The organism is Autumnicola tepida, from assembly GCF_031846485.1.
Classification (GTDB): Bacteria; Bacteroidota; Bacteroidia; order Flavobacteriales; family Flavobacteriaceae; genus Autumnicola; species Autumnicola tepida.
The window spans coordinates 1-115,343 of sequence record NZ_JAVRHQ010000003.1; the positions used below are offsets into that span (position 1 = coordinate 1).

Consider the following 115,343-nt stretch of genomic DNA (forward strand, 5'->3'; position numbering starts at 1 on the left):
TTCGGTGGAAGAGTCTCAACTGGAATACCAGATTAGGCATTCCTCCGGCCAGGAATAGCGGGAAAATTTACTTTTCCTAAAATCGCAACTGGACGAAAGCCGGTACCAGGAAGAACTTTTTATCCGCGGCGGTTTGTTCAAAAGAAGCATTCCAAGAATTTACGATCACCGCTGCTGTATTTCGGGCATGCGGATTATGGCCTCCCCAAATATCCAGATGATCGATGCCTGCCATATTCACCCCTTCAGCCTATCCAATGACGATACCGTGAGAAACGGTATTGCACTCTCAGTTAGTAAGTATATCTCTATATAATTTCCGTATATCAATGGAATCATTAAAAAGTGCAACATTTGAATTAATCCAGCCATGCCAAAAAGCAATAATATGAATAGAAATTCTTTAGCCTCTTAATGTATTACCATACTTTTTGAAGTATTCCTTAAGTTTATTTATACAAATTTTTATTATCAAAGAATAAAAAAGAAGAGGCAGGGCAAATTGTGATAAACTTTCCAGGTTTAATTCATTTGTTCCTTCTAATAAACCTAGTATATAGCTTAGAAGATTAATAGGAAAGAAAATAAAAGAATGGCTGTCTAGAATTACCACATAATAAAGAAATGCTACTAATAGAAGATAATTTATTAATGCATATATGGCGAGTAGGATATCTCTTAACGTAATAACGATCTTATTCTTTAGAAATATTGCTTTTGAAAGTTCTCTTAATTTTGATGATGAATTCCTATATAGATTTGGAATACCTACGGCATCGGTTAGAACCCAATAACCATCGCTTCTTAAAAAGGGGTTTAAGTTGAATAATGTTTTCAGAAAAATTAAAAGTCCAACTAGGTATAGAATGTTTGATTTAAAAATTAATCCAATGATTACATATAAGGAGCAAATTAATAATTCAAAATAAATTCCAGCCATATTAACTATTATTCTCTGCCTAGGCCTTAATTTCCATATGTCGGTTACATCTGCAAAATAAACAGGAGAGAAGAGATAAAATCCTCCGCCAATCCCCCCATGCGTAGCTCCAAAGTAGTCTGTAGCCGTTACATGTCCAAACTCGTGTAAAGTTACCGAAAGGAAACCCAGAATCAATAATGGAAGCCATGAAGTTTCCATATCCATAGTCATGATCATTTGATATTTATCAATAATTCCAAAAATTATAACTACTAAAGACATTATTAGTAGGCTTACCATTACTTTGGGTTGAAATAAAAATTTCAAATAAGGAGTTATTTTGGATATGATTTTGGGAGGAATTACTATAAAACTAAGCTTCAAATAACTTGGTTTTTTTTTATGGTGGACTTTAATATCACTTCTTTTAATTATACCATATTTCCCTAAATTTTCATAAAGAATTGCATAAATAAATTCCGTATCACAGCCATCACCAACTTCTATGGCTAAGTCGTGCAAATTCTTTCTTCCATCAATTTTTTGAAGAAGTTGATATAATTCGTTAGAAATCTTTATTCTGTGGTTATATTCTTTTTGATGAACAAAATAAGAATCACTTGAGAATTGATGATAAGTTATATCTTCAGATATTTGCGGTATTAGCAAATGCTTTTTCATAGCTAGTTAATGTTCCTAAAATAGATACTGTAGTAAACAGTCGGTTAAATTCTCGAGCTCGAACCGAGGTACCATGCGTACTTATCGGGAAGTACTTATCATTATCTTTTTCTGCCGGATCTGGTATTTGTAATGAATTTGAATTCTCCCACGAGCCATCTGAATATTGATTTTTCAGAAGGAAATTAATTCCTTTATGGAGATGATTTTCAAATTTTTTGCAATTGTGGATTAAAATTTCAAGAGCTAGTGCAGTAATAAAAAAATTAGGACCGTATTTGTCCGAAAAACTTCCATCCTCATTTTGAATGTCAGCTATTTTATTAGCAATTTTATTTACTACCGAAGTCTTCTTTAATAAGGAATAACTTTTACAAAGATAATATAGGGTATATATGTTGCTAGTCCACCAAAAGGATTTTACCGAATCATTACGCAAATGTCTATTAAAAAAGTTGTTTAACTTAGAATGCTCCAAAGGAAACTTTTCAGAAATAGTTAAATAATAAAATGATACGGCACTTACACATTGATGACCAGAGATCCATCTCGTAACATTAGAGATCTTTTCATCCGCTAATGATTTTTTTAGAAGATTTGGGCTTTTATACGTTGAAAATCCCTGATCATTTTTAAAGAATTTAATCCATTCATTTAATGCTGAATCATCAAAAGGAAGACCTTTTAAAAAAAAACTGAGCAGCACAAAGTTGGTAGTGTCAGCATCACCAATCCAGGTTGAATTATAACCCCAGATATTTTGTTTAGAATCCTTAAGGAAAGATATGGCTTTTAGAACTTCCGGTTCAAAAGCATCAGCCAAATTTTTCTCCGACAATTTACTGGTAATATATGCTGTTGACCATATATCACTTATTCCTCCCTGATTGACATACTCTTCCCAGGAGCCATCTTCATTTTGTGAATTCCTAAGAAAATCGATGGCGCTATATATGCCAGCGTTTATGTTCTGTTCCGAGTTTTTTTTATCTGATAATGTAATTTCCCTATTTAATCTTTTTAAGTAGTTATCAATTTCTACTATGGATGAATGAAACTTCCTTTTCAGCATGTTAATCTCAAAGATCCATTGCGGAACTTCAATATTTTTCACTTCCAGTATAGCCTTATCTAGATATTCTATAGCACCAGTGAATAACTTCTTTGCATGACCCCTTATATAAAATAGCTTATTTAGTTCATCTACAGAAGTAGATTCTGAAATAGACTTACCCATTTCCTTTACCGCTAAATTAAATTGGCCATTCTTAAAATCTTCCTTAAAATCCAGCACATCATCATTTATCTGAAACGCTACCGAGAAATAGCTATGAGATTTGAGTAATTTCTTAAAATCTTTTTCCTTGATTTCTCCAGAAGCTACGAATAGTGCATCTATGGCCGACTTTCCAAAAGCGGCTTTAAAATCAGCGAGTTCATGATATTTCTGCAAGGAGATGTTTGCTCGAGTTTCAAAAAGCTCCTTTTCAATCTGAATAGCTTTTAAGTATTCCTGCCTTCTTAAATTCCATAAATTCCAGTACCCACTATCAAGGTCAAAGATTGAAGCCATTATTTTAGTGGCCTCTTCCTGGCATAGCAGGGCCAGGAATAATCCTTTTTTAGAATTTTTATCAATAATATTATCGAGAAACAGCGTAGATCTGTAGTAAAGATACCCGGCTATACAGAGCAGCTCAATATCCTTTGCTTCCAGTTTATTAAATGCTGAAGAAAAAAGCCTGGGGTAATAAATATAAAAAATTGGATTACCCTCTATGAACTCATCATCTGCAATAATTTTTTTAAAGGAATCTTCTATAGGAAGATTCGCCACATAAGAAATAAATTTCTCTTTAGAATATGATGCAATATCTTTATTCCATAGCCTTGTATTTTCCGTTCCTGCCACCATAGTTTATCAATCAGTAATGCACTTAAATTTTAATTGGATAGGTTAGATATGGTCTTATATTCATTCTTTTTATCGCTATCAAGATTTTTCAGAAATTCTTTCATATCCTTTGTTAGGAGCAATTGATTTTGATTTTCCCAAAACATTGGATCATATTCCTTACTTATTTTAAAAATATCCCTATTAAGGGAGGTATTATCTCTTACTTTATAATCCCCTTGATTTCCTGCAATCCAATAATATTCAGCGGTATAGTAAGCTGATACGCCATCCTTATTTATTACTTCTACCTTAGCGGTGAGTTTGGCTATATTTAAATAATGCTTATTGTCTTTAGCATCTTTTCTAAATTTTACATCCAGCTCGTAATAATATGTTCGGTATTTAATATCACCTCTTTTACTAAAGGCTTTATCATTTTCCTGATTGAGCATATAATATTCATGGAAGGCATTATCTTCCTGATCCACCAGATAATAACCGACAGATTTTAATTTGGAATCTTCTTTAGGAGTGAAATTGTATTTAATAAACTCTCTATCTTGGGAAAATGTTAATTCATAATTATATAGTTCAGGACTCATATAGAGTGAAATCATGGCTTCAAAAAATTCATTAAAACTGAACATTTCAAAATATACATCTCCCTTTTCCTCAATTCCTGCTTTGCGCATATTTTTAATCTCAACAACATAATTTTTCTTAGGCATTGGACTTTTAGAGGTCGAAAAGAGAGTTTGACGTTCAAGAAGACCATTTAGATCCTGTAGTTTAACAATCTCATTATCTTTTTTTAAGACACATCTCATAAAAAATGTCTCTGCAAATGGCTCCAAAGGATAATTAACTAAGATTTTTTTAAAAACTCCTTTTATAGGTTCATCTATATCCGATATCATTACCTCATCTAGCTCCATGAATTTACTTTTAAGGTATACGGTATCTTTATTAAAATTTTTTATTGGAAGCGTTTTCTTCTCATACCCCAACAAGTTAAAACTGACTAAAGAGTCATTAATATTAAACTCAAACCTTCCATCTGCATTGGAGGAGGTGCCTTTTTCTCCATTAAAAACATCAACAAACTCTAAAGGCTTATGATTGTCCTTATCAAGTACAACACCACTTACTTTTGTCTGAGACACTACGGCTAAAGGAAAACTTATTAGTAGAAGCACGAAGAGTTTCATAGTATAATTAAATTTGATTATAAAGGAGGAGCAGTTCCCTACCACCTCCTTTAAAACTTGGTTAAACTTCAAATGTTACAGATCCTCCATAACCTTCATAATCGGCGCCTACCTCCACACTTTCAACCCACCTGCCCATTTCGAAGCGGTTCTCCAATTCTTCTACTTGAAATTTTTCAGCTAATTGTTTTTCTTTACTCATAATAGAATATTATTTAACTATTGAACATCAAATTCAGCATCCCCATAGGGTGTTTGAACTTCTACTTTTTCGGCCTTCCAACCCATTTCAAAACGAGTTTCTAGCTCTTCTGTTTCAAATTTAGAGATCAGTTTTTTCTCCATAATTTAGATATTTAAATTTTCCTACTCTAGAATACGGTTTTCGGAATCCCCGTTTGGATAATCTCTGATAAACCATAAAATTTAGTACCAGTTGGGTAATTTGCAGGTATTAATTTTCTTATTTCCAGTCCGATATTTAAAATCCTTTGATTTTCAACCTCTATCAAAATTAAAACCAGGCTCACAACTGCTTAATAATAAGTTTATTGGCATATATTATATAAATAGAATTCTAATTAGACATGAAATTAAATTTATTCGAACCTCTCATTTAGCCAACTTACATAGATAAGATAAGCTTTAGGTAAGATGAAACCATACATATGTTACGGTTTTCCTTCCTTGTAAACATTTGTTCATTTCTAGGTATCCCATACTAAAACGGTGAAAACTGTGGCAACGATTTATCTGGGTAACGCTCTTATAGAAGCCTTGAGTTGTTACCTAAAGCAATAAAAAATTCCTACAGAACATTCCTCTTTAACAATAGCGAAAACACCTCCAGTTTAATATTGGACGTTTATAAAGGAAAAGAAGTTACTTTTCGAACTGATGAAATACCAATATGGGTGGATAAATATTTTCTAAAGCTGTAACTAATCAATATCCTGAATTATTTACCTGATCATCGCAAAAAAAGATTTGGTAAACCTCTCCTTACCTCCTCTATATTAGTCTTTCCGGAAGCCGGCATTTTTGATTTTCTAAGGTGAATTATTCAGAATAAACCTGCCTGGGCAAAAAACACACCAACTACTATAATCCTTGCTCAAGAAGAAATAGATTATCAAATAACGAAAGTTATGAAAAAATAACTTTTGATTTAAATACTATTTCAATTGATGTCGGTTAGACCTTCACCTTCTTCGCTTTTATCATTATCCATTTTCTTCTGAAGCAAATCCATATCATCGCTCAACTTGCGCTCTACTACTTTAGCATAAATTTGGGTAGTAGAAAGTTTTTTATGACCCAGAATTTTTGAAACCGTTTCGATAGGAACCCCGTTAGATAAAGCAACAGTAGTCGCAAAGGTATGCCTGCCTAAATGAAAGGTGAGATGTGTTGTTACCTTAGATAATACTGCGATTTCTTTCAGATATTGGTTTACCTTTTGATTGGATATTACTGGCAAAAGCGTACCCTCCTTCTTGCAGCTAGGATCATCCTTGTAATTTTCAATTATTTTTGCAGCCTTCTTTAGTAGCGGCACTTTTACTGAATTCCCGTTTTTCATACGCTTTGTCACTATCCACAACTTTCTATCTAGCCCGATGGTAAGATTTTGAGGTTTTAGAAGAATAATATCTCCAAAGCCTATCCCGGTGTAACAACTAAATATGAATAAGTCCCTGACTTTTTGCAACCTATTGTTCTTTAACACCGAATTTTCAATAGCGTTTAAATCTTCAACAGAAAGAAATTCTCTTTCCCGAGGTTCTAATGTGGATTGAAAATTTAAAAACGGATTTTTTTCAATCCATTCCATTCTGTACGCAAGGGAAATCATTTTCTTTAAGCGTTGAATGTGCTTCATTACAGCGTTATGCTGTAGTCTCTTTTGATAATGCCTTGGTTTGACCGATCTCAGGTAATTTTCAAATTTTAGAATGAAATTATAATCCAGCTCCTGTAAATAATAATCCTTTCTACCATATTCTTTTTGCACGAATTTCCGAATATAGTTCTGACTTGTAGAATAAAGCCGCCTGGTATTTTGTCTAAGTTTTGAAAAACATGTATTGTTATGATATTCGAAAATATCCTCTAAAGAATAAAGTCTTTTTTCATCACCTACATATTTTCGTTTAATATTTTCCAGGGATAGAACCCTACCCTCTATTCTTAATTCTTGATAACATTGAAAGAACCTAGAGTATTCCTGGTCTAGGAACTCATTTAGCTCTAAATTAAAAGGGTCAGTTCCCTCCACCCGTTGTCTTGAAGAGCTCCATAATTCTATATCAGCTTTTCGTTTTAAGCTGATATTTAATTTCCTGTTATTCAGTGTAATACGGGCATAAATAGGGGCCTCACCGTTCTTAGTCCTCTGGATATATATCCAAAAAAGTACTGAAAATGTTGACGAATTCCTCATGATCTGACATGTTTAGGTTAAACCTTATTCTGAAAGTCAAATCAGTGAGAGCGCAGGTTTACGCCTTTTCAAGATAGGAATTTTTATTGACAAAATGTTGACGATCTGCGTTTCAAAATGCATGAATTCAGATGATATCAAATAACGCCAAAACACACTAAAACCTTGAAAATCATACGATTAACAAGGTTTTAGTTTTGCTTAAAATGCTCCAAGTAGCCTCACCAGGAATCGAACCTGGATCTAAAGTTTAGGAAACTTCTATTCTATCCATTGAACTATGAGGCCAAACCGGGCACAAAAATAATAATGTTTTCAGAAATACATGAATCTACTGCCTAAAACTTCAAAATTTAGTTGAACTTATTATTATTTTTAGCCTGCAACCCTTCGGAGTGACGAGCAAATTATGCGCTTCGCAGTAACGCAATAGACTTTAGTGAATATGAAGGCAGCAAGGTCAGCATTTCTGTTGAAAAAAATTAAAGCTTATCCTTTAGATGGAGGGCCTGAGTACCTGAATTTTAAACAGTACAAAAAGCAGAGTAAATTGCTTCTTACCTCCGGGAGTGCTATTTTCGCAATTCAAGAAAAAACTATAATGAAACGTCATCTTTACCTCCTTCTACCCATTTTTCTATTAAGTTTTACCAGCACTTCTGCCCAAATTAATGAGGAAAAAGTAGGAGCCTGGTACATGTACTTCTGGAATACTCAGCTAAAAGAAAGCAATTTTGGACTGCAGGGAGATGTACAGTATCGCAACTGGAATCTTGGCGGAGACCTGCAATTATTAATCCTAAGGGGAGGTCTCAATTATTCCATTCCGGACACTAATTTAAAGCTGAGTGCCGCGTATGGGCATTTTACTTTTGGCGCCTTTGGGGAGAGTGACACCACTGTAAATGAAAACCGGACACAGGAAGATATCCTATTTTCTCATCAGCTTGTGCAACGTTTATTTTTTCAGCACCGCCTGAGGTTTGAGCAACGCTGGATCGAAGAACAGGATTTCAGGACCCGTTACCGGTATAATCTGGCTCTTAAAATCCCTTTGAACCAGCCCAACCTACAGAAGAATTCATTTTACTTAGTGTTTTCAAATGAAATATTTTTTAACGGTGAGAAAGATACCGGCATTAGTAGTGTGGATGCTTTCGACAGAAACTGGCTTTTCGGTGGCCTGGGCTATACAATTCTTGATAATTTAAAAATCCAAATGGGATATATGCAGGAATCAACCAATAGTGTAAACAAAGGCCAGTTGGAATTAAGTTTACACCATTCCTTCTAATTCTTATTGAAGGATTGCATATATTTAAATCTTTAACACCCCTTAAATATGAACAAATATATACTCTCTTTATTATTGATAAGTATGAGTACCGCTTTTAGTTTTTCTCAAAATCCTGAAATTAAAAAAGACCCTTTTGCCCACACTTTTTCCATTGTTGCCCGGGACACCGCAACAGGTGAGATGGCTGTTGGCGTACAAAGCCATTGGTTTTCAGTTGGATCGCTGGTTTCCTGGGGTAAATCCGGTGTGGGGGTGGTGGCGACCCAGTCCTTTGTGAATCCCGCCTATGGTCCAAAAGGCCTCGCGCTTATGGAACAGGGAAAAACTGCCGATGAGGCGCTGGAGATCCTTGTGAACAATGACGACGGAAGGGCTTACCGCCAGGTGGCATTTTTGGATATGGAAGGAAACACTGCCGCCTATACAGGTGAAAATTGCGTGGAGGCGGCCAGTGACATTAGCGGGGAGAATTTTTCAGTTCAGGCTAATATGATGCTGAATGATAAAGTAGTTCCTGCCATGGCTGAAGCTTTCTACCTCAATTCCAAACTTCCCCTGGCGGAAAGAGTGGTGGAAGTTTTACGCGCTGCTCAAAAAGCAGGTGGCGATATCCGCGGAAAACAGTCAGCGGCATTAATTGTGGTTGGGCCTGAAAAAGCTGAAAATCCCTGGGAAGACAAGAAAATAGATTTACGTGTAGACGACAATCCCAATCCTGTAGAAGAACTTTCCAGGCTGCTGAAAACGGCCAGGGCATATGAATTTATGAACAAAGGCGACCTTGCTGTGGAAGAAGGAAATATAGACAAGGCATTGAAAGCTTACGGCACGGCAGAAAATATGTTTCCTGAGAATCTGGAGATGAAGTTCTGGAAGGCAGTAGCCCTTGCCAACAGTGGCCGGCTAGAGGAAGCTCTTCCAGTTTTTGAAGAGGTTTTTGAAGAAGATGAGAATTGGAGGGAAATGCTTACCCGGTTACCAAAAGCAGGATTACTGAACATTTCTGAAGAAGAAATAGAAGAAATTATCGATTAGTTCAATCTGAAAACATTGTTATGAAGAAGTTTATTTCAAAAACTGTATTTTTTCTCATTTTAGCCGCAGGAATGTTTTCCTGTAAAGACGCTGAAGCCGAAAAAGAACCGGCTTCCACACCTTCCGTAGAATCCAGTTATCTCAACAAGGAAAAAAGTACGAATAGCGAAGTGGCCTACAATCCCGCACATGGCCAGCCAAACCACAGATGTGATTTGCCTGTTGGCGCGCCATTGGGAAAGGCTACCACTAACGCATCTGCTCCGGCTTCAACACAATCTCCGGTAAGGTTAAAATCGGCTACCCCAAAAGTAAATCCTCCACACGGGGAACCGGGGCATGATTGTTCAGTTCCCGTTGGCGCGGAATTGAATTAAAAGAATTAAAAATAAAAGCAGCCAATGATCTTCAAAAATGAGGAAACTGGCTGCTTTTATTGTTTGAAGAGTTCAATCCAGGCCTCCACGGCGTGTGGCATCCCGGGCTTCAGGCCACGTCATCTGCTCACCCGTCCTTCTGTCTACCGGCAATACACGTTGCTCTCTTGAAGTTTTTTCAGGGTCCTCACTGGCTTTATAAGCTAAAATCGCGGTGAGGATCACATTGTCCTGTACATCATCAAAAACAATTTTATCGTAAGTATCGCGGTTGGTGTGCCAGGTATAATTCCAGTAATCCCAACTAAGTGAACTCAGGTTGAAAGCAGGAGCCCCGGCCGCCACAAAACTGGCATAATCTGAACCTCCCCTGCCGGGAGTGCCGGGAAAATGGGTTTCTATGCGATCAGAAATTTCATCAGGAACGGCGTTTAGCCAGTCTCCCAGATAATCATAGGCATTTAAAAATCCGTTTCCAGAAAGGTTTACCACGCGCCCGGTACCATTATCCTGGTTAAAAAGGGCCTGCAAATTATCCACAATTTCGGGATGGTCCTTTACAAATGCCCGGGAACCGTTTAAGCCCTGCTCCTCGCTGCCCCAGTGGCCGGCAATAATTGTTCTTTTAGGATTGGGATAAACTTCTTTAAGGATGCGCATGGCTTCCATCATAACCATTGTGCCGGTGCCATTATCTGTCGCGCCGGTTGCCCCGTCCCAGGAATCAAAATGAGCCGAAAGGATTACGTATTCTTCCGGTTTCTCTGTGCCTTCAATTCTGGCAATCGTGTTAAAAGTGGGAACTTCGCCTAAATCTTTAGATTCCGCCACTACTTTTATTTCAGGTTGATCTCCATTTTCTGCCAGCCTGTAAAGCAAGCCGTAATCTTCCAGGGAAATATCTATACTGGGGATTTCCTCGGTGTAAGCACCAAAAACCTTATTTACCCCAAAACCACGAGACCAGTTGGAAGTAATAATTCCGGCAGCACCGGCATTTTCAAGAGCTTTGGGCAATTCCCTTCTGCCATAACCAGTGTTTTCCATGCGGGTATCCCACAAATTGTCCAGAGAATCCCTTTCCGCTTTCATCTTCTCAAAAGATTTTTCCGTAGCCCATTCCTCCCAGTTATCATCTGGCCTTCCTGTAGGCTGTGGCATAGAGATCATCACAAATTTTCCTTTTACTGAAGAAATCATTTTTTTGAATTCCAGAGAATCTGAAGCCTCGGGAAGGATCACCACCTCTGCGGTTACCCCCTTTTTTCCTGTAGAAGGGCTCCAGGCAAGTTGCCTTCCAACCAAAGTGCGCAGCCTTGGACTAACCATATCTATATGGGTAATTCCTCTTTCCCAGCCTTTCCATGTTCCCCATTGCTGATTTTCAGCATCTATGCCCCAGCTTTTGTATTTTTCCACCGCCCAGTCGTGGGCATTTCTCATCTGTGGCGTCCCCACCAGCCTTGGCCCCACCACGTCCAGCAGCTCATGCCCTATTTCTTTTAATTTTGAATTGGTATTGGCTTCATTAATAATATCCTGTACCACCTGGTCCTGCTCTTGTGCAAAAAATACAGCGGTGGAAAAGAGAAACAGGAATGATAAAATTTTTGTTTTGCTTTTCATTTAAAAGGGAAGGTTAAAATTAGGTGTTCCAAATATATCATTTAAAATTGAAGCTTTTCTAGGCGCTATTCAATTTTAGATTTAAAATTCATAGCATTTTAAGTATATTGCCGTTTATACTCCAATAAAAATTTCATGAATAACATTTTTATTCCGTTTAATGCAACAAAAAGAGTGGTTCTTTTTTTGCTGTTTTTCGGCCTCTGCATTTCAGCCAATGCCCAACAAAGTGAACTTTCCGTAGAAAAAATTATGCAGGACCCTTCTTGGATGGGGACTTTCCCTTCAAACATCAGGTGGGGCGTAAATAGCGAAAACATCTACTTTGATTATAATCCGGAAAAAAATACTTCAGATTCGCTTTATAAAATCAGCCTGAAAAACAGGAATGAAATTCAAAAGGCTGAACTTCAGGAAAAAAGAAATATGGTTCCGCAGTGGGGTGATTTCAACAAAAAAAGAACTAAAAAGGTTTATACTGAAAATGGCAATCTGGTGCTTTACGACTTGAAAGGTAAAGAAGCCACCGAAATACTGGACCTTGACAGCGAAATAGATGATGCCATGTTTCTTCAGGATGAAGATAAAATTTCTTTTGTTTACAACGATAATGCTTTTATCCTGAACCTCGAAAACGCGCAAATTCATCAGCTTACCCACATAAGAAAAGGAAAGAAAAAAGAAGAAAAAGAGCCAGAACTTTCAGATCAGGATGCGTGGCTGGAAAAGGAAAATCTGGAGCTGCTGCAGGTGGTAAATGAACGCAAAGAAAAAAAGAAAAGTGCTGAAAACTACAGAAAATCTGTTGCTGAAGAAGAACCTTTCACCTTTTACCTTGGCGAAAATTCCCTGCGCCGGCTACAGGTTTCGCCGAATGCCAGCTATGCCGCTTTTCAGTTGGTAGACCGTGCCGAAAATAAAAACACCGAGGTTCCGAATTATGTGGATGAAAGCGGGTACACCGCAAATCTTCCCGCCCGCAGTAAAGTAGGAGAAGCAAGCGATAAAGTAGAACTGGCTATTTACAATGCTGAAAAGGACACGGTTTTTATAGTAGACACTTCTGCACTGCCGGGAATTACAGATTTGCCAGATTATACTGAAGATTATCGCGATAAGGAATGGGAGAAAAAAGAAAGACAGGTAATTCCATCAGGAACCTACTTTTCTGAAAATGGTGAAAAAGCCGTGGTAAATTTACGATCTGCCGATAATAAAGACCGCTGGATCGCTGAAGTTAACCTTGAAACAGGAGCTTTAAAGGTTCTGGACCGCCAGCATGACGATGCATGGATTGCCGGCCCCGGCGTGGGTTATACTTACTGGGGCGGCGGAACTATGGGCTGGCTGCCGGACAATGAGCATATCTATTTTCAATCTGAAGAAACGGGATTTTCCCATCTCTATCTTCTGGATGTTGAAACGGGAACTAAGAAAGCGCTCACCAAAGGAAATTATGAAGTTTTTGATCCTTTTCTTTCCAACGATAAAAAGTCCTGGTATTTAACCACTTCTCAAGTAGATGCCGGAGAACGCCATTTTTATAAAATGCCTGTAATGGGTGGCAAAATGGAGCAACTTACGCAGATGACGGGGAAAAACGAGGTGTATTTATCTCCTGATGAAAAATATATGGCTATTCTGCATTCTTCCAGTAATCAACCGGAAGAGCTTTATCTTAAAAAAACTAATTCTAATGCCGAACCCGAACAACTAACTTCAGGAGAAAGCGAGGCCTTTGCTTCCTATAACTGGCGGGAACCAGAATTTATTAAGTTTGAAGCTGAAGACGGGGCAATGGTGCCGGCAAGGTTATACCTTCCGCAGGAAAATGTAAAAAACAATGCGGCCGTGGTTTTTGTGCATGGCGCAGGTTATCTTCAGAATGCCCACAAGTGGTGGTCCAGTTACTTTAGGGAGTATATGTTCAATAACATGTTGACCGATCTTGGCTACACGGTTATTGATATTGATTATCGCGGCAGTGCCGGTTATGGCCGCGACTGGAGAACGGGAATTTACCGCCATATGGGCGGCAAAGACCTCAGCGACCAGGTAGATGGGGTTAAATATCTTATTGAAAATTATGATATCAATCCTCAAAAAGTTGGGATTTACGGGGGCAGCTATGGGGGCTTTATCACCTTAATGGCCATGTTTACCGAACCGGAAACTTTTCAAGCCGGTGCCGCCCTGCGTTCGGTTACCGACTGGGCGCATTATAACCATGGCTATACTTCTAATATATTAAACGAACCAGCCTTAGACCCTATCGCTTACCGCAGATCTTCCCCCATTTATTTTGCTGAAGGCCTGGAAGGTGATTTGCTCATAGCCCATGGAATGGTAGATACCAATGTGCATTTCCAGGATGTGGTAAGGCTGGCACAACGGCTTATTGAATTAGGAAAAGATGATTGGGAACTTGCCGTTTATCCTGTAGAAAGTCACGGTTTTGTTGAGCCCAGCAGCTGGACCGATGAATACAGCAGAATACTGGAATTATTTAACGAAAGTTTGCTCAACAAATAAAGAAGCACCTATCTAAATCTAACCTATACCTTAAACTATGGATATTGAATTTGTACGCAGGCAATTTCCTGCCCTGGACCGCGATTTTATTTTTATGGACAATGCCGGCGGCTCCCAGGTACTGGGAAAGGTTATTGAAAGAATTTCAGGATATCTTACTCATCATAACGTTCAATTAGGAGCTTCTTATAAAGTTTCCCGGGAAGCCGGTGAAAAACTCGCGTATGCCAGCAAACAAATTTCAAAATTCGTAAATGCTTCCCGGCCTGAAGAAATGGTGATAGGGCCTTCCACTTCTATGCTGCTGCGCATTCTAAGTTTATGCATTAGCAAGGAATGGCAAGCCGGTGATGAGGTAATTGTTACCAATACAGACCATGAGGCAAACGTTTCCTGCTGGACAGACCTTACAAAAAAAGGGATCAATATAAAAATATGGAAAGCCAATCCCGATACCCTGGAACTGGAATTAAAAGATTTAAAAGCCTTACTCTCCAACAAGACAAAACTGGTGGCCATAACACATTGCTCCAATATCCTCGGCACAATAAATCCTGTTAAGGAAATTACCAGCATGGTTCACAATGCTGGGGCTTTAATTTGCGTGGATGGCGTTGCCTACGCCCCGCACAGGCAAATTGATGTGACAGATCTTGATGTGGATTTCTATGTTTTTAGCTGGTACAAAGCTTATGGGCCACACCTCGCGGTAATGTATGGCAGGTACGATCTACTCTACGAAATGGACGGCATCAACCATTATTTTTTTAAGAAGAAAGATGTTCCTTATAAATTCCAGCCGGGAAATTTAAATTTTGAACTCACCTATAGTTTACTGGGCTTAACCGAATATTTCCAGGAAATGTACAAACATCATTTCCCCAAAATTTCCGCAGGTTCTTTTCAGAAGAAAGTGGAAAAAGTTTATGAGGTTATGAGCAGCCATGAAGAGGAGTTAAGCGGAATCCTTCTTCAGTATTTAAATGAAAATCCTAAAATCCGTATTATAGGCTCTCCTTTTTTCAACAAAGACAAGCGGATCCCTACAATTTCTTTTGTGCATTCAGAATTGAAAAGCGATGAAATTGTAGAACAAATTGACAAATACCGGATAGGAATCCGCTTCGGGGATTTTTACGCTAAAAAACTGATCCATGATTTAAACCTGGAAGGAAAAAACGGAGTAGTGAGAGTAAGCCTGGTGCATTACAATACCAAGGCTGAAGTAGACCGCCTGGTTTGGGCATTTTCGAAGATACTCTGATGAAGTGGAAAGTTTGAAGGTGAAAAGTTAAAAAGGAAAAGAGTGAAGAGTTCTTGGTTCGAAAAAAAGCTCCCCTCCTTTTAAGGAGGGGTGGCCGAAGGCCGGGGTGGTTATTGCATGTTTAAATTTTCTTTTTGTTCGATACTTTCAGAAAGTAAAAAAAGAAAGCCTTTACCTTTCCGACTTAATATTCTGCCGAAGATTAAGCCAGCGTCCCTTAAAAAAGGGAAGGAGATCTTTTAGCTCCTTTTCTGCTCCCATCCTTTTTCAAGGAGGGGTGCCCGAAGGTGGTAATCTGATGTTGATTTAAAAACAAAAAAGTCCAAAGCTGAAAACTTTGAACTTTTAAACATTATACTTTCAAACTAAAACATTACTCCAATGCCTGTTTTAGATCTTCAATAAGATCTTCCTCGTCTTCCACTCCAACACTAAGCCGAATTAGAGAATCTACCACTCCGGTTTTGGCACGTTCTTCCATAGGGATAGAAGCATGCGTCATACTTGCAGGATGGCCGGCAAGTGATTCCACTCCCCCAAGGGATTCGGCAAGGGTGAAAACTTTAAGATTTTCCACCACTTTCACGGCGCTTTTCAGCGTGTTTTCAGCAGTGGTAAAAGAGATCATTCCGCCGAAGCCTCGCATTTGTTTTTTAGCGATCTCATGGTTGGGATGGTCTTCAAATCCCGGCCAGTACACTTTATCCACTTTTGGACTGGATTTCAGGAATTTTGCCACAGCTTCCCCATTTTCACAATGCCTTTGCATCCTAAGGTGCAGGGTTTTAATCCCGCGAAGCACAAGAAAACTATCCTGTGGGCCACATACTCCACCGCTCGCGTTCTGAATAAAATATAATTTTTCGGCCAACTCCTCGTCTTTTACCACTAAACTCCCCATAACCACATCGCTGTGGCCACCAAGGTATTTGGTGGCACTGTGCATCACAATATCAGCTCCCAAATCTAAAGGCTGTTGCAGGTAAGGAGTGGCGAAAGTATTATCTACCGCCAGCAGAACATCTTTCTCTTTGGCGATTTTCGCCACGGCTTCAATATCAATCACATTCATCATTGGGTTAGTTGGCGTTTCCACCCAGATGAGTTTTGTTTTATCGTTTATATATTTTTCTATTCCATCGGCTTCCTGCATTCCGATAAAATGAAATTTTATGCCCCATTTTTCAAAAATGGAGGTAAACAGCCGGTAAGAACCACCATACAAATCGTTTGTGGAAATAATCTCATCACCGGGCTTAAATAATTTCATCACCGCGTCTATGGCAGCAAGGCCAGAGCCAAAAGCCAGTCCATATTTGCCATTTTCAATACTGGCCAGGGCATTTTCCAGGGCAGCCCTGGTAGGATTTCCACTTCGGCTGTATTCAAAACCTTTGTGGCCGCCGGGCGTACTTTGGGAATAAGTGCTGGTTTGGTAAATAGGCGGCATCACAGATCCGTATGCCGGGTCTGTATTTTCCTGTCCGCCGTGGATCGTTTTGGTATTGAATTTCATTTATTGCTGATTTTTTAGCCCTTTTTTTCCCTTCCGAAGAAAAGAAACAGGCAATTAATATTTTTCTATTAAAGGTTTATCTTTCGCTCAAATGTACTATAGATGTTGGGCAATCACAAAATTGCATGTACCTTTATCATTAACTTTAACACCCGCTTTTTGTTGTGAAAAAATACCTCCTGATCTTTTGTGCTGCCCTGGTTTTTACCGCTTGTGAGCAGGAAGAAAAACCCTTGCAATTCACCAATTATTCCGTAGAAAAATCTTACGAAGAATGCAATCCGGAAGAAGGTGACTGCGCTTTTATAAGCATTAGTTATCCCGTGGCTGAAAATAAAACCGATGCGGCCTCCAGAATAAATGAAGAAATAAAAAACCACATTATCGGGATTGTGGATTATGAGGAAGAGGAAAAATCTGCCTCCATTGAAGAACTAGCCAATCATTTTATCAAAAATTACGAAACTAATGCCGAGGATTTTTCAGAATATGAATTAGCCTGGGAAGGTTTTGTTTTTGCTGAAATCACCAAAAAATCCCCGGAGCTGATCTCCATCAGGTTTAACTCCAGGATGTTTACCGGCGGCGCACATGGCTACAGCAGTATTTCCTTCCTGAATTTTAATCCTGAAACCGGAAAGGCCTATTCCCACAATGAATTATTCACTCCTGAGTTCAAATCTTATTTCGAATCAAAATTCAGGGAAGATCAGGGTATTCCAGAGCAGGATTCCATTAACAGCACCGGTCTATTTTTTGAAGACGATAAATTTGTCCTTCCCGAGAATATAGGCTTTACAGAAGAAGGGCTGGTACTACATTACAATGCCTATGAAATTGCGTCTTATGCCGAAGGAGAATTTACCTACCGCTTTCCCTATGATGAAATTGACCAGTTTTTGAAGATTAGCCAGGAAGAAGCCCCGCTGGAATAAGCTTTATTGTAGTGCTTTAAACTTTAGCCTGAGCTTTAAAAGCATTTACTTTGCAACTTCTTTTAAAGCTGAACCTAATTTTATTAAAATGAAGAAAATCTATCATCTCTCTACCTGCGATACCTGTAAACGAATTTTAAAAGAACTGGATGCCCCATCTTCTTTTATCCTTCAGGATATAAAAGAAGAAGAGATCACCGAAGAGCAGCTGGATGAAATGCGGGAACTGGCCGGAAGTTACCAATCCCTTTTTAGCAAAAGGGCCCGGCTGTACCGCGAAAAAGATCTTAAAAATGAGGACCTGGATGAAGCCAGGTATAAAAATCTTATCCTGGAGCATTATACTTTTCTTAAGCGCCCCGTGATTATTAATAACGATCAAATTTTTATTGGCAATTCAAAGAAAACTGTAGCCGCCGCCAAAGCATCTATGCATGAATAGCAGAGTCCTCGCCATTATTGCCGCCATCCTGGCGAGTGCTATTTACGGCATAAATCACACCGTTGCCAAAGGAGTAATGCCGGGGTATATCGAGCCGTTCGGTTTTATTTTTCTGCGGGTATCCGGCGCGGCAATATTATTCTGGGCGATTAGTGTTTTTGCTCCGAAAGAAAAAATAGCCACTTCAGACTGGCCGCGGATTTTTGGTTGTGCCTTTTTTGGAATGGTAATCAATATGCTGTTTTTCTTTAAAGGATTAAACCTCTCAACGCCTATTAACAGCTCGGTTATTGTAACACTTTCTCCTGTAATGGTGTTAATCTTGGGCGCTGTTTTAATCAGGGAACGTATAACCCTGCTTAAAAGCTTAGGAATAATTGTTGGCCTTACCGGAGCATTGGTACTGGTGCTTTTCAGCCATTCCAGCAATGAAAATGCCCCAAATATCCCGTTGGGAAACCTTCTCTTTATCATCAATGCTTTTTCTTACGGATTATACCTGATCCTGGTAAAACCGCTTACCGCAAAGTACAATGCTATTACGCTTATGAAATGGCTGTTCCTGATAGGTGTGCTTATCAATTTTCCTGTCACCATAGGAGAATTTACCGCTGTAGATTGGAATAACCTGCCGTTTGAAGCTACCTGGAGAATGGCTTTTGTGGTATTGGGCACCACCTTCGCCACTTATTTGCTTAATATTTATGCATTAAAACAACTTTCAGCTTCCACCATTAGCGCTTTTATCTATCTGCAACCTTTAATTGCCATAATTTACGCGGTGGCTACAGGAGCTGACAGGCTTACGCTGGTAAAAATTGTTGCGGCGATACTTGTTTTTGCAGGAGTGTATATGGTAACTATAAAAAAGACAAAGACACGGGCCTGACTTTAGCCTGAGAGAAGGTTTGCTAAAAATTCAGGGTAACTACAGGATTCTAATTTTTTTAGTATTTCCTCATCCAGGGAAATGCCTTGCAGTGCTGTTTTTAAATTTTCTTTCTCATTACTGCCCGAAGCTTCCAGTCCTAATGTAAACCCGGCGTAATCTATGGCTGGAATTTCTATTTTAGTAAATTCCACTTCGCATTTTTCCTTAATATCTTCTGCGGAAGTAAACTTTACTTCACCGGCAATCACCACATAATTTTTTTTGAACCTAGTTTTTCTTACCTCGATCCAATCCTGAAGCAAAGCCGAATTCAGGATATTTTGCTCTTCCTGATAGCTCCATTTGCTCCAATGCTGAATTAATCCTGAATTTACAGGCTCATCTTCAGCCGTTTTCACCTTCATTTCATGATTTCCTTCCCTAATCTTGATTCCTGCTGAAGGTGTGGAAGATTTCAGGTAATAATCACTTCTTTCACCTTCCGCAGCACCCGCACCTTTTTCTTCAAGATTGCTGAAAATTTTCCACAGCTCCTTTTTGCTGTTCGAAAACCACCGGATTTCTGAAGTTTTTAAAGGCATAGTAATATAATTAATGTGCAGCAGCTATAATTTCCGGCAACTGGCTTTCCAGTGGCGTGTTTTTAATTCCGGTTTTATTGCTGAAATATTCCAGTAAATCTTTATCGCTTAAATCGTAGATTTCCCGAAGTCCTGAAATAATTGTGGAAACATAAGCTTTATTTGGGGGATTAATTTCTTCTTCCAGATAATGCTCACTGGTAAAGGTGAAAATTGGCTTTCCATCCCTGTGGCCAAGACAAACCAGCTGCCCGTACCTGCCGCCAGGAGAGCAGATATATGAACCATTTTCCACCAGTTCTTCAAAATTTATAGAAAGTTCACCTTCCATCTTAAGTTCCTGTTTCACCAGTTCCACAAACTGATCTGAAGTTATTAAATATTGCCTTCCCAGTGTAGCCGAACTGCTTTTTTCTTCAGGCTTTAAAAAACCAATCCCACCGCCATTCCAGGTAACCGATTCTTTGGCGAAATAAAGCTCCCTTTTTATTTCTACAGGATGGTTTTCCTTTGGTGCCGCAGGGTTTGTACAGCCCGCAAAATTACGAACCGCTCCTTCCGGCGTCCCGCCTTCTATATAACATAAAAACCGCTTCTCCCGGATATTAGAACCATAGCACGCGTACCATACTTCATTTGTTTCTTCTTCCATAAAAATCACAATTTAGAAGGATCTATATCCTTGGGCTTTTTCCCGAATTTTCGCGTATCTTCTTTGGTCAAAACTTTAAAATCTTGGGTGTGCTCCAGATGGTTCAGGTTTTCAAAAAGCTCCTGAGGTAAGGTAGTAAGTTTTCGCTCTTTTAAATCAATCCACGCGCCCATCATTTCACAGGAAGCAAAATTACGGCCCTTATGATCGTAAAAATCATGGACAAATTCAAAATACATTCCGTCTTCAGACAAACCTTTTAGCTGCAAAGTCACTTTTACTGGCCTTCCGGCAAAAACCTCTTTGTAATAATAGATATGCTCATAAAAAACCACCGGCCCAAGATTATGTTTAGCCAGTTCTTTTTGGCCAAACCCGTTTTCCATAAGAAAAGCCATACGCGTATGGCTCATAAAATTAACATAGGCAGTATTGGCCAAATGCCGGTTCGCATCAATATCGCTCCAGCGGATTTCAAATTCCTTTGTGTACATAATTTTTCAATTTTGTTTAAAATTAAGCAAATATGTTATGCACGCATAACTATCTTTGTTGACAGACCTTATGCCTTTATGGTTTAATTCTATTACGAAATGCCTGTTTTAAAAAGCAACTATAAAGCTCCCCTGCCATTCCGCAACGCTCATCTTGCGACAATTTATGCGGCAACGCTGCGGAAGGTGGGAATGGAAACTGGCAGGCGCGAACGGCTGGAACTGGAAGACGGGGATTTCCTGGATCTGGACTGGTGTTATGCTGAGAATAACCAAACTGGCAAATTGCTTATTGCTACGCACGGTTTGGCGGGCAATGCGCAGCGGCCGTATATGCTGGGAATAGCTAAAACTTTTACTGAAAAAGGCTATGATGTTGCCCTGATGAACTTCAGGAGCTGCAGTGGGGAAATTAACCGTCTTTACCGAAGTTACAATGCCGGTGCTACTGAAGACCTTGCGGAAGTGATCAGGTTTTGCCTTCAGAAGAAAAAATATAAAGAAATAGCACTTGCAGGATTTAGCCTTGGCGGTAATTTATTACTGAAGTATTTGGGTGAAGTAAGGGAAATTCCGCAGGAAATTAAATCGGCAGTGGCAGTCTCCGTTCCCTGCGACCTTGGTGCTTCCCTGAAAGCACTAAATAAAACCAGCAATTTTATTTACTCAAAACGCTTTCAAAAAAACCTGAAACAGCAACTTTTTGAAAGACAGCTTTTATTTCGCAGGGAGATCAGCAGGGAAGAAATTACTGCCTGTAATTCCCTTTTAGCTATAGATGAACTCTACACCAGCAAAGCCCACGGTTATAAAAACGCCGCGGAATATCACCAAAAATGCAGCTGCCTTGGATTTCTTTCCAACATCCAAATTCCTACTTTAATCATTAATGCTGAAAATGATACTTTTCTTTCTGCAAACTCCTATCCTACCGAAATTGCCAAAAAATCTGATAAGCTTTATCTTGAAATTCCCAAACACGGCGGCCATGTGGGCTTTATCCAGAAAGGAAAATATTACTATCATGAAAAACGGGCCCTGGAATTTATAAGAGACGGTAGCCTATAGACGGTAGTTGGTAGACGGTAGTCTTTAGTTTTAAAAAACAGCAATTTTAGCCTTCGTACTTCTAACTTCGTACCTCTATTTTCATTTGCAAAATTCCACTCTCCACTCTCCACTTTTCACTTTTCACTCTTACCCCTTCACTTCACCCTTCACTCCTCACTCTTCACTAAATTAGGCTTCCCCTCACTTTGAACTGCTTCAGAATTGATTATCTTTGCGCAACCTTTTAAAAATCAAGCATGATTCAATCCATGACAGGCTTCGGGAAAAGTGTCTCAGAACTCCCAAAGAAAAAAATTACCGTAGAGATCAAATCCCTCAACAGTAAAAACTTCGACCTGAACGCCCGAATTTCCTCTCAATACCGTGAAAAAGAACTGGAGCTTCGAAAAATAATTTCCAAATCCCTTACCCGCGGGAAAGTTGACCTTTCGGTTTATGTAGAGAATACCGCTGAAGAAACTTCTTCCGTAGTAAATAAAGCCGTGGTACAAAGTTATATGGAGCAACTGCGTGGGCTGGTAAATACTGATGACACCGAATTGCTGAAAATGGCCATGAGGATGCCCGACGCTTTAAAAACCGAGCGTGAAGAAATTGATGAAACCGAGTTTAAAGCGATTGAAGACGCGGTGGAAGAAGCGCTTGTTGAAATTAATAATTTCAGGACTGCTGAAGGCGAAGCCCTGGAAAAAGACCTGTTGCTAAGGGTTTCAAATATCCAGGATTTGCTAAACCAGATTATTCAAATGGATCCCGACCGTATTAACGGCGTAAGGGAAAGGCTGAGGAAAGGAGTTGAAGAAATTAAAGAAACGGTGGACGAGAACCGCTTTGAACAGGAACTGGTATATTATATTGAAAAATTTGATATCACCGAAGAAAAAGTGCGTTTGGAGAACCATCTCTCCTACTTTGACGAAACCATTAACAGCGCCGATTCCAACGGAAGAAAACTTGCTTTTATTTCCCAGGAAATGGGCCGGGAAATCAATACGATTGGAAGTAAATCCAATTATGCTCCCATGCAGCAACTGGTGGTGCAAATGAAGGATGAGCTGGAAAAAATTAAAGAACAACTTCTAAACGTACTTTAAGATGAACGAAGGGAAATTAATTGTCTTTTCTGCACCCTCCGGTTCCGGAAAAACCACTATTGTCCAGCACCTGCTGGGAAAAGAAGAATTGAAGCTTGATTTTTCCATTTCTGCCACCTCACGGGAACCAAGAGGCGATGAAGTAGACGGCAAAGATTACTATTTTTTAAGCCTTTCAGAATTTAAGAAAAAGATAAAAGCCGACGAGTTCCTGGAGTGGGAAGAGGTGTACCGGGATAACTTCTACGGCACCCTTAAAAGTGAAATTGAAAGGATCTGGAAGGAAGGAAAGCACGTGATTTTTGATATAGATGTGGTTGGTGGCCTGGATATTAAAAATATCTATCCAGACAGAACGCTGGCTGTTTTTGTAAAACCGCCGAGTATAGAAGAATTAAAGATCAGGTTAAAGAAAAGGAAAACCGAAACTCCCGATAAAATCAATATGCGGGTGGCCAAGGCATCCATAGAACTTGCCACGGCACCACAGTTCGATTTTATTATTGAAAACAATAATCTGGAAGTAGCTCTTGATGAAGCTTATAACCTGGTGGCGAACTACATTGGAGTAAATGTTGAAAAATGAACAGGAAGGTAGGTTTATTTTTTGGGACGTTTAACCCTATCCATATTGGCCATCTTATAATAGCCAACCATATGGCTGAATTTTCGGACCTAGAGGAGATCTGGCTGGTGGTAACACCGCATAACCCTTTAAAGAAGAAAAGTACGCTCCTGGAGAACCACCACCGGCTGGAAATGGTTTATAAGGCCTGCGCTAATTTTGAAAGACTGAAGCCAAGCAATATCGAATTTGGATTGGAACAACCTAATTATACTGTAAAAACTCTTCTGCATCTACAGGAAAAATACCCTACCAACGAATTCTGCCCGATTATGGGAGAAGATAACCTCAAAAGCCTGCATAAGTGGAAAAATTATGAGGTGATTTTAGAAAATCATCAAATTTATGTTTATCCAAGGATTTCAGCAGAAAAAGTACAGAACCAGTTTAAGAACCACCCTAAGATTACGAGAGTGGCCGCCCCGGTGATGGAAATTTCTTCCACTTTTATACGAAAAGCCATTGCTGAAGGGAAAAATATAAGCCCCATGTTACCAGAAGAAGTATGGGACTACATAAAGCTGATGAATTTTTACAAAAAAAAGACTGTTTAAAAATCTGTTTTTGAGCGCTCTGTTTAGCTGATTGAACCTACTTTTTTCATGGTGGAACTACAAGCTTAGAACGTCGACTGCTCTCAATGTAGCACCCTCAAAACTTTTAAACAGTCTCTGTGTTTACGAGTACTTTTCTTATATCTGTTTATCCTTATCCAGTGCAGGGATACGTAATACCTGCCCGGGATAAATTTTATCAGGATCTTTGAGCATTGGCTTATTCGCTTCAAAAATCAGCGGGTATTTCTCTTCGTCCCCATAATGATCTTTTGCAATCTTCCCCAAAGTGTCATCCCTTTCCACAGTATGAAAAGAAGATTCCTCTCCCTTATTTTCAACTGTTATTTTATCCTCAACCTTCGCGATTCCTTCAGAATTTCCTACAATAAGAATCGCCTTTTCCCTGACCTCCTCACTATTTGAACTTCCTGAGATAATCGCCGTATCTCCTTCAATAGCTATTTTTAAATCCTTCACTTCGAGACCTGCTTCAGCAATGCGGTTTCTCAGCCTGGAGGAGGCTTTTATATCTTCTTTTTGCTCTTTGGCCTCGTGGCTATCAGAAATTTCATGGCTCTCTTCAGCTTCAGCTTTTTCCACTCCAAACAATTTTTCTCCGGCTTCTTTAATAAAGGAAAATATGCCCATAAAATTTCTTATAAATTTATTTAATTAAGATACAAAAGTCATCATTTTACGCAACACCTTGATTCCTAAAGTTTTGTTAGAATTTAGAATGAAAAAACCACCTCCGGCAGAAGGTGGTTTTAAACTAAATAACTAACCAAAAACTAAGTACATACCTAAAAATCAATATCAGGTATAAACAGAGAACGGGAAAAATTCCTCATCATTGCCCGGAAAAATGTTAAACCTGCGGAATTATTTTTGAAAGATCCTCAAGAACAAGCCATAAAAAGAGATAAAATAAATATCCTTATAATTTTCCTTATTTTTGAAACAGATAAATCAAATTTATGGATACATCTCCTAAGTTTGCCGTGATTGGCGGCGGAAGCTGGGCAACTGCAATTGTAAAAATGCTTACTGAAAATGTTGAGAGTGTAAACTGGTACATGCGCAGCATCTATGCAATTGAACATATTAAAAAGCAGGAACACAATCCTAACTACCTGAGCTCAGTTGAATTTGAGACCCAAAAACTTAAGCTTAGCAACGATATTAATGAAACCATACAGGAAGCGGATTACTTGATTTTCGCTATTCCTTCGGCTTTTCTTAAACGGGAGCTGGACAACCTGCAGGTCCCGCTGGAAGATAAGATTATCTTTTCAGCAATTAAAGGGATTGTTCCCGAAAGCAGCCTTATTGTAGGAGAACATTTTGAAGAGTACTACAATATCCCTTACGAAAACATCGGGGTGATCACCGGGCCATGTCACGCCGAAGAGGTGGCGCTGGAGCGGCTTTCCTATCTTACCATTGCCTGTGCAGATGAGAAAAAGGCAGAAGTTCTGGCCAAACATTTGGGCAGTGATTACATAACCTGCAAAATAACCGATGATGTTACGGGAACCGAGTATGCCGCTGTGCTGAAGAACATTTATGCCATTGCCGCGGGAATTGCACATGGTTTGGGTTATGGGGATAACTTTCAAAGTGTTTTGATGAGCAACGCCATAAGAGAGATGAAGAAATTCATTAAAAAGGTGCATAAAATGAAGCGCAATATCAATGATTCCGCCTACCTGGGAGATTTGTTGGTGACGGGTTATTCTGTATTTAGCCGCAACAGGATGTTCGGGAATATGATTGGAAAAGGCTATACGGTAAAAAGCGCCCAAATGGAAATGAGCATGATTGCAGAGGGATATTACGCTACAGAAAGCGCTTACAAGATAAACAAGGTAAAACGTGCTAAAACTCCTATAATAAACGCAGTTTACGCAATTCTCTACGAAGGGAAAAATCCGAAGAAAGTGTTTAAAAAACTGGCAGATAAGCTGGATTAAGGGACAAATTCTACAAATAAAACAACCTTATTCTTAGACAAAGTGTTTATTTTTATCGTTGAAGAACACAAAATGTCCTGCAAATAGTTAAACCTCAGGAGGTTTGTAGAAAACATCCTATATTTGCCCCCGAAATTAGACCCAAATCTTAATTAACTTAAACTACTACTCAATGAGCAAAAGATTACTTGCCCTATGTTTATGCACGTCCATGCTATTTTTTTCATGTTCCAAAGACAATCCTACTACTGAAGTACAACAACAAACTCCTGCCTATAATATCAATAATGGTGAAGATATAACCTCTTCCATTTCCATGGAGGGCGTTGGGGTTGTAGGCGTAACAGCCGTTTCAGACCTTAAGGCTTCTGAAGAAAATTCTGAAGTGATTAATATTGCACTGGAGCAAATTGCCATGGTAGAGCCCCCAATAGTGGATGGTGAACCAGTTCGCGCAAACCACGTAGATGTTGAAGGCGATTATGCCTATGTAGCTTACACCAAAGAAGGCCCTTCATTTTTAGGAGGAATTCAAATAATCGACATAAGCGATAAATACAATCCCGTTGTAGTTGAAGAAATGACTTCTTCTTTTGTGGATATTAATGCATTATACGTTGAAAATAATATACTTTATTATACCGGCGCCTTTGCAAATCCTGCATTGGGATTCTTCCGCCCAATCGTTGGTAAAGTCAATGTCTTTAGCGGCAGGTTCCATTCTTTTGACGAAAGTATTCTTAACGGCCAGGCCGGGGTAGATGTCCTGCCTTACGAAAATTTGGTCCTCGCCCTTTCCGGAAGCGAAGGTGCCATTGCAGCCTATGACACTGAAAGAATGATGACTTTAAATCCAGAGATCGAAGCCGAATATCCAGACCTCAGGTCTGCGGCTTATTCTAATGGGAAATTAGTTGCATTAAGCGGAACGGAAGGCCTTCTTGTTCTTAACTCTGAACTACAAACTGAGAAAAAGATTTCTTTATCCCCTATGACTGATGCTTCTAAAAGAACTATTTCTTTTTATGGTGATAAACTTTTAGTTTCTGAAGGGCAGAATGGAGTAGGGCTTTACGACCTGGAATCTTCTTCAGAAATTGCAAGACTGCCGATAAATATCCTGCCTGAAAACGAAGTTGCAGATCAATATAAGGTTACAAACGCCGTAACCACAGCAGATGACTACATCCTCATGGCAAATGGCGGGGCAGGTTTTGGAATTTCCAAACTTGACGATAATTATGCTCTTACACAAGAAGGAATAATTGAAATAGACGGCTCTGTAAACTATGTGAAGGCTAAAGATGATTATGTATTTGTAGCTTCCGGAACAGGATTCCGTATTTTAAGAATGAGTAAACCAGAGATCGCCCAACAAACAGATTTTCTTACCTGTTCAGATTACGATACGTATTCCGGAAACAAGAACCTGAATGTGAATTCCGGTGCGGTGGAATCTTTCAGTGGTTCTGCAACCCTAAAACATCTTAATGTTGGTGGCATTCTTAACTTTTGCGGAGCGCTTAACATCGAAAAAAGCACCAATATTAACAGCAACGGGGAGTTTAACATGAGTGGTTCCCTGGCCGTTGGGCAGGTAGGCAAAAATGAAGACCTTAACATTAACTCAAAATCTACCCTTAGAATTGAAGGTAGTCTTACCGTGTATGGAAACCTAAACCTGAACAGCGGCGCCACGTTGGAATTTGTAGGAAACAATTCCACTATTCATGTTTATGGTGATGTAAGAAAAGGAAGCGATATAAGTATTATTGGTGACTATACAGACACCTCAAATAAACTATAATCGATATCATATCCAGCATTAAAAAACCCCTTCATTTTTATGGTGAAGGGGTTTCTTTTTGAGTAAAGTTTTTCTTTCCGGGATTCTATTTTGCCAGAATTCCCTTTTTAGGGATAACGGGCAAATCGCCAATACGGGAAAGGGAAACGCTGTTTTTCTTAAAGCTGAACTTTTTCTCGTACATTTTATTTTCCGCGAAAAAAGTCACCAGGTATTCATTGTCCAGCTGCAATACCTCATCCTGGATAAATTCAATTTTCGCAAAAGAATGTGCCGGTAATTTCTCCAGTTTATGCCGCATGACTGAAGTTTCCTTTTTCGCGCTTTTTCCACGGGCCACAACTAGCACCATTTCAATTTCAGCATGGCGGTTATTTATGAGATAAACATTCCATTCTTCTGCACGGAATTCTTCATTAAATTCCCGTACAGCGGCAACGTGAATATCTTCAACTTTTGGGATCTCAATATCTTTCTTCAAAACTCTTTTTCAACTTTATCTTTGATCTTACTCCAAAGAATCCACAAAATAACTGCAGCGACAATAAACAAAATCGCTCCAAAAAGAAATTCAATAACCTTAATAACAATGGTTACATAAAGGATGATCCCAAGGATCACAACCGCAAGAATAATAAAACCTGTTTTTTTCATATTTAAAAAAATTACAAGTCATTTTTCAGCTTTGCTGCGGCTGTCCTATGACTGTGGATTAAAAATTTATTACAGAGAAGCTTTAAACTGTTCCAGAAAACGCACATCGTTTTCATAAAACATCCTAATGTCCCCAATTTGATACAACAACATCGCAATACGCTCTATGCCCATTCCAAAGGCGAAACCGGAATATTCTTTAGGATCAATTCCGCAGTTTTTAAGAACATTGGGGTCTACCATCCCACAGCCCATAATTTCCAGCCAGCCGGTTCCCTTGGTGATCCTGTAATCGGTTTCAGTTTCCAGGCCCCAGTAAATATCAACCTCGGCACTCGGCTCTGTAAACGGAAAGTAAGAAGGCCGCAACCTTATCCTTGATTTTCCAAAAAGCTGTTTGGTAAAATATAGCAGGGTTTGCTTTAAATCTGCAAAAGAAACATCCTTATCTATATAAAGGCCTTCCACCTGGTGAAAAATACAATGGGAACGCGCTGAAATTGCTTCGTTCCTGAATACCCTTCCAGGGGAAATGGTACGGATTGGCGGCTCATTATTTTCCATATAACGCACCTGTACCGAGGAGGTGTGGGTTCGCAGCAGAATATCGGGGTCTGTCTGAATAAAGAAGGTATCCTGCATATCGCGGGCAGGATGGTATTCCGGAAGGTTAAGAGCGGTAAAATTATGCCAGTCGTCTTCAATTTCAGGACCTTCGGAAACATTGAACCCGATATTGGAAAAAATCTCGATAATCTGATTTTTTACAATTGAAATAGGATGGCGGGAACCAATCTGCACAGGTTCCGCAGGACGACTAAGATCGCCGTAAATGCCATTTTCCTCTTCCCTGCTCTCCAGTTCTTCTTTTAAAGCGGAAACTTTTTGCTGGGCGCTTGTCTTTAATTGATTTATAGCCTGGCCAAATTCTTTTTTCTCCTCATTCGGCACGTTTTTAAATTCAGCAAAGAAGCCGTTCAGAATACCTTTTTTTCCTAAAAATTTAATCCTGAAGGCCTCAATTTCCTCAACGCTCTCGGCCTGAAAAGCCTCTACTTCAGCAATATATTCCTTTATCTTATCAATCATTTGAGATAGTTCTTTTTCAGAAAAGCAAATTTATAAAAAATTGCGGCTTGAATGGGTTTTTAGAAGGATATTAAAAATGGAACCAGGAGACAGACTATAGGCTGTAGATTATAATATTGTAAAGCAAAATGGCGGCTGAAGATTCAGGATTCCCCTTTCCCTTCAGGAGAGGCTGGTTCTGGTAAGTTTTTGCTCTTGTATATATACTTCATCAGGAAGAAAACGGAGATAGCGCCGAAAGTATGCCACAACCAGTGCGTCCCCATTTCAAGCTCATCCATAAACTTATCCATCACCCTGAAGGAAAGGGCAAGGCCAAAACTTAAAATTGCCAGGACAATACTGCCCCAGTACTTAAAATGGGTTTTGTACAGGTACACGAAAAGTGGCAGCAATAAGCCTGAAGCAGTTCCTAAATAATTCACAGAGATTTGAAATTTCCCGAAGGGAATATACCGTACTCCAAAAACCAGCAATAGAACAATCACCGCCAGCACAATCCTTTGCCAGAGAAAACGGCTGGAAAGGAAAATAAAGTAGACCGAAACTGCCAGGCAAAGCAGCAAAATGGGAAGCCAGTCCAGGATAAGCCATATTTCGTGGCTCCTGGTGGCATGATAAACCGTACCGCCAATAAAACCTATAAAAAGCACAGGCAGGCTGTACGCCAGAAAAAGCTGATTTCTATAATCGGGATAAACCTTCCTGGCATAATAAATAGTAAAAGCCAGAAACAAAAAGTTGCTGAAGGTATTAAACGGTTCTACAGGAAACCTTCCCGCCACGGTCTCCTGGTAAATAGGCCCACTGTCATTTGGGAAAGACAGCATTGTGAAAAGCGCAGTCATTTTCTACGAAATATACTCCTTTTCCAGGAAATACTGCACAATGGCTTCCTTCATTAATACAGCCTGTTCGCCGGCTTTAAGTACAGGTAATTGCTCAATAATTTTATAATGCGGCCAGCCATCATCATCAAAATAATCAAATTCATAATATCCGTAAGGCTCCAGTAAGCGGCAAATGGCGATATGCATTAAATCCAGCTTATGGTCTTTTTTAAACCTGCGGTGTAATTGCCCCAGTTCCTGCACGCCAATAATATAGATAATGGCATCCAGATCCATTAAATCTCCATCTGCAAACTGGTTGGAAAGCTTTTTTTGCAAACCTTCCCAGCGTTCCTTTAGTTGTTCGTCTCTTGCCATGGCGCAAAGATAATATCTTATGCCCTGAATTGCTATCTTTGAAATATGAATATAGTAGACATTATTCTGGCGCTTATTTTGCTTTACGGCACAATTCGCGGCTTTTTTAGAGGACTTTTAGCTGAAGTTGCTTCCCTTGTGGGGATTGTGGTAGGTATTTACGGCGCGATAAACTTTTCTCACATCTTAAGCACTTTTCTTGAAAAGCATGTAGACTGGGATATACAGTATGTGAATCTTATTTCTTTCGCGATTACTTTTTTTATCATTGTTTTCCTGATTTCGCTCGCCGGAAGAATCCTTACCAAAATTGCAACTTTCGCGGCTTTGGGAATTGTAAACCGACTACTGGGGGCGGGATTTGGATTTTTAAAGGTGGCTTTTATCACCAGCGTGATTATTATGTTCTTTAAATCTACCAATGAAGAAATTGACCTTATTGACGAAGAAACTTTAGAAGAATCACAACTCTACCATCCTGTAGAAGTTATTGCCCCCGCACTGCTCCCCTCCATTTTAAGGGAAGCCCGAAGAAGAAATATTATTGAAGATGGCGATGCTACAACAGAATAACCCGCATTCAATTATTGATGCAGGCCTGATAATTTTTGCCTGATATAAAGAATAAATACCCAATAAATTGAAAACAAAAAAGCCGCCTTTACAGACAGCTTTTTCAATGAAAATTATTTTCACTTTTACAGAAAATCCACTTTACCGGAATCTAAGTTATAATACGCTGGGACAATTTTCAATTTTCCACTTTCTGAAGCTTCCCTTATGATGGTTGAACGGGTTTTAAGTTCTTCGGCAGTTAACTGCGCGTTTTTCTTTACCACATCATTTACAGAAGCATCCTCACCTGAAGCTGAAATAGCCGGAGCGATATGAGAAAGAAGGTGATTAAGATTATACCCGTTATCTCCCCCGCTCATAGCGGCAGTAACAGCACCACAACTTTCATGGCCCATTACCACAATAATTTCGGTACCTAAATGTGCTACTGCATATTCCATACTTGCAATAGAGGAACTGTTTGCCACATTTCCGGCTACCCGCACGGTAAATAATTCTCCCAGGCCACTGTCAAAGGCGAGTTCCGGCACCACCCGGCTATCGGCACAGCTTAAAACAATGGCGTATGGAGATTGTCCTTTGGTTAACTCCTCCCTTCGGGATTTATCCTGTAATTTACCTTCTTTTTTATCGGCAGTGAAACGCTCATTACCTTCTTTTAACCTTTTTAATACCTCGTCTTTCGTCATAATTTATTTCTTAACTATTCAATTTATCTCTTGAAAATTATCTAATGATTTTACCTAAACCATAACCTGTAAAGTTTAATAAAGATCCTGTGGTTACTTAACAGATTATAAATTTATCAGTTTAATTTAACTTTTATGCCGTTTTCTTCTTCAAAGCAAAAAACTCCCGATAACTTTTCGGGTTCTCCACACTTCCCCTTTCTGAAATTATTTTAATCGTAATATTTCTTTCAGCAGCCTTTATCTTAAAATCATCAAGAATTTCAATAATATCACTATCAAGGTATTTTGAATTGGTGACATCCAGGATCAATACCGAATTTTCCTCAAGATTGTTCAATTCTTTAATAATCGCACCTTTATTGATAAAAGTTACCTCTTCAGCTAAAGTCATCTTCACCGTTTTGTTGCCGTTGTCCTGATGTTCAATATGAAGAAAAAAGGAATTCTGGTAAGATTTAATCAGGATCACTACAATTCCCACGATCAGTCCCAAACTGATGCCGATGAGTAAATCGCCAAACACGATTCCCAGAATAGTCACGATAAACGGAACAAATTGTTTCCATCCGGCTTTGTACATCTGTATAAACAATGCTGGTTTAGCAAGTTTATAACCCACAAGAAAAAGAATCGCGGCCAATACCGAAAGTGGAATGAAATTAAGGATATTCGGGATCACTATTACCGAAATAAGCAGTAGGAATCCGTGAAGGATTGCCGACATTTTGGTTTGCCCGCCAGACTGGATATTGGCGGAACTCCTTACAATCACCTGCGTAATGGGAAGGCCCCCAATTAAGCCTGATAAAATATTCCCACTACCCTGCGCGAAAAGCTCCCTGTTGGTAGGCGTTGTTCTTTTGTGGGGGTCCAGCTTATCTGTTGCTTCAACACAAAGAAGGGTTTCCAGACTCGCCACCAGGGCGATGGTGAAACCGGTTACCCAAATTTGTACCGTACCAATCATCTCGAAGGATGGGAGCGTAAATTGCCCTACAAAAGAATCAAAGCTTTCCGGTACCGGCACACTCACCAGGTGATCCTGGGAAATAGCCATTGTTGAAGAATCTGCAGTAAGAAGATAATAAAGAATTCCTACCACAACCGCCACAAGCGGCCCCTGCACCAGCCTGAAGATTTTTGCTTTTTTAGTAAGCACTGCGTCCCACAAAACAAGTATAGCCATGCTTATAAACGCGATTAAAGTTGCCCCCGGACTAATATAATTTACCATATTGAAGATTTCAGAAAATGTGTTTTCCCCATCCATTTGGAAAAAATACCAGTCTCCCATAGGATCATCATCATACCCAAAGAAGTGAGGAATTTGCTTCAGGATGATTATAATACCTATACCTGTAAGCATACCCTTGATAACCGAAGAAGGAAAATAATAACCAATAATCCCGGCTTTTAAAACCCCAAAAAGTATCTGGATAATCCCGCCGATAACCACGGCAAGCAGTAAATTCTCATAGCCAATATTGGTTATCGCCGCGAGTACAATGGCCGCCAACCCGGCTGCCGGGCCACTAACCCCAAGGCTGGAACCACTAATAGACCCAACCACAATCCCACCAATGATTCCCGCGATAAGGCCCGAAAAAAGAGGCGCCCCACTGGCAAGTGCAATTCCCAAACATAAAGGGATAGCAACAAAAAATACAACAATACTGGCGGGTAAATCTTTATTAAGATTCTTAAACATAATATCTACAGATTATAAGCATGGTATCTAAACCTGCTTAGATGTTAATATGAAAACTTTGAGATTTGGAATTGCAACTTTTTGCAGAATTAATAAGCAATAGTCTCGCCCCCTGTATCAAATAAACAGATGAAGCAATTCCCGGAAATAGTAGAATATTATGCTGCTTTTGGAGGCGGTGAGATCACGTCCAAAAATATGTTATGGTAATCCTGATCAAAATAATGATCTACCACCTTGCGCTCCTGGAGAAAATGAATACTTTCATAATTGGAGGGGTGATTATTTTGCTGAAAATGGAATTCAAAAAAGTTATAATTTGAAGAATTCTCCTCTTCGTTCACATTAAATGCTGCTGAAACATCTACAGATTTATCTATGCACACCACAAGTGTAGGCGTGGCAATAAATGCCAGGAAGATAAAGGATAATATGAACACGAGCTTTTTCACGAATTTCAAAAATAACATAAATTACGTGAACATCAAGTTTCCGGATAAGCTTTAGTAGGCATCTGAATGTTAAATATTAAAAGAAAAGGCCTTATTCCTTTTCCCCTTAAATTAAGCGGCCAAGAATCTTTACCCGGAAAAGTTCCTCTACAGGCGTCTAATATTATCCTTGCCTATCCAGCCCTGGTTGCCGTTGGCAAGTTCAATTTTTACCCATTCCTGATAATCTTCAAGCACCCGGGCTTTGGTCCCTTCGTGTAGTAAAAAAGCTTCATCTCCTCTCAGGGAAGGTTCATTTCTAACCTGTGCTTCTTCACTAAAAACTATTGCGTATTGATTATTTTCCCTAATTTCTTCCTGCGAATAAGCAAAATAGATACTCAGGAATCCACAAAGCACCATCACTATAGAAATTCCGAAGAAAATCCTTTTTAAAAGCGGCTTTTGCATGAAATAATAAGAAAGGAAGAAGGCCGCAAAAAACGCGCAAAAAACAATTCCTAAAACAGCCCAGGAATTTGCCGTGAACGTAGAAATAAGCTTATCTACACTCTGGCTGAAACCGGTTTGATCTACCTCCTGGATATCGTCTATCGCCATATTGCGGGCAAATTCAATATTGTTCTTTATATCTTCATCGCCGGGATCCCGCAACAGCGCTTTTTCGTAATTGTAAATACTTTCGGCTATGTGGTTAAGCTTATAGTGGGCATTCCCCAGGTTGTAATATAAAGCAGCCGAAGCCTCACCAGATTCCAGGATCTGGTTATACTTATTTATCGCCTCCTCATAATTGCCCTGGGCATAAGCATCATTGGCCTGCTGAAAAATTTCATCATTTTGAGCAAAAAGGGAGGCCGAAAGTAATATTAAGAGAAATACGATCTTTTTCATGCTACAACTGTTTATCTAAGGTTGAAATCACATTGGCCGCTTTTTCATAATCCTGCTTCATGGTAACAGTAGAGGCCGGGGTGTATCGCGCAAATTCGCAGCTTTCCAATAAGCTTATAAAATCATTGATAGTAGCCTCATCCACCCCTCTTTCCGCAAGGATTTCCCTAATCCGGTCCTTGCTCATTTCACTGGTCTGGATATGCAACTTAGCCTTCAGGTAATTATGCATGGCTCTTTCCAGTGCCACGTAAAATGCTGCCTGGTCGCCAAGGTTCTTTTTAGCTTCTGAAAGATATTTCCTTGCCAGCCTATCCGCTTTTTTCCTGCGGTTCCCGGTGACATCATTCGCTTTTTCTTCCCGTTTTTTTCCGAAGAGAATAGCTACGGGGATCACCACAAATGAAAGGCCCACCAGGCTCCAAAATGGTGCCGAATTAAAAAACTGCTGTTGCTGAAGCGGCTTTAGGTTTCCTTCCAGTTTAATATACCTAAACTGCTCTGCACTTGCCACAGGCCGCTTTACACTTGTTCCACGACCTGTTGCAACAGCTCCCGCGGCAGGACCATTTTCCACATCAATAAGAATTTCATCTGATGTTAAGGTCTTATACGTTTCACTATCTAAATCAAAATACGAGAAACTAAGTTCCGGAATAGGATATTTTCCCTTCCTTGTTGGTACGATAGTGTAGTTATCAATGATACTACCCTGCATGCCGTTAAGGGTGGTATTCACATTTTGGGAATGTTCCGGTTCATACTTTTCCAGGGATGGAGGTACGCTTAATGCCGGAAGGTCAAAAAGCTTCAGGTTCCCGTTCCCGCTAATTTCTACTGATGCCTGAAAAGACTCCGAGGCATCCAGTGTTTTTTTGCTCGTGGTCACTTCAAAATCAAAATCTCCCACGGCGCCGGAAAAGTCTGCCGGCCTTCCTTCCTGCGGCAGGGGCTTCACGTTTATGGTCCTGCTGCCGGCCGCTACGGTTTTTTCTACCGTCCTGTAAATCCTGCTTCCAAAAATATCCCGCCTTTCGCTGGGCACATCTACCGAGACCGAAAGTGCCAGAGGTTCAATTTCCAACTCTCCTGTTTTCTGTGGATAAAGAATAGTTTTCCTTAATACTACATAGCGGTAAGGCTGGCCCTGGTATTCTCCATTTTCAACCCTAAGCTGCCGGATATCTATATTCTGACTCCAGAAATCGCTGAATTTAGGATTATCGATTTCCCGCCAGTTGCTCACACTTATGCTCGGGCTCACGTAAAGCTTGTAAACCACCGTAATCGCCTCGTTCAAATAAGGATTGGTATTAGAAACCTCGGCAACCAGATGCAGGTTTTCGGAAGCTACAATATCAGTATTAGGGCCCGCTTCCGATTCTTTCACGGCCGCGGTAACTTCAATATCTACAGGGGAGGTTTTGTAAATTTTGCCATCTACTTCAATCTCTGCCTGGCCAATGGTTTGGTTCCCGCGGGCTTCCGGCTGTAGAAAATAGGTATAGGTTTTGGAATACGAGCTTTTACCATTGAAAATGCTCCTGCTTACCGATTGGTTGGGGCCGCCAATAACCCTCCAGCCGTTAAACGATGGCGGGCGAAAATTGTCTCCGTCCTGGTTCATTTCAAAATCAACCCGAAGACGTTCGTTTATCCCCAGCTTTTTCTTGCTCACATTGGCTTCAAACTGCACCTGCGCCTGCAGCAGCCCGGAGGTCATTACAAGAAAGCTTATTAAGATTAATTTCAACTTCATTTTTCTGTCTTCTTATTCAGATTATCGGATATCTAAATTTAATATTTTCCTACCAGTCTTTCTCAGATCTCACCTTCACGCCTTTGGCCTTTTCAGCATTAATTTTATCCTGCACCTTCTTCTCTTCATTGTTCATCGCTTCCAAAAGACTTTTTATTTGCTGGGGAGACAACTGTCCCTGTGTAGGCTGCGGTTGCTGAGGCTGCTCTTTTTGTTCATCTCCTTTTTCATCGCCTTTATCTTGTTGGTCTTTTTTGTTTTGATCCTGGTCTTTGTTCTCGTCCTGCTCTCCTTTGTCCTTATTTTGCTCGTCTTTATTCTCGCCTTCGTCCTTAGGCTGGTTATCTTTGTTCTGCTGATCATCACCACCCTCACCATCCTGGTTTTGCTTATCCTGGTCCTGGTCTTTGTTCTGATCCTTGTTTTCGTCCTTATTATCTTTGTTTTGATCCTGGTTCTGCTGCTGTTCTTCCAGCATTTTCTTGGCTAAAGCCAGGTTATAACGCGTTTCCTCATCGGTAGGATCATTTCGTAGCGCGTTCTTATAGGCTTCCACCGCTTCCTTATATTTTTTCTGCTTCATAAAAGAATTTCCCAGATTGTGGTTAATCCGGTGCTTATCTTCTTTACTTGCCGAAATTTCATTCGCTTCCCTGAGCCTGTTTTCAGCCTGGGGCGTTTTTTCTTTATTGTAATACAGGTTTCCCATATTATATTTAGCAACCGTGTTGCCGGGATCCTTGGCAATGGCTTTACGATAAGAGGCTTCTGCGGAAGCAAAATCGTTCTCAGACATCGCGTCTTCAGCTTCCTTTAGATATTCATTCACCTCACGCTGAATTTTTTTTGGATTTTCCTGAGCTGAAATTTTTGCGAATGCTGAAATGGCCAATATTGCCATTAAAGCAGTTACATTTTTAAAATTTACTGTCTTCATCATCTTATTCCTCCTTTTTCTTTCTTTCGTTAAAAAGGTTCAACTTTTGAATCCATGCGGTACTACGTTCCAGCAAAAATAAATCCAAAAACAACAGGAACAGCCCCAATCCTAAAAACCACTGAAAATGAGACTCAAAATCGGCAAATTGTTTGGCTTCAAACTCTGTTTTTTCAATATTCTGAAGGATGTCCTGCACCTCATCGGTCACTTCAGCAGTCACATTTCCCGGGATATATTCGCCGTTTGCCTCTGAAGCGATTTCCTGAAGGGTTTCCGGATTCAGTTTCGTAATTACCGTTTCCCCGGCATTGTCTTTTTTATAATTCTGAACAATTCCGTTTCTCTTTATAGGAATAGGCCCGCCTTTTTCGGTGCCCACGCCAATTGTAATAATCTTTATTCCTGCTTTGGCAGCTTCTTCCGAAATTCCTTCTATATTTCCTTCATGGTCTTCCCCATCGCTAATAATGAACAACACCCGGTTAGTCTGGTCTTCATCATCATAATAAGTAGTGGCCAGGTCTATGGCATCCCTAATGGCGGTTCCCTGGGAAGAAATCATATCGGTATTAAGCGACTGCAGGAACATTTTAGCCGCGGCATAATCTGTGGTAATTGGCAACTGCGGGAAGGCACTCCCGGCATAGGCAATAATTCCCACGCGGTCACTGCCCAGGTTATTCAGGATTTGTGTTACCAGTTGTTTGGATTTCTCTAACCGGCTGGGAGCAATATCTTCGGCCTCCATACTTTTGGAAACATCTATGGCAAAAACAATATCCACGCCCTCGCGTTTCACTGTTTCCATTTTTGTTCCAATTTTAGGATTTACCAGTGCCACTACCAGGCTGGCGATAGCAAGTAAGATAACAATCAGCTTTAAGACCGGTTTAAAAGTAGAACGGTTTGGAGAGAGATAATTAAGCAGGCCGGAATCGGCAAATTTCTTTTGTGTGCGCCTTTTCCAAAATATCAGGAACAAAAACAGCAGCACTATTATAGGGAGTACCAGCAACAACCAAAAATATGTTTTCTCTTCTAAAACGTACATTCTTAACCTCTAATTTTAAGTGCTTTATACAAAACTTCTAAAGATAGTGTACCTCATTAATATTTCGAACAACAGCAAACCTCCTGCCAACAGCACTAATGGCCTAAACTTTTCATCGTAATTATAATAACGAAATTCCTCTATATCGGTTTTCTCAAGGCTGTCAATTTCAGCATAGATCTCTTCCAGCTTTTCATTATCTGTGGCACGAAAATATTGCCCTCTGGTGGCATCGGCAATTTGCCTTAACAAAGCCTCATCAATCTCTACCTTGCTCATCCCGTACTGAAACCTGCCGTTAGGCAAAACATTTATGGGAGATAAGGCATTGCCATTGCTGCCTACTCCAATAGTATAAACTTTTATACCGAATTCCACCGCGAGTTCGCTGGCGATCTTGGGATCTATAAAGCCAGAATTATTAACCCCATCAGTCAACAGGATTATAACCTTACTTTTGGCCTCACTGTCTTTCAACCTGTTCACAGCAGTGGCCAGTCCGGAACCTATCGCGGTACCGTTTTGCAGCAAATTGTTATATTCTATATCCTGAAGGGCGCTCAGCACAATTTCTTCATCGCTGGTAATTGGGGTTTTTGTAAAGCTTTCTCCCGCGTAAACAACCACTCCAATCCTGTCTGAAGGCCTTCCTTTTACAAACTCCTGGGCCACTTCCTTAAGGGCATCCAGCCGATTGGGTTGTAAATCCCGCGCCAGCATACTCGCTGAAACATCTATAGCCATCACAATATCTATCCCCTGCGTGCTGCTGGTCCTGGAAGAAACATCCACTGTCCTGGGACGGGCCATGGCGGTAATTATTAACGCCAGCGCCAAAAGCCTCAAAACAAACAGTACAGGTTTTAGTTGTGCAAGTAAACTTTTTTTCGCTTTAAAACCTTTAATAGTGGATATGCGCAATTCTGCTGACTGCTTGTCTCGCTTCCAGAAATACCAGGCGATGGCAATGGGAAGCAACAGGAACAGCCAGAAAAACTGCGGATTTTCAAAAGTGAAATTTGCAAACATCAGTTGTTTAGATTTGTTAATTCTACCGAATCTATAATTCGCTGTGCAATTTCTTCAGCATAAACATCGTCTACTTCATAAATAACATTGATTTGCTGATACCCACCGTTTTCAGCAAAATTCAGGATCTCATATTTATTCTGGATAAGTTCGCCGGTTACAGGATTTTCAATTTCCAGAGTTCCGAAGGCCCTGATTCCTTTCGCCCCATTTAAGGTGGTAAATTCCTCCCGCTTCATCACAATATTCTGAGCCCCCTGACCTTCCAGATAGGTATAAATGCCATCTACAGCAGTATCGAGATTGAACTGCACCTGCTTGTTAAACTGCACTGTGCTTACCGAAGTATAGAAATTGCCAATTAGGCTACCGTACAAAAACGTTTCACTGCCCACCAGCATTTGCTCTGCTTCCGGCGGCAATGGTATTTCTCCTCTTTTTAGAACCTGCGGGGTGGTAATGGCCACCGGCGGATTTCCATACTCACTCCTAATCCATTCCCCTTCCAGCAGTTCCTTGGTAGGATGGCCAAGATATGTGTCTTTTACGTAAGTAAATCCTTTAGTGGCTATAAGTGCGCCAACTGCAATTACCAACGCAAAAGCACCAACAATAACACCAATGATAATTCGTTTTCTCCGGCGCTGCTTCAGTTTTGCCTGACGGTACATCTCATCCCGCATTAACTCCTCTTCTGTTGGTTCAGGAATGGAGGTCTTTACATCATCTACAATATGTTTTACATTGGAGCGGTCTTCTTTAGCCGTAATAACATCTGGCCTGGAATTGGCAAATTTGGCCAAATCGGCACGTTGCAGGATTCGTTTTAAATCGTCAACAGTCTTACGATCAATATTAAGATTGCCGCTCTCCCTTTGTAACTCCAAATAAGCGATAAGTTCACTGGTCGTACTTTCCAGGGCACGATCGTACACCTTCCGGTCTAAATATTTACGAACCGAAAAAGTAAGTTGTGAATAATATTCTTTTACTTCCCTTTGTTCCAGCAAATGTGAATGGTCCAGTTTATCCAGCTCCAGCATAGCCTGCTCATAAGGCGGCAGCTCTTTTTCGCGCGCTTCTTTTCTTTTCTTGCGGAATAAAAACAGTAATCCTATTATCACCGCAATTCCCAGCAACACCCACCAGACCCAGTTTGGAATTTCAAAAGTTGAAGGCGCTTCCACAGATGGTTTTATGGGATACATTTTTTGCTTGGTAGTATCCACCACCACATTAGCAACTTGCACCAGCATGGAATCTGTTAAAAATTCTCTGTCGTTTATAATTACCCTTTGCTGCGGAATGGTATAAGAACCGGAATCAAACTGCGTAAGCGAATATTCCTTTAAAAGCCTGAAGCGGTCCTGGCTCCTGGATGTATCGGTTTTCATTGATTCCACCACTTCCAGGGGAGAAAAGGTATTGCCTTCAGGAAAAACCACCAGATCTGTAGAATCGGTTTCCACTTCAATACTGTAACGTATCTGTTCTCCAATTTTAATATTCGTGGAATCTATTCCGGCACTTACCTGGGGCTGTTGTGCGAATGCGAGGGATGTAAGTAGTAAGAAGAAAAAAAAGAAAATGTGGTTCCATCTTCTTTTATTAGTTAAAATATGCAAGGCAGTTTGTCTTTTAAAATATAAACCTTCTTTTTCCATATTGATTATGCTCTTCTCTTAAAATAACCCAGCAGCTTTTTTACGTAGCTTTCGTCCAGCCGGTTATCTATTGTTCCGGCACCGCTTAGTTTAAAACTTTCCTGAAAATAAGCCACTCTGTTTCTGTAGTGTTCCGCATAACTGTTTCTAACCGATTTTGAGCCCGTATTTACAGTGATGCTTTCGCCGGATTCCTCATCCAACATCTGTACCAAACCAAGATTGGGAATTTGTTCTTCGTGCCGGTCATAAATCCTGATCCCGGTAACGTCGTGCCTTCCTGCAGCAATTTTTAGAGTATGCTGATAATCTTCTGCGATAAAATCTGAAAGAATAAAAACGATGGCTTTTTTCTTCATCACATTGGAAAGGTATTTCAATGCGCCCGTAATATCCGTTTTTTTACCTGTCGGCTTAAATTCCAGTAATTCTCTTATAATCCGTAGCACATGGGAGCGGCCTTTTTTAGGCGGAATGTATAACTCGATCTTATCTGTAAAAAGCATAAGACCTATTTTATCATTATTTTTGGTAGCTGAAAAAGCCAAAGTCGCAGCTATCTCGGTAATCACATCTTTTTTAAACTGACTTTGGGTCCCGAACATTTCCGAAGCCGAAACGTCTACGAGCAACATCATGGTAAGCTCCCGCTCCTCTTGAAAAACCTTTACAAATGGTTCGCTGTAACGGGCGGTAACATTCCAGTCTATATTCCTAACATCGTCCCCAAACTGGTACTGCCGCACTTCGCTAAAAGTCATCCCGCGGCCCTTAAAGGTAGAGTGGTATTCCCCGCCAAACACATGATCGCTCAGGCGGCGGGTCTTGATTTCTATTTTTCGTACTTTTTTAAGAAGTTCTTTAGTATCCATAGCCCCACCTAAATCCTCCCCAAAGGGAAGGACTTTTTAACTTTTTTCTCAATGAATTTATAAATTTGGTTGATAGATTTTGACAAAATTTGATTCCAAAATATTCTTTTTGCTCATAGAGACTGAAATCATTGTATTTCACCTAAATAATTAAAATCCCCCTTGGGGGATTTAGGGGGCCTACGGCACTTCAATTTCATTAACGATTTTGCTCACCAAGTCATCAGAAGTAATATTTTCAGCCTCGGCCTCGTAGGTAATGCCAATCCTGTGACGCAGCACATCATGCACTACAGCCCTCACATCTTCCGGAATTACATAGCCACGGCGTTTGATAAAGGCGTAACATTTGGCAGCAGTGGCAAGGTTGATGCTTCCCCTTGGAGAAGCCCCAAAACTAATGAGCGGCTTAATGTCTTCTAATTTATATTTTTCAGGGGTACGGGTGGCAAAGATGATATCGAGGATATATTTTTCAATCTTTTCATCCATATAAACTTCCCGAACAGACTTTTGGGCGCGGGTAATCTGCTCCAGGCTTACCACGGGATTCACCTTTTCAAAAGCCCCTTTTAGATTTGCCCTTACGATAAGCTGCTCTTCGTTCATTTGCGGATATTTTATCACCGTCTTCAGCATAAAACGGTCTACCTGCGCTTCAGGCAAAGGATAAGTTCCTTCCTGCTCTACCGGGTTTTGAGTGGCCATTACCAAAAACGGGCGGTCCAGGATAAAAGTTTCGTCTCCAATAGTCACCTGCTTCTCCTGCATGGCTTCCAGCAAAGCCGATTGTACTTTGGCCGGGGCCCGGTTAATCTCATCAGCAAGGACAAAATTGGCAAAAATAGGCCCTTTCTTTATGCTGAAGTCATTCAGCTTCATATTATAGATAAGTGTTCCCACAACATCTGCCGGCAAAAGATCTGGTGTAAACTGTATCCTGCTGAAACTGCCATGCACTGCCTGGGAAAGTGTGTTGATAGCAAGGGTTTTAGCAAGACCGGGGACACCCTCCAAAAGAATATGCCCCTGCCCCAGAAGGCCAATCAGCAGGCGTTCTACCATATGCTTCTGGCCCACAATTACTTTATTCATTTCTGAAGTAAGCACATCTACAAAGGCGCTTTCCCTCTCTATTTGTTCATTCAGGCTGGCAATATCTACCGAAGAATCGTTTTCTATCATCACTTAAAATTTTTAAACGCGTGAATATACACTTAACGAATTAACGCTGCAAATTGAAAATTAAATTGATTGACCTTGTTAATATTTGGTTAAAATCAAAGAGCGGCCCAGTGAAGCCGCTCTTAAGATCTTCTAAATACTCACAGTCTATTCGAGATAAATAGTTTCCAGATCTACCTCGGTACTGGCTTCAACTGTAACGTTATTTTTTTCGATAGTTGGCAAATTTGATGCCACATCCGGAGTTACCGTAATTTTATATATTCCGGCCGGTACTCCATGTAGGGTGAAGTTACCATCAGCATCTGTATAAGCAGAAATTGTATGGGAGGCATTTTGTGCTTTCACCAGGCTTCTGAAGTTTGAAGGATGGACTTCTCCTTCAATTGTACTGGCTCCTTCTTCCGCAGAAAGTCGTATTACCGGTTTAAGAAGGTAACCGCCATTTCCCTGAGACACTACCGACTCATCCACGTTAAAATCCAGTAAAAAAGAATACTGCTCCCCTGCCTCGAGTTCCTGGTTTACATTCAGCTTTAATCCAGATTGCTGCGCACTTGGAGTTGCCATCGCATAAGATTCACCATCTACAACAATGCTGTTGTCGTTACCAAGAATTAATCTCATTTGCCCAAGATATCCTGCGGGTAATTCAACATCAGCAAGCAACTGCGACACTCCGCCGGTTAGCTCCAGCAAATCATAAACGCCGGTTTCCACACTTCCAATGCTTTCCCAGCCTTCATCTTCTGCTCCGTCCATCTCAGTCTTGATCATCACGTCCTGTACATCAATAAGAACGCCGTCAAAATCTCCGGGTGCATCGGTCATACTCACTGTAACATGAGCCGTGCCTTCACCATTTGTGCTGTCGTCATCTTCACTACAGCTAAACATTGTAAATGCTATTAAGCCTAGCATTATAAAGCTTTTAAATTTGAAATTTGTTAGGGTCATACTTTTAAATTTATTGTTTTGCAGGATAACGGCAGAAGCGACTTTGCATTTTGTCAAAACTGGAAGATTAACGAAATTTAACAAGGATTAACCGTGTATTAGTAAATTGATGCCCAACGCCAGGAAATACTTTACTACATTACCAAAAAAAATACTATGAAAACTGCACTTATCACAGGAGCATCCAGTGGAATAGGAAAGGCAACCGCCAGAATTTTTGCGGAAGAAGGTTTTAACCTTATTCTCTGCGGAAGAAGAAAAGAAAAGCTGGAAGCGCTAAAAGCCGAATTAGAAGAAAAGGTAAATATCCACCTCCTCACCTTTGATGTAAGGAACAAAGAAGAAGTTTTTCAGAATATTGAAAATCTCCCTGAAAATTTTAAAAAAATTGACATCTTGATCAATAATGCCGGGAATGCACATGGACTGGATCCAATCCAGCAAGGAAATATTGAAGACTGGGATGCGATGATCGATATTAATGTAAAGGGCCTGCTTTATGTCTCCAAAGCCGTTATTCCGCAGATGACAGAAAGAGGAAGCGGACATATTATTAATATTGGCTCCACGGCCGGGAAAGAGGTTTACCCTAACGGAAATGTTTATTGTGCCAGCAAACACGCGGTAGATGCTATAAACCAGGGAATGCGCATTGACCTTAACGGCAAAGGAATCAGAGTGGGGGCAATAAACCCGGGGCTGGTAGAAACAGAATTCAGCGAGGTGCGATTCAAAGGAGATAAGGAAAAAGCCAAAAAAGTTTACCAGGGTTTTGAAGCTTTACAACCCGAAGACATTGCAGATATTATAAGGTTTGTGGTCACCAGGCCTTACCATGTAAATATTGCAGATTTAATTGTGATGTGCACCGCCCAGGCGAGTAGTACTATTGTGGATAAAGGCTAAAGAGCTTTAAGCTGTAAGCATTAAGCTAAAGAGCAGATTTCAAATTTTAAAAACCTCTAATATTGAGGGTAAAAATTTTGATTAAGAGATTATAATAATAAAGCAATGACTTCTATTAAATAAACACCTACAAAAAGCTTAAAGCCCAATGCTGTAAGCTTAATGCTAAAAAAATGATCAACAAACGCCTTTTAATTAAAAACCTGCTTGCGCATAATGATGAGAATAGCTTTTATGATAAAAAGCTAAGGCTCAATATTGGCGAAAAAGAAGGCAAGGCGAAGTTTTTGAAGCATGTTTGCGCGCTTTCGAATTCCAATCCGGAGAACAATTCTTATATCGTAATTGGAGTGGAAGATGAAGACAATAATATTGTGGGGATAGACTTTTTTGATGACAGCAAGATTCAAAATTTGGTTAACGCCTATCTCCAAAATCCGCCCGTCATAAGCTATGAGAATATTCCTTTCCCACACCTTCCGGACCACCTGGTGGTGGGATTGGTGACCATTCGGCCAAACCACGGCCGTATTTGTTCTTTGCGAAAAAACATCTGGAAATATTACGGTGGCGCTATTTTTTTGAGGGATGGCAGCATGAGCATGCCCAAGGATTTTGATATAAAGATTGAAGATGTAAATTCCGAAATAGTTGCTTCCATAGAAAACCATGCCCAAAATAATATTGAATTAACTTTGGACGGCGTTTTTGATTTTTTCAGCAACCGCAAAGACTACAATCCCAATTACAAAGTTTTTAAAGAATATTTTGTGGTTTGCTGGGCAGGTAAACAGAAAAAAGGAAAGGGCAATATTTACTATTCCCGCGTGGATATAGAATTAATAAACGAGCAGGTAAAACTTTTTTATTCAGACCTGGATGAAGTGAGTATAGAGGTTAATGAAAATTCCTTTAATATTGTTGAATACGTGCATTTGGGCCTGCACGACAGCTTTAAATATTATCCCCTGGAGGAAGTGCGCATAGAATTTCGCGACAATGCCAGTTACGAAATTCAGAGTAAGCTTTTATTTGAGCCACCCAGGTATGATAAAAAAACGCTTTACCACATCTACAACACCAACAATTCCCTTATCCAGCGGTTAAAACAGAATTTACCTCTCAATAAAAATCAGCAAAAAGATTTAAAAAATCTCCCCTCCACCTACCTGCTTTGTTATTTGAATAATTTTGAAGAAGCCATTGTGAAACTGGAGGAGGCCAAACCTTTTTTAAAAGTATATAATAAAGACGTATACCAGTCCTATAAGGAAAGCATGCGTATATTGAGAAAAGTAAAATATAATTAGAATGAGCAGGACCATTGCAATTGGGGATATTCACGGGGGGCTGAAAGCTTTAATCCAATTATTACAGAGAATAGATATTACTCCGGAAGACCGGCTTATATTTTTAGGAGATTATGTAGACGGCTGGAGTGATTCTGCCAATGTGGTCTCTTACTTAATCCAGTTGGCCAAACAAAATACCTGTATTTTTATTAGGGGCAACCATGACGATTTGGTTCACAGTTGGCTGAAGACGGGCGAAATGAATGAAAAATGGCTGCAACACGGCGGACAGTCCAGCATAGACGCATACAGAAATTTTTCTGCGGAAGAAATACAGCTTCATATTGGGTTCTTTCAGCAGATGCTTAATTACTATATAGATAATGAAAACCGGCTTTTTGTACATGCCGGCTTTTCCAACCAGCATGGCCCGGAAAGTGAATACCACGACACCGGCTATTACTGGGACCGCACTTTATGGGAAACTGTACTTGCCCTGGACCCCAAGATGAAAAAGACCAATAAATTTTACCCAAAAAGGCTTCAGCTATTTGAAGAAATTTTTATTGGCCATACCCCCGTAACGCGGATTGATGAGTCACGGCCTTTTCACAAGGCGGGGGTTTGGAACGTAGACACGGGTGCGGCCTTTAAGGGCCACCTTTCAGCTATAGAAGTCAACAGCAAGGAAATTTGGCAGAGTGACCCTGTTCACCTGCTATATGAGAAAGAAAAAGGCAGAAATTAAGAGGATTTTATTATACACTCTCTTAACACTTTTATATCTTTGAAGTTCAGTAAATTTCAATTCGTTTTGGGGTAAAAAATTGAATATCAGGGAAAACTGCATAGTTGTTGATATTCCTTAAAATTAATATTGCACCCCGTTGGGTTCAAAAATTTAGTATAGAGAAGAAGAAAATGGCTTTAGAGAATGTGAGATTAGAAGTAATGAAAACCGTGGAAAAATCTGTAGACGGTTTCATTGACAAATATTTAATTCCGGTTGAAGATATATGGCAACCAACAGACCTCCTGCCTAATTTCCAAAAGGAAAATTATATGGATGATGTTATCCAGATAAGGGAAGAGGCCAAAGAGCTCGGATATGACTTCTGGGTGGTTCTGGTAGCCGATATGGTTACTGAAGAAGCTTTGCCTACTTACGAATCCTGGTTGATGGACATGGAAGGTGTGGAACAGCACGGCGCTTCAAGAGGAGAGCAAAACAGCTGGGCCAAATGGGTACGACACTGGACAGGAGAGGAAAACAGGCATGGTGACACCCTCAACAAATATCTATATTTATCTGGAAGGGTGAATATGAAAGAAATCGAAAAAACCACTCAGCACCTTATTAATGATGGCTTTGATATTGGAACCGGAAGAGACCCTTACCGCAACTTCGTTTATACCAGTTTCCAGGAACTTGCCACCAATATCTCGCACAAACGCGTAGGGCAGCTTGCCAAGAAAAAGGGCAATAAAATGCTGGCCAAGATGTGCAATATTATTGCCGGGGACGAGATGAGACATTATATGGCGTACCGTGAATTTGTAAAAACCATTTTTGAATATGACCCCAGCGAAATGATGCTGGCATTTCAGGATATGATGAAGAAGAAAATCGTGATGCCTGCACAGTTTATTCGTGAAAGCGGCCAGGGCATTGCTGAAGCTTTTGAGAATTTTTCCAATGCCGCACAGCGCCTTGGTGTTTACACCACCCACGATTATATTGAAATCCTAAAGAAACTAAATAGCTATTGGGAAATTGATAAAATGGATTCCCTTACAGACGAAGCCGAAAAAGCAAGAGATTATTTAATGAAGCTGCCAGATAGAATGTCCCGCATTGCTGAACGTATTGCCGTTCCACAGGACCCACATCAGTTTAGATGGGTGGAAGCAAACGGAATGCTTTAATACTGAAAAATCTTAATTAAGAATTAGAAATAATAAAAAAAACCGCTTCAGCCCGAAGCGGTTTTTCATTATTATTGGGTGTACAAGTTTATGATTACTTCAAATTTAGAACCCGTAATTAATGCCCAGTCCAAACACCTCCCTTATCTGGAAAGCCGCTACGGCGTTATCATCATAGATCGCCTGGAACAACAGGTTTGCAGAGAGGTATTCATTAATTCCCATTTCCAGGTTCATCAGGTAATCAATGTCTATATTGCCGGGTTTATCGAGATAGTTGGAATAAAGATTAAGGGAATTATCCATCACCACATTTTCCAACAATTCAAAATTTGCCAGGGCACTTAGTGAGGCACCCAGTTCAAAGCGGCTGGATTTGCCTGCATCAACTCCAAAATACTGCCCATCAATATAGTTAGGCCCTGAAGTAAAATCATTGTCCACAAAAATAAAACGCGCAGTTGCCGGAGCTATGTTAATAATAAAATCTTCACTTTTCTTATACATAATCCCGGGGCCGGTTTGCAGGTAGGCCGGAGAAAGAAAATGTGTGGTTTCGGTTCTTATAGTTTCCCCGTTTTCAGCATTCTGGCTAAACCTGTAGCCTTTATCTATCTGGGTCCTGAAGTTTATGAAATAAGAGTAAAAGAAATTAGATTCCTCTATTTCCAGGCCTGCAATGGAATTTAATTCCAAACGGTCACTGGTTTTTCTTGGAAAATCATCCGCTTTTACTTTAGTAAGCCCGTAATTGGCAAGGATGCTGTTATTCCAGCTGAAGTTATCTTTTTTGTAGTTAAAGTCGTAATTCAATGTGAGATTGGCTGCAATACTGGAGGTTCCACCGCCAGTCCATTCAGCATTAAAAGCCGACTGGTTAAAAAGTAGCTGCACATTACCTTCGGTTTGCCAGCCATTGGGGATTGTATCCTGTTCTTCGTCTTCCTGCGCCTGTACTATTCCTGTTATTATTATACTAAAAGCTACAAGTAAAATTTTCCTCATTATTGATTTTTTGGTTTTTTATACAGTGGAACTGAAGAGCAGGCTTCACCATACATTAAGCTTCTTACAACAGGTTGTAATTTCTCTATAAGCAATAAATAAGCATTCTTTGGAACAGGTTTATGAGAACAACCCTTTACAATTACCGGCTTATCCTTTAAGGCTGAAACATCAAGATTCTGGATCACTTCAGTATAAAGAATGGTTTCAAGATCTTCCAGGTTTCCGGTCACAGTTTTTTTCGCGTAAGGCTGAAGATAAGTAGCCAGAAGCATGTAAGCCCATGCAGGCACTATCGCATCTGTACTGCAGGTTAGTGCCACTAACTTGTCCTGGTACTGACTCCAGTCATGTTCAGCTGCCTTTTCCCTGAAGGTCCCTTCCCGAAGCACAAAACCTTCCAATAGCCAGTCCTTTATATCAAAAAGAACACGCTCACCATAAGGGTAATAATCTTCCAGGTTAAAAGTGACCAGTTTGCTGTTTGCTACCCTGTTTACTATTTCTGTAGACATAGAACGCTATTTATAATAATCCGAGTTCCAGTTTGGCGCCTTCGCTCATAAGATCCTGGCTCCAAGGTGGGTCAAAAGTAATCTCTACCTCAGCATCTTTAACCATGTCCAAAGATTTTACCTTCTCCTCCACTTCCTGCGGAAGGGTTTCTGCCACCGGGCAGTTAGGTGTGGTAAGGGTCATCAGGATTTTCACCTCATAATCTGTACTTACCATCACATCATAAATTAAACCCAGCTCGTATATATCTACGGGAATTTCAGGATCGTAAATGGTCTTTAAAACCTTCACGATTTTTTCTCCCAGTTCCTGTGTGTCTATTTCCTGTTCCATTTTAATTGAGTTGTGTTTGGTATGCCACGGCATACATTTTAAGTTGTTTGATCATGCTCACCAATCCGTTCGCCCTTGTAGGAGAAAGATGTTCTTTTAAACCAATTTCATCTATAAATTTGGTGTCGGCTTCAATAATATCGGCAGGATGCTGATTGGAAAATGCCCTTATTAGAATTGCCACAATACCCTTGGTAATAATAGCATCACTATCGGCCGTGAAAACAAGTTTATCCCCTTCCAGCTCGGCATGTACCCAAACTTTGCTCTGGCAGCCTTTAATAAGGTTTTCTTCAATTTTATATTTTTCATCTATGAGCGGCAGGGATTTGCCAAGTTCGATCATATATTCATAACGCTGCATCCAATCATCAAACATTGAAAACTCCTCAACGATCTCTCCCTGTATTTCCTTTATATCTTTACTCACTGTTTTCTGTTTTTTCTTCTGATAAATTTAGCGATTCTTCTTTTATGCTGAAATGCACTATGAAAGCATCATTTTTGCCTTTTTAACAGCCTCTGTAAAACGGTCAATTTCAGCTTTGGTGTTATAAAACGAAAAAGACGCCCTTACCGTTCCCGGGATTTTATAAAAATCCATAATTGGCTGCGCGCAGTGGTGGCCGGTCCTAACGGCAATACCAAGTTTATCCACAATAGTGCCAATATCGTAAGGGTGCAAACCTTCAATATTAAAAGAAATCACCGAAGTTTTCTCCTTTGCAATTCCGTAGATTTTCATCCCATCAATCTTCAGCAATTCTTCCGTAGCATATTTCAGTAATTCCTGCTCGTAAGCCGCTATCTTATCAAAACCTATGGCATTCATGTAATCCAGCGCTGCCCCAAAAGCAATTCCGCCACAAATATTGGGCGTTCCGGCTTCAAATTTATGCGGCAGGTCGGCATAGGTGGTTTTTTCAAAAGTAACTGTCGCGATCATCTCGCCGCCGCCCTGGTATGGAGGAAGCTTTTTAAGCCATTCTTCTTTTCCGTAGAGCATGCCCACTCCCGTAGGTCCGCACATTTTATGAGCTGAAGCCACGTAAAAATCCACATCCAGCTCCTGGACATCGGCTTTTATGTGTGGCGCTGCCTGTGCCCCGTCAATTAAAACCGCCGCATCCTTCTCGTGCGCCTTATCGATAATTTTTTTGATAGGATTCACCGTTCCCAAAGCGTTGGAAACATGGTTTAAAAAGACGATTTTCGTCTTTTCTGAAAGCAGGTTTTCAAATTCTGAATACACGATTTCCCCATCTTCATTCATAGGGATCACCTTCAGTTTTGCCCCACTTTTTTCGCATGTCATCTGCCACGGAACGATGTTGGAATGGTGTTCCAGGGCAGAAACAAGTATTTCATCTCCTTTCTTCAGCAAAGAACCAAAACCACTCGCCACCAGGTTAATGCCATGGGTGGTGCCTGAAGTAAGGATAATTTCATAAGGCTTTTCAGCATTAAAATGCTTCTGAATGGTTTTCCTGGCAGCTTCATATTTATCTGTAGCCTCCTGTGAAAGCGTATGCACCCCGCGGTGAATGTTGGCATTATAATTAGAATAATAATCTGCGATTACATCAATAACCTGTTGCGGCGTTTGGGAAGTGGCCGCGTTATCGAAATAAACCAGCGGATAGCCATTTACCTCACGCTGAAGTATGGGAAAATCCTTTCTGATTTTTTCTACGTCAAAAGCTATTTCAGCAGCAATGCTCATTCTAATATTTTTAGTTAAAGGAAAGAAATTTCAGTTGCTACTTTACGGCAGCAATTACAGGTTAAAACCTAATTCCACTCCCAGTTTTAAAGCGATAAGCTTATTGATTCTTTTCTTGATTTCCGGGATCTTTACACTCTCCAGCACGTTATTCGCAAAAGCATACATCAGCAGGCCACGGGCCTCTTTTCTAGGAATTCCGCGGGACTGAAGATAAAATAAAGCCTCCTCATCCAGCTGCCCTATGGTACAACCATGGCTGCATTTTACATCATCGGCAAAAATCTCCAGCTGTGGCTTCGAGTTAATGGTAGCCTTATCATCTACCAAAATATTGTTGTTAGACTGGTAGGCATTGGTTTTTTGCGCTTCCTTCTCTACCACCACTTTACCATTAAAAACACCTACAGACCTATCTGAAAAAATGCCCTTATAATCCTGGTGACTTTCACAGTTTGGCTCTACATGATGCACCAGCGTATTGTGGTCTACATGCTGTTTTCCTTCAATTATCGTCACTCCTTTAAGAGTAGAATCTATACGCTCCCCTTTTTGATAAAAATTAAGATTGTTGCGGGTAAGCTGGCCTCCAAAGGAAAAAGTGTGTACCGAAACGTTGCTTTCAGACTTCTGCTCGATAAAGGTATTATCTATAAGCGAAGCGGTGGATTTATCATTCTGAATCTTATAATAATCTACAATTGCCCGCTTATCAGCATATACTTCAGTTACTGAATTCGTTAGCACAGGATGGTCGGTAAGGCTTTGATGGCGCTCTATAATCTGGACATGGGAATTCTCGTCTACCACAATTAAATTTCGCGGCTGCACAAGCAAAGCCGATTCGTTCCCGGTAGAAAAATTGATGATCTGTATAGGCTTATCAGCCAGTTTATTTTTGTGAATATGAATAAATGCGCCTTCTTTAGCAAAGGCGGTATTCAAAGAATTTAAACCTGATTTAGGAGCTAGTTTATTAAAATAATTATCGATCACGGGTTTGTACTGCGGCTTGTTTAAAGCCGAAGACATCAGGCAAACATCAATTTTATCATGCGTGGTTTGGGAAAGATGCGAAGAGTAGATCCCATCTATAAAAACCAGGTCGTAGGTATCTATATCGTGAATAAGATATTTTTTGATCTCACGATACTCTATAGCTTCCTCTTTCTTCGGAAAAACACTATAATCATGCTTTAAGATGGAATTGAGGGAAGTATATTTCCAGGCTTCTTCCTTTCTGCTTGGAAAACCCAAATCCTCAAAATCTTTAATCGCCTGACTTCTTATTTGATGTACCTCATTATCGGCCCCAAAATCTTCTTCAAAAGCCAAAAATGACGATACCAGTTTATCTTTTAATTCCATGTTTAATGTTTCAAGTTTAAGGTTTAAGGTTTAAAGCCATGCTTTCAAACCTCAAACTTTCAATTTGCAAATTGAAAAAAATCTTCAAATTTTCAATTGATTATACGGCCTCCTGCTTCACCCAGTCGTAACCTCTTTCTTCCAGCTCATATGCCAGCTCCTTGCCACCGGTTTTAACGATTTTCCCATCTACCAATACGTGTACAACATCTGGCACGATATAATTCAACAATCGCTGATAGTGGGTAATTACAAGTACCGCATTATTTTCGTTACGAAGTTTGTTAACCCCGTCTGCCACAATCTTTAAGGCATCAATATCCAAACCAGAATCTGTTTCATCCAGAATAGAAAGTTTAGGATCAAGCATGGCCATCTGGAAGATCTCGTTACGCTTTTTCTCCCCTCCTGAAAAACCTTCATTTAAGGAGCGGGATAAGAATTTACGGTCTATTTCCAGCATTTCCGATTTCTCGCGGATAAGCTTCAGCATTTCGTTGGCCGGCATATCTTCCAGCCCATTAGCCTTTCTATGCGCATTAATGGAAGTTTTCATGAAATTGGTAACCGATACCCCCGGAATTTCCACGGGATATTGAAAGGAAAGGAAGATTCCTTTATGTGCCCTTTCTTCCGGATCCAGTTCAGAAAGATCTGTACCTTCAAAAGTAATCTCCCCTTGGGTCATTTCAAATTCTTCTTTCCCTGCAATCACAGAAGAAAGCGTACTTTTCCCTGAACCGTTAGGCCCCATAATCGCATGAACTTCCCCTGGATTTATTTCAAGGTTAATCCCTTTTAAAATTTCCTTATCGTCAATACTCGCGTGTAAATTCTTTATTCTAAGCATATTTATATGGTATGCATCCCGCTCATTATCGGGATTGATTTAAACTACTCTTCTATTTCCTGATTTTCAGGAGTTTTTTTATCCTCCAGAATATCTAATATTTCTCTAATTTCCACAACTTCCTTCCAGCCTTCCTGGCGGCGGTTTGGTTCAATCTTAGCCTTCACCTTCACCTTAACCATATCAAATTCTTCAGTTTTGAATGGCTTAACTTCTTCAGTAAGAACCTGTGCCATAGAGTCTATTTTTACTCCGTAAACAAAATCTTTTCCTCTCAATACCCCGGCATCAGCCACAAAAATAAAATCTCCTACAAGAGTGGGGATACTGTCTACTGTTTCTTCAGCTTCAGGTTCAGCAACAAGATCGCGGCGATCCTCATCCTCACATCCAACTAATACTAATAAAAGCATTAGAAGACTCAACAACTTTTTCATTTTTCCTACTTCTACAATTCCCACTTCTATCCTACCGAACCTTCAAGGGAAATTTCCAATAACTTCTGGGCTTCCACCGCAAATTCCATCGGCAATTTATTCAACACCTCTTTACTAAAACCATTCACGATCAAGGCAATGGCCTTTTCAGTATCAATTCCGCGCTGATTACAGTAAAATATCTGGTCTTCGCCAATTTTGCTGGTTGTGGCCTCATGCTCTACCTGGGCAGTTTTGTTTTTTACTTCGATATAAGGAAAAGTATGCGCACCACATTTGTTGCCCATCAACAGGGAATCACATTGTGAAAAATTCCTTGCATTCTCTGCCCGGTTATTAATCTGAACAAGGCCGCGGTAGGAATTCTGCGATTTTCCCGCGGAAATACCTTTTGAAATAATGGTACTCTTCGTATTCTTCCCTAAATGCACCATTTTGGTACCTGTATCTGCCTGCTGAAAGTTGTTGGTAACCGCGATAGAGTAAAACTCCCCTACAGAATTGTCACCTTTCAACACACATGAAGGATATTTCCAGGTTACCGCAGAACCGGTTTCCACCTGTGTCCAGCTGATTTTGGCATTTTTCTCACATAAGCCCCGCTTGGTCACAAAGTTATAAACCCCGCCTTTCCCCTCTTTATTCCCGGGGTACCAGTTTTGTACGGTGCTATATTTAATTTCTGCATCGTCCAGCGCCACAAGCTCAACTACAGCGGCATGCAACTGGTTTTCATCGCGGGTTGGCGCGGTACATCCTTCCAGATAACTCACATAACTTCCGGGCTCTGCCACCACAAGGGTACGTTCAAACTGGCCTGTACCAGCCTGGTTAATCCTGAAATAGGTAGAAAGCTCCATTGGACACCTTACCCCTTTCGGGATATAACAGAAAGAACCATCACTAAAAACTGCTGAATTAAGAGCAGCATAGAAATTGTCCTTTTTCGGCACCACGCTTCCTATATATTTTTTCACCAGCTCGGGGTGCTCTTTAATAGCTTCTGAAATTGAGCAGAAAATAATGCCTTTTTCAGCAAGCGTCTTTTTAAAAGTGGTAGTTACCGAAACAGAGTCCATCACCACGTCTACGGCCACTCCGGCAAGTTTCTTTTGCTCATCTATAGAAATACCAAGCTTTTTGAAAGTATCCAGCAATTCGGGATCTACCTCATCAAGGCTGTCGTACTTCGGCTTTTTATTTGGAGCTGAATAATAGGAAATGTTCTGAAAATTCGGCTTTTCATAATGAACATTTGCCCATTCCGGCTCTTCCATCTGTTCCCAGGCACGATAGGCTTCCAGCCTCCACTCCGTCATCCATTCTGGCTCTTCTTTCTTTTTCGAAATTGCCCGCACTATCTCCTCGTTCAACCCAACAGGAAAAGTATCGTATTCTATATCTGTATAGAACCCATACTCATACTCTTTGGTCTCGAGCTCTTTTTTTAAATCGTCTTCAGTATATGCCATAATGTTGTTTTAATGTTGAAAAGTCCAAGGTTAAAAAGTTAAAGTTGATGTAAGATATTTTATCAGACCACTAATCAACTTTGAAATTTCACATACCTTAATATTCAATCTCTCAAATTCGCCACCCTTCAAATATTCCAAATCTGAAGCTAAATACAACTGAGAACGAAACTCTCCAGCTGAAGCTTTAGCTTTGTACAGGAAGCGTATAAATTCTTTTGCCGTTTCCCTCTCAAAACCTTCCGCTATATTTGAGGAAATTGAAATGCTAGACCTTCTTATCTGTCCTCTTAAATCAAAATCCTGCCCAAAAAGACCACTACTTGTAATCTTGTAAATTTCTGAATTTAATTCCCGCGCCTTTTGCCAGGCAATAATTTCTTCAAAGGAATTAAATTTCGCCATCTACTTTTGAAACTTTTCACTTTTAAACTTTTAACTTAACTTTTTTAGAGTGAAAAACTCTCCCCACACCCGCAGGTTCTTTGGGCGTTGGGATTGTTAAAAACAAAACCTTTGCCGTTTAATCCGCCGGAATATTCCAAAATGGTACCCGCCAGATATAACACACTGCGTTTATCTACAATTATTTTTACATTATTATCTTCAAAAACTTTATCATCTTCTGCCTTGGATTTGTCAAATTTCAACTCGTAAGACAAACCAGAACAGCCACCGCTTTTAACACCTACACGCACGAAGTCCTGAACATTGTCAAAACCCTCCTCCGTCATCAATGCGGCTATCTTTTTTTTCGCGTCCTCGCTTACTTTTATCATAGCTTAAAAAGATTAATTCTTTCGGGCACAAATATACTACAAAACAAGCGTTTTACCATAGTGTGCACATTTGTTTTAAGAATAGGTTAATAGGTAAGGTCGATTAATTTCAATTATCACAAATCAAATTTAAATATTTGATAAACAATATTTTGCGCCTCAAGCCAAACTTCCTGTGAAAACCGATAACTTCCTGGACCAAAATCTAAAAAAATCCAATATTCCTTACAGAAACAGCTTGCAGGAGTCGGCATTTGAATTAATATTCATTTATTTTGCATTAACTAAAGCGCAAGTTATGTTTGATAATAGTCAGGAAACAAGGACAAACCTTTCAGAATTAGGAGAGTTTGGACTTATAGATCATCTTACCAGGAATTTTGCCCCAAAGCTCGAATCCACAAAAAAAGCCATTGGAGACGATGCCGCCGTACTGGATTTTAAAGAAATGCATTGTATTGTTACCACAGATCTTTTGGTGGAAGGAGTGCATTTTGACCTCGCCTATATGCCCCTGAAACACCTTGGCTACAAGGCCGTGATGGTAAATGCATCAGACGTTTATGCGATGAATGGAAAAGCAACGCAGATCACAGTCTCTATTGCTGTTTCCAACCGGTTTCCCGTAGAAGCCCTTGAAGAACTTTATGCAGGGATACAGCTTGCGGCTGAAATTTACAATATCGATGTGGTAGGCGGAGACACCACTTCTTCTACTTCAGGATTAATCATCAGCATTACCGCGCTTGGACATGCCAAACCAGATGAAATTACTTATAGAGATGGCGCAAAACCTAATGATTTACTGGTAGTTTCGGGAGATTTAGGTGCAGCTTATATGGGCCTTCAGGTCCTGGAAAGGGAAAAACAGGTATTTAAGGCCAACCCAAATGCCCAGCCAGACCTGGATCAATACACTTATTTAATTGAAAGGCAGCTAAAGCCCGAAGCCAGGAAGGACATGCCGCCTTTACTGAAGGAGCTGGGAGTGAAACCCACTTCCATGATCGATATTAGCGACGGACTTTCTTCTGAAGTGATCCATCTTTGTAAAAATTCCAAAACCGGAGTGAATTTATATGAAGATAAAATTCCGCTGGATCCGGCAGTAATTTCGGTTTGTGAGGAATTTAATATAGACAGCACCACTATGGCTTTAAGTGGCGGGGAAGATTACGAGCTGCTGTTCACCATTTCCCAGGCCGATTTCGATAAGATTAAAGGCAATCCAAATATGACCGTGATCGGGCATATGACCGAAGAAAATGAAGGAATGCATTTAATTACCAGGGCAAACACAAAAATTCCACTAATTGCCAGGGGATGGAATTCTATGGAAAAAGAAGAGGAAGATTAAGAAGCTTCTGCGAAAATACGACGGCGGTTCCTTCTTCTTTTATGGATTTTTGCCAGATAATCGTTGGTTTCCTTAAATTTTGGAGTGAGCCGCGCCAGAAAACCATTGGCCGTATCTGTCATTTCCATTCCGCATTTGGCACATTTATATTCATGAATGTGTTCGGTTACATTTTTTGACACTCTCAATTTATGGCCAAAGAGCCTGCACAAAACCTTCGAGAACGAAAACAACTTCGGATCTTTTTTCTTCATAAAGGATTGATTTTCTTGTTTCTGAAATTTAAAATTATAAAAAAAAGTTAATAATCAGACAAAAAGCTTAAATTATTCGATAAAGTGTAAAAATTTCAGTAACGCCATTTCTTCTTCAATATACGAAAGATGGCCACCCGAAAACTGGATAAGTTCAGCACCTGTAGTGTTTGCAAGTGTTTTCAGGCGCTCAATATCCATTAACGGATCGTCATTCCCTGCAATTATATATTTTGGCAATTTCATTCCCGCAAATGACTGCACATTATTTGTACGAATTTTCATTCCTCTTGTGGCCGCAGTAATCTCCTGTACACTCATTTTTGAAGCCTCCGCGATGAGGCGTTCCACCTGTGGGCGGAATTTTTTATAATTCTCCGGCATCATAAGGTTAGAAATGGCCATTTTTACAAATGCCTCCTTATTCTTCTTTATCAGTTTCACAGAACGTTCCCGGTTTATTCTTCGCTCTTCACTGTCGTCTTCCGGCGATGAATTTACCAGCGTTAAACTTTTTAACAGGGTAGGAAAAATTTTATACAATTCCAAACTCACATATCCCCCCATCGAATGGCCAGCCACAGCAGCTTTCTGAATTTCCAGGTGCCGCAGCACCTCCTTTACGGCTTTAGCCATATCTTCCATGCTATGGATCTCGTTAAAACTGCCCGATTCGCCATGGCCGGGAAGGTCTATGCACACTACCTGCCTCTGCTCGGCCAGTGTAGGGACAAAAGGCTCCCATATTTTGGAAGATTCCATAAATCCGTGCAAAAGAAGAAGCGGGTTTCCACTCCCCTGGGAAGTGAAATGAATTTCGGCATCTCTGTATTTTACTATCATTGCAATTTAAATTAAAAGCCACGAATTCACAGAGTGCATTCGTGGCAGTTCCATACTGATGAATAGCGATTTTAGGCGTTCATTAATTCTTCAATTTCGTCTGCCTCAATAGGAATATTCCTCATCAGGTTAAAAGGTTCGCCAGATTCCTGTATTACCACATCGTCCTCAAGCCTTATCCCAAAGCCTTCATCAGGAATATAAATTCCAGGCTCAACGGTATATACCTGGTTCGCCATCATAGGTTCTGTTAAAATTCCGTAATCGTGGGTGTCCAGTCCAATATTATGGGAAGTGCCATGCATAAAGTATTTTTTATATGCCGGCCAGTCTTTATCTTCATTCTGCACATCTGCCTTGTCCAGCAGCCCGAGCGTGAGCAATTCTGAAGTCATTAGTTTCCCCACTTCCTTGTGATATTCGGCCCACATGGTGCCGGGAACGAGCATTTTAATAGCCTCCTTCTTCACCTTGTTTACGGCATTATAAACTTCCTTTTGCCTCTTGGTATATTTTCCTGAAACGGGGATCGTTCGGGACAAATCACTGGCGTAATTAGCATATTCTGCCCCGGTATCCAGCAAAATAAGTTCTCCTTCCTTACACTGCTGGTTATTTTCAATATAGTGCAGCACATTGGCATTTTTACCACTGGCGATAATTGGCGTATACGCGAATCCGCGGGAACGGTTCCTTATCATCTCGTGGTAATATTCCGCTTCAATTTCGTATTCCCAAACGCCCGGTTTTACAAAACCTAAAGTTCTGCGGAAAGCTTTTTCGGTAATATCACAGGCTTTTTGCATTAGCTCCAGTTCGATAGGGTCTTTTATCGAGCGTAACCGCTGAAGGATCGGATTGCTTTTTGCCACCTGGTGCGCAGGATATTTTTCCTTGCACCATTTAATAAAGCGCATGTCCCTGGTTTCGGTTTTATGGGCAGAACGGTAGTGTTCGTTGGTATTAAAATAAACCGTGTCGCACTGCGTCATTACTTCAAAGAAAACCTTTTCAAAATCCTTCATCCAGTAAACTGTTTTTACCCCGCTCACTTCAAAAGCTTTTTCCTTGGTAAGTTTCTCCCCTTCCCAAACGGCGATATGCTCATTGGTTTCGGTTAAAAACAGGATCTCCCGGTGCTCTTCCTTTGGGGCATCCGGAAAAAGCACTAGGATGCTTTCTTCCTGGTCTACACCGCTTAAATAAAAAAGGTCGCGGTTTTGCTCAAAAGGCAGGGTGCTGTCTGCCCCAATGGGATAAATATCGTTGGAATTAAAAACCGCAAGGCTGGAAGGCTTCATTTTAGCCATGAAGTTTTTACGGTTTTTTATAAAGAGTATCGAATCGATTTGATCGTATTTCATGGTTTGTTTTTTCAATTTCCTCAAAATTAAAAGTTTTACAGGCAAATGCTGTTAACAGCGATAAAAATTTTGTTCATGACAAGCTTTTGTATAATTTGACAGGCTTAACTTTTATTCCTCTAAAATGAAGCGACTCCTCTTCCCTCTTTTTCTCTTTTTCACCATTGTTCTTTCGTCTGCCCAACAACCTGCTTCCTCGGGAGCTGAAATAAAAGCAGCCATTGAACACAAATCCCGACTAAGCAATACTTCCACCGTAAAAAATCTTCCGCTTAAAAATATTGGGCCCACCATTATGAGCGGCAGAGTTGTAGATTTTGCTGTAAATCCTGAAAATCCGACCGAATTCTACGTTGCCTATGCCACCGGCGGACTGTGGTACACCAATAACAACGGGAATTCTTTCATACCTGTAACTAATAATGCGCCCACCCAGAATATCGGGGATGTGGCCGTAGACTGGAAAAACGGAAGCATCTGGCTGGGAACGGGCGAGGTAAACGCCTCCCGGTCTTCTTATGCCGGGGTGGGGATATTAAAATCTGAAGACAAGGGCGAAAACTGGCAATTTATGGGCCTGCCGGATTCTCATCACATCAGCCGGATCCTAATTAACCCGGAAGATCCTGAGGAGATCGTGGTAGGAGTCACTGGCCATTTATATTCTTCCAACCAAGAAAGAGGCGTCTTTAAAACCACTGATGGCGGAAAGACCTGGAACAAAACCCTGTTTATTAATGACCATACCGGGATTATAGATGTGGCAAGCTCGCCCAAAAATTACAACATCATGTATGCCGCAGCCTGGGACAAAGATCGCAAAGCCTGGAATTTTAGAGGCTCGGGAGAAGGCAGCGCAATTTACAAGAGCGAAGATGCGGGTGAAACCTGGACTTTGCTTAGCGATAAAGATTCGGGCTTTCCCACAGGAGAAGGTGTAGGGAGAATTGGACTATCGGTTTTTAATGATAATACGCTTTATGCCATAGTCGATAACCAAAATCATCGCCCGGCGGAAGAAGAAAAGGATAAAGAAGAAGGCCTTACCAAAGCCGATTTTGAGAATATGTCTACTACAAAATTCCTGAATATCAAAAATGAAGACCTGGAAGCATTTCTCCGGAAGAATAATTTTCAGGAAAAATATTCGGCTGAAAGTGTAAAGGAAATGATTAAAGCGGGAGAAGCTGTACCCCAAGATCTCGCACTATACCTGAAAGATGCCAATTCAGATTTATTTGAAACTCCCGTAATTGGCGCCCAGGTTTATAAAAGCGAAGATGGAGGGAAAAGCTGGCAAAAAACCCATGAAGATTACCTGGACGATCTATATTACAGCTACGGGTATTATTTCGGGATGATTCATGTTGACCCACAAAATGAGGACGCGATTTACATCTACGGAGTGCCGATTCTAAAATCTAAAGACGGAGGGAAAACCTTCACCTCTATTGACGCCGATAATGTGCATGCCGATCATCATGCCCTGTGGATAAATCCAAACAAAAGTGGCCATCTTATCGACGGCAACGACGGGGGAGTAAATATTACCTATGACGACGGGGAACACTGGATGATTAGGAACAGCCCCGCCGTAGGGCAGTTTTACTCTGTTAATGTAGACCATGCCCAGCCTTATAACATCTACGGCGGTCTTCAGGACAACGGCGTATGGGTTGGCGCGCATACCAGTGAAGAAACGACGGACTGGCAGGTGAGCGGGAATTATCCTTTTAAAAAATTACTGGGAGGAGATGGCATGCAGGTAGAAATCGACAGTCGAAACCCGAACCTTGTCTACACCGGCTTTCAGTTTGGCAATTACTTCAGGATAAACCAGGAAACCGATGAGCGGGATTACATCCAGCCCAGGCACAATCTGGGCGAGAAACCATATCGGTTTAACTGGCAGGCTCCAATTTTATTATCTCCCCACAACCAGGACATCCTCTATATGGGCAGCAACAAACTGCTGAGAAGCATGAACCAGGGTGATGACTGGACTGTGATTTCCGCAGATCTTACGGCAGGAGGAAAAGAAGGCAATGTTCCCTACGGCACACTTTCAACTATTAGTGAATCCCCTTTCCGGTTTGGCCTGCTCTACACCGGCAGTGACGATGGTGTTGTTCAGGTAACAAAAAATGGCGGTGGCAGCTGGTCCAATATTACTGCAGGCCTTCCCAAAGACCTGTGGGTCTCACGCATAATTGCTTCTGAACATAAAAAAGAACGGGTTTATGTAACTTTGAACGGCTATCGTTGGGACGATTTCACTCCTTATATCTTTATTTCTGAAGACTACGGTGAAACATGGGAAAACATTGCAGGAAATTTACCACTGGCGCCAATCAATGTGATTCGCGAAGATCCTGAAAACGAAAATATCCTCTACCTGGGCACAGATGATGGCGCGTATATTTCTTTTAACCGGGGCCAGGAATGGGAGCCTTTTAGCAACGGATTTGTAAATGTGCCGGTTCACGACCTGCGCATACAGGAAAACCAAAACCACCTGATTGTTGCCACCCATGGCCGCTCGCTGTACCTTGCCGATATCACGCCAATTTCTGAAATGAACAAAGAAAAGATTTCAAAAAAGCTCTGGATTTCGCCAGTAGCCGATATCCAGTTTTCCTCCAGATGGGGCAACAGTTACAGCAAATGGCTGGATCCTTATACTCCGGAGACTGAGTTCACCTTCTACTCTGCCTCTTCCGGCAATGCGGAAATCAGTATTAAAACTGAAGAAGGCTTCGTGCTTAAATCTTTTGAAGTTGAAGCTGAAAAAGGTTTTAACGAAGTGAATTACGATCTTTCCATTTCTGAAGAAAGGATAAATCGTTTCAACAAAAGCCTGGAAGAAAAGCTCACTGCTTCAGAAGACGAAAAATTTTACCTGCCAAAAGGCAAATATACTGTAGAGATTAAGGTAAATGGCGATTCCGCTGAAAAATCCTTCAGCATTAAATAACCCGAGAGGACAGCGGGTAAATACTCATAATTTAAAATTTATCACCACCGCCAGTTCGAGCCTGCCTGAGCGGCAGACAGGCGCAGTCCAGAATTCCTGATAGTCAAATTCTGGCTTTGACTGTGCTCAACCTGACATTTTCTTCAAAAATTAAATTTAAAGTAAGTAACTAATGGACTCTATATATTTATTCGTACAAATTTAAGCGGTTGCGCAGCTTCCTGTTTTGCTTTTGCAGTTGCTGTACCTGCTCCAGGAGTTGCTGCACCGCCTGCAAACCTTCTATATTGATGTGCAGGTCCCGGTGAAGCCGCATCATCTTTTCAAAATTCCGCAGATGGTCGCAGTGAACATACTGGGTTTCCTCCACAGTAACAACCTCAATAAGCCCACTTTCATGTAGCGAATGGATAAAAGTGTGCTCCACCTGGTATTGCGTACAAATCTTTTCTGCCGGGATGAGTTCTTCTAAATTCATGAGCGTAATTTTTGCAACTGCCTAAGCAGTTCTTTTTCCTTTTCGTTTAAATTAGTGGGCATCTTTACTTTGTAAGTGATATACAAATCCCCATACTGCCCCTCTTTTTTATACTTTGGAAAACCTTTCCCCTTCAATTTTATTCTTGTGCCAGGCTGTGTTTCGGGCTTCACCTTCAGCTTTGCCTTCCCGCCAAAAGTATCTACAGTAAGCTCGCCCCCCAGCAGCGCGGTGTAAAGATCGATCTCTTCGGTGCTGTAAAGGTTTTCCTTTTCCCGCTTAAATTTGGTGTTGTTTATAATATTGAAGGTGATAAACAGGTCTCCTTTCGGGCCGCCCTGGATACCTGGCGCGCCGTGGCCTTTTATTTTAATGGTTTGCCCATCCTCTACCCCAGCGGGAATGGTAAGCCTGATATTTTTCCCATTCACGGTAAGCGTTTGCTTCTGGCTGGTATAAACATCGCTAAGGTTTAGCTGAAGCTCGGCGTTAAAATCCTGCCCCTTAAACTGCGGCCTTCTGCCCGCGCCCCTTGTTCTCGCCCCGCCTCCAAACATTTGTTCAAAAAAATCAGAAAAAGTATCTTCCTCAAAATTCCCCGAATAGCTATAGCCCTGGCTGCCACCAAAGCCTCCATAGCCGCTGCTTCCCGCGGCAGATTGTTGCTTTCTGGCTTCTTCAAACTGCTCGGCATGTTTCCAGTCTTTCCCGTACTTATCGTATTTCTTGCGCTTTTCGGGATCGCTCAGCACCTCGTTAGCCTCGTTTATCTGCTGAAACCTGAGCTGGGCTTCCTTATCATTCGGGTTAAGATCTGGGTGGTATTTGCGGGCTAGTTTCCTGTATGCTTTTTTAATATCGGCCTGGCTTGCAGATTTATCCAGCTCCAGTAATTTGTAGTAGTCTATAAACTCCATCGCAAAACGGATTTAAGTCACAAAATAATTGCAGCATGAAATTAAGCAATTTAAGCATTGGGCCTCGTTAAGTTTTTGCAAAATGAAGGAAGATAAACCTGTTAAGTCGTACAAAAAGCCCGAACCTTAAAGGCCTGGTTCTAAAAAGTTGAAAAGCTGCCAATCTCTTTAAACTGGTTCTAAATAAGGTTCAATATAAGGATTAATACTTGCCCAAAATAAGAATGAGGCTTACTTTTGCCGTTAAATTTCTTAAAAATTCAAAATGGGTGGTTTTCTCAATTCTACAATAGCAAGAAAATTTGCTATGGCCTTATCCGGACTGTTCCTGGTCTTGTTCTTAGCACAGCATTTAGTAATTAACTTCACCTCCGTATTCGGCGCAGATGCATTTAACCAGTTTTCCCATTTTATGGGAACTAATTTTTATGTGCAATTCCTTCTGCAACCGCTTTTGATCGCCGGGGTGTTTTTTCATTTTATCCTGGGCTTTGTTCTGGAATACAACAACAGGCAGGCGAGGCATATTAAATATGTAAGTTTTAAACCCAGCACCAACACCAGCTGGATGTCCAGAAACATGTTGTTCACCGGCCTTGTGGTATTGGCCTTTTTGGGGCTTCACCTTTATGATTTCTGGTTTCCTGAAATCACGCACAAATATTTTGAAACACATCCCGATGATGCTACAAGATATTATCCAGAATTAATAGCAAAATTCCGTAGCCCGGTAAGAACAGGTCTATACGTGCTTTCTTTCATATTCCTGGCCCTTCACCTTTTGCACGGGTTTTCATCTTCTTTCCAATCGGTGGGATGGCACAACAAGTATTCTAAGGGATTAAGAGGTTTTACAGTGGCTTTTTCGATAATTGTTCCCATAGGATTCATTTTCATAGCCCTTTTTCACTATTTTAATAACGCTTAATACGTACGATTTATGGCAGTTTTAGATTCAAAAATCCCGGATGGACCTCTTGAGGAAAAATGGGAGAAACATAAAAATAACATCAATCTTGTTAACCCTGCTAACAAGCGTAATATCAATATTATTGTAGTAGGAACAGGACTTGCAGGTGGTAGCGCCGCGGCTACCCTGGCAGAACTTGGTTATAATGTAAAAACCTTCTGCTATCAGGATTCTCCAAGGCGGGCGCACTCTATCGCAGCGCAGGGAGGAATAAACGCTTCAAAAAATTACCAGGGAGACGGGGATTCAGATTACCGGCTTTTCTACGATACCGTAAAAGGAGGAGATTATCGTTCCCGCGAGGCAAATGTTTACCGCCTTGCCCAGGTTTCGGGAAATATTATTGACCAGTGTGTGGCACAGGGAGTTCCTTTTGCCCGTGAATATGGTGGATTACTTGATAACCGCTCTTTTGGAGGGGTGCTGGTTTCCCGTACTTTTTACGCGAAAGGCCAGACAGGACAGCAGTTGTTGCTGGGAGCCTACTCTGCAATGAACCGCCAGATAAACCGAGGGAAGATACTTTCCTACAACCGCCATGAAATGATGGACCTTGTTTTGGTAGACGGTAAAGCAAGGGGGATTATTGCGCGTAACATGCTTACCGGCGAGATTGAAAGACATTCGGCTCACGCTGTGGTACTGGCTTCAGGTGGATACGGGAATGTATTCTATCTTTCTACTAACGCTATGGGAAGCAATGTAATGGCGGCATGGCGCGCTCACAGGAGAGGTGCTTATTTTGCCAATCCTTGTTATACGCAAATCCACCCAACCTGTATTCCGGTTACCGGAGACCATCAGTCAAAACTTACCTTAATGTCTGAATCTCTTCGGAATGACGGTAGGATTTGGGTTCCTAAGAAAAAAGAAGATGCTCAGGCCATTAGGGAAGGCAAAAAGAAACCTACAGACCTTTCCGAAGATGAAAGAGATTATTATTTAGAGCGCCGCTATCCTGCTTTTGGTAACCTTGTGCCGCGTGATGTGGCTTCCAGGGCAGCCAAAGAACGTTGCGATGCGGGCTTTGGTGTAAATAAAACCGGTGAGGCCGTATTTCTTGATTTTGCCAGCGCCATCCAGCGTTATGGAAAAGAGAAAGCCTTTACCATGGGGCATAAAAACCCTTCAAAAGAAGAAATTACTAAATTAGGAAAAGAAGCTGTTGCGGCTAAATACGGAAACCTTTTTGATATGTATCAGAAAATCGTAGATCAAAATCCGTATGAAACTCCAATGATGATCTATCCCGCGGTGCATTATACCATGGGTGGTCTTTGGGTGGACTATAACCTGCAAACCACCATTCCCGGATGTTACGCTGCCGGAGAAGCCAATTTCTCTGATCATGGCGCTAACAGGCTTGGAGCTTCCGCCTTAATGCAGGGACTGGCCGACGGTTATTTTGTATTGCCTTACACCATTGGAGATTACCTTTCTAAAGATATAGGAACAGGAAAGATCCCAACCGATTCTGCGGAATTTGATGCTGTGGAAAAAGATGTGAGGACACGTATTGAAAAACTGATGAATGCCGGGGGCAAGAACTCTGTAGATTCTTATCATAAAAAGCTGGGGCGCATTATGTGGGACAAGTGCGGAATGGCCCGTAACGAGCAGGGACTAAAAGAAGCCCTGGAAGAAATCGTGGCCCTTAGGGAAGATTTCTGGAAAAACGTAAAAGTTCCGGGAACAGCAGCCGGAAAGAACTCTGAGCTTGAAAAAGCAGGAAGGGTGGCAGATTTCCTTGAGCTAGGAGAATTGTTCGCAAAGGACGCCCTGCACAGGAACGAATCTGCCGGAGGGCACTTCCGGGAAGAGTACCAGACTGAAGAAGGAGAAGCCTTGCGGGACGATGAAAACTTCAGGTATGTGGCAGCCTGGGAATACACCGGGAATATAGGTGAAGCCAGGCTTCATAAAGAAGAACTGGAATTCAACAATATCGAATTAAAAACAAGAAGTTATAAATAGAATTGAGATTTAAGTAGTGAGAATTTCGTTTACTCAATACTAAATACTCTTTACTCAATACCTTTAAACATGAAGCTTAACTTAAAAATATGGCGCCAGGAAAATGCCAATGCCAAAGGCAGGATGGTAGATTATCCAATAGACGGAATTGAAGGTGATATGTCTTTTCTCGAAATGCTGGATGTGCTGAATGAAAGCCTGGTGGCAAAGGGAGAAGAACCGGTAGAGTTCGACCATGACTGCCGCGAGGGAATTTGCGGATCCTGTTCGCTTCAAATTAACGGGGAGCCCCACGGGCCCGATAAGCTTGTGGCTACCTGTCAGTTGCACATGCGGTCGTTTAAAGACGGAGATACTATCGTAATTGAACCTTTTAGAGCTAAAGCCTTCCCGGTGATCAAGGATTTGATCGTAGACCGCAGCGCTTTCGACAGGATTCAGCAGGCATGGGGGTACATTTCGGTAAATACTTCAGGAAACACCATAGACGCTAACAGCATTCCCGTAGAGAAATCGAATGCCGACGCTTCTTTTGACGCGGCAACCTGTATTGGGTGCGGAGCCTGTGTGGCGGCCTGTAAAAATGCCAGCGCCATGCTCTTTACCTCGGCAGTGGTTTCTAAATACGCCCTTCTTCCGCAGGGAGAAGTTGAAGCTACCGAGCGTGTAAAGGCAATGGTAAGGCAAATGGATGCTGAAGGTTTTGGAAACTGCACCAACACCGGCGCTTGCGAAATTGAATGTCCTAAAGGAATTTCTCTGGAAAACATCGCCAGGATGAACCGTGAATTCATGAGAGCTACCACCAAAGGGTAGCCCCTCATCACCACCAAAATAATTCCATCCCGGATTCTTTCTGAATTCGGGATTTTTTATGCATCTTATTTAAAAATTAAGCTATGCCCGATTTTAGCGCACTCCCTTCAAAACTGCCAAAAGGCAAGACCAGTATCTTTTCGGTAATGAGCAGCCTGGCGCGGGAACATAACGCCATAGACCTCTCCCAGGGCTTCCCGAATTTTGATACAGACCACACCCTAAAAGAACTGGTTTTTAAAGCCATGAAAGAAGGGCATAATCAATACCCGCCAATGAGCGGCATCCCGCAGCTTAGAGAGCAGCTTTCAGCTAAAATCGACCATTTGTATGGCGTGAAATATAAAGTCGATTCCGAGATAACGTTAACCGCCGGTGCTACGGGCGCCATTTATGCCGCCATCACGGCGTTTGTTCATCCCGGGGACGAGGTGATTGTATTTAAGCCAGCGTACGACAGTTATGAACCTACCATTAAAGCCAGTGGCGGCAAAGTTATTCCCGTGCAGATGAAGGGAGAAGATTTTAAGATCGACTGGCAGGAGGTAGAGGAGATGATAACTGCCAGCACACGAATGCTTATTATCACCACTCCGCATAACCCGAGCGGCACGGTTTTTTCCAAAGAAGATATGCAGCAACTGGAAATTCTGCTGAAGGGAACCGATATCATCCTGCTTAGCGACGAGGTTTATGAGCATATTATTTTTGATGAACGCGAACACCAAAGCGCCTCCCGCTTTCCCTATTTAGCTGAAAGGGCCATTATTTGTTCCTCCTTCGGAAAAACTTTTCATAATACCGGCTGGAAAATGGGTTATTGCGTGGCCCCTGAAGCATTGATGAAGGAAATTTGGAAAATTCATGAGCTTACTGTTTTTTGCGTAAACCATCCCATGCAGCACGCCTTTGCCGAATATTTAAAAACTCCTGAAAATTACCTCCAGCTGCCCGGCTTTTACCAGCAGAAAAGGGATAAATTCCTCAGCCTTTTAAAAGGTTCTAAATTTACATCAACACCGGCCCAGGGCACCTATTACCAGATCTTAAATTATGAGAAAATCACTAATGAAAAAGATACCAATTTTGCCAGGCGCCTAACCATAGATCACAAACTGGCTTCCATTCCGCTTTCAGTTTTTAATTATAAACAAAAAGACAACAAGCAGCTGCGGTTCTGTTTCGCGAAAACTGATGAAACTTTAGAAAAGGCAGCCGAAATCCTTCATAAATTATAACCTGCAAACAGGGATTTGGCTTAAAGATTACCCCACAAAATGACCATTACCATAAAGAATAACAATTTTGAACTCCACCCATGTGGCGCGGCTTACTGGCGGGAGCAGGACATGCTGCTCATCAGCGATGCGCACCTTGGCAAAATAAGCCACTTCAGGAAATATGGCAGCGCCGTTCCCCAAAATGCCATCAGCAAAAATTTTGAAGAACTCGATGCTGTTTTTAATCATTTTCAGCCTCAGAAAATTTGTTTTCTCGGAGACCTGTTCCACAGTTCCATTAATTTTGAATGGCAGCTTTTTGAAAACTGGACGAGAGCTCTTTCTTCCGAAGTAATCCTTATTGCCGGCAACCATGATGTGATTTCTCCTTTAAAATATGAAGAACTGGGGATTCGCATCTTTTCTGAATGGCACATCCACCACTTTTTGCTCACCCATCATCCTGAAGAAAAAGATGGTTTTTTTAATATCTGCGGGCATATCCATCCCGGTTTCAGGCTAAGAGGAAGGGGGCGGCAGGCGCTTAAGCTGCGCTGTTTCTACAAATCCCCACAGCAGCTTATTCTTCCGGCTTTTGGCGAGTTTACCGGAAATTATATGATGCAGCCTGAAAAAGAAGATCAAATCTTCGCCATTACAAAAAATGAAGTAATTTTAATAGCATAACCACAGAGCCATGGCAAAAAAATATTCAATCCTGAACTTCATCTCGTTAATTTTTGCCATTTTCGCCAGCTATTATACCCAGGCGGTAGCACTTAACGGTAATACCATGCAAAGCCTGAGTGAGCGATATTTTAACCTCTTTACGCCTGCCGGTTACGCTTTTTCCATTTGGGGGGTTATTTACCTGTCACTGCTCGCCTACTGCGGTTTCCAGCTTTACCGGGCCTTTAAAAATAAAGAAACAGAGGATATCCTCGCCACCGGCCCCTGGTTCGCCATCGCCAATTTTTGTAATGCCGCCTGGATCTTCGCCTGGTTTTATGAAGCAACGGGAATCTCTGTGCTCCTGATGCTCATCATCATATTCTCCCTTATCAAAATTATTTTGAACACCAATATGGAACGCTGGGACGCACCATTAAAGACCATTGCATTGGTATGGTGGCCAATTTGTTTCTATTCCGGCTGGATTGCTGTGGCCACTATCGCGAATATTGCAGCGTATTTAGCAAAAATCAACTGGGACGGCTGGTTTTTAACTGAAGTGCAATGGACAGTTGTGATGATTCTTATAGCTACGTTGATTAACCTCGCCATGGTTTATACCCGCAATATGAGGGAATTTGCACTTGTTGGTGTGTGGGTTCTGGTGGCTATTTTTGTAAGACATTCCGCGGAAAATGAAATCCTGGCGTGGACCGCTATGGCAGGAGCTATATTGCTCTTTTTAGCTGTTGCTTACCACGGCTATAAAAACAGGGCAACCAGCCCGCTTGCCAAGATGAAGAAGTCTTGAGATTATCCCAGTTTTTATTGTTAGCATTTTCTATTATATATGTTTCACCACTCCCCCGTCTACCCTTAATGAAGCCCCGTTAGTGGCTGAAGACAATGGACTGGCCACGTAAGCCACCATATTGGCAGCTTCTTTTGGATCGGCAAAACGCTGAATAATGGAACTAGGCCGCGCCTCTTTAAAAAATTCCTTTTCAATCTCTTTCCTGTTCTTATCATTCCCGGAAGTCATCTCCTTAACTCCTTCGGAAAAAGTAGGGCCGGGCAAAATGCTGTTCACGGTAACATTGCTGCCTTTGGTGGTTTCAGCCAATCCGCGGGAAACAGCCAGCTGCGCGGTTTTGGTCATTCCGTAATGAATCATTTCCACGGGAATGTTCAGCGCGCTTTCGCTGGAAATAAAGATGATCCTGCCCCAGTCCCGTTCGAGCATTCCCGGCAGGAATGCCCGTGAAAGCCGCACCCCGCTCAGTACGTTTATCTCGTAAAAGCGCTTCCAGTCTTCATCGGTAATATCCATAAAATCTTTATTCCCAAAAACCCCTACATTATTGATAAGCACATCCACTTCGGCAATACCGGCAATTAAATCTTCAATCTCGTCAGGTTTTGCAAAATCGCATACCATCCCGTCAATTTCTGCGGAAGAATACTCCCCTCTTATTTCAGCTAAAGCCTTATCTACAGATGCCCGGGAACGGCCGTTAATAATTACCTTTGCTCCTTCAGCAACCAGCAATTTGGCAATGGCCAGGCCTATGCCCTTTGTGGAGCCCGAAATGAAAACTTTTTTATCTTTTAGTTGTAAATCCATCAATCTTCTTTTTTGATTTGGTGTCCAGCGCGAGCAGGTTATATTCCAGGTAAATCAACAGGAAAAAAATAAAGAGGGCGTAGAGCATTTGCGTGGCCACTGCTCCCCAGTCTTCTTTTAACGCGCTTCCAAAAATGAGCAACATTATTAGCACAGCCGCTGCCGCCAGTACATGTTTTGTTTTGTAACCTGCTAAAATAAGCAGCCCGATGAGAAATTCTAAAAATGGCAGAACATATGCAAAAGCTTCAGCCAGGGCCAAGGGCATAAGCGTGCCTTCAAATCCCGAGGCAAGTCCCGAAGCGAACTTTTCCAGCTTAGGAATGCGCACCAGCCCATGCAAAAGAAAATTAAGCCCCAGGGTTATCCTGGCAAGAACATAAGCAAGCTGGTGGCTGGAGATGATTATTTTTCCCTGAAAATAGCCAAGCTTTCGCATTTCCTATGTTATTAAAATGATAAAACTTGTGGTGCTGCTAAATAGTTAAAAAAATGTTGAGGTGTTGGAAGGCATAATATCAGGAATTATCTTTGCAGGAATGAGTAAATCTGCTATTGCCCAAAGCTTTGCACAATCCCTGCCACAGCAGGAATTGCAAAATGCTATCGCCTCTATCGATTTTTCCAAAGATTCTGGCAAAGGAAAACTTCACCTGAAGGGCCTTGTAGGCTCCTCCCTTTCCTTTGTGATTTCCAACGCTTTTAAAGAAGCTGAAAACCCGTTTTTGCTGGTTTTTAACGATAAGGAAGAAGCCGCCTATTACCTGAATGACCTGGAGCAGCTAATTGGAGAAAAGCACGTGCTTTTTTACCCCGGCAGTTACCGCAGGCCTTATCAGATAGAAGAGACTGATAATGCCAACGTCTTACTTAGGGCTGAAGTTCTAAACCGTATAAATTCCCGTAAAAAACCAGCGGTTATCGTCACTTATCCCGATGCGCTTTTTGAAAAGGTGGTTACCCGGAAGGAACTGGACCGCAGCACCCTTAAAATTGCCGTTGGCGACGAGCTTTCTATCGATTTTGTGAACGAGGTGCTTTTTGAGTACAAGTTCAAAAGGGTGGATTTTGTGACTGAACCCGGAGAATTTTCTGTGCGCGGCGGGATAATAGATGTATTTTCTTTTAGTAATGATGAGCCTTACCGGATAGAATTTTTTGGGGATGAAGTAGACAGCATAAGGAGTTTTGATGTGGAAACCCAGCTTTCTACAGATAAGGTGAAGAAAATCTCTGTAATGCCGAACGTTGAAAACAAGCAGCTGGACGAGGTAAGGGAAAGTTTTCTGAAATATATTTCGGCAAATACGATTGTTTTTGTTAAAAACCTGGACTTATTTTCTGCTCAACTGGACAAGCTTTTCAGCAAAGCTGAAGAAGCTTTTAAAAGCCTTTCTGAAGAAGTAAAGCACAGCGAACCCGAAGAACTTTTCTGCAATGCTGAAATTATCAAAAAACAGCTGCTGGATTTTGCGGTGGTAGAATTAAGCAATCAGGCTTTTTTAAAAGATACGACGGCAAATAATGGGAAAAGTATTGAATTCAACACCAAGCCCCAGCCTTCTTTTAACAAGCAGTTCGATTTGCTTATAGACAATCTTATTGAAAACCAGGAAAACGGGTATTCCAATTATATTTTTTGCGTAAGCGAGCAACAGGCGAAACGTTTCCATGACATTTTTGATGACCAGGAACGGGAAGTAAAGTATCAAACCGTAGTACTCTCGATGTTCCAGGGGTTTATAGATGAAGAAGCCAAAAATGTTTGTTACACCGATCATCAGATCTTTGAGCGCTATCACAAATTTCACCTGAAGAACGGTTATGCCAAAAAGCAGGCGATCACACTAAAGGAGCTCACCAACCTGGAAGTAGGCGATTATGTGACGCATATTGACCACGGAATTGGAAAATTTGGCGGACTTCAGAAAATAGACGTTGAAGGCAAGATGCAGGAAGCCATTAAACTGATTTACGGCGAACGCGATATTTTGTACCTGAGCATTCACTCGCTGCACAAAATTTCAAAATATAATGGGAAAGACGGCAAACCTCCCAAGATTTACAAACTGGGGAGCAACGCCTGGAAAAACCTTAAAAACAAAACCAAGGCCCGTGTTAAGCATATCGCCTATAATTTAATTGAATTGTATGCCAAAAGAAGGCTTCAAAAAGGTTTTGCCTACGGGCCCGATTCCTATTTACAGCACGAGCTGGAGGCATCTTTTATTTATGAAGACACGCAAGACCAGAGTACGGCCACCCATGCGGTAAAAGAAGATATGGAAAACGAACGCCCCATGGACAGGCTCGTGTGCGGCGATGTTGGCTTTGGAAAGACTGAAGTGGCCATTCGTGCCGCCTTTAAAGCCGTAGATAACGGCAAACAGGTAGCCGTACTGGTGCCCACCACCATTCTCGCATTTCAGCATCACCAGACCTTTACCGAAAGGCTGAAGGATTTCCCGGTTACCGTAGATTACCTTAACCGTTTCCGTACCGCGAAGGAACGGCGGGAAACCCTTCAGGATCTTGAAAATGGGAAGATTGATATCGTAATCGGTACACATCAGCTGGTAAATAAATCGGTGAAATTTAAAGATCTCGGGCTGCTGATTGTGGATGAAGAGCAGAAATTTGGAGTTGCGGTAAAAGATAAACTAAAAACCATAAAGGAGAATGTAGATACGCTAACGCTTACGGCAACGCCAATTCCACGTACGCTTCAGTTTAGTTTAATGGCCGCCAGGGACCTGTCTACCATTACCACTCCGCCGCCAAACCGTTATCCCATAGAAAGCAGTGTGATAAGATTTTCCGAAGAAACCATACGCGACGCCGTGTCTTATGAAATCCAGCGTGGCGGCCAGGTCTTTTTTATCCATAACCGCATTGAGAATATTAAAGAAGTGGCCGGGATGATACAGCGGCTGGTTCCCGATGCCCGCATAGGGATTGGCCACGGCCAGATGGAGGGCAAAAAGCTGGAAAAACTCATGCTTAGCTTTATAAATGGCGAATTTGATGTTTTGGTTTCCACCACCATTGTGGAAAGCGGGCTGGATGTGACCAACGCGAACACTATTTTTATCAATAACGCCAATAATTTTGGCCTCTCAGACCTGCACCAGATGCGCGGCAGGGTGGGCCGAAGCAATAAGAAAGCTTTCTGTTATTTTATCACTCCGCCATATTCTGCGATGACGGAAGATGCAAGAAAAAGAATGACGGCACTAGAGCAGTTTTCTGAACTGGGCAGCGGCTTTAATATTGCCATGAAAGACCTTGAAATTCGAGGGGCCGGGGATTTACTGGGCGGCGAACAAAGCGGTTTCATCAATGAAATTGGCTTTGACACCTATCAGAAAATCCTGAACGAAGCCATTGAAGAACTGAAGGAAAATGAATTCCAGGAACTGTATAGCGAAACCGAAAAGGTGGAGGATAAGATTTTTGTAAAAGACACGCAGATAGATACCGATTTCGAAATCCTTTTCCCTGATGATTATATCAATAACATTTCTGAAAGGCTGAACCTTTACACCCAGCTTAACAATATCACTTCAGAAGAAGAACTGCAAAAATTTGAGGCTGAACTTACCGACCGTTTTGGAGAACTTCCCACCCAGGCTGTTGACCTGCTCAACAGCGTACGTATTAAATGGATCGCTTCAAAAATAGGCCTGGAAAAGGTAGTGCTGAAGCAGGGGAAAATGATTGGTTATTTTATTTCAGACCAGCAGTCGCGGTTTTACCAGACCAGTGCGTTTACCAAAGTGCTGCAGTACGTACAAACGCACCGCAACAAATGCACGATGAAGGAGAAAAAAACCCGTGCGGGGCTCAGGTTGCTGCTTACTTTTGATAAGATTACTTCTATAGAAGCTGCTCTAAAAGTTTTGGAACCGCTGGACTTTAGGGTGAAAAAAGAGGAAGATGTAGAGGCATAATACAGCTGGAAAAGAGACCTCAGAGGTTTTAAAAACCTGTGAGGTCTGAATGAAATCTTATATTTAGGTTGAAGTAATTTTTGTTACTTCGGGCGCAGTCGAGAATGGCTTTGAGATTACCAAACTTAAGCGTTTCTGGCGTTACCTAAACTAGACCACATATTCTTTCAGGAAGCCTTTCCTATTAAAACCTAAAATTGCCTTAATCCGGCTTTAACTTTTTCTGGCATTTTCTATCTTAAAGAAGATTTTATTCTAACGGTAAAAATATGCGACAACTTACCATAAAGGTACCTAAGGGTCATAAAGATCAAATTTTAGACGCGGTTTCAGAATTTGAAGGAAAAAATACAATAGATCTCTCTTCAGAAAAAGAAGATGTTTTTCTGATTTACCTTCCCAATAACAAAGTAAACGATTTTCTAAAAAAACTGGATGATTTTGAAGAGCCGGAAATCAGCTTAATTCCACGAGGTGTTATCACCCTTTATCCTCCCGCAAGTGAAGCTCCAGAGCAGGTAGCCGATGTAAAACCTAAAAGTTCTATGGAAATCTATCTTGGCGGGATCCAAAGCGTGGGCTCTATGTTTGGCTTGATTGGCTATTCTGTCGCGGCGGGCATAATCGTATGGATTGGCCTTTACACCACCACCGTTTACTTGCTTGTTGCCGCCATGTTGGTTGCACCATTCGCAGGCCCCGCCATGAATGCTGCCCTGGCCACGGCATCGGGAAAAATGCGACTTTTAATAAGCAGCCTAAAGCGCTACGGGCTGGCCATGTTAAGCGGGATTGTAACCAGCTTTATCCTAACCCTGATTTTTCCTCTGGAAACCTTAACGCCCCTCATGATAGAAGTCAGCCATGTTTCTAAAGTAGCGCTACTCCTTCCAGTTATTTCGGGCTTTGCGGGAGCCATTAACATCTGCCAGTCAGAAAGGGACAGCCTCGTCTCTGGTGCCGCCGTTGGAATTTTAGTGGCTGCGTCTCTTGCACCACCTGTAGGACTTGTTGGAGCCGGCCTGTATTTAATGGATTGGGAAATTGTTTTCAGCAGTATTTTCAGGATCATACTGCAGCTGCTTGGTATCCATCTCGCAGCCACGCTGGTTTTTTATTTCTACGGAAAAGTTACGCCAAAAGGAATTCGTTTCCTGCAGGGCAGTAAAAAACTAATGATTCTCACCAGTATAATAGCTTTTCTTGGGATAGGAGCGATGATGTTCTGGCAATTCAGCCAGCCGCCGTTTCTCCGAAAAGCAAGTATGAATACCGAACTTACCGAAGCCTTAGACAAACATCTTAAAGAGCTGGATTATATCAGGATTATTAACAAAAATGTTTATTTTACCAATACTACCATTAATGGAGAACCTACGGTGAACTTCCAGGCCACTGTTTTGCCTAAAGACACGGTTATTTCAGATGAAGCATTACAATCAGCTATTATTCAGCACCTAAAAGAAAATCTGAATTACCAGGATGAGAACATTCATGAAGTTTATGAAATTGGGGTGGTAAGGGAGTAAGTTCCTTGTAAACTGTACAAGAAGCACCAATTCTAATGAGAAAACCCGGTCACCCTCACATTATCCACATCATAAGTGGTGGTCTTGTCAGGAATTCCACCAAGATAATGAAAACCGAAATGGACCGTGCCTTCAAGGCAGGAAATATCGATTTTAGTATTGGTAAATGCCGTAGCATTCTGGCTGGACGGCCCCATTGGAATATTCGCTTCCAGTAGTTGCCATTCAGTAGTTTTAGGATTACCAGTAAAACTAGTGCTGACATAAATATTAAGTATCGTAGCATTATCAAAAGAAGCCATAACATCTGCTGAAAAAACTTCTCCGCTGCTCTGGTCCAGATTAATGCCAGGAGTAACCAGCCACGCCTCCAGCAGGTTTTCAGTAGTATTATATGCTGAAATCCTGAAATAGCGGTTGCCATTCCTGGTTCCCGGCTTGAACTTTTCACTGCCTCCGCTAACGTTAACATTGCGCCAGCCACGGTTTGCCAAAGCGGTTAATGTAGTAACATCGGTAAAATCTTCATTAAAGATCACTTCCGGCCCTTCAGCCAGATGATCTCCACATTTAAAGAATTCAGGATCGCATCTTTCACCAGAAAAATTCAAATCCTGAGGAGAATTTAATACCAGTACGTAAAAATCATCGTAGAAATCCCGGCTCAAAACTGCCTTTACACTTCCCGATTCCTGCGGAAGCAGCAAAGATTTAAAATCGGCAAATGTACTCGTAGCCAATATTGTGGTCGCTCCGGATTCACAGCTTTCCAGTTGCCGAAAACCGTCATATTCATCTATATTTTCTGATGCGAAAGAAAAAATATGCTCGTCCCTCACCAAGTTTCGGTTAAACTGAACATTATCCACCTGCACATAAAGATTTTTATAGTTTTCACTGAAGTCGGTAATCTCTAATTTAAGCGGAACAATTTCCGCAGTGATTTCAGAACGGATAAGATGATTATCGATCAAAGAATTGGGAATGGCCACCACGTCTCCCCTGTTTTGAATCCCCAGCTGAAGCACCCCATTGTTATACCACAAACTCAGGCCATCCGGTTTCACGAATACTTTTCTTCCGAAGTTGAAATTGTCGTGGAGGGAATTATCATCTACCAACATCACAATTCCCGCAGTGGGATTTTCCGGTTTATCCTGCAGCACCAGCTCTTTATAAAAATTTCCGCCTTCATCACTGGAAACCACGTAGGCTTCAAAATAGATATCAGTATCCTGAAAAGTATAAATTTTCCCTGTTTCAAGATTGAAATTTCCCTTTACTGCGGAAATGCTGGTGAGGTTCCCATCTACCAACACCTCGCTTTCCTCAATTTCAGGCAGATCAAAATCGTCGGTTTTTACGCAGGAAGTAAAAAGCAGGATTATTGCTGCCATGCTTCCAAAGAGCGTTTTATGTAAAATTGTTTTCATAATAAAGCCTGTAAATTGTTTAATTATTAACATCCCGGTTGATAGCCCAAATAGGTGCCCGGAAGATCGCGAGACAAGTTTTGCACCTCCTCTTAATACCTATAAGGTTTTGGAAACCTTGCAGGAGATAAGACCTTTCCATATTTAAATATATAATTGACCGACATTAATTTACTGTCTTCCATAATCTCATCATTTAAATTCAAATTCCAGGTACTTTCCTGCAAGGTCTTTGCGACCTTGTAGGTATTGAACCTCATGCAGAAATATTCCCTTTCTACTTATACCTACAAGGTTTTGGAAACCTTGCAGGACGTTTAAAACCGTATATAAAAGTTCATATAATACGTACTGCCGTTACCATACCAGTAGCGGGAACCAAACAGCGGCTGGTCCCGTTCATAATCTTCCTTCAGGCTTAAAAAATTGGCATTACGGGATTGCTCAAAACCTCCGGTTTTGTACAATACATCAAAAATATTATTCAGGCTACAGAAAAATCCCAGGTAATAATCTTTGATCCGCCAGGATTTGCCGCCAATCGCATTTACCAGCATATAATCATCAAATTGTTCCTGCTTCAACATCTGCCGCGCCAGCTGTTCATCATAATTTAAAATAGCCAAACCATCAGAATCTGTCCTGAAATTTGCCGTTCTGCTTAACGGACTTACATCTGCAAAGCCATGAGAGAAGAAATTCACTGTAGTCCCAAACCACCAGTAATCCGGATCGCGGTATTCAAAGCCTATTTGCGCCGCACGTTGCGGGCCACCGGCAATCCTGTAATTCTTCAAATAGGATTCCCCATAATCCACAGCATCCTGAAAACTGCTGGAAGTGAGGTAAAGATTAGGGTTATTTGAATAAATATATTGCCCGACTGCAGCTGCTGTTTTGAGTTTAATTGTGGAAGTCAGCTGACTTTCAGCGCCAAATTCCACTCCCAAGTGTTGTTTGTCTATTCCGGTCAAGACTTCCTGAACAAATGCTGTGGTTCCGGTTCTTCCCAGGCCGGAAAGTCCGTCCGCATAATAAAAGGAGATTTCGGTGGCATCAAGAATTTCAGCATAATAGCCGGTAAGGCGCAGGTTGAGTTTTGGTGAACGAAAGCGGTAACTTAAATCGGCAAATTGTAATTGTTCGCTTTCCAGGCCTTCCACAACTTCATTGTTCTGCCGGGAATTAGAGAAGGAATTCCGCAGATTTGGTGCTTTTGTGAAGTAAGCCGAATTTAGACTAAAAAGATGTTTCCCGGAGAATTTGTAAGTGCCGCCGGCTTTGAAGCCGAAATTGGTGAAATTCAAGGCTTCACTTTTATCTAAAGAGTTTTCCGGATATGTCCCATTTTGAAAAAGTCCGTTACGCTGATAAGCGGTTTGAGAAATATTTGAGGCAATAAAGAAGTCGGCCCGATTGAATTTAAACTGAATTTGCGCAAAAGCTTCAGCTATTTCCGCATTTAAGTCATAGTTATATTTAAACCGGTCTCCTTCCTCCACAATATTATTCCTATTCTGAAGGTCACTTTGAGCGGCATCTGCTTCAGAAAATGCGGAAGTTCCTTCCGCGAAAAAGTCGATGTCCAGATAACCTGTTCCACCTAAAAGATCTTTAACCGCCGCGTAATTTTCGCTTTTCAAAGAAGTATAGCTAGCCTTTGCATTAAGCTCAATATTTTCCCTAAGCCGTGCCGTAAGAATAGAATTAGCAGTAAGGGTTTGGTCATCATTACGATCTTCAGCAATAACATAAATAGCATTCCCTCCAGTAGCAGCAGAACCTAAATTTGCCGCGTATAAAGCCGGCCAGTCAATTTGCCCATTTTCAATAAAATCTTCACGGGCGCGATAAGCCGACTCGTAATTGGCATTATCATCAAAACGTAGAAAATAACCAGGCAACTTTTGATAATAGGCAGGATCTGGATTTGCTCCACCGCCAATGTAACTTTCCTGGCCATTTAAAACGGCTAGATTAGTCCCGCCAAAGTCAATCCTGGAATTGCCCACGCTGCCAAACTGGTAGGACAGGTTATTGTTAAGCTGAACTTTTTCTGAAACCTGCCAAAAATGATTAAGCATAAAAACAGGTTCTTTAATTTCCCTAATCCTGGAATTACGGATTTTGCCATTCTGGTAGCCCCAGAAGGAATTATAGCGGCGACCCTTCAGTTCAAAGACTTCTTCTGTATTTGCGGAAGATTTCCCGCGAAGATTCGGAGTATAAAAAGCGGTGAAATTGAGAGCGTGATTTGAATTCAACCTCTTTTCCACCGCAAGAAAAATGGAATTAGCATCGTAAACAGTCCCATCCGTATAGCCTTCTTCAGCAAACCTTCTGGAAACCGAAACTGAATACCACCAGTTTTTTGGCAATTCGCCGGAATTGTAGGTTCCCATTATCCTGCCGGTATAGCTCCTGTTCGAAGCAGCGTAAGAAATCCTGCCGCCTTCGCCATATTCTGAAGCCCGCATAATAATATTGGTGGTGCCGGCGGGGCCGCCAAAACTTACTTCGGAAGGGGAGCTGCCCATAGAAAATATCTGCGAACGCTGCACATCATTTAGTCCGCCCCAGTTACTCCATTGTGGCCGGCCATTGAAAATCTTGTTCATTTCAATGCCATTAATAAGCAATTTTCCCTGCTCACTATCGAAGCCCCTGGGCCGGAAAAAGGTGGCGCTAAAGTCAAAAGCCGCTGCATTCAGAAAAACATCTCGGGAGGCCTGTAATAGACCGGCAAGATTATCATAACTTCCCTCCTCTTCATTCAATTCATTATCTGAAAGGCTTATGGTGCTTATTTGCCGCTGCTCCTCAGTAAAATTGGGAATAAGTAAAATGAGGTCCAGGTTTTTAGGAGCATTCTCAATCACTATTGGAATACGCTGAATCTCGTAACCGGATTTTGTAAAAACCAGCACCTGGTTTCCCAGGGGAAGTTCTTCAGAATTAAAAATAAAATGACCTGCGGCATCAGTTTCTGTTTCCAGAAAAGTACCTTCAATTAAAACATTTATTAAATTTAAAGCTTCCAGCGTGTAGCTATCTGCCACACTACCTTCTATTGAAGCTGACTGCGAAGTTGAAATGTAGGGAAACCAATTAAGCAGCAGAATCAGAATTATATTTTTTCCCATTCATGCATAAAAAGCGAACGAATATAAATAATTATTTCATATAACTTTCATACTTTCAACAACTTAAAAGCACTATTTTTCTTACTAAATGAAAAAGCATAAAAGTCCATATTTCCTGGGTATTTTGATCATTGCCAACTTTTTTTCGGTTGAAATAGCCCGGGGACAGGAAAACAGATCTTACAAAATTTTGACCGTGGCATTCTATAATGTTGAAAATTTATTTGATACCGAAAATGATCCATTGACTTTTGATGATGACCGCACGCCTACCGGAAAGGATTTTTGGACTGAGGAAAAGTACCGCGATAAAATTGCCAATATAAGCAAGGTACTTTCTGAAATAGGCGCGGAAGTTACAGGAAGTTCCCCGGCAATTATTGGAATTTGTGAAATCGAAAACCTTGAGGTACTGGAAGCCCTGGTAAGTCATCCTAACCTCTCTTCGAAAGACTATGGAATTATTCATTATGACTCGCCGGACAGCCGCGGAGTGGATGTGGGGCTGCTTTATAGAAGGTCGATTTTCACTCCGCTGAATTCCCAATCCCGAAGGTTAATGCTTTATGAAGCCGAAGATCCTTCCAAGCGTATTTATACACGAGACCAGCTGGTGGTAAGCGGGCTGCTGAATGGAGAAGAAACACACTTTATCGTAAATCACTGGCCATCCCGAAGCGGCGGCGAGGCAAAAAGTAGTTACCGGCGGGAAAAAGCGGCTTTTCTGAATAAACAGATTATTGATTCTCTTTATCAGGTAGATCCTTACGCTAAAATTATCAGCATGGGCGATTTTAATGATGACCCAACCAACAAAAGCTTTAAAAAAGTATTACAGACAAAGGCATCGAAGGAAAACCTACAATTTCAGGAATTGTATAACCCAATGGAAAAAATGCTGAAGGAAGGCCATGGAACTTTAGCCTACCGCGACAGCTGGAATTTATTTGACCAGATCATTTTGTCCCAGGCTTTAACGGACGATGATTTCAGCAGCTTTAATTTTTATAAAGCCGGAATTTTCAATAAAGAATATCTTATCACCCCGAACGGGCAATACAAAGGTTATCCATTCCGCAGTTATGGTTACAGTGGCTATACCGGCGGCTACAGCGATCATTTTCCTGTTTTTGTCTATTTGATAAGATCCCTATCCCCCTCTAACTCCCCCGAAGGGGGAGGATGACCCAGTCTCTCTGGCAGCATTCCGCCAATTTTTTAGCTCCCTGCCCTTCTGGAGAAGGGTCGGGGATGGGAATTTAAAACCAGGCGGCCCAAGGAATTCGGGTCAATATAACCAATAAAGCCAGGGTGTAAAAAATAGCCAGGATTTTAAATTTAGGCCTGGAGGTAAGCTTTTTCTTGTGTTTGGAGTATCCAATAGTAATGAGTATAATGGCTATAAGCATCATTAACGGGTGTTCTACGTTGTACAAACGCAAAGTATCATCGGCCATAATACCTCCCATTCCTTCTTCTGCCCACATCCTAAAATATGGAGCAGTAAAATATAATAGAATTCCTATCAGCAGCTGAATGTGCGAAACGATAAGTGTAAACAGGGCAATTCTAAAATTTGTTGCGCCATATTCCTTATTACTTGCAAAACCGATAATGGCGTTAAAAGTAGCAACAAGGAGCACAATTAGTACTAAATAAGCCCAATAAGAATGTATAAACTGAATGGTAGCGTACATGAGATAGTTTTTCCGGTAAATATACCTAATAAAATAAAAAAGCCCCGGTGGCCGGGGCTTGATTTATAAGCAAAAAAGAATTTTAGAATTCCAAACAGCTGGGGAATTTATTCCCAACGGTTTTCTGCTGCCTGTCCACCCCATATAAGGGTTGCAAGATAAGGATTATCAATAAAAGGATTCCTGTTGCCCTGTGCACCTTCAATCACATTATTTCGCTGAATCTCGAAAGCAGAAACCGGATCTTCCCTGTTCCATTCAAGGAAAAGATCAAGAGAGCCTACTTCATCAAAAGAGTCGCCATAACTAAGATTTATATACATAACCATACGGGCCACATCGCCACGCCAGTCATCTCCCGGGAACCATTTATTGCCATCTACTAACTTATAGCTACCACTGCCATCTGTGTAAGGATAATTTAACCTTTCGGAATTTAATTCAATATCGGCTACCCTCATATGGTGTAGATCGTTTTCAGCTATCTCATAATTGAGCTTAGACTGAGGATAGATATGTTCAGTATTAAAAGTTTCTCCTTCTCCTGGAGGTTCCTGGGTTTGAAATTCATCATCTGGCCTGCTTTCTCCAGAATACATTAAAATCACATTATCCGGATTATCTGGATCGGCATCGGCATCATACAAATAATCATGCCTGTCTGTATAAGACAGCTGTGTAGTATGCATTTCATTTGTAAACTGAGAAAGGGACTGATAGGTAAGATCTGCATCTGCAGAGAATACCATATCCTCATAATAATCTTCCAGTTCTGATGGAATATTAAAGCTTATCGCTTCAATGACGGAAACAGTAACTGTTGCGGTAGAACAGGTCGCTTCGGCATCGTCGTCACAAATAGTATAAGCAAAAGTATCTTCCCCTGTAAAACCGGAAGCGGGACGGTAGGTAACCGTTCCATCTTCATTAAGAACTACAGTGCCCTGGCTTTGAGCTCCGTCTACTGAAGAGATTGTGGCATCATCAAGAAGATCATCATTATTTAACAGGTTACTAAAAGTCCTTTCAGATTTCGAGGCATCCATCACTGCGTTATCATCTTCTGCTGTTGGAGATCCAGTATCCTGAACAGTAACCATAATGGTAGCTGTAGAGCAATTAGGAGTTTCATCATCGTCACAAATGGTATAAGTAAAGCTATCTTCTCCTGAAAAACCTTCAGCAGGGCTGTAGATTAAATCTCCATTATCTTCTATAACAACTGATGCGTTTGTACCCTCTGTATTTACTTCTGAAATAGTTGCATTATCAATTGCATCATCATTACTCATATAATTTTTTATAGTTAAAACCTTATCTTCATCAGTTTCATAAGTATCATCAACCGCAATCGGTTCTCCTGCATCCCCTACTATAATTGTTACTGTAGCTGTGGAACAAACATCTGCATTCCCAGGAATACAGATAGTATAGGTAAAAGTATCATCTCCCTGGAAACCTTCTGGAGGCGTATAAGTATAGGTTTCGTCCCTGTTATCTTCAACCGTTCCACCTTCACTGGTATCTGAATCAAAAGAAAAAATCCTTGCGTTTCCCACCAATGCATCATTATCAAGCAACGCGTCTAAAATGAGCGGCATCCCTTCCTTCGCTGAAAGTTCATCATCAACTGCATTTAATGTCTCATTTTCCTTATCTGATTGTTCGCCACCGGTAACCGAATCGTCACCACTACAAGAATTAAGGAAATTGGCTATAAAAATCAGCAAAAATAAATTTACAAATCTGTTCTTCATACTTAATTATTTTAAAGCATTTAGCCTCTTACCTTAAAATTAAAAGGTAAGAGGCTAAAACTATAACTATATACTATTTATTAATTTTAATCCTCTACAAACCTAACCCAATTACCCGCATCGTTTTTAATTAGAGTAATAGTTTCGGTTATATTACTTCCATTATAAACATCGTAAGTGATCTCATACTTTTGACCAACTTCTGCATTAGGCGCTATTGAATTAAGCAGAATTATCATCGCTTCCTCAAGCATTTCATCACTCCAGTAGGCGGCATTACCGTTCCTTCTGTCAAAATTACTATAATTTTCCATACTGCTCACAGGATCTGGGTACTCATCTTCCAACGCAGCAGCTATAGTTCCATAATCTGATCCTGTCAAAGAATATTTTATAGTATTATCCGGAACCCAAACACCATCCGTTTTTGCAAATTGTAGTGTAGCTTCTATTACTTGAGGAACACCTAACCATTCCCCATCCTGCAATGTAAATAAAGTATATCTTATACTTTCCTCACTATCCAAATTATATGCCACCACTGCCGAACTACCACTTAAAGCATATGGATAGAGTCTTCCAAGGTAAATTCCAATTTTATATAAAGCTTCTTCCTCATCATCAAAGATAGGCTCCGACTGGCCCATTTCGGTATAATTCTCAGAAGTTAAAGTTATAGGCATGTTCCAGGAATCTCCGGTATATGCAAAAACGTTTGTAGTTTCAACCGTTGCTACAGGAACAGGATTAGTATTTATAATGTATTCATCTCCCTCCTTTATAACGGAAATCATACCGGTACCAGATGAACCACTATAAGTAGCATAACTTACCTCGAACATGGCGCCTTCCTCTGCATCTTCAAAATTTTCAGATAATACTACATTTAACGCTTCAAGAATCATAACTTCATTCCAATACGCTGGATTCCCATTTCTAATATCGAAATTGTTATAATTTGCAGCACTTGAAGCTGGTTCAGGATACTCATCCGCAAATCTTTCACCAATTAAGTCGAAGTCTGCATCAGTTATTTCGTAGGAGGTAACTCCAGCGGCAGGAACATATTTATTACCATTAAATTCAACTGTCATACTTTCTGTCCCAGCGCTGCCATCAAAAATAGCATAACTTACATTGTAAGGTTGGCCTTCAACATTTTCGAGGTTTTCCAAAAGAACAACATTAATAGCTTCCAGAATCATATCATTACTCCAGTAAGCATCAGTACCTTCCCTCCGGTCAAAATTGCTGTAATTAGCAGCACTTGAAGCAGCATCAGGGTAAGTGTCACCTAACTCCTCTTCTATAAGATCAAAATCTTCTGCGCTAATGTCAAAAGTAATTTCATTAGCTACTGCATTATAGGTAAGTTCCACAATATCCCCATTTTCAGCACCTTCAAATTTGTACTCAAGAAAATCTTGTACTTTTGAGGTTGAGACAAAGTATCCCACTTCATTCTCTACAGCGGCGTAATCTTCTTCTGTAACTGAATATTCAGTGGGTACAATTGGATCATAGACATTAAATGAGGTAATTATAGAAGTTCCATTTTGATAAACAGGAAATGCATTATTCAATACATCCGGAACTAATGTTTGTGCCTGTTCATAACTGTTGAAACCTTCGGTAGCATCGATCCCTACAGCCTCATAATCCTCTTCAGCTAAGGTATAACTTGCTTCTCCAGCAGTTAAAGTGTTATCGATTACTTCATTTGCCTCTGCCTGGAGATCATCCATAGGCTCGCAGGAAAACAAAGCAGTTCCTAGTAAAGCGAATATTAAATATACTTTTTTCATTTTTATTTTTTTTAGAAGTTAATCTTCATTCCTACTGTATATGTACGTCCAAAACCATAATATACGGAAGCATTCTGCGCATTTGAAACCAACCTTACCCTGTCCTGACCATTAGCATCCACATATTCTACTCTTCTGGTACCATCAGTGGCATCAGAAATATACTGAGTATCTAACAGGTTAAATACGTTTGCATTAATAGTGGCATCAAAAGCACCAAAAGAGAAATTATGTGTTAAACCTACATCAAAAATACCGTAATCTGGCACTTCCCATGGATCGGTAAATTCAATATCCTCATCGTTTCTTGAAGATGGATCGTACTGGGCATACATTCTTGAAAAATAATTAAAGTTTCCACGAAGAAAAGTTCTTGGCAAAACTTCTGCATTTACACCCAATGCCATTGAGGTTTGAGGCTGATTACCAACAGGAGTGTCCTCTATAAATAAATCCACTTCTTCAATCGGGTCTTGATTTTCATCAAAGAACTGTACATCCAACACATCGTTGCTCCATCTCCAATCTCCATAAGAAAACATCCCATCTATAGTTAAAATCTCCCATGGCCTGTATTCAAATTCCAGTTCAACTCCCTGGTGAAGGGCATCAACTCCCAAAAGGTTTCCAAAATACTGTTGTTCTTCTTCATTCGGGTCCTCTGGCACCACTACTATAGATTGTACCTGGGTTTTATCCAGCCATTGTGTTCTGTAAAGGTTAAGATCCACCCTTAAATTTGGACTTCTAAATCCATAACCAGCTTCTATACTAAAAATCTTTTCGTTTACAGCGTCGGGATTTACAATGTTTTCATTGTTTGGGAATACCGCATCAAAATCCGGGGCTCTTTCAAAATAGCCGATATTGGCAAAAACATTATGATTATCGGTAATATTGTAATTAGCACCACCTTTAGCCATAAAACCAAGAAAATTTTCAAAATCAGTCTCCTGCATAGGATCGGAATCTTCATAGGTAAAATAATCTATTCTTTTATTGGAAGTATTAGATCCGGACAATGCTAAAAATGCAGAGAAATCGTCTTTAGAATATTCTGCCTGTGCAAAAACTCCTTGCCACAGCACAATACCATCATTGTAATAATTAATCTTATCCCCGGTACGGGCTAAATAAGTAGGATCATTTGCATTACTATCGTCTGCCCAATACTGGCCTCCCAAAAGATCTTTTACTTCCTGGTAATGCTCTCCTTTGTAATAACGTAAATCCAAACCAGTCATCAGTTCTATATCGTCAGTAATCCTAGTAGAAAGTGTAGATAAAATTCCGTACCAGTTATGGTTATTTACCGAGTTATAAAATATTGTTCCCGAGCCATCAATTCCATTCGCCACATTTTCAGCAACAACAAGGTCTAGATTTATTGGCTCATAAGGTGCACTTCTATAAGATGAGTTTACACTTCTTAAGTTAGCATCACCGGCATATCCACCACCACCACCAGTTCCAAAAGAAACATAGGCAGATGTTGAAAGTTCGGTATTATCACTTATATTCCAATAGTGGTTTAATGAAATTTGCGGCTTATGATAATAGTTATCCTGAATGTTGACTACCTGGCCATTTAAGTATCCCCAGTCACCATTAAATTTAATCCCCCTATCACTTCTCTCGTAATCTTCTATAGTATACTGGGTTTCTCTTTGCCCATGGCGCTGAGGAGCACCAAACATTGTAAATGAAAGTTCATGGTCTTCATTTATTTTTTTTGCGACACTCAAGAAATAGTTATATCCTTCAAATTGTAATCCATCGGCAAATCTTTCTCCAGATGTTTTTGAAGCAGAAACTGTCGCAGCCCATCCATTATCCATCAAACCTGTAGAAACAGTAGCACCAAACTTCTGGTAACCATCATTACCTGTTGAAGCCATTACGTTACCACCTTTCTCAGCATCGGTAGTTTTGGTTACAATGTTAACGGTACCTCCAATGGAAGGAACAGCTACCTTAGCAGCACCAAGCCCTCTTTGCACCTGCATGGTTCTGGTAACATCTGATAGACCAGCCCAGTTACTCCAATAAACAGCTCCGTTTTCCATATCATTTACCGGAACCCCGTTAATCATTACAGCGATATTATCAGAACTAAAGCCACGCATCCTCATTTGAGCATCTCCAAAACCACCTCCGCCTTTGGTTACATAAACACTGGGAGTAGAATTTAAAATTTCTGGAAATTCCTGGTTTCCAAGCTTAGTTTCAATTTCTTCCGCTTTAATTGTAGAAACAGCCACAGGGGTTTTACGATCTATAGCAAGTGAATAACTTGTAACCACAATTTCGCTTAAAGCGTTATCATCAGCCACAAGAATGATATCCCCTAAATCTTCAGTTCCTCCATCCGCAATTGTGAATGGAACTTCTTTAGTTTTATAGCCTATAAAGCTAACTCTAAGGGTTCCCGTGTTCTGCCGAACATTAAGAGAGAAGTTACCATCAAAATCTGTGTTGGTACCTCTGGTTGTTCCAACTACCATTACTGTGGCACCTGGTAACGGACCATCTGTTTCGGAATCAATCACCGTACCGGTAAGAGTCCCTTGAGCAAAAATTGTAGCAGATGTTAGAAACAGCGCTAATGCTAATAATTTCCTCATTTTTTTCTTTGTTTGTTTTTGATTAGAAAATTCACGGCAAAAGAAGCTAAAAGCCCAACATCTAAGTTTAACCAAACGTTAAGATTTTTAACTTTAACATCTGCCGCGCCGCAAAACTACTGCATTTTTTCAAATCCCTGGCTATATGATATTTATGTATATCAACAGCTTTTCAACAAACAATGAAAAATTATTTAATAAAGAAATTTAGGAGGTTTTTTGTAGAAGAATCGTGATTTTGGACCGCGTTATTTTCAATTTCCTTAAGGATTTTGGAAGCTAATTGTTTTCCTAATTCCACACCCCACTGGTCATAGCTAAAAATATTCCAGATAACTCCCTGAATAAAAATCTTATGCTCATACATGGCAACAAGTTTCCCAAGGCTTTCAGGCGTAAGCTTATCTATTAAAATGGTATTGGTGGGCTTGTTTCCATCAAAAACCTTAAAAGGCAGGATCTCTTTTATTTTTTCTTCTGAAAGTGATTTTTGCTGAAGCTCTTCCCGCACCTCTCCTTCAGTTTTTCCCTGAAGCAAAGCTTCGGTTTGCGCAAAGAAATTTGCCATCAGCTTATTATGATGGTCCGTATCGTGGAAAAGGGAATTTTTAAATCCAATAAAATCCGCAGGAATTAGTTTAGTCCCCTGATGGATAAGCTGAAAGAAAGCATGCTGGGAATTTGTTCCAGGCTCTCCCCAGATAATGGTCCCGGTTTGACAATCTACTTTTTCCCCATTACGGTCCACACTTTTACCGTTGCTTTCCATAATTGCCTGTTGCAGATAAGCAGGCAACCTGTGCAGATATTGCGTATAAGGAATAATCGCCTCACTTTCGGCTCCAAAGAAATTATTGTACCAAATGCTTATAAGGGCAAGCTGCACGGGTATGTTTTCACTAAAATCTGAATTTTTGAAATGCTCGTCCATTTTTCTGGCGCCTTTCAGCAAAGCCTCAAAATTAGAATATCCAACCGCCAGGCTAATGGAAAGGCCCACCGCGCTCCAAAGTGAAAAGCGGCCACCAACCCAGTCCCACATGGGGAATATATTTTCAGGATCTATACCAAATTCCTTCACTTTTTCCACATTGCTGGAAACCGCCACAAAATGTTTTGAAACAGCTTCCTCCGGCGCCGATCTTAAAAACCAGCTCCTAATGGTAGTAGAATTAGAAAGGGTTTCCTGGGTGGTGAAGGATTTAGATACTATTATAAACAGCGTAGTCTCCGGATTAAGATCCTTAATGGTTTCGTGCACATGGTCTCCGTCTACATTGGAAACAAAATGTACATTTAAATGATTCTGATAAAACTTTAATGATTCCGTTACCATAACCGGCCCAAGATCTGAGCCTCCTATTCCTATATTTACAACATCGGTAAATCCACTCCCGGTGTAGCCCTTGCGGCTGCCTTCAATCACTTCACTGGAAAAGGACTTAATTTTTGATTTCACCTCCTCTACTTCAGGCAAAACATTCTGGCCATCTACCTTTATATCTTCGCTTTTCCCTGCTCTTAAAGCGGTATGCAACACAGGCCTTCCTTCGGTTTTATTTATAGCTTCCCCACCAAAATAAGAATCCATCGCTTCTTTAAGGCTGCACTCTTCAGCAAGTTGCAGAAGCAACTCTTTGGTTTTAGGGGTAATGCGGTTTTTGCTGTAATCGAGATAAAAATCTTCCCATTCAATTGCAAAATCTGAAGCTCGCTGCCCATCTTCAGCAAAAAGGTCTTTCATCTGTAATTGCTCCACTTCCTGGTAATGTTCTTTAAGTTTTTTCCAGGCTTCAGTTTTGGTTGGTTTTATATTTTTCATCTGATGTTTTCAATTTTTAAGGTTACACGTCCTAAAGAAATTACCACATTTTTTTCAACTAAAGGAAAAAATAATCTTAAATGTGTTTATAAGGAATTTCATCAAGCTCCTTGCGCAAAGGCTCAATAAATGCATAATATTCTTCTTTTTGCGCGTCTTCTATATGTTTGGCGGTGGGTAAATTCTGGCGATAAGGATCCACCTGTCTTCCATTTACCCAAAAACGATAACAAACATGGGGCCCCGTGGCAAGGCCGGTGCTTCCAACAAATCCAATCACATCGCCTTGCTTTACCGCCTGGCCATTCCTAACATTCCTTTTGGACATGTGTAAATATTGAGTGGTATACTTATTATTATGCCTCACTTTTACATAATTCCCATTCCCTGAAGTATAACTGGAGGCAATCACCACCCCATCTGCAGTACTTACAATAGGAGTTCCCCTAGCTGCAGCATAATCGGTTCCCAGGTGGGCTTTCCAGCGTTTTTGCACGGGATGATATCTTCTTTTACTGTACCTGGAAGAAATGCGGCTATAATCCAGGGGAGCCTTTAAAAAGAAACTTTGCAGCGCTTTGGCTTCTTCATCATAATAACTGGCCTTGCCTGTAATGCTGTCCGTTTCGTACTCAAACGCGTAATAAGGCTTGTCTGAATGTTTAAAAACCGCAGCTTCCACGCTTTCCACTCCGGCGAAAATGGTATCATCAATATATTTTTCATTATAAACCATCTTAAACTGGTCTCCTTTTTGAAGGCGGAAAAAATCGATACTCCACTGGTAAATATTAGATAATTCATAAACCAGCATATTGCTTAAACCCTGGTCCTGCATAGCTTCAGAAAGGGAAGAGGTAATCACTCCTGAAACCTCACGTTTTTTGATGGAAACCGGGCGCTTCTTTTTATAAGCCGTAACTTCATCTCCAATTCCCACTACCGTATAATCTATTTTATTGTCTTCATAGATAAAATACTGGGGCGTAAAGGCAGAATCTTTCGCTTTAAGAATCATATATTTTTTACCGGCCACTATACGCGCAGGGTTAAAGGTGTCTTTTACCTTTTCGGAAATTTCATAAACCTTCGCCAGGCCTACTCCTTCTTCCCCAAGAAGGTTTCCAAAACTGTCCCCCGGCCTGATGGTGTCTTCTACAACTTCAAAATCATCCAATACAAAACCGTACTTTTTCACTTTCGGCGCTGGTTTTACCTCTGCCACTTCCTGAATGTTTTCTACAGAATTATCATCATTACAAGCCACAAAAGCCAACATGATGAGGATTAAAAAATTTAACTTTTTCAATTTTACTTTTTATTTTTCGCTGTTAAACATGTGGTTTACCCATTGTTTGCCCCAGTCGTTAAACTCCTCCTCACTCCAGAGCGTGGGGAAGAAAGTTATTTTTTGAAATCCCGGTGGAAGAAACTTTTTCCAGTTTGTCCCACCTGTGGCAGCAATTGCTCCCCCTTCCTTATTAAGGTAGCGAAAAGCTGCCCCCATGTGCATTAATAACCAGTTTACATTTACATTTACATCAAACTGCCGCAACGCATCCCTGAGTTTCTCATTCATTTTTTCTCCCTGCGGAAGTTCTTTGTATTTATGAAACATCGTTTTTCCTTTAACCTCCTTTGCAATTCTCATAAAGCGGGGCGTGTACCTTTCTTCAAACTGCTTAAGGGTTAAAGTTTTTTCTCCCGTTTCCAGGTCAATCCCTCCTCTTTTCCAGTAGACCTCTTCAAAAAGTTCTTCCAGAGTGTTTTCTTCTGAAAAATCTTCTCTTATTTCATGCTGAACAAGGTTTTCCAGAGGAGTGGCATATAGCTCGATCATCCTGAACTGCGCTGACTGAAAACCGCTGGCTGGCAATAAAGCCATCCGGAATTTCAGGAATTGCTCCCTCTCCATTCCTTTAATCATAACGTCAAAAGAATCAATTAGTATCCTGAAATAGCGATTTAAACGCACAAGCTTTTCAATAAAAAAAGAAGCCGTAAGGCTTTCATTTTCTATAATTTGCTTCTGCTCATGTATAATGAGTTTAAAATAAAGCTCCGTGATCTGGTGGTAAGTGATAAAGATTTTTTCATCCGGGAAATGGGTGCTGGTTTTTTGCAGGCTCAGTAAAGTGTCCAGGCTTATATAGTCCCAATAGGACAAATATCTGTCATAAAGCAGCCCATCCAGATAAGAGCCCAGGTCCTGTCCGGAATTTTTAAATTTCTCCTCTAGCCTGAGGATGCGTTCAGCAATGTGGGGCTTTATCTCCATACCGGATTTCTAATCCATAATTATAGGAAAAGGATTCCTGAGCCCTTTATACTCCTCAAGATCTGCATCCAGGGAACCTACTGCAAGATCTGCCTCTATCTTGAGAGGGATTTTATTAGCATCATCACTCACCCAAAAAGTAAGGCTTTCCTTTTCCTTAAACACTCTTCCCGCCATTACAAAGGGACGGAATTTCAAACTTGCAACCTTGCCAAATTTGGTTTTGATGACTTCCCGGCCAAGGAACCTCAGCTTGAAATTCATGTTCTCATCATCAATAAAAAGGTTCAAATGCATATCATCTCCCGGCTGCAATTGATCTGCATTAATTTTGTTGCGAATATAATAAAATGCCGATAACATATCGTGCACATTTTCTTCAGTAGAATAAACCTCTTTTTGCCCATGTTTTTTATCATGAACATACGCCTTGTTGCGGCTTTGATCAAAATCTATTTCCAGATCTTTCGTATAGCCACCCTCGTCTATTTTCCTGATGAATTTATAAGGCATTCCGGATTCCCGGTCTATATAGGTCTGGTAATCATCATCTACCTTGAAGAACCAATGAAGCATCCCAGTGGATTTGCCCCTGCCTTTTACATGGTACACCGGCTCTCCCTGAAGCCTTGCCTCGTTAACTTCCAGAGTAGCATAACTGGCATTAAAAGGGCCGTAATGTATGCGGAATTTAAACCACTCACCTGCTTCATAAGCTGGTTTCTGGGCGAATGAACCAACGGAATTAAAAACAGAAATCAAAAAGGCAATTGCAATAATTCTTCTCATACTGATATTTTGAGGCCCCTCAAAAGGGAGGTTTTTCATGTATTAACGAAAGTTTTACAATTACTGTTCCAAATGTATTAAAACAGAAAGCCCCATCAAATTAATGATGAGGCTTTTTGACTTATTAACCAACTAAAACTTAAATTATGAAAAAAAATTACATTTAATGGTAACCACTCCAAAAATGCGAGTGCAAAAATCCGATGATTGTACAACATAGACAACACAAAATCAGACTTTAACCAAAATAATTCATTTTAGCTATAATTTTTTAGTTTTAGTTTAGGATTCAATATTTTTTTAGCTTTATTGCAGCGTTCCACGCAAATCCTGTTCCCGTTCAATAGCTTCAAAAAGCGCTTTAAAGTTTCCTTTTCCAAAAGATTGGGCTCCTTTTCGCTGAATGATTTCAAAAAACATGGTGGGACGGTCCAAAACTGGTTTTGTAAAGATCTGAAGTAAATAACCTTCATCATCCCGGTCTACCAACACTCCAAGTTCTTTTAGTGGCTCCAGTTCTTCGTCTATTTCCCCGACACGGTCCAGCACATCTTCGTAATAGGTTTCCGGCACATGAAGAAATTCCACTCCGCGATCTCGTAATTTTGTAACCGTATCTATAATATTATCTGTAGCCAGGGCGATATGCTGCACACCTGCGCCATTATAGAAATCTATATATTCCTCTATTTGTGATTTCTTCTTTCCTTCAGCAGGCTCGTTAATGGGGAACTTAATCCTGCCATTCCCGTTGCTCATCACCTTGCTCATAAGGGCGGTATATTCCGTAGAAATATCCTTATCGTCAAAAGAAACCATTTGCGCAAAGCCCATTACTTTGGCGTAAAATTCACACCATTTGTTCATCTCATTCCAGCCCACGTTGCCCACCATATGGTCAATATATTTTAAACCGGTTTCGGCAGATTTCGCCAGCGGAGCATAAGCCCTGTATCCCGGCATGAACGCGCCGGTATAATTACTCCTTTCCACAAAAAGATGAATGGTTTCGCCATAGGTATGTATTCCTGAAATTACCACAGAGCCATGCTCATCTTCCAGCACATAAGGCTCCACATAAGATTTCGCCCCCCTGGAGGTGGTTTCCTGGTAACTTTTACGGGCATCGTCCACCCATAGCGCCACGGCTTTCACGCCATCCCCATGTTTGTCTATATGTTCATTGATCTCTCCTTTTGGCTGCATGGGTGAAGTAAGTACAATCCGTATCTTACCCTGCTGAAGCACATAAGAAACCCGATCTTTCCTGCCGGTTTCCAGGCCGGAATAAGCCACCGGCTGGAAGCCCCAGGCGTGCTGGTAATAATATGCGGCCTGCTTGGCATTGCCAACATACAATTCAACAAAATCTGTCCCGAGGATGGGCAGAAAATCCTCTGCCTGCGGAACTTCTTTTTTTAGTTTTAAAGAGGTGTTATCTGTAGTCATAATTATTTTTTATTTATATTTTAATTAATGATTCCCGTCTAGCCAGGATTTATAGTAAGAATCATCGGCAATTTTCATGGCTTCCTCGGTGATCATAAGCGGTTTAAAAGTGTCTACCATTACAGCGAGTTCTTCGGTTTCCACCTGCCCGATGCTGCGCTCTACCGCTCCGGGATGCGGCCCGTGCGGAATTCCCGCGGGATGCAAAGAAATATGCCCGGCTTCAATGTCGTTACGGCTCATAAAATCGCCATCTACATAATATAAAACCTCATCGCTGTCTATATTGCTGTGGCTGTATGGCGCCGGAATACTTTCCGGATGATAATCGTATTTGCGCGGGCAAAAACTACACACCACAAAAGCATCGGTCTCAAAGGTCTGGTGCACTGGCGGCGGCTGATGAATTCGCCCTGTAATAGGCTCAAAATCATGGATCGAAAAGGCGTAAGGATAGTTATACCCGTCGTAACCCACCACATCAAAAGGATGGGTGGCATAAACCATATCAAAAATTTCTCCCTGCTTTTTAATCTTGATCAGAAATTCACCTTTTTCATCATTGGTTTCCAGCTCATACGGCTGGCGTAAATCCCGTTCGCAAAAAGGAGAATGCTCCAGCAACTGTCCAAACCAGTTCCTGTATTTTTTTGGAGTATAAATTGGCCGGCGGGATTCTACAATAAACAGGCGGTTGTCCTCATCGTCAAAATCGAGTTTATAAATGGTGCCCCGGGGAATTAAAAGATAATCCCCGTACTTAAAATCCAGGTTTCCCAGGTGTGTCCTCAGCTTTCCGCTTCCTTTATGAATAAACAACAATTCATCTGCATCAGAATTTTTATAGAAGTAATCTTTAGTTGATTCCTGCGGTGAGGCCAGGGCGATATCCACATCGCTGTTGGTAAGCACCACCTTCCGGCTCTCCAGGTAATCTGGTGCAGGCACCACCTGGAAACCCCTGAAACGGTAAGACTGGAGGTTGTTACTATTGGCTATTTTGGGCCTCGCATCATAACTTCCCTTAATTTCCTTCACCTGTGTTGGCCGGTGCTCATGATAAAGATTGGAAGACATCCCGTCAAAACCTATAGTTCCGAAAAGCTGTTCATAATAAAGGCTGCCATCTGGCTTTTTAAAAATGGTATGTCTTTTATGAGGTATTTTTCCCAGTTTGTGATAAAAAGGCATAATGCTGAATTTTAGTGGGCAGCTCAGCTTTAGAAAAATATCAGGTATTGCTGATTTTTACAGCTGAAATTCCGATTAAAACAAATATCGCTAATTTTTATTGAAACATTCTTAAAACAGGATTAAATTCAATTGCTAAAAACTCATTCTAAAACCAAAATCCAAGACTAAAGAACCAATGGCTTTGCCGGGCTTCAGGAGAATAGGAATATTTAACCTCCAGCGGTCCCAGGAAAGTCTCCAAACCATAACCTAGCGCATAACCGGTATAATCGGGCAGGGACAACCAGTTGCCCGAGCTGTAGAGTTTATTGTCTACATTGGCAATATTGGCCCCGGCAATAAGGTGGTTTTTTCTGAAGATTTCATAATCCATCTCCAGCATCGCCTTAATATAACTGTCTCCGGAAAGGCTTATAAAATCGTACCCGAAAAATGGAATAATGTTATTTATGGGGTTGTTGCCGTAGCCTCCTAAAAAGAAATCGAGGGTATTTACATTGTCGTTCCCAATTTTAAAGCCTGTCTCGGTGGTAATGCGGGTGGAAAATCTTGGCAGGGGTGTAAAGGCATAGCCCAGTTTTCCCTTGGCTATGGAAAATTCGGCGAAATCGGGATTTGAAGAAAACAGATAAAGATGAAAATCGCCGTCAAAATATATTCCGTTTCGGGGAAAGTACTTATTATCGTAAGAATCATATTTCAAATACCCGAAGGCGCTAAAGTAATTGTTATCTTCAAAAACACGGTTCACCACATTTCCTTCTTCATCCAGAAAAGATTCCGGGGTAACTTTTAAATACTTATGTTCTGCCCCCATTCCGAAGGAAAAAACCTGCTGGAACAGCGTTTCTACATAAAATTGATTGGTAAGGTCCCGGTAATCTATATCCAGATTGTTCACTCCAATTCCCTGCAAGCCCGCGTTTTCATTAGCAAAATCGAAAGAAATCGCTTTATCAAAATTGCTATACCTGGATTTGAGGCCAATGCTCCAGTAGTAACCTTTATCTATATAATAGTCGAAATAATACCTAAACTGGTCTCCCACCACCACATCCAGGGACGCTACATCGTTGGTTAAAAAAAGGCTTTTACGAGTAAGGTTTATCAGCGCGCCGGTTTCATAAAGCTCGTCGTAATGCAAGGCGAGCTGCAGAAAAGTCTTGTTCTGGTTCTCTTCAATCTGCATGTTCATGGTATAATCTTCCCGCCCCTCGTTAGGCACAAGCGTATAGCTTATCCTGTTAAAATTCCCCGTGGCAGAAAGGTTGTTCACCCCCAAATTCAAATCGTTAAAAGTAAACCTGGTATCGTACTTCAGCTTTAATTTTCCCATAATGTAGGAACGCGGATAGGTATTGTTGCCCTCTACCTTTAAGCTGGTAATTTGTATGCTATCCCTGCTTTTCTTCCTTTGCTTTACAGGAGGCTCGGCCTGCCGGGACGCCAGCTTCAGCAACTGCGCATAATTTCTTTTTGCCGCCACTTTCCCCGAATCTATTATCGCCTCACCTGCACCAAAAGACAGTACTGAAAAATTAGAAATATCGGGCTTAATATAGATATCGGTCTGCGGAATTTTTTCCTTCATCTCACTAATAGTCCTGAAATTCCCAATCTGGGTAAGAATATCAAATGCACTGCGCAGGTTTTCCCTGTCTATAAGGCTGTCCTGAACGTCTACCCCAATAATTATTTCTGCACCTCTTCTCTTTAGCTCTTCTACCGGGTAATTATTGGCCACCCCGCCATCGGTAAGCATCTGGCCATCAATATTTACCGGGCTGAACAAGGAAGGAATGGCGCCACTGGCTGAAACCGCCTTCGCCAGCGAGCCTTCATCAAGAATTACTTCTTCGCCAGTTTCAATATCGGCAGCAACACAAAAAAAAGGAATGGGAAGATTGCTAAAATCATCCACATTGCTCACATGCATGGTGAGACGGGACATGAGGTTGTAAATATTCTGGCCTTTGGAAAGCCCCGACGGAAAGCCTATCTTAAAATTATTAAAAGGCAGGCTAATGGCATATTTCTCGGTATCTTCTTTTTCGTAAAAGGTTTTTGCGCTGCGCGGAAGGTCGTCCTGGATAAGAATATTAAAGTTGGTTTCATGAAAAATGGAATCCAGCTCGTGTGCAGTATATCCCGAAGCATATAAACCACCAATTATGGCGCCCATACTGCTCCCGCCAATATAGTCTATACGCACGCCGGCTTCTTCCAATACCTTCAGCACCCCAATATGCGCTAAACCTTTTGCCCCCCCGCCGCTTAACACAAGCCCAACCTTTGGATCATCTTTCTGCTGAGAAAAACCCAGGAGGTAAATAAAGCAGAAAAAAATGACCAGGTTTTTTCTCATGTTTCGCTCTTATAATGATTATAGATAATGCCCGCTTTCGAAGCTCCAACCACCTCACTTAAACTTTCCTTTGAAGCCTCTTTCACTCTTTTAACCGAGCGGAAGTGCTTTAACAGCTCTACCACGGTTTTTTCCCCAATCCCGGCAATAGACTCCAGCTCTGTATTTAACGCCGTTTTGCTCCTTTTGTTACGATGAAAGGTAATTCCAAACCGGTGCGCTTCGTTCCTCAACTGCTGGATAATCTTCAGGCTTTCCGATTTCTTGTCAAGATACAGCGGAATACTATCTCCCGGGTAAAATATTTCTTCAAGCCTTTTCGCTATGCCTATAATGGCAATTTTTCCGCGAAGCCCCAGTGTTTCCAAAGCTTTTACCCCGGAAGAAAGCTGTCCTTTCCCGCCATCTACAATTATAAGCTGCGGCAGTTCTTCCCCTTCATTTAGAAGCCTTCGGTAACGCCTGAAAACCACTTCTTCCATAGAAGCGAAATCGTTGGGGCCTTCAACGGTTTTAATATTAAACTTACGATAATCCTTTTTGCTGGGTTTTCCGTTTTTAAAAACCACGCAGGCAGCTACAGGGTTGGTGCCCTGAATATTGGAATTATCAAAACATTCGATATGCCGGGGTTCCACGCTTAAGCGCAGGTCTTCCTTCATTTGCGCCATTACACGGTTCACGTGGCGGTCCGGGTCCACAATCTTCATCTGTTTAAACCGCTCCTGCCGGTAATATTTGGCATTTCTAAGGGACAACTCCACGATTTTCTTCTTATCCCCCAGCTTAGGCACCGTAACCTTCACATCTTCGGCAAACTCTATTTTAAAAGGAAGGTAAATTTCTTTCGAATTTGAGCTGAAACGCTGCCGTATTTCAGGAATTGCCAGTTCCAGCAGCTCCTGGTCTGTTTCGTCCAGTTTCTTTTTCATTTCAATGGTGTGCGACCTGATGATGGCTCCATGGGAAATCTGAAGAAAATTCACATACCCGTAACCCTCGTCACTAGTGATGGAAAAAACATCCACATTGTTGATTTTAGGGTTTACCACGGTAGATTTAGACTGGTAATTCTCCAGCACAGTGATTTTATCCTTTATGCGCTGCGCGTCTTCAAATTCCATATTTTCAGCATGCCGCTTCATCTGGTTCCTGAACTGCTGCAAAGAATCTTTGAAATTCCCCTTTACAATCTGCCTTATGGCCTCAATGTTCCGGTTGTAATCCTCTTCAGCCTGTTTGGCCTCACAGGGGCCTTCACAATTTCCCAGGTGATATTCCAGGCAAACCTTATACTTTCCCTGCCGGATCTTATCTTCAGCAAGATCGTAATTGCAGGTCCTTAATTTATAGAGGCCTTTTATGAGGTCCAGCAGCGTATTTACCGTTTTAAAACTGGTAAATGGCCCATAATACTCACTACCATCTTTTATCAATTTCCGTGTTGGGAACACGCGGGGAAAACGTTCATTCTTGATACAGATCCAGGGATAGGTTTTATCGTCCTTCAGCATCACGTTAAACCGCGGCTGATGTTTTTTTATAAGGTTGTTTTCCAGGAGGAGCGCATCGGTTTCCGAAGCTACCACGATGTGTTTTATCTCATGAATTTTCTTAACCATTACGCCTATCCTGTGGCTGTCATGGCGTTTGGTAAAATAGGAAGTAACCCTTTTCTTCAGGTTCTTGGCCTTCCCAACATATAAAATCTTTCCGTTTTTATCATAATACTGGTACACTCCCGGGCTGTTCGGCAGGGTTTGCAGCTGTACTTCCAAAGCAGGCTTTTCCATCTCTCCAAAGATAAAATTTCTTAGGCTTATTGCCGACAAGGCGACTAAATTTTAGCGCATAAAAAATCCGGCAAAATCTTTACCGGATTCTTTAACTGAAAGAAATTCTTTAAAAAAATTATTCCTGCTACAGGTTTCCCTTTTTCATCTCTTTTACAGCATAATCTGCAGCTCTTGCTGTAAGTGCCATGTAAGTAAGGGATGGGTTTTGAGTTCCCGTGGAAGTCATACAGGCCCCATCGGTCACAAAAACATTTTTACAGGCGTGCAACTGGTTCCATTCATTCAAAAGTGAGGTTTTTGGATCTTTTCCCATACGCACTCCACCCATTTCATGGATATCAAGCCCCGGAGCCTGGTGTGAATCGTGAGTTTGGATATTGGTAAACCCAGCACTTTCAAACATTTCTGTAATCTGCTCAAAATAATCCTTGATCATTTTTTCATCATTATCATCATAAGAAACGTCAAATTGTAGCTTAGGCATGCCCCATTCATCATTTTTATTATCAAGGCTTACCAGGTTTGTTTCCTTCGGAATGGTCTCGCCCATCATGTGGCTACCAATAGTCCAGTTCCCTAATTTTAAATCTGAAAGGTTTTCTTTGAGGTTTACACCAATGCCATCTTCATTTCTTATTTCATTACGATAAGCCCCCACGCCTGAAGCATAGCCTCTCAGGAAATCTGTTTGCTGTTCCCGCACATTCCTGAAACGCGGGATATAGCCGCTGGTTGGCCTTTTTCCATCTGTTGTAAAATCCAGGAAGCCGTTATAATCTGCCTGCACCCTTGCACGGTAATTATGGAATGCAAAATATTTGCCCATAAGGCCATTATCATTACCAAGGCCATTTGGAAAACGCTTAGACTTTGAATTCAGCAGAATAAGATTAGTGTTTGCAGCGGCGGCATTCACAAAAATGATCTTCGCAAAATAATCTGTCGCTTCTTTCGTATTGGCATCAATTACCCGCACGCCCGTCACCTTCTCTTTTTCATCATCATATATAAGCGATTCCACCACAGAATCTGGCCGTAGGGTCATATTTCCAGTTTTCTCCGCCCATGGAATTGTAGAGGAATTACTGCTGAAATAACCTCCAAATGGGCAACCGCGCTGGCATAGCACCCGGTTTTGGCACTGCACCCTTCCCTGCTCCTTATGAATTTGTTTCTGTTCGGAAAGATGAGCACAACGGGCTACAATAACATGCCGGTCATCATATTTCTCGGCTACTTTCTGCTGAAAATACTTTTCTACTTTGGTAAGTTCAAAAGGAGGAAGAAACTCCCCATCCGGTAATTCCTCTAGACCATCCCTGTTACCCGATATCCCGGCAAATTTTTCAACATAACTATACCATGGCGCAAGATCTTTATAACGTATAGGCCAGTCTACTGCAAAACCGTCCCTGGCAGGCCCTTCAAAATCAAAATCGCTCCAGCGCTGTACCTGTCGCGCCCATAACAAGGATTTCCCCCCAACCTGATAACCTCTAATCCAGTCAAATGGTTTTTCCTGAACGTAAGGATGCTCATTATCTTTAACAAAAAAATGGGCGGCATCTTCCCTAAAAGCATAACACCGGCTCACCACAGGATTTTCCTCCTGCACCTCCAGCGGCATCCTGCCGCGGTGTTCAAATTCCCATGGGCGCATGTTTGTAGTTGGATAATCTATAACGTGCCTTACATTTCTACCCCTCTCAAGTACAAGGGTGCGCAGGCCTTTTTCCGTCAGCTCCTTTGCTGCCCATCCTCCACTCATTCCCGAACCAATTACAATTGCGTCAAAGGTTCTTTCTTCTTTACTGTCAATATTAAAATTTGCCATTTCTATGCGTTATGATAAATAGATTGTTCTACCGGGAAGCTACCGTTCCACCGCGAAGGTACCTGCTCATAATGCAACAGGTTCTTCATTACATATTCAGAACTCATGTAACCGCCCACGGTAAGGCCTTTTACAAATGCTACAAAATTCATTTCTCCTTCAGGTTTTTCAGCTTTTAACATGTCTGCCAAAACCTCTTCCCGCTGTGCGCTGGAAAGTTCCATAAAATCCTTATCGTAAGCCTCTCCTGATGCTTCGTTAAGCTCCTGAAAGCCGGCCATAAACTGTTTTTGCACCTTTTCACTAAAACAATCACCAACCATGGTAAGTATAAATTTATCTACTCCCAACTCTCTCGCGCCGGGTGTATCTGTGGCAGGGATTATGGTATCGACCATCCCGGTAAGCATCTTTTTCTGATCTTCATCTATCTCATCGAATTCATCAGGCAGACTATCTGTGTTCCAGGAATCCATCCAAAGTGGTACGGTAGCAAGCCCTACAGCTGATATTCCCAATACCTTCAGGAGATTTCTTCTATTCATGACTAAGTTTTTAGATTTTTCAACCGCTAATCCTACTTCTAAATCTTAAGAATCAGCTTATACTTCATTTCTTTTTCTAATACCGGGAACCGCTTCTGCCATCTTTCTAAAAAATCTGAAGCACAATTTCCGAATAGTTAAAATTGAGCTCTAAATATAAGGTAATATTGGGAAAATAAGAGTAAAAGGGTAATATTTACATTTAACATATTCGTATTGAATCAATAACAGGAACATCGAGAGCCTTAATATACCGGCAACTCAAACCCTGCTCTTATCTTATTTTTGAGTTTCCTTGGGAATAAAGGAAGGTGATTTTATTATCTTGCACTATGGAGAAAATTGTTATAGGAAGATTTGATAAAGCAGATTTCCCGGCATTAAAACTACACGATATCGCGATTAAGATAGACACCGGGGCTTATACCTCATCTATACATTGTGAAAACATAGAAGAAAAAGACGATAAACTGCACTGCACATTTCTGTATGAAGAACATCCTCTTTACAATGGCAAAGAATTTGTTTTTGAGGATTTTGACATTGTTTTTGTACGTAGCAGCAACGGAATTATTCAGAAGAGATACCAGGTTCAATCTAACATAAAGCTGTTCGGAAAAGTGTTTAAAATTTCACTTTCTTTGTCTTCCCGGCAGGAAATGAGATATCCCGTACTTATTGGGAGAAAATTCCTAACCAAAAAATTTATAGTAGATACCGAGCTGATAGACGTCTCGCATAACTTAAAAGAAAATGAAACTAAAAATTCTATCCAGAAATAGCAACCTTTACTCTACCCAACGGCTTATAGAAGCTGCAAAAAAGAGGAACCACGAGGTAGAGGTGATAGATCCCGTAAAATGTGATCTTGTAATTGAAAAGAAAAAGCCCTCCATTTTTTATAAAGGAAAAGCTATAGAAGGAGTAGATGCAGTAATCCCCAGGATAGGCGCATCGGTTACTTTTTATGGGACCGCCGTGGTAAGACAGTTTGAGATGATGGGGGTTTTTACCACTACCGAGTCGCAGGCACTGGTGAGGAGCCGGGACAAATTGAGAAGCCTGCAAATTCTCTCCCGCGCCAGGCTTGGCCTCCCAAAAACCGTTTTTACCAATTACTCAAAAGATGTTAGTGAGGTTATAGATCACGTAGGAGGCGCACCGCTTATTATTAAACTCCTGGAAGGCACACAGGGATTGGGAGTGGTTTTAGCTGAAACCAATAATGCCGCCGAATCTGTAATTGAAGCATTTAACGGGCTTCAGGCAAGGGTAATTGTTCAGGAATTTATTAAAGAAGCCGGAGGTGCCGATATTCGTGCTTTTGTAGTGGATGGCCATGTGGTTGGCGCCATGAAGAGGCAGGGGAAAGAAGGTGAATTCCGCTCTAACCTGCACAGGGGTGGTTCCGCAGAAATAATCGAACTAAGCGATGAAGAAGAAAATGCGGCGATAAAAGCAGCAAGGGCAATGAGCCTTGGCGTGGCCGGGGTGGATATGCTGCAGAGCGCCCGAGGACCGCTTATTCTGGAAGTGAATTCCTCCCCTGGCCTGGAAGGAATTGAGGCCGCCACAGGCAAAGATATCGCCAAGACAATCATCAGGTACATTGAAAGAAATGTATAGTTTATGCCGCAAATAGATAAGCACAACGTTCTGGAAATATTAGGCAAGAAAGTAGAGCCTGGCAAGAGCGCTACCATCAATTTTAATATGGCCAAACTTTACACCACAACATCGGTGGAAGTTCCTGTTATTATTGAAAGATCAAAAAAACCGGGACCGGTGGTTTTGCTCACGGCAGGAATACATGGTGATGAAATAAACGGGGTTGAAATTGTACGCCAGATTATTTCAAAAGGAATCAACAAGCCGCAAAAAGGAACTATAATTTGTATTCCCGTAGTGAATATTTTTGGATTCCTGAACCTTACCCGGGAATTTCCGGACGGGCGCGACCTCAACCGGGTTTTCCCCGGCACCAAACATGGTTCCCTTGCAAGCCGCTTTGCCTATCAGTTCGTAAAAAAAATACTTCCTATTGCAGATTTTTGCCTGGACTTCCATACCGGCGGGGCCAGCAGGTTTAATGCCCCGCAAATTCGGGTGAAGAAAGGAGATGAGCAAAGCCTTAAATATGCCAGCATCTTTAACGCTCCTTTTACCATCAATTCCAAAACAATAACCAAATCTTACCGCGAAACCTGTTCAAAACTTGGCATTCCTGTATTGCTTTTTGAAGGCGGAAAATCTTCAGACAGCAACAAGGAAATTGCACGGCACGGGGTAGATGGCGCCATGAGGATCTTGAGCCACCTGGACATGCTTTCTTCCAAATTTGATTATCCGGACCCTGTAACCAAAACAGTAATTATAGACAATAGTTTCTGGATGCGGGCGAAGTACAGCGGATTGCTGCATGTAAAGATCCAGTGTGGGAAACATGTTGAAAAAGGGGAATATATTGCCACAATCACAGATCCTTACGGGAAATTTCGTCATAAGATAAAGGCCGCAAATAAAGGTTATGTTATAAACGTAAATGAATCTCCTATTGTTTACCAGGGAGATGCAGTTTTTCATATCTCCTTACCTCAAAAACCTAATGAAGAAGACAGCGCTCAGGAAGAAATATAAAGAATTAAGGTTAGAGCTCACAGAAGAGCAAATTGAAGAGCTAAGCCTTAAAATTGCCAACCAGGCATTGCAGTTACCAATATGGGATTATGAATTTTATCATCTTTTCTTAAGCATAGCAGAGCAGAAAGAAGTAGACACTGAACCTCTGCTGCATATCCTCCAGGGGAAAGACAAAAATGTAGTTCTTCCCAAAACAGATGTGCAGGATAACCATCTCAGAAATTTCCTGCTTACCGATTCTACGGCTATCAGAAAAAACCGATGGAACATCCCGGAACCGGAAGGCGGAATAGAAATTGGAGCCGAAAAAATGGACGTTGTTTTTATTCCCCTGCTCGCATTTGATGAAACAGGCCACCGGGTGGGTTATGGGAAAGGTTTTTATGACAGGTTCCTGGCCAGCTGCAAAAAGGAGGTGATAAAGGTTGGTTTGTCCTTCTTTAAAGCCGAGTTACAGATAAAAAACGTCCTTTCATCTGATATTGCACTTGATTTTTGTATTACTCCGGAATTAATCTATACTTTTAGAAAATAATTTATAATTATACGTAGAGCAGAAAACAATTTTAACCTTTTAAATAAAGTTTTCCCCAACCGACCCTACAATGCTTAGTGACCTGCAGCTTAACCACATTCTTGAAGATTTTGATATTTTTTACTGGAAGATAAACCTTTACAGTAAAGAAATTACATGGTCTGAGCACTTTAATTCCGTGGTTGGCAATCCTACTCCTTCAGATGAGCCCTTTGAGTATTTCATTAGAGAAATCCTTCATCCGGATTACCGCTACGACTTCAGGGTGAATTTTGAAAAACTTATTACCGAAAGCGGAAGCTTCAATTTTGAGCTAAAGCTTAAACTTAAAAACGGCAAATACCGGTGGTTCGAATGCAAAAACCTTCAGAATAAGGAAGAAGGGTTCAGGGAAACCGCTGTGCTTTTGTTTGTAAATATCCACCAGAGCAAAAGGGACCAGTACACTATTGAGGAGAATTTTTTCTACTACCGGGAAACCGCAGAAATGACTTCCACCGGTGGCTGGTACCTGGACACCATAGATAAAAATATCTACTGGGACAATGTCACTAAAAAAATAATGGATTGCCCGCAGGATTTCCAGGTGAATTACGAGGACAGAATGCGCTTTTACGCCCCGGAGCATCACCATATCATGAATAAGGCTTTCAATAAATGTGAACTTTATGGAATCCCCTTTAAGATAGAACTAAAAATGCTCACTCTTTATAACCGCGAGTTCTGGGTGAGAGCTACCGGAAAGCCTGTTTATAATGAAGAGCAGGAAATTATTGGAATAAGGGGAGTATTTCAGAATATAGATGAAAACAAAACCAATGAGATCAATCTCCAGAATTCTTTGGATATCATCGCAACCCAGAATTCCCGGCTTTTCAATTTCGCCCATATTGTTTCCCATAATTTGAGATCGCACAGCAGTAACCTTAGCCTGATTGTAGAGCTTCTTAAAGAAGCGCGAACAGATAATGATAAACTGGAACTGCTGGAAAATGTAGAATATGTATCTGAAAATTTAGACGCGGCCATTGCCCATTTAAATGAAGTGGTTAGCGTGGAAACCATTTTGCGGAAGGAAAGGGTAAAAGTTAAGTTTAAAGACGCCCTGGAATTTGTTCTCGCCTCGATTTCTTCTTTAATTAATCGGGAAAATGCAAAAATCGTCGCTGAATTTCAAGACCTGAAAGAAATACAATATATACCTGAATATCTTGAAAGTATTTTATTAAATTTAATTACCAATGCCATTAAATATAAACAATCGGGCAGGAAACCGATGATTTTTATTCAGTCTTACACAGAGAACGGTAAAGAATTTCTTGAGGTAAGCGATAATGGCAGGGGCATTGATCTCGATCAACACGGGGAAAGAATGTTTGGCATGTATAAAACATTCCACGGAAATCCGGAAGCTAAGGGAATTGGTCTTTTTATAACCAGGAATCAGGTTGAGGCACTTGGAGGCTCAATATCGGTTAGCAGTACTGTTGATGTAGGGACAACCTTTAAAATAAAATTTTGATATGGGGCAAAAAGTAGAGCTGGCATGTATTATTGATGATGATAAAATATATGTCAATTTGGTAAAAAAAATAATTGAGATAAAGAAGCTTTCAGAAAACCTGCTTGTTTATAAGAATGGCAAAGAAGCACTGGATTACTTTAAGCTAATCCTGGGCAATATGACAGAAGACAAATTGCCCGAGATCATTTTCCTGGACCTTAATATGCCGGTGATGGACGGCTGGGAATTTTTAAATGAGTTTATAAAGATCAAAAACAACTTCAATAAGAAGATCACTCTTTATGTGGTGAGTTCTTCCATAGATCCGCGGGACCTGGAAAGGGCAAAATCCATAAACATGGTAACAGATTATTTAATTAAACCAATTGAACTTAAGAAGTTCGAGAAGATTTTTGAAAAGAAGATAACCGCAGCTTAAGCCTTAGCCTCCTCTTTTCTTTGTTTTGGAAAGGCTTTTTTATTAAATATAAGCATAAGAATTACCCCTATAGTTATAGAACTGTCTGCAATATTAAAGACAGGTTCAAAAAAGGTAAAATAATTACCTCCCCAAACAGGGATCCATCCTGGCAGATAGCCATCATATAAAGGAAAATAAAGCATATCTACCACTTTGCCATGGAAAAGACTGCTATAGCCCCCTCCTTCTGGCAAAAAACTCGCTACATGCCCGTAACTGCCATCAAAGATAATCCCATAGAACACGGAGTCGATAATGTTCCCCATAGCCCCGGCAAAAATGAGCGCTATTGAAATTATCAATATTCTGGAGCCATTTTTTTTAACAGAATCCCAGAGCCAGTAACCAATCCCAAATATTGCCACGAGGCGAAAAAGAGTGAGAATGAGTTTTCCGTAAGCCCCGGGAATTTTTGTACCCCAGGCCATTCCTTCATTTTCCACAAAAAGAATATGAAACCAATCGAAAACCTTAATTTCCTCTCCTAAAGCAAAATTTGTTTTGATGTATATTTTGGAAACCTGATCTATTATCAAGATCAGTACGATAATTAAGCTGGCTTTCTTTAAAGACATGAACTACTTTGGTTAAAAACGCACCAAAAATACTAATATTATTTAGTTTTCTGCACACTTATATCTCCATTAATGGACGTGAGTTTTAACAGGTTAGTTCCCCGGGCAAGATTTGCAATATTAAGGCTTCCGGTTCGGGTGTCCGCTTTAACTTTTGCAAAATCTGTCTTTACCAGAATATCGCCTTCAAAGGTATTAATAGTGGCGTTGCCGCTAAACTCTATAAGAGTACAATATCCCTGTTTAAGATTGGCTTCAAAATCCTCAAAATCGCCTTCCGCAGTGACAGAAGCGATATTTGAAGTTATAAGCAACTGCATATTTTCAGGAATCTCCAGGGTGACTTCCAGGGAAAAAACTTTATGCGCACTTAGCTTATCAAAGCCGCCGGTATAGGCTTCAGGATATTCAGAAGTAAGCACCAGCTTTCTTCCATTTATTTCGCTCTTCAGAAAGATATTATTAAAATATTCTCCTTCAGAATGTGTGGTGATTTTAATTTCAGAAGTTTCAGAAGTTTTGATGTTCATTTTAAAAACCTCATCACTGTCAATTTCAATAATTTCGACTTCTGAAGCGTCTACAATTCTGGCAACATCCTTTTGTGCCTGTACCGAAAGCAGGCCGAAAAAAACGAGAAATAGACTTAAAACCTGCTTCATTATTAAACTGAAAACGCTCCATGCTGAAAAACAACAGGAGCGTTTTTACTCATTTTTAATTTAAATTACTTCTGAAGATTCTTAGCTTCAATGCTTAAAGTAGCGTGGGGAACGAGCAAAAGACGCTCTTTTGCAATTAACTTGCCGGTTACACGGCAAATACCATACGTTTTGTTCTCCACCCGGAGAAGGGCATTTTTTAAATCTCTAATAAATTTTTCCTGACGAATGGCAAGCTGGGAGTTCGCTTCCTTGCTCATCGTTTCGCTACCTTCTTCAAAAGCCTTGAAAGTTGGGGAGGTATCGTCTGTACCATTGTTACCATCATTCTTATAAGCATTCTTGTAGATTTCCAGCTGTTCCTGTGCCTTTTCTATCTTTTTACGAATTAAGGCTTTGAATTCTGCCAGATCAGCATCACTGTAACGTTCTTTAACATCTGTTGACATAGGCTACTGTTTTTTAATAAACAATTTTGTGGTAATATCATCAAACTCCACCTGGGTGCCGTCTTCAACCACATCTGCAAATTCGAGGTTTGCAGTTAACGTTTCGTTTTTGATATAGTTCATATTTTCATTCACGGCATCCTCGACCATGCCATCGTTTTGTAGGGTCACATTTATAAAGTCTGTAACTTCAAATCCGGAGTCTTTACGCATATTTTGGATGCGGTTCACCAATTCCCTGGCAACTCCTTCTTTTTTTAGTTCAGGCGAAATACTAACATCCAGTGCCACAGTAATATTGCCGCTACTGGCTACCAGCCAGCCTTCAATATCCTGAGAAACGATCTCCACTTCTTCGGCCGCCAAAGTAATCATTTTTTCATTAATAGCAACCTCTATGCTGCCTTGCTGCTCTATTTGGGCGATGTCCTCCTCAGTGAATTCGCTTATCTTATTGACAACCAGTTTCATATCCTTTCCAAATCTTGGGCCAAGAACTCTGAAATTTGGTTTTACCTGCTTCACAAGTATTCCTGAAGCATCATCTATAAGTTCAATTTCTTTAACGTTTACTTCACTTTTTATAAGTTCCTGGACAGCCATGATCTCTTCCCCCTGTTCCTGAGACAGCACCGGAATCATTATACGTTGTAAAGGCTGCCGCACCTTAATCATTTCCTTTTTCCTGAGGGAAAGCACCAGCGATGATATTCTTTGTGCTTTCTCCATCTGACCTTCTAACTTTTTATTAACAAAAGTTTCAATAAATTTAGGAAAATATGCAGTATGAACGGATGTTAATTCAAAATTATTATCATCTGTTATACTTTTTAAATCCCTGTACAACCGCTCCATATAAAAGGGGGCTACCGGAGCGCCCAATTTTGCCACTGTTTCCAGGCAGGTATATAAAGTTTGATAAGCTGAAATTTTATCATGCCCATAGTCTCCTTTCCAGAACCTTCTGCGGCTAAGGCGAACAAACCAGTTACTAAGATTCTCCTGGACAAAATCTGATATCGCCCTTGTGGCCTTTGTAGGCTCGTAATCGGCATAAAACTTATCTACTTTGGCAATAAGGCTATGCATTTCTGAAAGGATCCAGCGGTCAATTTCAGGACGATCGTTCAGTGGAATATCCTCTTCAGCATAAGTGAAATTATCAATATTCGCATACAAAGTAAAAAACGAATAGGTATTGTAAAGTGTGCCGAAGAATTTTCGTTGCACCTCTCCTATTCCTTCAATATCAAACTTAAGATTATCCCAAGGGTTGGCATTGGAAATCATATACCAACGGGTGGCATCGGGACCAAAAGCCGCAAGGGTTTCAAACGGATCTACGGCATTACCGAGACGTTTAGACATTTTCTGGCCATTCTTGTCCAGAACAAGTCCGTTGGAAACCACATTCTTATACGCCACATCATCAAAGATCATGGTAGCGATGGCATGCAGGGTATAGAACCAGCCTCTTGTCTGATCCACACCTTCTGCTATAAAATCGGCCTTGCGCCAGGTGTCTTCTACTTTTTCCTTATTTTCAAATGGATAATGCCATTGGGCATAAGGCATGGAACCGGAGTCAAACCAAACGTCTATAAGATCTGCTTCCCTCTTCATTGGCTTTCCGCCTTCTGAAACCAGGGTTATCCCGTCCACAACATTCTTATGGAGGTCTACCTTATCATAATTCTCGTCACTCATATCTCCCGCCTTAAAGGCTTCAAAGATATTTTTATCCATTACGCCCGCCTCTACCGCACGTGTTATTTCTTCTTTAAGTTCTGCAATGGAACCAATCATTTTTTCTTCTTTCCCGTCTTCAGTTCTCCAGATAGGAAGCGGAATTCCCCAATACCTGCTCCTGGAAAGATTCCAGTCGTTGGCATTGGCAAGCCAGTTTCCAAAACGGCCTTCACCAGTAGCTTTTGGTTTCCAGTTAATGCCAAGGTTTAAATCATACATCCTGTCTTTAACATCGGTCACTTTTATAAACCATGAATCCAGCGGGTAATAAAGTATTGGTTTATCAGTTCTCCAGCAATTTGGGTAACTGTGGAGGTATTTCTCCACTTTAAAAGCACGGTTTTCTTCCTTCAGCTTTATGGCGATTTCAACATCTACAGATTTCTCCGGGGCTTCATCATCATTATAATATTCATTCTTAACATATTTCCCGGCGAACTCGCCCATTTCTTTTCTAAACTTCCCCTGCAGATCCACCAGCGGAACAAGATTGTCATTTTCATCTTTTACCAGCAAAGGCGGAACTTCCGGAGTCGCCTGTTTTGCCACAAGGGCATCATCTGCACCAAAAGTAGGGGAAGTATGAACAATCCCTGTTCCATCTTCAGTAGTAACAAAATCCCCGGCAATCACGCGGAAGGCATTTTCAGGATTATTATAAGGCTGCGCGTAAGGCATTAGCTGCTCATAGCGTATTCCAACCAGATCTTTCCCAACATAACTCTTCCCAATAAAATAAGGAATTTTACCTCCTTCTTTATAATCCTTTAGCTCCTCCTCATTTTCAACTTTTCTAAATTTTTTATCGAACTGCTTCTCAGCCAGATCTTTGGCTACCACAATCGTGATAGGTTCGAAAGTATATTGATTAAATGTTTTAACCGAAACATATTCGATCTTTGGCCCCACGGTAAGCGCCGTGTTAGAAGGCAAAGTCCACGGAGTGGTGGTCCAGGCAATAAAATAGTCCCCCTCCAAACCTTCCCCAACAGGAGCAGCTTTAGAATCGCTTATTTTGAACATTGCCGTTACCGTGGTATCTGTAACATCCTGATAACATCCCGGTTGGTTAAGCTCATGGGAACTTAAACCCGTTCCCGCTTTTGGCGAATACGGCTGGATGGTGTAACCTTTATAAATAAGTTCTTTCTTATAAATTTCAGAAAGCAGCCACCAAACCGTCTCCATATATTTGGATTTATAGGTGATATATGGATCTCCCATATCTACCCAATATCCCATTTTTTCGGTAAGGTCATTCCATACCCCTGTATAACGCATTACTGCGTTTTTACAGGCATGGTTGTATTCTTCTATACTTATTTTATTTCCAATATCTTCCTTGGTAATCCCCAGTTCTTTCTCTACACCAAGCTCCACTGGCAAGCCGTGGGTATCCCAGCCTGCTTTACGTTTTACCTGAAATCCCTTCTGGGTTTTATAACGGCAAAAAATATCCTTGATAGCCCGTGCCATTACATGGTGAATACCAGGCAGGCCATTTGCTGAAGGCGGACCTTCAAAAAAAACGAATTGCTCCTCTCCTTCCCGTGCTTCCACGCTTTTTTCAAAAATCCTGTTCTCCTTCCACCAATTAAGCGTCTCTTCTGCAACTTTTGGTAAGTCAAGTCCTTTATATTCAGGGAACTTATTGCTCATTTTCTTGAAATTTCTAATGTTGTGCGAAATTAATCATTTTTAATAAAAGAGAAGTCTATGAAAACGGAAAAATAAGCCGTTCGGCAGCTCTTTACATTTCAAAATCTTTCATCTCCACCAGCATCATTTATTCTGACATTTAATTCTTACAAAATAGGAATGCGTAGTGAATGAACACCTTAACCATAATACGAATTTATAAAAGCTAAATATTTGTTGTTTTTGGTGCAGATTATTTTTAATTTGTTAAAGGCCCTACCAATTTACCAGCTCAACCTACCATGTTATGTGATCAACAAATCCAAAATCAGGTAGATGAGCCAAAAATCTCCATTTCTCATAGCGTTAATTGCGCTCC

Annotated in this window: 105 protein-coding genes and 1 tRNA gene (1 of these 106 running past the window's edge); 37 read left to right on the top strand and 69 right to left on the bottom strand. The window is 40.9% G+C overall.

All coding sequences use genetic code 11. The features are described 5' to 3' along the window. Positions 1-76: 76 nt before the first annotated feature. From RM553_RS03850 to RM553_RS03885, 8 genes are all read right to left on the bottom strand, one after another. Positions 77-235, bottom strand: a complete 159-nt coding sequence (locus RM553_RS03850) for a hypothetical protein (RefSeq protein WP_311533633.1) — start codon at positions 233-235, stop codon at positions 77-79. Between the two features lie 168 nt (positions 236-403). Further along, on the bottom strand, positions 404-1,603 hold the full coding sequence (locus tag RM553_RS03855) for a hypothetical protein (RefSeq protein ID WP_311533634.1): 1,200 nt from the start codon (positions 1,601-1,603) through the stop codon (positions 404-406). After that, positions 1,569-3,518 (bottom strand): prenyltransferase/squalene oxidase repeat-containing protein, encoded by a 1,950-nt coding sequence (locus RM553_RS03860; protein ID WP_311533635.1) that lies wholly within the window; start codon positions 3,516-3,518, stop codon positions 1,569-1,571. The genes RM553_RS03855 and RM553_RS03860 overlap by 35 nt, the downstream gene beginning before the upstream one ends. A gap of 29 nt (positions 3,519-3,547) precedes the next feature. Then, complete coding sequence (locus RM553_RS03865; protein ID WP_311533636.1) at positions 3,548-4,708, bottom strand: carboxypeptidase-like regulatory domain-containing protein; 1,161 nt, start codon at positions 4,706-4,708, stop codon at positions 3,548-3,550. Positions 4,709-4,769: 61 nt separating this feature from the next. Continuing rightward, entirely contained in the window at positions 4,770-4,910 is a 141-nt protein-coding gene (locus tag RM553_RS03870; RefSeq protein ID WP_311533637.1) for a hypothetical protein, read from the bottom strand. Positions 4,911-4,927: 17 nt separating this feature from the next. Then, positions 4,928-5,053, bottom strand: a complete 126-nt coding sequence (locus RM553_RS03875) for a hypothetical protein (protein WP_311533638.1) — start codon at positions 5,051-5,053, stop codon at positions 4,928-4,930. Positions 5,054-5,888: 835 nt separating this feature from the next. After that, a complete protein-coding gene (locus tag RM553_RS03880) occupies positions 5,889-7,151 on the bottom strand; it encodes a site-specific integrase (protein WP_311533639.1) in 1,263 nt (420 codons plus the stop codon). 216 nt (positions 7,152-7,367) lie between these two features. Beyond that, positions 7,368-7,439, bottom strand: a tRNA-Arg gene (locus RM553_RS03885). Between the two features lie 313 nt (positions 7,440-7,752). Between RM553_RS03885 and RM553_RS03890 the strand changes: the two genes are divergently transcribed. From RM553_RS03890 to RM553_RS03900, 3 genes are read left to right on the top strand one after another with little or no spacing between them, the layout of a single operon-like run. Further along, entirely contained in the window at positions 7,753-8,445 is a 693-nt protein-coding gene (locus RM553_RS03890; RefSeq protein WP_311533640.1) for a DUF2490 domain-containing protein, read from the top strand. 48 nt (positions 8,446-8,493) lie between these two features. Further along, positions 8,494-9,483, top strand: coding sequence for a DUF1028 domain-containing protein (locus RM553_RS03895; RefSeq protein ID WP_311533641.1), 990 nt, complete (start codon positions 8,494-8,496; stop codon positions 9,481-9,483). A gap of 20 nt (positions 9,484-9,503) precedes the next feature. Then, positions 9,504-9,860 (top strand): hypothetical protein, encoded by a 357-nt coding sequence (locus RM553_RS03900; RefSeq protein WP_311533642.1) that lies wholly within the window; start codon positions 9,504-9,506, stop codon positions 9,858-9,860. A gap of 72 nt (positions 9,861-9,932) precedes the next feature. Here the strand turns inward: RM553_RS03900 and RM553_RS03905 are convergent, their stop codons facing one another. Continuing rightward, positions 9,933-11,486: a M20/M25/M40 family metallo-hydrolase gene (locus RM553_RS03905; protein WP_311533643.1), complete on the bottom strand. Its 1,554-nt coding sequence runs from the start codon at positions 11,484-11,486 to the stop codon at positions 9,933-9,935. A 135-nt stretch (positions 11,487-11,621) separates the two neighbouring features. Here RM553_RS03905 and RM553_RS03910 point away from each other — a divergent pair, with 135 nt between their 5' ends. Together RM553_RS03910 and RM553_RS03915 are read left to right on the top strand one after the other, a co-directional pair. Further along, the gene (locus tag RM553_RS03910; RefSeq protein WP_311533644.1) at positions 11,622-14,018 is read left to right on the top strand and encodes a S9 family peptidase; all 2,397 of its coding nucleotides are present in this window, start codon (positions 11,622-11,624) and stop codon (positions 14,016-14,018) included. 37 nt (positions 14,019-14,055) lie between these two features. Next, on the top strand, positions 14,056-15,282 hold the full coding sequence (locus RM553_RS03915; protein ID WP_311533645.1) for a cysteine desulfurase-like protein: 1,227 nt from the start codon (positions 14,056-14,058) through the stop codon (positions 15,280-15,282). A 373-nt stretch (positions 15,283-15,655) separates the two neighbouring features. Here RM553_RS03915 and RM553_RS03920 read toward each other — a convergent pair whose 3' ends face one another. Continuing rightward, positions 15,656-16,798 carry a cystathionine gamma-synthase gene (locus RM553_RS03920; protein WP_311533646.1) on the bottom strand — a complete coding sequence of 381 codons (1,143 nt, stop codon included), beginning with the start codon at positions 16,796-16,798 and terminating at the stop codon, positions 15,656-15,658. A gap of 164 nt (positions 16,799-16,962) precedes the next feature. Here RM553_RS03920 and RM553_RS03925 point away from each other — a divergent pair, with 164 nt between their 5' ends. From RM553_RS03925 to RM553_RS03935, 3 genes are all read left to right on the top strand, one after another. Continuing rightward, positions 16,963-17,733, top strand: a complete 771-nt coding sequence (locus RM553_RS03925) for a DUF3298 and DUF4163 domain-containing protein (RefSeq protein ID WP_311533647.1) — start codon at positions 16,963-16,965, stop codon at positions 17,731-17,733. An 88-nt stretch (positions 17,734-17,821) separates the two neighbouring features. Continuing rightward, positions 17,822-18,175, top strand: coding sequence for an arsenate reductase family protein (locus tag RM553_RS03930; protein WP_311533648.1), 354 nt, complete (start codon positions 17,822-17,824; stop codon positions 18,173-18,175). Further along, entirely contained in the window at positions 18,168-19,064 is an 897-nt protein-coding gene (locus RM553_RS03935) for a DMT family transporter (RefSeq protein ID WP_311533649.1), read from the top strand. The genes RM553_RS03930 and RM553_RS03935 overlap by 8 nt, the downstream gene beginning before the upstream one ends. A 2-nt stretch (positions 19,065-19,066) precedes the next feature. Here the strand turns inward: RM553_RS03935 and RM553_RS03940 are convergent, their stop codons facing one another. Genes RM553_RS03940 through RM553_RS03950 form a run of 3 tightly spaced genes read right to left on the bottom strand, consistent with a single transcriptional unit; the run spans position 19,067 to position 20,794 of the window. Continuing rightward, complete coding sequence (locus RM553_RS03940; RefSeq protein ID WP_311533650.1) at positions 19,067-19,648, bottom strand: hypothetical protein; 582 nt, start codon at positions 19,646-19,648, stop codon at positions 19,067-19,069. A 10-nt stretch (positions 19,649-19,658) separates the two neighbouring features. After that, positions 19,659-20,300, bottom strand: a complete 642-nt coding sequence (locus RM553_RS03945; RefSeq protein ID WP_311533651.1) for a hypothetical protein — start codon at positions 20,298-20,300, stop codon at positions 19,659-19,661. A gap of 5 nt (positions 20,301-20,305) precedes the next feature. After that, positions 20,306-20,794: an acyl-CoA thioesterase gene (locus tag RM553_RS03950; RefSeq protein WP_311533652.1), complete on the bottom strand. Its 489-nt coding sequence runs from the start codon at positions 20,792-20,794 to the stop codon at positions 20,306-20,308. A gap of 99 nt (positions 20,795-20,893) precedes the next feature. Here RM553_RS03950 and RM553_RS03955 point away from each other — a divergent pair, with 99 nt between their 5' ends. The 4 genes from RM553_RS03955 (at position 20,894) to nadD (ending at position 24,138) form a co-directional block, all read left to right on the top strand. Continuing rightward, positions 20,894-21,862: a YheT family hydrolase gene (locus RM553_RS03955; protein ID WP_311533653.1), complete on the top strand. Its 969-nt coding sequence runs from the start codon at positions 20,894-20,896 to the stop codon at positions 21,860-21,862. A 239-nt stretch (positions 21,863-22,101) separates the two neighbouring features. Next, positions 22,102-22,959 (top strand): YicC/YloC family endoribonuclease, encoded by an 858-nt coding sequence (locus RM553_RS03960; RefSeq protein WP_311533654.1) that lies wholly within the window; start codon positions 22,102-22,104, stop codon positions 22,957-22,959. Between the two features lies 1 nt (position 22,960). Beyond that, on the top strand, positions 22,961-23,545 hold the full coding sequence (gene gmk, locus RM553_RS03965) for a guanylate kinase (RefSeq protein ID WP_311533655.1): 585 nt from the start codon (positions 22,961-22,963) through the stop codon (positions 23,543-23,545). Continuing rightward, complete coding sequence (nadD, locus tag RM553_RS03970) at positions 23,542-24,138, top strand: nicotinate (nicotinamide) nucleotide adenylyltransferase (RefSeq protein ID WP_311533656.1); 597 nt, start codon at positions 23,542-23,544, stop codon at positions 24,136-24,138. The genes gmk and nadD overlap by 4 nt, the downstream gene beginning before the upstream one ends. A gap of 138 nt (positions 24,139-24,276) precedes the next feature. Here the strand turns inward: nadD and lysM are convergent, their stop codons facing one another. Further along, positions 24,277-24,789 carry a peptidoglycan-binding protein LysM gene (gene lysM / locus RM553_RS03975; protein WP_311533657.1) on the bottom strand — a complete coding sequence of 171 codons (513 nt, stop codon included), beginning with the start codon at positions 24,787-24,789 and terminating at the stop codon, positions 24,277-24,279. A gap of 329 nt (positions 24,790-25,118) precedes the next feature. Between lysM and RM553_RS03980 the strand changes: the two genes are divergently transcribed. Continuing rightward, on the top strand, positions 25,119-26,114 hold the full coding sequence (locus RM553_RS03980; RefSeq protein WP_311533658.1) for an NAD(P)H-dependent glycerol-3-phosphate dehydrogenase: 996 nt from the start codon (positions 25,119-25,121) through the stop codon (positions 26,112-26,114). A gap of 172 nt (positions 26,115-26,286) precedes the next feature. Beyond that, positions 26,287-27,921, top strand: coding sequence for an LVIVD repeat-containing protein (locus RM553_RS03985; protein WP_311533659.1), 1,635 nt, complete (start codon positions 26,287-26,289; stop codon positions 27,919-27,921). Between the two features lie 85 nt (positions 27,922-28,006). Here RM553_RS03985 and RM553_RS03990 read toward each other — a convergent pair whose 3' ends face one another. The 5 genes from RM553_RS03990 to RM553_RS04010 all read right to left on the bottom strand — a co-directional run bounded on the left by RM553_RS03990 (position 28,007) and on the right by RM553_RS04010 (position 30,872). Then, a complete protein-coding gene (locus tag RM553_RS03990; RefSeq protein WP_311533660.1) occupies positions 28,007-28,402 on the bottom strand; it encodes a hypothetical protein in 396 nt (131 codons plus the stop codon). After that, on the bottom strand, positions 28,399-28,575 hold the full coding sequence (locus tag RM553_RS03995; RefSeq protein ID WP_311533661.1) for a hypothetical protein: 177 nt from the start codon (positions 28,573-28,575) through the stop codon (positions 28,399-28,401). The genes RM553_RS03990 and RM553_RS03995 overlap by 4 nt, the downstream gene beginning before the upstream one ends. 69 nt (positions 28,576-28,644) lie before the next feature. Further along, on the bottom strand, positions 28,645-29,664 hold the full coding sequence (locus RM553_RS04000; protein ID WP_311533662.1) for a phenylalanine--tRNA ligase subunit alpha: 1,020 nt from the start codon (positions 29,662-29,664) through the stop codon (positions 28,645-28,647). A gap of 143 nt (positions 29,665-29,807) precedes the next feature. Then, positions 29,808-30,512: a hypothetical protein gene (locus RM553_RS04005; RefSeq protein ID WP_311533663.1), complete on the bottom strand. Its 705-nt coding sequence runs from the start codon at positions 30,510-30,512 to the stop codon at positions 29,808-29,810. A gap of 3 nt (positions 30,513-30,515) precedes the next feature. Beyond that, positions 30,516-30,872, bottom strand: coding sequence for a hypothetical protein (locus RM553_RS04010; protein WP_311533664.1), 357 nt, complete (start codon positions 30,870-30,872; stop codon positions 30,516-30,518). A 45-nt stretch (positions 30,873-30,917) separates the two neighbouring features. On the opposite strand from RM553_RS04010, the gene RM553_RS04015 reads away from it, so the two are divergent. Beyond that, positions 30,918-31,445 carry a CvpA family protein gene (locus RM553_RS04015; RefSeq protein ID WP_311533665.1) on the top strand — a complete coding sequence of 176 codons (528 nt, stop codon included), beginning with the start codon at positions 30,918-30,920 and terminating at the stop codon, positions 31,443-31,445. 125 nt (positions 31,446-31,570) lie between these two features. Here RM553_RS04015 and RM553_RS04020 read toward each other — a convergent pair whose 3' ends face one another. From RM553_RS04020 to RM553_RS04075, 12 genes are all read right to left on the bottom strand, one after another. Beyond that, positions 31,571-32,137, bottom strand: a complete 567-nt coding sequence (locus tag RM553_RS04020) for a carbonic anhydrase (protein WP_311533666.1) — start codon at positions 32,135-32,137, stop codon at positions 31,571-31,573. 133 nt (positions 32,138-32,270) lie between these two features. After that, on the bottom strand, positions 32,271-33,848 hold the full coding sequence (locus RM553_RS04025) for a SulP family inorganic anion transporter (protein WP_311533667.1): 1,578 nt from the start codon (positions 33,846-33,848) through the stop codon (positions 32,271-32,273). A 158-nt stretch (positions 33,849-34,006) separates the two neighbouring features. Beyond that, a complete protein-coding gene (locus tag RM553_RS04030; RefSeq protein WP_311533668.1) occupies positions 34,007-34,300 on the bottom strand; it encodes a hypothetical protein in 294 nt (97 codons plus the stop codon). Between the two features lie 147 nt (positions 34,301-34,447). Further along, positions 34,448-35,194, bottom strand: a complete 747-nt coding sequence (locus tag RM553_RS04035; RefSeq protein WP_311533669.1) for a tetratricopeptide repeat protein — start codon at positions 35,192-35,194, stop codon at positions 34,448-34,450. 1 nt (position 35,195) lies between these two features. Next, positions 35,196-36,953 carry a BatD family protein gene (locus RM553_RS04040; RefSeq protein WP_311533670.1) on the bottom strand — a complete coding sequence of 586 codons (1,758 nt, stop codon included), beginning with the start codon at positions 36,951-36,953 and terminating at the stop codon, positions 35,196-35,198. A gap of 49 nt (positions 36,954-37,002) precedes the next feature. Beyond that, on the bottom strand, positions 37,003-37,893 hold the full coding sequence (locus tag RM553_RS04045) for a tetratricopeptide repeat protein (RefSeq protein ID WP_311533671.1): 891 nt from the start codon (positions 37,891-37,893) through the stop codon (positions 37,003-37,005). A gap of 1 nt (position 37,894) precedes the next feature. After that, on the bottom strand, positions 37,895-38,944 hold the full coding sequence (locus RM553_RS04050) for a VWA domain-containing protein (RefSeq protein WP_311533672.1): 1,050 nt from the start codon (positions 38,942-38,944) through the stop codon (positions 37,895-37,897). A gap of 24 nt (positions 38,945-38,968) precedes the next feature. Next, a complete protein-coding gene (locus RM553_RS04055; RefSeq protein WP_311533673.1) occupies positions 38,969-39,973 on the bottom strand; it encodes a vWA domain-containing protein in 1,005 nt (334 codons plus the stop codon). Further along, positions 39,973-41,637 carry an LPXTG cell wall anchor domain-containing protein gene (locus RM553_RS04060; RefSeq protein WP_311533674.1) on the bottom strand — a complete coding sequence of 555 codons (1,665 nt, stop codon included), beginning with the start codon at positions 41,635-41,637 and terminating at the stop codon, positions 39,973-39,975. Before RM553_RS04060 ends, RM553_RS04055 begins: the two co-directional genes overlap by 1 nt. 5 nt (positions 41,638-41,642) lie before the next feature. Beyond that, on the bottom strand, positions 41,643-42,509 hold the full coding sequence (locus RM553_RS04065; protein ID WP_311533675.1) for a DUF58 domain-containing protein: 867 nt from the start codon (positions 42,507-42,509) through the stop codon (positions 41,643-41,645). Positions 42,510-42,689: 180 nt separating this feature from the next. Further along, entirely contained in the window at positions 42,690-43,694 is a 1,005-nt protein-coding gene (locus RM553_RS04070; RefSeq protein WP_311533676.1) for an AAA family ATPase, read from the bottom strand. A 147-nt stretch (positions 43,695-43,841) separates the two neighbouring features. Continuing rightward, positions 43,842-44,615 carry a DUF4382 domain-containing protein gene (locus RM553_RS04075; RefSeq protein ID WP_311533677.1) on the bottom strand — a complete coding sequence of 258 codons (774 nt, stop codon included), beginning with the start codon at positions 44,613-44,615 and terminating at the stop codon, positions 43,842-43,844. 192 nt (positions 44,616-44,807) lie between these two features. Here RM553_RS04075 and RM553_RS04080 point away from each other — a divergent pair, with 192 nt between their 5' ends. From RM553_RS04080 to RM553_RS04095, 4 genes are all read left to right on the top strand, one after another. Further along, positions 44,808-45,557 (top strand): SDR family oxidoreductase, encoded by a 750-nt coding sequence (locus RM553_RS04080; protein ID WP_311533678.1) that lies wholly within the window; start codon positions 44,808-44,810, stop codon positions 45,555-45,557. A gap of 173 nt (positions 45,558-45,730) precedes the next feature. Beyond that, a complete protein-coding gene (locus RM553_RS04085; protein ID WP_311533679.1) occupies positions 45,731-46,867 on the top strand; it encodes an ATP-binding protein in 1,137 nt (378 codons plus the stop codon). Position 46,868: 1 nt separating this feature from the next. Beyond that, a complete protein-coding gene (locus RM553_RS04090; protein ID WP_311533680.1) occupies positions 46,869-47,597 on the top strand; it encodes a metallophosphoesterase family protein in 729 nt (242 codons plus the stop codon). Between the two features lie 173 nt (positions 47,598-47,770). Next, positions 47,771-48,775 carry an acyl-ACP desaturase gene (locus tag RM553_RS04095; RefSeq protein ID WP_311533834.1) on the top strand — a complete coding sequence of 335 codons (1,005 nt, stop codon included), beginning with the start codon at positions 47,771-47,773 and terminating at the stop codon, positions 48,773-48,775. 105 nt (positions 48,776-48,880) lie between these two features. Here RM553_RS04095 and RM553_RS04100 read toward each other — a convergent pair whose 3' ends face one another. The 11 genes from RM553_RS04100 to RM553_RS04150 all read right to left on the bottom strand — a co-directional run bounded on the left by RM553_RS04100 (position 48,881) and on the right by RM553_RS04150 (position 57,258). Beyond that, positions 48,881-49,780, bottom strand: a complete 900-nt coding sequence (locus RM553_RS04100; protein WP_311533681.1) for a DUF3078 domain-containing protein — start codon at positions 49,778-49,780, stop codon at positions 48,881-48,883. Further along, positions 49,780-50,295: a DUF2480 family protein gene (locus RM553_RS04105; RefSeq protein ID WP_311533682.1), complete on the bottom strand. Its 516-nt coding sequence runs from the start codon at positions 50,293-50,295 to the stop codon at positions 49,780-49,782. The genes RM553_RS04100 and RM553_RS04105 overlap by 1 nt, the downstream gene beginning before the upstream one ends. A 10-nt stretch (positions 50,296-50,305) precedes the next feature. Then, positions 50,306-50,629: an iron-sulfur cluster assembly protein gene (locus RM553_RS04110; RefSeq protein ID WP_311533683.1), complete on the bottom strand. Its 324-nt coding sequence runs from the start codon at positions 50,627-50,629 to the stop codon at positions 50,306-50,308. A 1-nt stretch (position 50,630) separates the two neighbouring features. Further along, complete coding sequence (locus RM553_RS04115; protein WP_311533684.1) at positions 50,631-51,059, bottom strand: SufE family protein; 429 nt, start codon at positions 51,057-51,059, stop codon at positions 50,631-50,633. Between the two features lie 57 nt (positions 51,060-51,116). Then, the gene (locus RM553_RS04120; RefSeq protein ID WP_311533685.1) at positions 51,117-52,352 is read right to left on the bottom strand and encodes an aminotransferase class V-fold PLP-dependent enzyme; all 1,236 of its coding nucleotides are present in this window, start codon (positions 52,350-52,352) and stop codon (positions 51,117-51,119) included. Between the two features lie 54 nt (positions 52,353-52,406). Then, positions 52,407-53,720, bottom strand: coding sequence for a Fe-S cluster assembly protein SufD (gene sufD / locus RM553_RS04125; protein ID WP_311533686.1), 1,314 nt, complete (start codon positions 53,718-53,720; stop codon positions 52,407-52,409). Positions 53,721-53,820: 100 nt separating this feature from the next. Further along, positions 53,821-54,570 (bottom strand): Fe-S cluster assembly ATPase SufC, encoded by a 750-nt coding sequence (gene sufC, locus RM553_RS04130; protein ID WP_311533687.1) that lies wholly within the window; start codon positions 54,568-54,570, stop codon positions 53,821-53,823. 44 nt (positions 54,571-54,614) lie between these two features. Then, positions 54,615-55,007: a hypothetical protein gene (locus RM553_RS04135; RefSeq protein ID WP_311533688.1), complete on the bottom strand. Its 393-nt coding sequence runs from the start codon at positions 55,005-55,007 to the stop codon at positions 54,615-54,617. 26 nt (positions 55,008-55,033) lie between these two features. Beyond that, entirely contained in the window at positions 55,034-56,479 is a 1,446-nt protein-coding gene (gene sufB / locus RM553_RS04140; protein ID WP_311533689.1) for a Fe-S cluster assembly protein SufB, read from the bottom strand. Positions 56,480-56,509: 30 nt separating this feature from the next. After that, positions 56,510-56,884 (bottom strand): four helix bundle protein, encoded by a 375-nt coding sequence (locus RM553_RS04145; protein ID WP_311533690.1) that lies wholly within the window; start codon positions 56,882-56,884, stop codon positions 56,510-56,512. Positions 56,885-56,928: 44 nt separating this feature from the next. Further along, the gene (locus RM553_RS04150; RefSeq protein WP_311533691.1) at positions 56,929-57,258 is read right to left on the bottom strand and encodes a HesB/IscA family protein; all 330 of its coding nucleotides are present in this window, start codon (positions 57,256-57,258) and stop codon (positions 56,929-56,931) included. Between the two features lie 298 nt (positions 57,259-57,556). On the opposite strand from RM553_RS04150, the gene thiL reads away from it, so the two are divergent. Further along, complete coding sequence (gene thiL / locus RM553_RS04155; protein ID WP_311533692.1) at positions 57,557-58,615, top strand: thiamine-phosphate kinase; 1,059 nt, start codon at positions 57,557-57,559, stop codon at positions 58,613-58,615. Here thiL and RM553_RS04160 read toward each other — a convergent pair. The 3 genes from RM553_RS04160 to RM553_RS04170 all read right to left on the bottom strand — a co-directional run bounded on the left by RM553_RS04160 (position 58,612) and on the right by RM553_RS04170 (position 61,076). Further along, a complete protein-coding gene (locus RM553_RS04160; RefSeq protein WP_311533693.1) occupies positions 58,612-58,869 on the bottom strand; it encodes a DUF1660 family phage protein in 258 nt (85 codons plus the stop codon). The genes thiL and RM553_RS04160 overlap by 4 nt on opposite strands. Positions 58,870-58,941: 72 nt before the next feature. Next, a complete protein-coding gene (locus RM553_RS04165) occupies positions 58,942-59,712 on the bottom strand; it encodes an alpha/beta fold hydrolase (protein WP_311533694.1) in 771 nt (256 codons plus the stop codon). 71 nt (positions 59,713-59,783) lie between these two features. After that, positions 59,784-61,076: an aminopeptidase P N-terminal domain-containing protein gene (locus tag RM553_RS04170; protein WP_311533695.1), complete on the bottom strand. Its 1,293-nt coding sequence runs from the start codon at positions 61,074-61,076 to the stop codon at positions 59,784-59,786. Positions 61,077-61,200: 124 nt separating this feature from the next. Between RM553_RS04170 and RM553_RS04175 the strand changes: the two genes are divergently transcribed. Further along, positions 61,201-64,050, top strand: coding sequence for a WD40/YVTN/BNR-like repeat-containing protein (locus RM553_RS04175; RefSeq protein ID WP_311533696.1), 2,850 nt, complete (start codon positions 61,201-61,203; stop codon positions 64,048-64,050). Between the two features lie 187 nt (positions 64,051-64,237). Here the strand turns inward: RM553_RS04175 and RM553_RS04180 are convergent, their stop codons facing one another. Together RM553_RS04180 and RM553_RS04185 are read right to left on the bottom strand one after the other, a co-directional pair. Then, on the bottom strand, positions 64,238-64,528 hold the full coding sequence (locus RM553_RS04180; RefSeq protein ID WP_311533697.1) for a chaperone modulator CbpM: 291 nt from the start codon (positions 64,526-64,528) through the stop codon (positions 64,238-64,240). Next, positions 64,525-65,445 carry a DnaJ C-terminal domain-containing protein gene (locus RM553_RS04185; RefSeq protein WP_311533698.1) on the bottom strand — a complete coding sequence of 307 codons (921 nt, stop codon included), beginning with the start codon at positions 65,443-65,445 and terminating at the stop codon, positions 64,525-64,527. The genes RM553_RS04180 and RM553_RS04185 overlap by 4 nt, the downstream gene beginning before the upstream one ends. A gap of 265 nt (positions 65,446-65,710) precedes the next feature. Between RM553_RS04185 and RM553_RS04190 the strand changes: the two genes are divergently transcribed. From RM553_RS04190 to RM553_RS04215, 6 genes are all read left to right on the top strand, one after another. After that, the gene (locus RM553_RS04190; protein ID WP_311533699.1) at positions 65,711-66,373 is read left to right on the top strand and encodes a succinate dehydrogenase cytochrome b subunit; all 663 of its coding nucleotides are present in this window, start codon (positions 65,711-65,713) and stop codon (positions 66,371-66,373) included. Positions 66,374-66,385: 12 nt separating this feature from the next. Then, positions 66,386-68,389, top strand: a complete 2,004-nt coding sequence (locus tag RM553_RS04195) for a fumarate reductase/succinate dehydrogenase flavoprotein subunit (RefSeq protein WP_311533700.1) — start codon at positions 66,386-66,388, stop codon at positions 68,387-68,389. A gap of 69 nt (positions 68,390-68,458) precedes the next feature. Next, positions 68,459-69,205 (top strand): succinate dehydrogenase/fumarate reductase iron-sulfur subunit, encoded by a 747-nt coding sequence (locus RM553_RS04200; RefSeq protein WP_311533701.1) that lies wholly within the window; start codon positions 68,459-68,461, stop codon positions 69,203-69,205. 83 nt (positions 69,206-69,288) lie between these two features. Next, on the top strand, positions 69,289-70,443 hold the full coding sequence (locus RM553_RS04205; RefSeq protein WP_311533702.1) for a methionine aminotransferase: 1,155 nt from the start codon (positions 69,289-69,291) through the stop codon (positions 70,441-70,443). A 39-nt stretch (positions 70,444-70,482) separates the two neighbouring features. Next, positions 70,483-71,112: a ligase-associated DNA damage response endonuclease PdeM gene (gene pdeM / locus RM553_RS04210; protein ID WP_311533703.1), complete on the top strand. Its 630-nt coding sequence runs from the start codon at positions 70,483-70,485 to the stop codon at positions 71,110-71,112. A 10-nt stretch (positions 71,113-71,122) separates the two neighbouring features. Beyond that, the gene (locus tag RM553_RS04215; RefSeq protein WP_311533704.1) at positions 71,123-71,908 is read left to right on the top strand and encodes a TspO-related membrane protein; all 786 of its coding nucleotides are present in this window, start codon (positions 71,123-71,125) and stop codon (positions 71,906-71,908) included. Between the two features lie 33 nt (positions 71,909-71,941). Here RM553_RS04215 and RM553_RS04220 read toward each other — a convergent pair whose 3' ends face one another. After that, positions 71,942-72,721, bottom strand: a complete 780-nt coding sequence (locus RM553_RS04220) for an SDR family NAD(P)-dependent oxidoreductase (RefSeq protein WP_311533705.1) — start codon at positions 72,719-72,721, stop codon at positions 71,942-71,944. Beyond that, positions 72,699-73,160, bottom strand: coding sequence for a DoxX family protein (locus RM553_RS04225; RefSeq protein ID WP_311533706.1), 462 nt, complete (start codon positions 73,158-73,160; stop codon positions 72,699-72,701). Before RM553_RS04225 ends, RM553_RS04220 begins: the two co-directional genes overlap by 23 nt. Positions 73,161-73,260: 100 nt before the next feature. On the opposite strand from RM553_RS04225, the gene mfd reads away from it, so the two are divergent. Then, positions 73,261-76,671 (top strand): transcription-repair coupling factor, encoded by a 3,411-nt coding sequence (gene mfd, locus RM553_RS04230; protein WP_311533835.1) that lies wholly within the window; start codon positions 73,261-73,263, stop codon positions 76,669-76,671. 269 nt (positions 76,672-76,940) lie between these two features. After that, positions 76,941-78,200, top strand: coding sequence for a DUF389 domain-containing protein (locus tag RM553_RS04235; protein WP_311533707.1), 1,260 nt, complete (start codon positions 76,941-76,943; stop codon positions 78,198-78,200). Between the two features lie 32 nt (positions 78,201-78,232). On the opposite strand, the gene RM553_RS04240 is transcribed toward RM553_RS04235, so the two are convergent. Then, positions 78,233-79,633: a DUF5689 domain-containing protein gene (locus RM553_RS04240; protein ID WP_311533708.1), complete on the bottom strand. Its 1,401-nt coding sequence runs from the start codon at positions 79,631-79,633 to the stop codon at positions 78,233-78,235. A 317-nt stretch (positions 79,634-79,950) separates the two neighbouring features. After that, entirely contained in the window at positions 79,951-82,692 is a 2,742-nt protein-coding gene (locus RM553_RS04245; RefSeq protein WP_311533709.1) for a TonB-dependent receptor, read from the bottom strand. A gap of 172 nt (positions 82,693-82,864) precedes the next feature. Between RM553_RS04245 and RM553_RS04250 the strand changes: the two genes are divergently transcribed. After that, positions 82,865-83,962 carry an endonuclease/exonuclease/phosphatase family protein gene (locus tag RM553_RS04250; RefSeq protein WP_311533710.1) on the top strand — a complete coding sequence of 366 codons (1,098 nt, stop codon included), beginning with the start codon at positions 82,865-82,867 and terminating at the stop codon, positions 83,960-83,962. A 73-nt stretch (positions 83,963-84,035) separates the two neighbouring features. Here the strand turns inward: RM553_RS04250 and RM553_RS04255 are convergent, their stop codons facing one another. The 14 genes from RM553_RS04255 to RM553_RS04320 all read right to left on the bottom strand — a co-directional run bounded on the left by RM553_RS04255 (position 84,036) and on the right by RM553_RS04320 (position 104,731). Next, a complete protein-coding gene (locus RM553_RS04255) occupies positions 84,036-84,473 on the bottom strand; it encodes a hypothetical protein (protein ID WP_311533711.1) in 438 nt (145 codons plus the stop codon). 107 nt (positions 84,474-84,580) lie between these two features. Continuing rightward, positions 84,581-86,230, bottom strand: coding sequence for an Ig-like domain-containing protein (locus RM553_RS04260; RefSeq protein WP_311533712.1), 1,650 nt, complete (start codon positions 86,228-86,230; stop codon positions 84,581-84,583). 86 nt (positions 86,231-86,316) lie between these two features. Next, the gene (locus RM553_RS04265) at positions 86,317-88,035 is read right to left on the bottom strand and encodes a nuclear transport factor 2 family protein (RefSeq protein WP_311533713.1); all 1,719 of its coding nucleotides are present in this window, start codon (positions 88,033-88,035) and stop codon (positions 86,317-86,319) included. Positions 88,036-88,046: 11 nt separating this feature from the next. After that, on the bottom strand, positions 88,047-90,659 hold the full coding sequence (locus tag RM553_RS04270; protein WP_311533714.1) for a TonB-dependent receptor: 2,613 nt from the start codon (positions 90,657-90,659) through the stop codon (positions 88,047-88,049). 190 nt (positions 90,660-90,849) lie between these two features. Further along, complete coding sequence (gene pgi, locus RM553_RS04275) at positions 90,850-92,481, bottom strand: glucose-6-phosphate isomerase (RefSeq protein ID WP_311533715.1); 1,632 nt, start codon at positions 92,479-92,481, stop codon at positions 90,850-90,852. 76 nt (positions 92,482-92,557) lie between these two features. After that, the gene (locus RM553_RS04280) at positions 92,558-93,790 is read right to left on the bottom strand and encodes a M23 family metallopeptidase (RefSeq protein WP_311533716.1); all 1,233 of its coding nucleotides are present in this window, start codon (positions 93,788-93,790) and stop codon (positions 92,558-92,560) included. 9 nt (positions 93,791-93,799) lie between these two features. Then, entirely contained in the window at positions 93,800-94,759 is a 960-nt protein-coding gene (locus tag RM553_RS04285) for a tryptophan 2,3-dioxygenase family protein (RefSeq protein WP_311533717.1), read from the bottom strand. Positions 94,760-94,768: 9 nt separating this feature from the next. Next, the gene (locus RM553_RS04290; RefSeq protein ID WP_311533718.1) at positions 94,769-95,548 is read right to left on the bottom strand and encodes a DUF3108 domain-containing protein; all 780 of its coding nucleotides are present in this window, start codon (positions 95,546-95,548) and stop codon (positions 94,769-94,771) included. A 306-nt stretch (positions 95,549-95,854) separates the two neighbouring features. Then, positions 95,855-96,997 (bottom strand): 4-hydroxyphenylpyruvate dioxygenase, encoded by a 1,143-nt coding sequence (gene hppD / locus RM553_RS04295; protein ID WP_311533719.1) that lies wholly within the window; start codon positions 96,995-96,997, stop codon positions 95,855-95,857. A 24-nt stretch (positions 96,998-97,021) separates the two neighbouring features. Continuing rightward, positions 97,022-98,188 (bottom strand): homogentisate 1,2-dioxygenase, encoded by a 1,167-nt coding sequence (locus RM553_RS04300; protein ID WP_311533720.1) that lies wholly within the window; start codon positions 98,186-98,188, stop codon positions 97,022-97,024. A 148-nt stretch (positions 98,189-98,336) separates the two neighbouring features. Continuing rightward, complete coding sequence (locus RM553_RS04305; protein ID WP_311533721.1) at positions 98,337-100,556, bottom strand: patatin-like phospholipase family protein; 2,220 nt, start codon at positions 100,554-100,556, stop codon at positions 98,337-98,339. Beyond that, the gene (uvrC, locus tag RM553_RS04310; protein ID WP_311533836.1) at positions 100,553-102,349 is read right to left on the bottom strand and encodes an excinuclease ABC subunit UvrC; all 1,797 of its coding nucleotides are present in this window, start codon (positions 102,347-102,349) and stop codon (positions 100,553-100,555) included. The genes RM553_RS04305 and uvrC overlap by 4 nt, the downstream gene beginning before the upstream one ends. 127 nt (positions 102,350-102,476) lie before the next feature. Then, a complete protein-coding gene (locus RM553_RS04315) occupies positions 102,477-104,186 on the bottom strand; it encodes a GMC oxidoreductase (protein WP_311533722.1) in 1,710 nt (569 codons plus the stop codon). A 2-nt stretch (positions 104,187-104,188) separates the two neighbouring features. Beyond that, positions 104,189-104,731, bottom strand: a complete 543-nt coding sequence (locus RM553_RS04320) for a gluconate 2-dehydrogenase subunit 3 family protein (RefSeq protein ID WP_311533723.1) — start codon at positions 104,729-104,731, stop codon at positions 104,189-104,191. A gap of 332 nt (positions 104,732-105,063) precedes the next feature. On the opposite strand from RM553_RS04320, the gene RM553_RS04325 reads away from it, so the two are divergent. The 6 genes from RM553_RS04325 (at position 105,064) to RM553_RS04350 (ending at position 109,849) form a co-directional block, all read left to right on the top strand. Further along, the gene (locus tag RM553_RS04325) at positions 105,064-105,513 is read left to right on the top strand and encodes an ATP-dependent zinc protease family protein (RefSeq protein WP_311533724.1); all 450 of its coding nucleotides are present in this window, start codon (positions 105,064-105,066) and stop codon (positions 105,511-105,513) included. After that, positions 105,485-106,357 carry a 30S ribosomal protein S6--L-glutamate ligase gene (rimK, locus tag RM553_RS04330; RefSeq protein WP_311533725.1) on the top strand — a complete coding sequence of 291 codons (873 nt, stop codon included), beginning with the start codon at positions 105,485-105,487 and terminating at the stop codon, positions 106,355-106,357. Before RM553_RS04325 ends, rimK begins: the two co-directional genes overlap by 29 nt. A gap of 3 nt (positions 106,358-106,360) precedes the next feature. Beyond that, entirely contained in the window at positions 106,361-107,368 is a 1,008-nt protein-coding gene (locus tag RM553_RS04335) for a succinylglutamate desuccinylase/aspartoacylase family protein (protein WP_311533726.1), read from the top strand. Beyond that, positions 107,337-107,906, top strand: a complete 570-nt coding sequence (locus RM553_RS04340) for a 5-formyltetrahydrofolate cyclo-ligase (protein WP_311533727.1) — start codon at positions 107,337-107,339, stop codon at positions 107,904-107,906. Before RM553_RS04335 ends, RM553_RS04340 begins: the two co-directional genes overlap by 32 nt. A 70-nt stretch (positions 107,907-107,976) precedes the next feature. Continuing rightward, positions 107,977-109,428, top strand: a complete 1,452-nt coding sequence (locus tag RM553_RS04345; protein ID WP_311533728.1) for a PAS domain-containing sensor histidine kinase — start codon at positions 107,977-107,979, stop codon at positions 109,426-109,428. Position 109,429: 1 nt separating this feature from the next. Next, positions 109,430-109,849, top strand: a complete 420-nt coding sequence (locus tag RM553_RS04350; protein WP_311533729.1) for a response regulator — start codon at positions 109,430-109,432, stop codon at positions 109,847-109,849. Here RM553_RS04350 and RM553_RS04355 read toward each other — a convergent pair. From RM553_RS04355 to ileS, 4 genes are all read right to left on the bottom strand, one after another. Next, complete coding sequence (locus RM553_RS04355; protein ID WP_311533730.1) at positions 109,846-110,466, bottom strand: lipoprotein signal peptidase; 621 nt, start codon at positions 110,464-110,466, stop codon at positions 109,846-109,848. The genes RM553_RS04350 and RM553_RS04355 overlap by 4 nt on opposite strands. Positions 110,467-110,504: 38 nt before the next feature. After that, positions 110,505-111,128: a DUF4097 family beta strand repeat-containing protein gene (locus tag RM553_RS04360; RefSeq protein ID WP_311533731.1), complete on the bottom strand. Its 624-nt coding sequence runs from the start codon at positions 111,126-111,128 to the stop codon at positions 110,505-110,507. A gap of 65 nt (positions 111,129-111,193) precedes the next feature. Then, on the bottom strand, positions 111,194-111,577 hold the full coding sequence (locus RM553_RS04365; protein ID WP_311533732.1) for a TraR/DksA family transcriptional regulator: 384 nt from the start codon (positions 111,575-111,577) through the stop codon (positions 111,194-111,196). Positions 111,578-111,580: 3 nt separating this feature from the next. Next, a complete protein-coding gene (ileS, locus tag RM553_RS04370; RefSeq protein ID WP_311533733.1) occupies positions 111,581-114,985 on the bottom strand; it encodes an isoleucine--tRNA ligase in 3,405 nt (1,134 codons plus the stop codon). 315 nt (positions 114,986-115,300) lie between these two features. Here ileS and RM553_RS04375 point away from each other — a divergent pair, with 315 nt between their 5' ends. Beyond that, positions 115,301-115,343, top strand: partial view of a hypothetical protein gene (locus RM553_RS04375; protein ID WP_311533734.1) — the 5' end (the start) only. 545 nt of this gene lie beyond the right edge of the window; the window shows 43 of its 588 coding nt (coding positions 1-43); its start codon is at positions 115,301-115,303; its stop codon lies beyond the right edge, outside the window.

What these genes read in the sequence shown, in the direction of transcription:
- RM553_RS03850 (WP_311533633.1), bottom strand. Translation starts at nt 235, where the DNA reads ATGGCAGGCATCGATCATCTGGATATTTGGGGAGGCCATAATCCGCAT.
- RM553_RS03855 (WP_311533634.1), bottom strand. Translation starts at nt 1,603, where the DNA reads ATGAAAAAGCATTTGCTAATACCGCAAATATCTGAAGATATAACTTAT.
- RM553_RS03860 (WP_311533635.1), bottom strand. Translation starts at nt 3,518, where the DNA reads ATGGTGGCAGGAACGGAAAATACAAGGCTATGGAATAAAGATATTGCA.
- RM553_RS03865 (WP_311533636.1), bottom strand. Translation starts at nt 4,708, where the DNA reads ATGAAACTCTTCGTGCTTCTACTAATAAGTTTTCCTTTAGCCGTAGTG.
- RM553_RS03870 (WP_311533637.1), bottom strand. Translation starts at nt 4,910, where the DNA reads ATGAGTAAAGAAAAACAATTAGCTGAAAAATTTCAAGTAGAAGAATTG.
- RM553_RS03875 (WP_311533638.1), bottom strand. Translation starts at nt 5,053, where the DNA reads ATGGAGAAAAAACTGATCTCTAAATTTGAAACAGAAGAGCTAGAAACT.
- RM553_RS03880 (WP_311533639.1), bottom strand. Translation starts at nt 7,151, where the DNA reads ATGAGGAATTCGTCAACATTTTCAGTACTTTTTTGGATATATATCCAG.
- RM553_RS03890 (WP_311533640.1), top strand. Translation starts at nt 7,753, where the DNA reads ATGAAACGTCATCTTTACCTCCTTCTACCCATTTTTCTATTAAGTTTT.
- RM553_RS03895 (WP_311533641.1), top strand. Translation starts at nt 8,494, where the DNA reads ATGAACAAATATATACTCTCTTTATTATTGATAAGTATGAGTACCGCT.
- RM553_RS03900 (WP_311533642.1), top strand. Translation starts at nt 9,504, where the DNA reads ATGAAGAAGTTTATTTCAAAAACTGTATTTTTTCTCATTTTAGCCGCA.
- RM553_RS03905 (WP_311533643.1), bottom strand. Translation starts at nt 11,486, where the DNA reads ATGAAAAGCAAAACAAAAATTTTATCATTCCTGTTTCTCTTTTCCACC.
- RM553_RS03910 (WP_311533644.1), top strand. Translation starts at nt 11,622, where the DNA reads ATGAATAACATTTTTATTCCGTTTAATGCAACAAAAAGAGTGGTTCTT.
- RM553_RS03915 (WP_311533645.1), top strand. Translation starts at nt 14,056, where the DNA reads ATGGATATTGAATTTGTACGCAGGCAATTTCCTGCCCTGGACCGCGAT.
- RM553_RS03920 (WP_311533646.1), bottom strand. Translation starts at nt 16,798, where the DNA reads ATGAAATTCAATACCAAAACGATCCACGGCGGACAGGAAAATACAGAC.
- RM553_RS03930 (WP_311533648.1), top strand. Translation starts at nt 17,822, where the DNA reads ATGAAGAAAATCTATCATCTCTCTACCTGCGATACCTGTAAACGAATT.
- RM553_RS03935 (WP_311533649.1), top strand. Translation starts at nt 18,168, where the DNA reads ATGAATAGCAGAGTCCTCGCCATTATTGCCGCCATCCTGGCGAGTGCT.
- RM553_RS03940 (WP_311533650.1), bottom strand. Translation starts at nt 19,648, where the DNA reads ATGCCTTTAAAAACTTCAGAAATCCGGTGGTTTTCGAACAGCAAAAAG.
- RM553_RS03945 (WP_311533651.1), bottom strand. Translation starts at nt 20,300, where the DNA reads ATGGAAGAAGAAACAAATGAAGTATGGTACGCGTGCTATGGTTCTAAT.
- RM553_RS03950 (WP_311533652.1), bottom strand. Translation starts at nt 20,794, where the DNA reads ATGTACACAAAGGAATTTGAAATCCGCTGGAGCGATATTGATGCGAAC.
- RM553_RS03955 (WP_311533653.1), top strand. Translation starts at nt 20,894, where the DNA reads ATGCCTGTTTTAAAAAGCAACTATAAAGCTCCCCTGCCATTCCGCAAC.
- RM553_RS03960 (WP_311533654.1), top strand. Translation starts at nt 22,102, where the DNA reads ATGATTCAATCCATGACAGGCTTCGGGAAAAGTGTCTCAGAACTCCCA.
- gmk (WP_311533655.1), top strand. Translation starts at nt 22,961, where the DNA reads ATGAACGAAGGGAAATTAATTGTCTTTTCTGCACCCTCCGGTTCCGGA.
- nadD (WP_311533656.1), top strand. Translation starts at nt 23,542, where the DNA reads ATGAACAGGAAGGTAGGTTTATTTTTTGGGACGTTTAACCCTATCCAT.
- lysM (WP_311533657.1), bottom strand. Translation starts at nt 24,789, where the DNA reads ATGGGCATATTTTCCTTTATTAAAGAAGCCGGAGAAAAATTGTTTGGA.
- RM553_RS03980 (WP_311533658.1), top strand. Translation starts at nt 25,119, where the DNA reads ATGGATACATCTCCTAAGTTTGCCGTGATTGGCGGCGGAAGCTGGGCA.
- RM553_RS03985 (WP_311533659.1), top strand. Translation starts at nt 26,287, where the DNA reads ATGAGCAAAAGATTACTTGCCCTATGTTTATGCACGTCCATGCTATTT.
- RM553_RS03995 (WP_311533661.1), bottom strand. Translation starts at nt 28,575, where the DNA reads ATGAAAAAAACAGGTTTTATTATTCTTGCGGTTGTGATCCTTGGGATC.
- RM553_RS04000 (WP_311533662.1), bottom strand. Translation starts at nt 29,664, where the DNA reads ATGATTGATAAGATAAAGGAATATATTGCTGAAGTAGAGGCTTTTCAG.
- RM553_RS04005 (WP_311533663.1), bottom strand. Translation starts at nt 30,512, where the DNA reads ATGACTGCGCTTTTCACAATGCTGTCTTTCCCAAATGACAGTGGGCCT.
- RM553_RS04010 (WP_311533664.1), bottom strand. Translation starts at nt 30,872, where the DNA reads ATGGCAAGAGACGAACAACTAAAGGAACGCTGGGAAGGTTTGCAAAAA.
- RM553_RS04015 (WP_311533665.1), top strand. Translation starts at nt 30,918, where the DNA reads ATGAATATAGTAGACATTATTCTGGCGCTTATTTTGCTTTACGGCACA.
- RM553_RS04020 (WP_311533666.1), bottom strand. Translation starts at nt 32,137, where the DNA reads ATGACGAAAGACGAGGTATTAAAAAGGTTAAAAGAAGGTAATGAGCGT.
- RM553_RS04025 (WP_311533667.1), bottom strand. Translation starts at nt 33,848, where the DNA reads ATGTTTAAGAATCTTAATAAAGATTTACCCGCCAGTATTGTTGTATTT.
- RM553_RS04035 (WP_311533669.1), bottom strand. Translation starts at nt 35,194, where the DNA reads ATGAAAAAGATCGTATTTCTCTTAATATTACTTTCGGCCTCCCTTTTT.
- RM553_RS04040 (WP_311533670.1), bottom strand. Translation starts at nt 36,953, where the DNA reads ATGAAGTTGAAATTAATCTTAATAAGCTTTCTTGTAATGACCTCCGGG.
- RM553_RS04045 (WP_311533671.1), bottom strand. Translation starts at nt 37,893, where the DNA reads ATGATGAAGACAGTAAATTTTAAAAATGTAACTGCTTTAATGGCAATA.
- RM553_RS04050 (WP_311533672.1), bottom strand. Translation starts at nt 38,944, where the DNA reads ATGTACGTTTTAGAAGAGAAAACATATTTTTGGTTGTTGCTGGTACTC.
- RM553_RS04055 (WP_311533673.1), bottom strand. Translation starts at nt 39,973, where the DNA reads ATGTTTGCAAATTTCACTTTTGAAAATCCGCAGTTTTTCTGGCTGTTC.
- RM553_RS04060 (WP_311533674.1), bottom strand. Translation starts at nt 41,637, where the DNA reads ATGGAAAAAGAAGGTTTATATTTTAAAAGACAAACTGCCTTGCATATT.
- RM553_RS04065 (WP_311533675.1), bottom strand. Translation starts at nt 42,509, where the DNA reads ATGGATACTAAAGAACTTCTTAAAAAAGTACGAAAAATAGAAATCAAG.
- RM553_RS04070 (WP_311533676.1), bottom strand. Translation starts at nt 43,694, where the DNA reads ATGATAGAAAACGATTCTTCGGTAGATATTGCCAGCCTGAATGAACAA.
- RM553_RS04075 (WP_311533677.1), bottom strand. Translation starts at nt 44,615, where the DNA reads ATGCTAGGCTTAATAGCATTTACAATGTTTAGCTGTAGTGAAGATGAC.
- RM553_RS04080 (WP_311533678.1), top strand. Translation starts at nt 44,808, where the DNA reads ATGAAAACTGCACTTATCACAGGAGCATCCAGTGGAATAGGAAAGGCA.
- RM553_RS04085 (WP_311533679.1), top strand. Translation starts at nt 45,731, where the DNA reads ATGATCAACAAACGCCTTTTAATTAAAAACCTGCTTGCGCATAATGAT.
- RM553_RS04090 (WP_311533680.1), top strand. Translation starts at nt 46,869, where the DNA reads ATGAGCAGGACCATTGCAATTGGGGATATTCACGGGGGGCTGAAAGCT.
- RM553_RS04095 (WP_311533834.1), top strand. Translation starts at nt 47,771, where the DNA reads ATGGCTTTAGAGAATGTGAGATTAGAAGTAATGAAAACCGTGGAAAAA.
- RM553_RS04100 (WP_311533681.1), bottom strand. Translation starts at nt 49,780, where the DNA reads ATGAGGAAAATTTTACTTGTAGCTTTTAGTATAATAATAACAGGAATA.
- RM553_RS04105 (WP_311533682.1), bottom strand. Translation starts at nt 50,295, where the DNA reads ATGTCTACAGAAATAGTAAACAGGGTAGCAAACAGCAAACTGGTCACT.
- RM553_RS04110 (WP_311533683.1), bottom strand. Translation starts at nt 50,629, where the DNA reads ATGGAACAGGAAATAGACACACAGGAACTGGGAGAAAAAATCGTGAAG.
- RM553_RS04120 (WP_311533685.1), bottom strand. Translation starts at nt 52,352, where the DNA reads ATGAGCATTGCTGCTGAAATAGCTTTTGACGTAGAAAAAATCAGAAAG.
- sufD (WP_311533686.1), bottom strand. Translation starts at nt 53,720, where the DNA reads ATGGAATTAAAAGATAAACTGGTATCGTCATTTTTGGCTTTTGAAGAA.
- sufC (WP_311533687.1), bottom strand. Translation starts at nt 54,570, where the DNA reads ATGCTTAGAATAAAGAATTTACACGCGAGTATTGACGATAAGGAAATT.
- RM553_RS04135 (WP_311533688.1), bottom strand. Translation starts at nt 55,007, where the DNA reads ATGAAAAAGTTGTTGAGTCTTCTAATGCTTTTATTAGTATTAGTTGGA.
- sufB (WP_311533689.1), bottom strand. Translation starts at nt 56,479, where the DNA reads ATGGCATATACTGAAGACGATTTAAAAAAAGAGCTCGAGACCAAAGAG.
- RM553_RS04145 (WP_311533690.1), bottom strand. Translation starts at nt 56,884, where the DNA reads ATGGCGAAATTTAATTCCTTTGAAGAAATTATTGCCTGGCAAAAGGCG.
- RM553_RS04150 (WP_311533691.1), bottom strand. Translation starts at nt 57,258, where the DNA reads ATGATAAAAGTAAGCGAGGACGCGAAAAAAAAGATAGCCGCATTGATG.
- thiL (WP_311533692.1), top strand. Translation starts at nt 57,557, where the DNA reads ATGTTTGATAATAGTCAGGAAACAAGGACAAACCTTTCAGAATTAGGA.
- RM553_RS04160 (WP_311533693.1), bottom strand. Translation starts at nt 58,869, where the DNA reads ATGAAGAAAAAAGATCCGAAGTTGTTTTCGTTCTCGAAGGTTTTGTGC.
- RM553_RS04165 (WP_311533694.1), bottom strand. Translation starts at nt 59,712, where the DNA reads ATGATAGTAAAATACAGAGATGCCGAAATTCATTTCACTTCCCAGGGG.
- RM553_RS04170 (WP_311533695.1), bottom strand. Translation starts at nt 61,076, where the DNA reads ATGAAATACGATCAAATCGATTCGATACTCTTTATAAAAAACCGTAAA.
- RM553_RS04175 (WP_311533696.1), top strand. Translation starts at nt 61,201, where the DNA reads ATGAAGCGACTCCTCTTCCCTCTTTTTCTCTTTTTCACCATTGTTCTT.
- RM553_RS04180 (WP_311533697.1), bottom strand. Translation starts at nt 64,528, where the DNA reads ATGAATTTAGAAGAACTCATCCCGGCAGAAAAGATTTGTACGCAATAC.
- RM553_RS04185 (WP_311533698.1), bottom strand. Translation starts at nt 65,445, where the DNA reads ATGGAGTTTATAGACTACTACAAATTACTGGAGCTGGATAAATCTGCA.
- RM553_RS04190 (WP_311533699.1), top strand. Translation starts at nt 65,711, where the DNA reads ATGGGTGGTTTTCTCAATTCTACAATAGCAAGAAAATTTGCTATGGCC.
- RM553_RS04195 (WP_311533700.1), top strand. Translation starts at nt 66,386, where the DNA reads ATGGCAGTTTTAGATTCAAAAATCCCGGATGGACCTCTTGAGGAAAAA.
- RM553_RS04200 (WP_311533701.1), top strand. Translation starts at nt 68,459, where the DNA reads ATGAAGCTTAACTTAAAAATATGGCGCCAGGAAAATGCCAATGCCAAA.
- RM553_RS04205 (WP_311533702.1), top strand. Translation starts at nt 69,289, where the DNA reads ATGCCCGATTTTAGCGCACTCCCTTCAAAACTGCCAAAAGGCAAGACC.
- pdeM (WP_311533703.1), top strand. Translation starts at nt 70,483, where the DNA reads ATGACCATTACCATAAAGAATAACAATTTTGAACTCCACCCATGTGGC.
- RM553_RS04215 (WP_311533704.1), top strand. Translation starts at nt 71,123, where the DNA reads ATGGCAAAAAAATATTCAATCCTGAACTTCATCTCGTTAATTTTTGCC.
- RM553_RS04220 (WP_311533705.1), bottom strand. Translation starts at nt 72,721, where the DNA reads ATGGATTTACAACTAAAAGATAAAAAAGTTTTCATTTCGGGCTCCACA.
- RM553_RS04225 (WP_311533706.1), bottom strand. Translation starts at nt 73,160, where the DNA reads ATGCGAAAGCTTGGCTATTTTCAGGGAAAAATAATCATCTCCAGCCAC.
- mfd (WP_311533835.1), top strand. Translation starts at nt 73,261, where the DNA reads ATGAGTAAATCTGCTATTGCCCAAAGCTTTGCACAATCCCTGCCACAG.
- RM553_RS04235 (WP_311533707.1), top strand. Translation starts at nt 76,941, where the DNA reads ATGCGACAACTTACCATAAAGGTACCTAAGGGTCATAAAGATCAAATT.
- RM553_RS04240 (WP_311533708.1), bottom strand. Translation starts at nt 79,633, where the DNA reads ATGAAAACAATTTTACATAAAACGCTCTTTGGAAGCATGGCAGCAATA.
- RM553_RS04250 (WP_311533710.1), top strand. Translation starts at nt 82,865, where the DNA reads ATGAAAAAGCATAAAAGTCCATATTTCCTGGGTATTTTGATCATTGCC.
- RM553_RS04255 (WP_311533711.1), bottom strand. Translation starts at nt 84,473, where the DNA reads ATGTACGCTACCATTCAGTTTATACATTCTTATTGGGCTTATTTAGTA.
- RM553_RS04260 (WP_311533712.1), bottom strand. Translation starts at nt 86,230, where the DNA reads ATGAAGAACAGATTTGTAAATTTATTTTTGCTGATTTTTATAGCCAAT.
- RM553_RS04265 (WP_311533713.1), bottom strand. Translation starts at nt 88,035, where the DNA reads ATGAAAAAAGTATATTTAATATTCGCTTTACTAGGAACTGCTTTGTTT.
- RM553_RS04270 (WP_311533714.1), bottom strand. Translation starts at nt 90,659, where the DNA reads ATGAGGAAATTATTAGCATTAGCGCTGTTTCTAACATCTGCTACAATT.
- pgi (WP_311533715.1), bottom strand. Translation starts at nt 92,481, where the DNA reads ATGAAAAATATAAAACCAACCAAAACTGAAGCCTGGAAAAAACTTAAA.
- RM553_RS04285 (WP_311533717.1), bottom strand. Translation starts at nt 94,759, where the DNA reads ATGGAGATAAAGCCCCACATTGCTGAACGCATCCTCAGGCTAGAGGAG.
- RM553_RS04290 (WP_311533718.1), bottom strand. Translation starts at nt 95,548, where the DNA reads ATGAGAAGAATTATTGCAATTGCCTTTTTGATTTCTGTTTTTAATTCC.
- hppD (WP_311533719.1), bottom strand. Translation starts at nt 96,997, where the DNA reads ATGACTACAGATAACACCTCTTTAAAACTAAAAAAAGAAGTTCCGCAG.
- RM553_RS04300 (WP_311533720.1), bottom strand. Translation starts at nt 98,188, where the DNA reads ATGCCTTTTTATCACAAACTGGGAAAAATACCTCATAAAAGACATACC.
- RM553_RS04305 (WP_311533721.1), bottom strand. Translation starts at nt 100,556, where the DNA reads ATGAGAAAAAACCTGGTCATTTTTTTCTGCTTTATTTACCTCCTGGGT.
- uvrC (WP_311533836.1), bottom strand. Translation starts at nt 102,349, where the DNA reads ATGGAAAAGCCTGCTTTGGAAGTACAGCTGCAAACCCTGCCGAACAGC.
- RM553_RS04315 (WP_311533722.1), bottom strand. Translation starts at nt 104,186, where the DNA reads ATGGCAAATTTTAATATTGACAGTAAAGAAGAAAGAACCTTTGACGCA.
- RM553_RS04320 (WP_311533723.1), bottom strand. Translation starts at nt 104,731, where the DNA reads ATGAATAGAAGAAATCTCCTGAAGGTATTGGGAATATCAGCTGTAGGG.
- RM553_RS04325 (WP_311533724.1), top strand. Translation starts at nt 105,064, where the DNA reads ATGGAGAAAATTGTTATAGGAAGATTTGATAAAGCAGATTTCCCGGCA.
- rimK (WP_311533725.1), top strand. Translation starts at nt 105,485, where the DNA reads ATGAAACTAAAAATTCTATCCAGAAATAGCAACCTTTACTCTACCCAA.
- RM553_RS04335 (WP_311533726.1), top strand. Translation starts at nt 106,361, where the DNA reads ATGCCGCAAATAGATAAGCACAACGTTCTGGAAATATTAGGCAAGAAA.
- RM553_RS04340 (WP_311533727.1), top strand. Translation starts at nt 107,337, where the DNA reads ATGAAGAAGACAGCGCTCAGGAAGAAATATAAAGAATTAAGGTTAGAG.
- RM553_RS04345 (WP_311533728.1), top strand. Translation starts at nt 107,977, where the DNA reads ATGCTTAGTGACCTGCAGCTTAACCACATTCTTGAAGATTTTGATATT.
- RM553_RS04350 (WP_311533729.1), top strand. Translation starts at nt 109,430, where the DNA reads ATGGGGCAAAAAGTAGAGCTGGCATGTATTATTGATGATGATAAAATA.
- RM553_RS04355 (WP_311533730.1), bottom strand. Translation starts at nt 110,466, where the DNA reads ATGTCTTTAAAGAAAGCCAGCTTAATTATCGTACTGATCTTGATAATA.
- RM553_RS04360 (WP_311533731.1), bottom strand. Translation starts at nt 111,128, where the DNA reads ATGAAGCAGGTTTTAAGTCTATTTCTCGTTTTTTTCGGCCTGCTTTCG.
- RM553_RS04365 (WP_311533732.1), bottom strand. Translation starts at nt 111,577, where the DNA reads ATGTCAACAGATGTTAAAGAACGTTACAGTGATGCTGATCTGGCAGAA.
- ileS (WP_311533733.1), bottom strand. Translation starts at nt 114,985, where the DNA reads ATGAGCAATAAGTTCCCTGAATATAAAGGACTTGACTTACCAAAAGTT.